The sequence below is a fragment of the Methylobacterium platani genome, from assembly GCF_001653715.1.
In the GTDB taxonomy this organism is placed as follows: domain Bacteria; phylum Pseudomonadota; class Alphaproteobacteria; order Rhizobiales; family Beijerinckiaceae; genus Methylobacterium; species Methylobacterium platani.
Genome location: NZ_LWHQ01000043.1, coordinates 1 through 93,507, shown reverse-complemented (window position 1 = coordinate 93,507; position 93,507 = coordinate 1). Strand labels below are relative to the sequence as shown.

Genomic DNA, 93,507 nt, shown 5'->3' with positions numbered 1-93,507 from the left:
ATCGTCCGCCCCTATGGTCGGGCCGCGGTCGCGGTGTCGTGTACCGTGAGGAGCTTCGCGATCGCGCTGCAATCGCGAAGCTCTCCAAGTCTTTGCCTCGGTCCTTGCCTTGTCGCGTTTTCCGCGACGGGCCGGTTTCCACGTCGTCGGACGATGCTCCAGGCCGGCGTCACGTCCAGTACAGCACTCGCGCCGCCGGCAGGCGCTCGGCGAGGTCCCGCGTCAGCTGCTGCTTCATCTCCCGCATCAGCTCGGCCGGGAAGACGTACTTCACCGAGCCGAACTTGGTGAGCTTGCGGCTGCGCTCCGCCTCCCGCATCGGCAGGTCCGAGCCCGGATACCAGCCCTCCAGCACCGCCTTCGAGCCGGGGGTGAAGCGGTGGGTGATGAGTTCCGCCGTGAGGTCGAGGTCGGGCGCGCCTTCGAGCGCGGCAGCGGCCTCGCAGAACAGCGCCGCGTAGGCCTCGCGCCAGTCGGGCAGGGGCAGGATCGGCGCCACCGTGATCCCGACCGGGTAGCCGGCCCGGGCCACCGCCCCCATCGCGGCGAGGCGCTCGCGCAACGGCGCGGTGCCGCCCTCGTACCGGGCGGCGCCCGGCGGGTTGACCGAGAAGCGCAGGCGGGTGCGCCGCCCGTGGGGCAGCCCGAGCAGCGGCTCCACCGCCGCGAACTTGGTGGTCGCCCGCAGGGTGACCGGGGCGTCCCAGGCACCGAAATGCCGGATCGCCGCCGAGAGCGAGCCGGTCAGGTGCTCGATGCCGAGGGGATCTGTGTAGCAGGAGGCCTCGAAGGTGGTGCCCTCCTGCACGCGCTCCGCGTTCGCCGAGGTGACGCCGCCGCGCCCCGCATAGGCCGCGAGGTTGCCCAGGATCTCGTCCAGGTTGGCGTAGACCCGGGTCACCGGCGGGCCGGTGAGCGAGCCGGCGAGGTAGCAGTACTGGCAATGCGCCGGGCAGCCCTCGGCGAGGTCGACGCGCCAGTCGGCGCTCGGCGGGATCGGCTGCAGCTTCAGCTTGGTCGGCGGCGCCACCACCACCGCGAGGGTGTTCTTGGCCTCGACATAGGCCCGGCGCGGGTCGGGGTGGCGCAGGCCGGCAAGGTTTTCGCCGGTGAGCCGGTTGCCGGAGAGGTCCTCGACCGGAAGGCCGAGGCCGGCCGCCCGCGCGGCGATCGCCCGCCCGTGGGCGTGCTCCCGCGCCGCCGCCGTGATGACGACCCGGCGCGGACGCCAGGGACGGGCCGCGCGGGCGGGGGCGGGATCGTGAAGGGTCATGCCCGGCGAACGCGCGGGCGGCGTTCCGGGTCCCGCGCGCCGGCGCGCGGGACCCGGAACGTCAGTGCCGGGCTTCGGGCCGCACCGTGTAGGTGCCGCCCCGGATGCGCTCGGGGAAGCCCTCGGCGTAGCGGGCGGTCGCCTCCTCGCCGTAGGTCTGGACCAGCTCCTGGAAGGCCGCGAACAGGGCGGCCTGCGCCATGCAGTCGCCGTCGAGCCCGTCCAGGCAGCCTTCCGCGAAGGCCTCGGAGACGTAGCTGAGGGCGGCGCGCTTCGCCTCCTGGTCGGAATCGAGCGCGGGGTCGTGGGTTTCGAAGTCGGTCATCGACAGCCTTGAGATCGGGTCTCTGGTGAGAACGGCGGTCTCGAATCCGCAGCGGCCTCGTGTGATGACCGGATTCATAGGCAATCGGCCGGGCCCCGGCCAGCAAGGAATTGCGAAGAGGTTAACAGCGCCGCGAGAATGCCGTGCTCTCGGCGCCGGGGTCACGGCTGTGGCGCAGCTGCAACAGGCGGCCGGTCATCCGCCGAATCGCCCGGCCAGGGCCACCGACAGGCGCTCGCCCTCCGCGATGTAGCGGGTGGCGGCCTCGACGGCCGCCGGCGTGCAGACCCGGTAGGTCACCGCGTAGCCGCCGTAGCCGCGGTTGTAGGCGCCGGCGAGGCGGTCGCGGCGGCCCGGGCTGGTGCCCTCGGAATCGAGCAGGGCCTTCATCCGGGCCGGCCATTCCGGCGCGTCGGGGTTGCCGCACAGCTCGCGCAGGAAGCTGAGCGAGCCGATGATCTCGGACAGGCGCAGCAGGTCGCGGTCGTAGGGGGCGGGCGCGTCCGCCGGCGCCGGCGCGGGGGCCTCCTTCTCGGGCGGCTTCGACTCGGTGCCGCGAGCGGCCGGCTTCGGCCGGCCCTGGGCCAGGGCCGGCGTCGCCGCGGCGAGGCAGGCCAGCAGGATGACGGCGCGCCTCATGCCTCGGTCTCCGGGGCGGCCGGATCCGAGGATGCTCGCTCCACGGCGGCCAGGGCCTGCGCGATCACCGCGTGCAGCCCCCGGGTGGTCGGCAGGGCGCGCGCCTCGTCGGGCGTCGCCCAGCGCAGGTCGAGCGCCTCCGGCCCGGTCGTCGGCTCGCCGGCGCGCCAGCGGGCGGCGTGGGGATGGATGACGAAGTGGTGCAGCACCGCCCCGTCCGCGTCGCGCTCGATCACCTCGAGCGGCGCCAGGCCGGCGACCACCTCGGCCACCACCCCGACCTCCTCGTGCAGCTCGCGCAGGGCCGCCTCGGCCAGGGTCTCGCCCACCTCCACCTGGCCGCCGGGCAGGGTGTAGATCCCGCGCATCGGCTCCTGGCCGCGGGCGGCGAGCAGCACCCGCCCGTCGCGCACCACCGCCGCGGAAGCGGCGACGAAGGGGCGGACGGGATGGCGCCGGCGCCAGGCCACGCCCATGGCCGCGTCCGCTGCCGGCACCTCGGTTCCGGTGCTCACGGCCGCGCATCCCCGTCGCGCATCACGGCGAGGCGCCCGTCGGCGAGCGCCACGACCACCGGGGCGCCGCGGCCGGAGCCTAACACGGCGAGACCGGCCCCCACGGGGGCCGGCAGCGTCGCCCGCGCCCGTTCGGCGAGGTCCTTGAGCGGAACGTAGGCCAGGGCGGTGCGGTCGCGGGTCGAGAGCACCACCTCGTCCTCGGCGAGCGCCGCGCCGGGCGCGGCGAAGCCCCGTCCATCCGCGCTGCGGCCGCCCTCGGATTGCCGCGCCGGCCTGTCGCCCGCGAGCGTCCAGTGCTCGATCCGGCCCGCCTCGCCGCGCACCAGCACGGCGCCGGGCCGGGCGCCCGGAAGGTCGGCCGCGAGGGCGAGGGGACCGGGCTCGGGCGGGGTCTCGGTCCGCACCCGCCAGTCGCCGTCCCGCCCCGCGCTCTCCCGCCGCCCGATCACCGCGAGGCTCGTGCCCTCCGGGCGCTCGCTGAGCGCGAGCAGGTGGAGGGCGCCGCCGATCTCGATCGGCCGCAGCGTGTCGGCGGAGAACGTCGCGCCGGCACCCGGCGGTACCGTCGCGGTGGCGACCGGCACCGGCTTCGGGTCGGCGCTCATCGTCACCTTCTGGCGCTCGCGCACCGTCACGCCGGCCGCGCCCGGGCGCCCGTCGGGGCCGCGGCTCGGACCCGAGAGGTAGGCGCTGACGGGGCCGGACAGCACCCGGCGCGAGCCCGGCACCGCGCCCTTCGGCGTCTCGCCGACGGTCAGGCCCTCGATCGCGTCGAGGGGGAGGGGGATGACCGCGACCCGGTCGCCCGACAGGGTGACGACCGCAGCCCCGGTCTCGCCCCAGGCGACCGCGAGGGGACCGGGCTTGCGCGGCAGCTGCGGCAGGCCGGCGGTGGCGACGGCGAGCGCCGCCTCGCTGCCGGCGTCGCGCAGCTGGGTCACCCGGAACGGGACGTCGAGGAGCGTGACGCGCGGCTCGGCGGCGGCGGGCGACGCGAAGAGCAGGAGCGCGAGGGCGAGCGCCGCCCGCTCAGACATGCTGGCCGCCGTTGATGTGCAGCTCGGCGCCGTTCACGTAGGACGAGGCCTCGGTGCACAGGAAGTAGATCGCCTTGGCGACCTCGTCCGGGGTGCCGAGGCGCCGTTGCGGGATCTGCGCCACCAGCTTGTCGGTGCCGGGCGAGAGGATCGAGGTGTCGATCTCGCCGGGCGAGATCGCGTTCACCCGCACGCCGAGCGGCCCGAAATCGGAGGCCATCTCGCGGGTCAGGCCGGCGAGCGCCGCCTTCGAGGTGGCGTAGGCCGCCCCCGCGAAGGGGTGGACGCGCGAGCCCGCGATCGACGTCACGTTGACGATCGAGCCGCGCGCCCGGGTCAGCTCCTCGCACAGGCCGCGGGCGAGCAGGATGGGGGCGAAGAAATTGACCTGGAACACCCGCTGCCAGTCGGAGAACGGGGTGTCGATCGCGCCGAGCCGCGCGCCGCCGGGGCCCTTCGGCGAGATGCCGGCATTGTTGACGAGGGCGTGCAGCAGCCCGCCCTCGGCCTCGAGCCGCCCGGCCACCTCGCGCACGGCGCGGACCGTGTCCTCGGGATCGGCGAGATCGACCTGCAGGTGATCCTCCGGACCCATCTCCCACGGGCAGTTCTCCGGGAAGGGGTGGCGCGAGCAGGTGATGACGCGCCAGCCCGCCGCGGAGAAGCGTTTCACGGTGGCGTGACCGATGCCCCGGCTCGCACCGGTGAGCAGCATCACGCGGCGGCGTTCGTTCGACGGTTGGGCCACGGCCGTTCCTCGGGATGTCCGGTGCGGGGCGCCGCCGGCATGCGGGGGGCGCGAAGAGCCTTCAGGTTAGGGCCCGGCGGCCCGGAAATCCAGGGCTCGCCGCGCCGCAGCAAAGCTCGCGCGCTCCGCCCGCCTCACGGATAGAGGCGCTGGCCCTCCCACCGGTCGCCCCGGCGGCTGAAGCGCACCCGGTCGTGCAGGCGGTAGGCGCCGTCGTGCCAGAACTCCATCGAGGTCGGGGCGATGCGGTAGCCGGTCCAGTGGGCCGGGCGCGGCACGGCCTCGCCGGGGAAGCGGGCGCCCACCTCCTCCACCGCGCGGATCAGCGCCGCGCGGCTCTCCAGCGGCTGCGACTGCCGGCTCGCCCAGGCGCCGAGGCGGCTGTCGCGGGCGCGGGTCGCGTAGTAGGCGTCGGCCTCGGCGTCGTCGACCTTCGTCACCGGGCCGCGGGCCCGCACCTGGCGGCGCAGGCTCTTCCAGTGCAGCACGATCGCGGCGCGCGGATTGTCCGCGAGCTCCTGCCCCTTGGTCGACAGGGTGTTGGTGTAGAAGACGAATCCGCGCTCGTCGACGCCCTTCAGGAGCACGATGCGCACGTCCGGCAGCCCGTCGGCGTCGCAGGTCGCGAGCGCCATGGCGTTCGGGTCCTCCGGCTCGGAGGCCTCGGCTTCGGCAAACCATTGCCGGAACAGCGCCCAGGGATCCGGGTTCTGCGTGAAATCATCCTTCGTTAACCCGTCCACGGCATCGTCCTTACCCAAGTGGCTTCATCGGCCCGAGGGGCCTCATCACCCCAAGTGGCCTCGTCAGCCAGTGTGACAACCGGAACCGGGGGCGGGCCGGCGTCGCATCCTCATGCGTCGCGGCAGGCCGTCCGGTCGTGAGAACAGGTGTAATGCGTCGCGGTGCGTGTAAAGTCGGTTCGGTGACGCTCGGCCTCGCCCTCGCGGCGAGCGCGCTCGCGGGCGTCCTGGCGATCGGCGGCTGCAGCCAGCCGCTCATCATGTTCACGCCGCAGGTCGATGCCGCCCCGCCGGAGCCCGAGAGCACCGGCAGCATCGAGCCCGCGGCCCCCAGGACCTTCGGCGCCGACCTCTCCGGCGAGGATTGGCGCCGGGCCAAGGCGGCGCTCGGCGTCGCCCTCGATCCCCAGGGCAACGGCCAGCCGGTGAAGTGGGACAACCCGGATTCCGGCATGCGCGGCATGGTCAACCCGACTGGGCTGCCCTTCGTGAAGAACGACGAGATCTGCCGCGGCTTCCTCGCCTCGGTGATCGGGCCGGCGGGCAACCGCTTCGTGCGCGGCACCGGCTGCCGGCCCTCCGGCGGCGCCTGGGAGCTGAAGAGCCTGAAGGCGTCGTCGAAGCCGGGATAGGGGAGCACTCGAGACGATGCGGCCGGTGCCGGAGAGGGCGCGGGCGGGGAAACGAGAAACCCCGTGCCTGCTCGCCAAGCGTGGCGCGCGCGAACGAAGTGACCTAACCTCGCCTCTTCCCGCTCCGCCTGCGTTGCAATCCGGCAACACGGTCGCCAGATAGGGCTCATCCCGTTTTCAGGAGGCGGCAGCGCCCCGAGAGCCGAACGCTCCTGGGCGCGTCGCCCGAATCGCCATCGGATCGCCATGCGCAACCCCTACGACGTACTCGGCGTGAGCCGTTCGGCCGACGAGGCGGAGATCAAGAAAGCCTTCCGCAAGCTCGCCAAGGCCTACCACCCCGACCGCAACAAGAACGACGCCAAGGCGCAGGACCGCTTCGCCGAGGTCAACCAGGCCTACGAGATCCTGGGCGACGCCAAGAAGCGCGAGCAGTTCGACCGCGGCGCCATCGACGGCGACGGCAAGCCCCGCTTCACCGGCTTCGAGGGCTTCGGCGGCGGCGGGGCCGGCCGCGGCGGTGGCGGCGGCTTCGACTTCGAATCGATGGCCCGCGGCCGGGCCGGCGCGGGCGGCGGCGGGGCCGGCGGCTTCGGCGAGGACATCTTCTCTCACCTGTTCGGCGAGGCGTTCCGCTCCGCCGGCGGGGCCGGGCGCGGGGCGCCGTCGCAGAAGGGCGAGGACGTCGCCGCCGAGCTGACCGTCGGCCTCGACCAGGTCGCCGGCGAGGCGAAGCTGCGCCTCAACCTGCCGAGCGGCCGCGAGGTCGACGTGGTGGTGCCCAAGGGCGTGGTCGACGGGCAGGTGATCCGCCTGCGCGGCCTCGGCTATCCGGGTGCCCACGGCGCCGAGCCGGGCGACGCGCTCCTTACCATCCGCTTCGCCGCCGATTCCCGCTTTCAGGTCGAGGGCGCGGACCTGCGCACCTCCGTCGAGGTCCCGCTCGAGGATGCGGTGCTCGGCGGCCCGATCCGGATCCAGACCCTGACCGGCGCGGTCGAGATGAAGATCCCCCCGATGACGAGCTCGGGCCGGGTCTTCCGCCTGCGCGGCAAGGGCCTGCCGAAGAAGGACGGCACCCGCGGCGACCTGCTGGCCGCCATCGCCGTCACCCTGCCGGCGACCGCCGACGAGGCGCTGACCGAGTTCGCCCGCAAGCGCCGCGCGGCCGCCGCCGCGAGCTGAGCCGGGGTATTACCGGAGCCGGCGCACTTCCGTCGCCCGCGGGCGTCGGTTAAGGAAACCGCTGGGGAGCCATGCACGGCCGGGTCCAACCGGCCGCCGCGCGTTCCCCGTGGCGGCTGTTCTTTGGGTGACTCATGGCTGACTCGAACCGGGCACAGGTACAGGATGACGGGCAGCCCCGCACCGGGCTTCTCGCCGGCAAGCGCGGCCTCGTGCTCGGCGTCGCCAACAACCGCTCGATCGCCTGGGGCATCGCCAAGAGCGCCCGCCAGCACGGTGCCGAGCTCGCCTTCACCTATCAGGGCGAGGCGCTGAAGAAGCGCGTCGAGCCCCTGGCCCGCGAGCTCGACGCAGCGGTCGTCGGCCATTGCGACGTCACCGACCCGGCCTCGATCGACGCCGTGTTCGAGGCCGCCGGCCGGCACTTCCCCGACGGGATCGACTTCGTCGTCCACTGCATCGCCTTCTCGGACAAGGACGAGCTGACCGGCCGCTACCTCGAGACCAGCGAGGCGAACTTCACCAAGTCGCTGCTGATCTCCTGCTACTCGTTCACGGCGATCGCCCAGCGGGCCGAGAAGCTGATGAAGAACGGCGGCTCGCTGCTCACGCTGACCTATTACGGCGCCGAGAAGTGGATGCCGCACTACAACGTCATGGGCGTCGCCAAGGCGGCGCTGGAGGCGTCGGTGCGCTACCTCGCGGCCGATCTCGGCCCCCAGAAGATCCGCGTCAACGCGATCTCGGCCGGCCCGATCAAGACGCTGGCCGCCTCCGGCATCGGCGACTTCCGCTACATCCTGAAGTGGAACGAGTACAACGCCCCCCTGCGGCGGACCGTCACGATCGACGAGGTCGGCGAGACCGCCGCCTACCTGATCTCCGACATGTCCCGCGGCATGACCGGCGAGATACTGCACGTCGATGCCGGCTACCACGTCGTGGGCATGAAGAATCCCGAGGCGCCGGACCTCAGCCTCGACAAGGATTGACGGTCGGGGCTGGACCGGCGGCCCCTTCGACCCACTATGGGCTTCGCATCGACACGCGGAGCCCGCCATGCCCACCCCCAAGATCGCCATGCTCACCGCCGGCGGCCTCGCGCCCTGCCTGTCGGCGGCGGTCGGCGGGCTGATCGCCCGCTACACCGATCTCGCGCCGGACGCCGAGATCATCGGCTACCGCAGCGGCTACAAGGGCCTTCTCCTCGGCGACCACATCCCCGTCACCCCGGAGGTGCGGGCCCGGGCCGAGGTGCTCCTGCGCCACGGCGGCTCGCCGCTCGGCAACAGCCGGATCAAGCTCACCAACGTCAAGGACTGCATCAAGCGCGGCCTGGTGCAGGAGGGGCAGGACCCGCTCAAGGTGGCGGCCGACCGGCTCGCCCGCGACGGGGTGACGGTGCTGCACACGATCGGCGGCGACGACACCAACACCACGGCGGCCGACCTCGCGGCCTATCTCGAGGCTAACGGCTACCACCTGACCGTGGTCGGGCTGCCGAAGACCATCGACAACGACGTCGTGCCGATCCGCCAGACGCTGGGCGCCTGGACCGCCGCCGAGCAGGGCGCGATCTTCGCCGAGAACATCGTCAACGAGCAGAGCGCCAACCCGCGCATGCTGATCGTCCACGAGATCATGGGCCGCAAATGCGGCTGGCTCACCGCCGCGACGGCGAAGGCCTATCGCGAGCGGCTCGACCGCACCGCCTTCCTGCCGGAATTCGGGCTCGACCGGGCGCACAAGGACGTCGATGCGGTCTACCTGCCGGAAATGCCCCTCGACATCGCCCGGGAGGCGGCGCGGCTCAAGGAGCGGCTCGACGCCAAGGACTGCGTCACGGTCTTCCTGAGCGAGGGCGCCGGCCTCGACGAGATCGTGGCGGAGATCGAGGGCCGGGGCGAGGTGCTCGGCCGCGATCCCTTCGGCCACGTCAAGATCGACACGATCAACGTCGGCAAGTGGTTCGCCGACCGCTTCGCGCCGATGATCGGGGCGGAGAAGACCCTGGTGCTGAAATCCGGCCATTTCTGCCGCTCGGCGGCGCCGAACGCCGACGACCTGCGGCTGATCCAGGGCATGGTCGACCTCGCGGTCGAATGCGCGCTGAAGGGCGTCTCCGGCGTGATCGGCCACGACGAGGAGCAGGGCGGACGCCTGCGGGCGATCGAGTTCCCGCGCATCCGCGGCGGCAAGGCGTTCGATCCGGCCGCGCCGTGGTTCACCGCGCTGCTCGACGCCATCGGCCAGACGCGGGGGTAGACGACCCGGGGCCGATGACGGAGCCCGGCGCCAGAAGCGGCACCGGGCTCGGATCGCACTCTAGGTGAGTATCCGGGGCGCGGTCTAGGAGCCCGTGGCGCCGAGCATCTCGGTCTCCCCGGGCCCGGCGGCCGGGGCCCGGCGGGCGAACGGCACGACGTTGCCGCCGAACTCGGCCGGCGTCCCGTCAGCCTTGAAGCGCCGGTTTCCGGTCGCGAACGTCATCCAGCGGACCACCTTGCCGTCCCCGTGACGCGCGAGGTGCCGTTCGACCCGCCTCCGCGCCCAGCGGGGCACGCCATCGCCGAATGTCATGGGGCTTCCCTCCCTGCTCGCCCACTGCGCGAACCATGGTCGGTCCATGTCGCCTCGTGAACGAACCAAAGCCGGTCCCCCCGTGTCATCACCCATTTGGGTGAGATTGATCCAACCTCAGGTTTTCAGTACGATGCAGGCGCCGCCGACCCCGCGGATGCGGCCGCACAGGGCCTCGGCCCCGGTGCGGGTCTCCGCGGGAACCCGGATGCGGTAGAAGGCCCGCGTGCCGCGGTTGCGCAGCCGCGTGCCGATGACCATCGGGCGCACGTCGCCGAGGATCGCGGCGTAGCGGTCCTTGGCCCGGCCGAAGCTCGCGAGCGCGATCGACTTCGAGAAGTTGCCGGCGAGCTGGACGCCCCAGGGGGCGAGCACCGCGGCGGCCTCGGCGAAGAAGGTGTCGGTGCGGCCGCGGATGCGCAGGGCGGCGGTGACCTGCAGGCAGCGGGTGCCCGCGGGCTCGGCGAGATCGCCCTTCGGCTCGGCCTTGGCTGCGGCGGCCCAGTCCTCGGCGCTGCGCCCGGTGATCGCCGAGACGTAGGCCCGGGTTTCGGCCGGCAGGCCGCCGGTGCCGGCGAGCCAGGCGGCGACCCGGCCGGGTCCGCCGTTATAGGCCGCGGCGGCGAGCCCGAGATTGCCGAAGCGCCCGCGCAGGTCGATCAGGAGATGCGCCGCCGCCGGAATCGCCTGCTCGGGATCGAACGGGTCGGACAGGCCGCGCTCCTGTGCCGTGCCGGGCATGAACTGCGCCACGCCCTGGGCGCCGGCGCGGCTGACCACGCCGGGCCGGAAGCTGCTCTCGCGCCAGATCAGCCGGGTGAGGAAGGCGACCGGCAGCCCCTTGGACTTGGCCGCCCCCTCGATCAGCCGGCACAGGGCCTGCTCGACCGTCTCCTCCTTGCCGCCCTCCGCTACGGGAGCGGCGGGCGCGGGCGCCGACGGGGCGGCCAGGGCCGGTCCGGACAGGGCTTGCCCGGCAAGGACCAGGACGAGGGAGAAGGCGAGGAGGGCGCGGGTCACGACGCCACACTTACCCCGATTCGCTGAACGATTCGGCAAGGCGCGATCGTCGCGGGCGGCGTTTCCTCGTGCGGCGGAGCGTGAGGCCCTGGCGCCGGGGGCGCCGCCGCGCCATCTAGCGGGGGATGTCCTCGCCGCACCTGTTCGACACGTCCCTGATCCGCACGCGCCTTGCCCGGGCACGCCGCGCCGGCTTCGCCGACTTCCTGGTCGCCCGGGCGGTCGAGGACCTGTCGGACCGCCTCGGCGCGGTCCTGCGGGAGTTTCCCCGCGCCCTCGATCTCGGGACGCCGGTGCCGGCCGCGGCGGCGTGGCTCACGGCCAGCGGCCGGGTCGCCGCCGTGACCCGCCTCACCCCCGTGCCGGAGGCGGGCAGCCCCGGCCTCGCGGTGGCGGTCGGGGATCCGGAGGCGCTGCCGTTCGGGGAGCGGAGCTTCGACCTCGCCGTGTCGCTGCTCGCGCTCCAGCACGCCAACGACCTGCCGGGCGCCCTGGTGCAGGTGCGCCGGGCGCTCAAGCCCGACGGGCTGTTCGTCGGCTGCCTGCTCGGCGGGCGCACCCTGACGGAGCTCCGCCAGGTCCTCACCCAGGCCGAGAGCGAGGTCGAGGGGGGGGCGAGCCCCCGGGTCGCGCCCTTCGCGGAGGTGCGCGACCTCGGGTCCCTGCTCCAGCGCGCCGGCTTCGCCCTGCCGGTGACCGACGTCGAGACCGTGACGGTGCGCTACGGCGACCCCTTCGGGCTGATGCGCGACCTGCGGGCCATGGGGCTCACCAACGCCCTGCGCGAGCGGCGCGGCACGCTTCGCCGCGAGACCCTGATGCGGGCGGCCGCCCTCTACGCCGAGCGTTTCGCCGATCCGGACGGGCGCCTGCGCGCGACCTTCGAGCTGATCTGGCTCTCGGGCTGGGTGCCGCACGAGAGCCAGCAGAAGCCGCTGCGGCCGGGCAGCGCCCAGACGCGGCTGGCCGACGCCCTCGGCACCGTCGAACGCAAGGAGCCGTCATGACGGATCATCCCATCACGATCGCGCCGAACCCGCACCGCATCCGCGTGATGCTCGGCGGCACGATCGTCGCCGAGACCACCCGGGCCCTCACCCTGCGCGAGGGCGGGATGGCGCCGGTGCAGTACATCCCGCGGGAGGATGCCGAGATGGACCTCTTCGCGCGCACCGAGCACCGCACGCATTGCCCGCACAAGGGCGATGCGAGCTACTACTCGATCACCGCCGGCGGGGTCGAACGGGCGAACGCGGTGTGGAGCTACGAGGCGCCGTTTCCGAAGGTGGCGGCGATCGCCGGCTACCTGGCGTTCTATCCGAGCAAGGTCGACGCGATCGAGGAATTCGCCGACTAGAGCATTTTCCGACCAAGTGGCCGCCGGTCGGGCGAAGACAACGCGGCAGAATCAAAGGGCTGGAGCAGCGCCCGATTGCAACGTGATCGGGCGCTGCTCTAGACCATTTCACGATCGCGTTGCCATCGTGAAGCTCTCCAAATCTTTGTTTTGGCGCATTTTCTGCGACGAACCGGTTTCCGCTTCGTCGGAAAATGCTCCAACCCTCACGGCCCCAGCAGGTCGACGAGCGCCGGCAGCAGCGGCAGGTCGGCGGGCGGCATCGGGTAGCCCGCCATGTCGCGCGGGCGCACCCACTTGAGCGCCTGGCCCTCGCGCGACTGCACGAAGCCGTCCCAGCGCCGGCAGACGTAGAGCGGCATCAGGAGGTGGAAGGTCTCGTAGGCATGGCTCGCGAAGGTGAGGGGGGCGAGGCAATCCGCCTTCACGGTGATGCCGAGCTCCTCCGCGAGCTCGCGGATCAGCGTTTCCTCCGGCCGCTCGCCGGGCTCCATCTTGCCGCCCGGGAATTCCCACAGGCCGGCGAGCTGCTTGCCGGGCGGGCGCTGGGCCAGCAGCACGCGCCCGTCCGGGTCGACGAGGGCGACCGCCACCACGAGGAGGAGCTTGACGGGATCGGCCATGCGGGGGCGGCTCGCGCGGGAGGGGAAGAGAGGGCGCGCCCGTCAGGGCGCGGCCTGGTACGTGGCCTCGACGACGGCCTCGACCGTGAGGGTGCCGGGCTCGATCGGGACGGCGACGCCGCCGGGCGCGGCCTTGGCGGCGAAGCTGCGCGCGTGCATCGGCACCGCGGCCCCCTCCCGCGGCGGCGAGACGAGGCTCTCGATGCGGCCGAGCCGCGTGCCGGCGGCCTCCGCCAGGGTCTCGGCCTGGCGCCGGGCGTCGCGCACCGCGTCGGCCCGGACCGCGTTCTCGGCCTGGCCGGGATCGGCGAGGCCGAAGCTCACGCCGCCGATCCGGTCGGCCCCGCCGTCGATCATGCGCCGCATCAGGGCGCCGAGGCGCGTGAGGTCGCGCACCCGCAGGCTGACCGCGTTGGTCGCCTGGTAGCCGTCGGGCACGTCCCGCATCTCGCCGCCGGGGTCGCGCACGGTCTTGGCGAGGGGACGCAGCGAGACCGCGGCGGTGGCGAGGTCCGGCCCCTTGATGCCGAACTCGCCGGCGAGCTCCGCCACCTTGCGGGCGGCGGCCGAGTTCTGGTCGAGGGCCGCCGCGGGCGTCGCCCCGCGGCTCTCGACCGCCACCTCCACGGTGGCGAAGTCGGGGGCGACCTCCCGGCTCGCCCGGCCGATCACGCTGATCCGCCCGGGCGCCTCGCCGGCCGCCGAGGCCGGCTCCGCCGGGAGGACGGGTCCGGCCAGGAGGAGGGCCAGGAGCCCCGCGGCCAGGAGGCCCGCGGACGCCCTCACGAGCGGTAATCCCCGTTGATCTCGACGTAGGCCTTGGTGAGGTCGCAGGTCCAGACCCGGGCGGTGCCGGCCCCGAGACCGAGATCGACCGCGATCCGCACCGCGTCGCCGCGCATCGCCGCCGAGGCCGCCGCCTCGTCGTAGCCGGGGTCGCGGGCGCCCTCGACGGCGACGCGCACGTCGCCGAACCAGATCGCCAGCCGGTCGCGGTCGGCCGGCTCGCCGGCCTTGCCGACCGCCATCACCACCCGGCCCCAATTGGCGTCCTCGCCCGCCACCGCGGTCTTCACCAGCGGCGAGTTGGCGATCGACATCGCGATGCGGTGGGCCGAGGCGTCGTCGGCCGCGCCGCCGACCTCGACGGTGACGAACTTGCGCGCACCCTCGCCGTCGCGGGCGACCAGCTGGGCGAGCTCGCACAGGAGGTCGTCGAGCGCCTCCGCAAAGCCGGCGAGCGCCGGATCATCGGCCGAGGCCACCGGCGCGTTGCCGGCCTTGCCGGTGGCGAACAGCATCAGGGTGTCGGAGGTCGAGGTGTCGCCGTCGACCGTGCAGCAGTTGAAGCTCTTCGCCACGCCCCGGGCGAGCAGCGCCTGCAGCACCTGCGCCGGCAGGTCGGCATCGGTGAACACGAAGGACAGCATCGTCGCCATGTCGGGGGCGATCATGCCGGCGCCCTTGGCGATGCCGTTGATCGTCACCTCGGCCCCGCCGAGCCGCACCCGGCGGGTGGCGAGCTTCGGGAAGGTGTCGGTGGTCATGATGGCGCTGGCGGCCTCGGTCCAGCGCTCGGCATCGGGGCCGGTGCGGCCGGCGCAGTCGGCGAGCACGCCGTCGAACTTGGTGGCGTCGAGGGGCTCGCCGATCACGCCCGTCGAGGCGATGAAGACCTCGCCGGGGGCGCAAGCCGCCGCCTTGCCGGCGATCTCGGCGGTCAGCCGCACCGATTCGCGGCCCTTGAGACCCGTGAAGGCGTTGGCGTTGCCGGAATTGACCACGAGCGCCCGGGCCTCCCGGCCGCCGGCCAGGGTCTCGCGGCACCAGTCGACCGCCGCCGAGGGGCATTTCGAGCGGGTGAAGACCCCGGCGGCCCGGGTGCCGGGATCGAGCAGGACCAGCAGCACGTCGGTGCGGCCGCGGTAACGGATGCCGGCCTGCGCGGTGGCGAGGCGCACGCCGGCGATCGGCGGCAGGGCGGGCTGGTGCTTGGGCGCGAGCGGCGAGACGGGATGAGACATGCGGGGCTCCGGTCCGCCGACGCCGCGTCGTCCGCGTCGGCGCCGCGGTGTTGCCCCGCGAAGGCGCCCTGCGTCAACCGCGACGGCGCCCGGCCGCGGCAGCGGTTGTGTGAGCGGTTGTGCATGTCCGGGTTGAAAAGTCCGGCTTCGGCGCTCCGGACAGGCGGTGCCCTGGGGGCGGCCCGGCGACAAACTGTTTTCCACCGGACGGCTGACGCAGGGGCGCTCCGGAGTTTCCTTATCTAGAGTTGCACCTTATTATCTAGAGGATCAGAGGCGAACGCGCGATCCGGCGCGTCACCGTCCCTCGTCCGGAGGTTTCCGTTTGGCCCACCCGCAAGTCCTTCGCGACATGGCGCTCTTCGTCGAGGTCGCGAAACGGAAAAGCTTCAGCCAGGCCGCTGCGGCGCTCGACGTCCCGATCTCCTCCCTCTCCCGGCGCATCACCCAGTTCGAAACCTCGATCGGCCTGCGGCTGCTCGACCGCACGACCCGCAAGCTCGTCCTGACCCCGCACGGCGAGGCCTATTACGAGCAGGCGACCCGGCTGGTGGAGGAGGCCCAGCGCACCTTCGACGAGCTGATCGCGCAGGCCAAGGGGCCGAGCGGGCTCCTCAAGATCGCGGCGCCGCCGGATCCGTGGGTGGTGCGCCATCTCTCGGCGGTCGCGGCGGAGTTCTCGCACCGCCACGCGCAGGTACGGGTCCATCTCGATCTCTGGCCCCAGCTCGTCGACCTCGCCCAGGAGGGCTACGACCTCGCGCTCGCCGTCGGCGCGCCGCGGGAGACCTCGATGATCACCCGCAAGGTCGGGCAGCTCGAGAACGGCCTGTTCGCGGCGCCCGCTTACCTCGACCGGGAGGGGCGGCCCGAGGCCCCGGCCGCGCTGGCGAAGCACCGGGCGGTGGTGATCGGGCCGCCGACCGCGTCGAGCGCCTGGGCGCTGGAGCGCGACGAGGAGGCGGTCTCGGTCACGGTCGGCAGCCCGGTCTCGAGCAACAGCCAGGGCATGGCGCGGCGCTTCGCTCTCTCGGGGCAGGGCATCGCCCTTCTGCAGGCGATCGACGTCGAGGAGGACGTCGACGCCGGCCGCCTCGAACGGGTGCTGCCGGAGTGGCAGGGCACGCCGAGCCCGGTCTTCATCGTCACGACCTCGCGGCTGCTGCCGGCCAAGACCCGCAGCTTCATCGCCTTCGCGTCGCGCCGGCTCGCCGAGCAGCTGATGCCCCGCGGCCTCGCCCTGGACGAGGCTGAGCTCGCCGAGCTGTTCGACCTGCAGGAGGCGTGACGCCCGGCGCCCGGCCGTGTTCTAGCTCCAGCAGCGGACGGGGCTGTGGATGAACGAACTCGCGGATCTGGTCTTTGCCGGCGGCGCGCTGGCGGTGGCGGCGCCGGTCGCCGCGGTTCTCCGCCTGCCGGCCGCGCGCCTCCTCCTGCCGCCGGGCGAGGCCGCGCGCATCGCCCGCTTCCGGCAGCCGCAGGACCGGCTGGAACGCGCGGCGGCGCACGGGCTGCTGCGCCACCTACTCGCGCCCCGGCTCGGCCGCGATCCGGCGGGAATCGCGCTCGCGCGCGACGAGGGCGACCGGCCGTTCCTGCCCGGGCAGCCCGGCCTCGACCTCAATCTCAGCCACGGCGGCGGCTGGGTCGCGGTCGGGCTCTCGACGGTGGGCCGGATCGGGGTCGACGTCGAGGCCGCGGGTCGTCCGGTGGATTGGGACGGCATCGCGCCGGTCTTCCTGCATCCGGGCGAGCTCGCCGCGTATCGCACCCTGCCGGCCGGTGCCCGGCCGCGCCGGGCGCTGGAATGGTGGTCGGTCAAGGAAGCGTTCCTGAAGGCGACCGGCGAGGGCCTGATCGCCGAGCCGCACACCGTCCGGCCGAGCCCGGACGGGGCGGCCTGGCGCCTGAAGCGGGCCGGGCTGGCCTTGCGGGCGGAATCCCGGCTGCTCGCCGACGGGGCGCGGTTCGCCTGGGCGGTGGGGGAGGGGGTGGCGGTGACGGTCGTGGTCGCGGGCTGAGTCGCCGCGCGACCGAAGCCGCCGCCCCGACGGCGCGCTCGCCCCGTCGCAGGTTCACTTGTGGCGCGAAACGCAGCGGGCCCCGAAGCAGGGCTCCGGTCGGCCCCGAGGCCGCCGGAGCCCTGCTTCGGGGCCCGCTGCGCTCGCCCTTTCGGGCGGGATGGATGCGTGGACTGGACGGCGGAAGCGCCGGCCGCCCCTCAGACGTAGGCGTTCATGCCAGCATTCGATTGCGGGAAGCGCTCGGCCAGGGCACGGCGGAGCTTCTCGAGGGCGCGGTTCTCGATCTGGCGCACGCGCTCCTTCGAGATGCCGAGGCGGTGGCCCAGCGCCTCGAGGGTGGCTTGGTCCTCGGCGAGGCGCCGCTCGTGCAGGATGCGCAGCTCGCGCTCGGAGAGGACGGTGAGGGCCTGGCGCAGCCAGGTCAGGCGCCGCTCGCCGTCGACGGCGTCCGACACGGTCTCGTCCGGCAGGGGCGAGGTATCGACCAGGAAGTCGACCCGCTCCGCCGAGGCGTCGCCGTCGTCGCCCACCGGGGCGTTCAGGGACATGTCCGGGCCGGACAGGCGCGCATCCATCAGCGCGACGTCCTCGCGGGAGACGCCGATGGCAGTGGCTATGCGGCGGTGGATCTCGTCGCCGACGCGCTCGTCGGTCGATTGCATCAGGCGGGCGCGCAGGCGGCGGAGATTGAAGAACAGCGCCTTCTGGGCCGAGGAGGTGCCGCCGCGCACGATCGACCAGTTGCGCAAGATGTAATCCTGGATCGAGGCCCGGATCCACCACGTCGCGTAGGTCGAGAAGCGCACGTCCCGCTCCGGCTCGAAGCGGGCGGCGGCCTCCATCAGGCCGACATGGCCTTCCTGGACGAGGTCGGCCATCGGCAGGCCGTAATGCCGGAAGCGGCCGGCGAGGGCGATCACGAGCCGCATGTGGGCGGCGATCAGACGGTGCAGGGCCTGCTCGTCGCGCTCGTCCTTCCAGCGCACCGCGAGGCCGCGCTCCTCCTCCCTCTCGAGGAAGGGGGCATCCATCGCAACTCGCACGAACTGCCGACGTATGCCTGCGATTTCCGCCATCCCCGCCTCCGCCGCTATGGTGAGCGTTGTGTGTCGCGATGAGGCCGGGGCACAGCAGGGCGCGCGTCCGTTACACCGCAAGGCCTGCGACAACGGCGCGACCACCCCATCGGTTCCCGCAGCGCGAAAAAATCCTCGGCGGTGCGATTCCCTCGTGGGCGCGGCGATCGCCGATCGAGGGTGGGGTCTTACGGCGAAAGGAGGCTGGACATGCGAAAGCCCGGCGCAGGGCCGGGCTCTCGGTCGTCTGGAAGAGGATAGGGCCGGTGAGGGCAGGGGCGCCTCAGGCGGCCTCGGCCTCGTCCTGGATGTCCTCGCCGTCGGCTTCCGCCTCGGCCTCGGCGCCCTTGGCGCGGCGCGGCGACTTGGCGAGGCTCTGCTCGATGAGCTTGAGCGACTCGGTGTCGGTGATGCGGTTGACCGCCGCGATCTCGCGCACCACGCGATCCAGGGCCGCCTCGTAGAGCTGGCGCTCGGAGTAGGACTGCTCGGGCTGGGCGTCGGACCGGAAGAGGTCGCGCACCACCTCGGTGACGGCGATCAGGTCGCCGGAATTGATCTTCGCCTCGTATTCCTGGGCCCGGCGCGACCACATCGTGCGCTTCACCCGGGCGCGGCCGGTGAGCACGTCGAGCGCCTTCTTGACCAGCTCGGGCTCGGCGAGCTTGCGCATGCCGACCGAGTTCGCCTTGGCGGTCGGGACCCGCAGGACCATCTTGTCCTTCTCGAACGACACCACGAACAGCTCGAGCTTGTAGCCGGCGATCTCCTGCTCCTCGATGGCCGTGATGCGGCCGACGCCGTGAGCCGGATACACGATCGCTTCGCCGGTCTTGAAGCCCTGCCGGGCGGCTGTCGTCTTCTTGGCGGTCGTCATGCGGGGGTGGCCTCCAGGTCACCGTTCGCGGCAATGTCCGCGACCGGATCGTTCATCCGGGTCAGGGCGCCCGGCGAAAAATACGCGCCTGCCGGACGACCCGAGGGGCGCCCGCCAGTCCCTGTCAAACCATAGCTAAGGAACGTCCGAACGCGCTGCGGACCGCATAAGATCCACCTCGGCTGATCGCATGCCGCCTCGTCCCATCGAAAAATTCCCGGTCGGTGGACGGAGGCCGCACGTCGGACGTAAGCGACGGCGATCTGGAACCTAGCACGAAGAGGCTTTAAAATCAAAAAAATTCAGGCACCCGGCATGGCTGCGCGGGCACCTTGCACCATGTTTCACCAGCTTGACGGAGCGATCGCAGAGCCGCCATGCGATCCCGGCAGGGATCGCGAGCGGGCGGATCCGGACCCCGGCAGGGACCGGCCGGCCGCGATCCGGTGGCGGATCGTCGGCCATCCCTTCCCGGAGCCTCAGTCGCCCGAGCCCGGATTGGCGGAGAAATGCGCCTCGAGCTTGCCCGGCTTGCCGTCCCACTCCTTGGCGTCGGACGGCGCGGCCTTCTTCTGGGTGATGTTGGGCCAGCTCTTCGCCATATCGGCGTTCAGCTTCAGCCAGCTCTCGAGGCCCGGCTCGGTGTCGGGCTTGATCGCCTCGGCCGGGCATTCCGGCTCGCAGACGCCGCAATCGATGCACTCGTCCGGCTGGATGACGAGCATGTTCTCGCCTTCGTAGAAGCAGTCGACCGGACACACTTCCACGCAGTCCATGTACTTGCACTTGATGCAGTTGTCGGTGACGACGTAGGTCATGGGCCGGTGCAACCTCGAAGGCGGGACAAGGGCGCTCGCGCGGCGCCCGGGCGTGTGAGGCGGGCCTTAGACCCGGGCGGGCGGCCATGCAAGCCGCCCCGTGGGTGACGGCGTCGCGTAGACGGGAAGCGTCGCCTTCGCGTCACGCTTTGGCCGGCGCCGCGGGACGGTCGATCACCCGGCCTCGTCCGGCGGTACGCCCGCCGGGGATTCGGCCGAGAGATCGGCATAGAGCAGCCGGGCTTCCGGCGCGGGCCCCCGGCGCGCGCCGAGGTCGACCACCCGCACCGCCGCCGTGACGTGCTGGGCCGCGACGGTGATCACGTCGCCCACCGCCACGGCCTTGGACGGGGCGTCGGCGCGCTGGCCGTTCACCCGCACGAAGCCGTCCTCGATCAGCCGCGCCGCCAGCGAGCGCGTCTTGGCGAAGCGCGCGAACCACAGCCACTTGTCGAGGCGTTGCCGGTCCGCGCGCATCGTCGGTCAGCGCTTGTCGCCGTCCCGCGACTCCATCTGCGCCTTGAGGGCGAGGAGCTTGGCGAAGGGCGAATCCGGGTCCGGGGCGCGCTCGCGCCGGGGCGGCCGGGCCTCGTGCATCCCGCCGTTGCGAGGGGCGCCGTCGCGCCGGTCCTGCGGCGGACGACCGCCGTCGCGCCCGCCCGGATGCGGCCCGCGCGGGGGACGCCCGTCGCGGCGTCCCTCGCCACCGCGGTTCTCTCCACCCCGGTTCTCGCCGCCGCGGCCCTCGAAGCGGTGCTCGGGCCGCCCCTCGCCGGCGGGGCGGTTGTCGGCGGGACGCCGGTCGCCCCAGCGCTGGCCGTCGCGCGGCCCGGAGCGGTGCGCGCGCTGCTCGGCCGGTGCGCCCTCGCCGCCCTCCGGGCGCGTGCCGCCGCGCGAGCGGTCGCCGCGCTGCCCGTCCCGCTGGCCCTGACCCTCGGGCCGGCCGCGGCCCTGGTGGCGCGGCGTGTGGCTGCGCTGGTGGCGGTGCATCCGCCACACCTCGATGACGATCGGCTCGGCCGGGGCGGCCGGCTCGCCGGATTGGGCGGCGCCGTCCTCGGCCGTCTCCGCCGGAGCGTCCGTGGCTTCGGGGGCGGCCTCGTCGGACGCCGCGGCGACGGCCTCGCCGCCCTCGGCCGGTGCCGCCTCGACGGTCTCATCGGAATGCGCGGCGCTGTGGGCCTCGGCCGGCGAGGCTTCCACCATCGGAGCGGGCTCGGCCGGGGCTTCGTCCGCCGCGGCTTCGTGAGCCGGCGCTTCCTGAGCCGGCGCTTCCTCGGCCGGGGCCTCGTCCGAAGCGGCGGCCTCGGCGGTCACGCCCTCGGGCTCGGCGGCGCTCGCGGTCTCGGCCTGCCGGTCCTCGCCGTCGGTTGCGACTTCGGTCTCGCCGGCCTCGCCCGATTCCTCGGCGTGCGACTCCTGGGCTTGCGATTCCTGGGCTTGCGACTCCTGGGCCTCGGCGCCCTCGGCCGCCTTCGGCTGCACCGGCACGGTCGGGGCGGACGGGCGCAGCGGGACGGTGATCGCCGGGCCGGGCCGCCGGTCGACGACGTAGCCGAGCGACTTCAGGATCGAGGCGAAATCCTCGCCCGAGCAGCCGACGAGCGAGGTCATGCCGACGGTCGGCACGAAGCCGTCCTTGTCGGCGCTGCCCGGAGGCGGTTCGCCCGGGGTGGTGCCGGGCACGTAGGCGATCGCCGGGCGGATCAGGTCGGCCAGGCGCTCGAGGATGTCGACGCGCACCGCCCGGCCGCCGCAGACCCGGAAGCCGGCGGCGCGGTAGAGGCCCTTGGCGATCTCGGGATCGACCGGCATCGAGGTGCGGCCGGAGCCGGCGAGATGCGCGATCTCGTCGAGGCCGCGCTGGTCGAGGCCGCCGTTATGGAGCGCCCAGAGCTGCGCCGCGAGCGTGCGGGGCGCGGGCTTCAGGAGCGCCGGCATGGTGATGTGGTAGGCGCCGAAGCGCACCCCGTGCTTGCGCAGGGCCGCGCGGCCCTCCTGGTCGAGGCTGCGCATCTCGTTGAGCACCTTGGCGCGCTCCAGCACGCCGAGGGATTCCGCGACCTGGAAGCCGATGCCGCGGGCGAGGCCCGTCAGGTCGGCGGCGGTCTCGAGCTCGAGGGCCGGGCCGAGCAGGCGCACGATGTGGGCCTTGAGCCAGGCGTTCAGCCGGGTCTCGACCTTCTCGCGGGCCGGGCCCGTGAGCTGCTCGTCGGCGAGGAGCCGCAGGCCCGGGGCGTAGAGCTTCTCGCCCGGCACGAGCTTCGCGACCGGGTGGCCCGTCCAGCGGATCGTGCCGTCGTTCGAGAGCACCAGCGCCGCATCGGCCGCGGCGGCGAACCGGTCGGCCCGCGCCTCGATCTCGCTCGCCAGTGCCTTCTCGGCGGCGCTGCGCAGGGTCTTGGCTTCCTGGCCCTCGGCACCGGGATCCGGCACGAACTGGAATCCGTGCAGATGGCCGACGTGCTGGCCCTCGACCGTCACGTCGCCGCCCGCGGTGATCTCAGCTTCCAACATGGTATTCTCTCTCAGGCGCCGCATCAGCACGCTGGTGCGCCGATCGACGAAACGACTCGCCAGCCGCTCGTGCAGGGCGTCGGACAGCCTGTCCTCTACCCGACGTGTCTCGCCCTGCCAATGCTCCGGGTCGGCAAGCCAGTCGGGACGGTTCGCCACGAAGGTCCATGTCCGCACGTGGGCGATGCGCTGGGACAGGGCGTCGATGTCGCCGTCGGTGCGGTCGACCATCGCCACGTGCTGGGCAAACCAGTCGACCGGGATCCGCCCGGCCATGCCGCGCATCAGGAAGCGGAACAGCTGGGCGATGAGGTCGGCATGGGTCTGGATCGCCGACTTTCGGTAGTCCGGCACGCCGCAGACCGCCCAGAGCCGCTCGACGGCACTGCGCGAGGTCGCGTAGTCGCGGATGTCGTCCTCCTTGGCCAGGAGGTCGAGGGCGGCCTCGTCGTCGCCGGTCGGCGCCCGGGTCAGGCCGCGCTCGGTCGGGTGCTCGCCGAGGCTGCGGCGGAGCGCATCGACCGAGGCGAAGTCGAGGTCGGGGTTGCGCCACTGCAGCATCCGCAGCGGCTCGAAGGTGTGCCCCTCCAGCGCCTCGACCATCTCGGCCTCCATCGGCGGGCAGCGGCCGGTGGTGCCGAAGGTGCCGTCGCGCAGGTGGCGCCCGGCCCGTCCGGCGATCTGCGCCATCTCGGACGGGGAGAGGTCGCGAAAGCGCGTGCCGTCGTACTTGCGGTTCGACGCGAAGGCGACGTGGTCGACGTCGAGGTTGAGGCCCATGCCGACCGCGTCGGTCGCCACCAGGTAGTCGACCTCGCCGGACTGGTAGAGCTCGACCTGGGCGTTGCGGGTGCGCGGCGACAGCGCGCCGAGCACCACCGCCGCGCCGCCGCGCTGGCGCCGCAGCAGCTCGGCGATGGCGTAGACCTCCTCGGCCGAGAACGCCACGATGGCGCTGCGATGGGGCAGGCGCGAGAGCTTGCGGCTGCCGGCGAAGCTCAGCTGCGACAGGCGCGGCCGGGTGGTGACGTGGATGCCCGGGATCAGCGACTGGACCAGCGGCTCCATCGTGGCCGAGCCGATCAGCAGCGTCTCCTCGCGGCCGCGCTGGTGCAGCAGGCGGTCGGTGAAGGTGTGGCCGCGGTCGCGGTCGGCGCCGAGCTGGATCTCGTCGATGCCGACGAAGTCCACGGGCGTGTCCCGCGGCATCGCCTCGGCGGTGCAGATCCAATAGCTCGGCCGGTTCGGCTTGATCTTCTCCTCGCCGGTGACGAGGGCGACCCGCTCGGGGCCGACCCGCTCGACGACGCGGTGATAGACCTCGCGGGCGAGCAGGCGCAGCGGCAGGCCGATCATGCCGGTCGGGTGGCCGAGCATCCGCTCGATGGCGAGGTGGGTCTTGCCGGTATTGGTGGGACCGAGCACCGCCGTGGCGCCGCGCAAGCGGGCCTGCGGTGAGAGGGAACGGCGCGTCATCGGGATGGGCTTGCGATCCTCGGGGCGGGCTCCGGGCGCGGCCGCCGCGTCATCCCGATCCCGGCGCCGGGATCGTCGCAGCGACCCCTTCAGCGCTCCGGGTCACGGCCGCCCCGCGGCCGTGGCCCGAGCAGCGGCCTCGTCCCATATGGGGCGGGACCGGCCCGATCGCCATACGGGTCCGGCGGGGCGAGGCCGGGCGCGATGATCTCGATGCGGGTGCCGGAGGCCCGGCCCTGCTCCAGGTCGGCGCAGAGCGTCTCGGGCATTGCGGTGAGCGGGCCGGGCGGCGTCGCGCCGATCGTCGCCGAGGAATAGGCGTTCCCGCCGCAATCGGGTCCGTTCTGGATCTCGCCGGCCGGCGCCGGGAGCGGCGCCAGGGCGAGAAGGCCGGCGAGGAGGGGGGCGCGCATCGACCGTCCCCGCATGGCCCGTCAGCGCCCGTCCCGGGGAGCCTGCGCGGCGGCCTGCGCCCCCGCCTCGGGCGTGGTCTGCACGCCTTGCGCGGCCTGCGCCCCCTGGGAGGCTTGCGCGCCCTGGCCGCTCTGCGACCAGCGGGTCGCCTCGATGATGTTGAGGCCGAGCTGGGTCCGCACCGCGATCCGCAGCGGCAGCAGCACCCGCGCGCCCTCGACGGGGGCGAGCCACACCGACATCTCGGTGTTCTCCTCCATGAACTTCACCCCCGGCCGGTCGGGCCGGTGGCCGGCGATCGGCTGGTAGCGGGCGTTGCAGACCAGGATCGGGCCGGCATAGCCGGGCTTCTGGATGCTGCGGGTCTCGCCGTAGCTCAGCACGACGTTGAACCGGCTCGCGCCGTCGAAGACCGGGATGGTGCGGTTGCAGTTCTGCGGGTCGACGAGCTCGCCGCGTCCTTGCGCCGGCATCATCAGGGCGCTCACCGGATCGATGATGCCGCGCTTGTGGACCTCGCTCACCGTGACCCGCTCGGGGTCGGGCACCAGCGGGGGCGCGATGTCGGAGGCGACCACGTTGCCGCGGGCGAGCGCCATGCGCACGGTGATGGAGGCGCTGGCGCTGTGGGAGGCGAGCGCGAAGGCCGCCGGGACCGGCCGGGCCGCCACCGTGCCGCTCGCCCGGCCCGAGCCGTAGCCGCCGGTGATCGCCCCGACGAGGCCGGTCAGGCGGGCGCTGACGTCCATGGTGTAGCGCGGGCCCTCCACCGAGCCGGTCACCTGGGCGCTGCCGATCGGCACGCCGGCCAGCATGATGCCGTAATCGACCGTGACGGAGGTCTCGCCGGCCTTCGGGGCGCGGCTCCGCGCGGCCTGGGCCGTATTCGCCTCGCCGGCCGGAAGGGCGAGCCCCGCCGCGAGGGCGAGCGAAAGGAGGGCCTTGGAACGCAGGACCATGGAACACATGGGGGAACCGATCTCGATCACCGTCGCCCGCCACCGATGAAGCGGGGGAAATCTGGCCCTATCGTGACGCGGTTAGGGTTAACGGATCGTCTCGGGCCGCGGCGGCCGGGGAGGGCGGACCGGCGGCCGTTCCGGCACCCGCACCTTGACGAGACCCGCCTTCCGCCTCTATAGGCGCGTGCTTTCCAGGGACTTCGCGGGGTCCGGTTCTTGCCGGGGTGCGCAGCACGCCCGGCTCTCGCGTTGCGTGGTCCCTCGCCGAACGAAGACCAGTTGAGGATACAGACCATGTCGCGTCGCTGCGAGCTCACCGGTAAGGGGGTGCTCACCGGCCACCTCGTGAGCCACTCGAACCGCAAGACCAAGCGCCGGTTCCTGCCGAACCTGTGCAACGTCACGCTCCTCTCCGACACGCTCGGCCGCTCGGTGCGCCTGCGCGTCTCGGCGAACGCCCTGCGCTCGGTCGAGCACCGCGGCGGCCTCGATGCGTTCCTGATCAAGGCCGGCGAGACCGACCTGTCGCAGAACGCCCGCCTGCTGAAGCGCGAGATCGAGAAGAAGCTCGCCGAGGCGGCCTGATTTCCGGAAGGGGGGTGCTCCGCACCTCCCTGGCCAAGCACGATCGCGAAAAACCCCCGGGCGCCGCAGGCGCATCCGGGGGTTTTTCGTATCGGCGAAAGGCCCCGGCGCCGCCTCGCGACCCGGGAGGAGGGCGGCGCTACCGCCGCCCGCCCGCCGCCATCCGGCGCATCGGCGCCGGGCCGCCATCCTCGTCGAACAATTCGGCCAGCTTCTCGGTCATCACACCGCCGAGCTCCTCGGCGTCGATGATGGTGACGGCCCGGCGGTAGTAGCGGGTGACGTCGTGGCCGATGCCGATGGCGAGCAGCTCCACCGGCGAGCGGGTCTCGATCTCGTCGATCACGTAGCGCAGGTGGCGCTCGAGGTAGTTGCCCGGATTGACCGACAGGGTCGAGTCGTCGACCGGGGCGCCGTCGGAGATCACCATCAGGATGCGGCGCTGCTCGGGCCGGCCGAGCAGGCGCTTGTGGGCCCAGTCCAGGGCCTCGCCGTCGATGTTCTCCTTGAGCAGGCCCTCGCGCATCATCAGGCCGAGGTTCTTGCGTGCCCGGCGCCACGGCGCGTCGGCCGACTTGTAGACGATGTGGCGCAGGTCGTTGAGGCGCCCCGGGGTCGGCGGCTTGCCCGATTGCAGCCACGCCTCGCGCGACTGGCCGCCCTTCCAGGCCCGCGTGGTGAAGCCGAGGATCTCGACCTTGACGCCGCAGCGCTCGAGCGTGCGGGCGAGGATGTCGGCGCAGGTCGCCGCGACCGTGATCGGCCGGCCGCGCATCGAGCCCGAATTGTCGAGGAGCAGGGTGACGACCGTGTCGCGGAAGTTGGTGTCCTTCTCGTGCTTGAACGAGAGCGGCTGATGGGGGTCGATCACGACGCGCACGAGGCGGGCCGGGTCGAGCTGGCCCTCCTCGAGGTCGAATTCCCAGGCGCGGTTCTGCTGCGCCAGCAGGCGGCGCTGCAGGCGGTTCGCCAGGCGCCCGACCACGCCCTGCAGGTGGGCGAGCTGCTTGTCGAGGTACGAGCGCAGGCGCGCCAGCTCGTCGGCGTCGCAGAGGTCCTCGGCGTGGATGACCTCGTCGTATTTCTGCGAGAACACCTTGTAGTCCGGGCCGCGGGGCTCGTTCGCCCGCGGGCCGGGCGGGCGCCACGACTCGGAGGCCTCCTCCGAATCGGCGTCCTCGGCATCCTCCGGCAGCTCGCCGGACGGCGCGTCGGCGGCCTCGGTGGCGCCCTCCTCGATCTCGTCGGAGGCCTCGTCCGAGACCTCCATCTCGGCCCGGTCGCCCTGGCTCTGCTGCTCGGCCTCGCCCTCGCCGGCCTGCTGCTCGTCGGACTCGGCCTCGTTCTCGTCGTCGTTCTCCTCGTCGTCGGGGTCGAGGGGGGCCTCGTCCGCCATGTCGAGGGAGGAGAGCAGGTCGCGCACCGAGCGGGCGAAGGCGCGCTGGTCCTCGATGGTGCCCGTCAGCCCGTCGAGGTTGCGCCCGGCCCGGTCCTCGATGAACTCGCGCCACAGCCCGACGATGCGCTGCGCCGCCTGGGGCGGTGCCTGCCCGGTCAGGCGCTCGCGCACCATCAGGGCGACGGCGTCCTCGAGCGGGGCGTCGGCCCGGTCGGTGATCTCCTCGTACTTGCCGCCGCGGTGGTAGCGGTCCTCCAGCATCGCCGTGAGGTTGCCGGCGACCCCCGCCATCCGGCGCGAGCCGATCGCCTCGACGCGGGCCTGCTCGACGGCGTCGTAGACCGCGCGGGCGGCGGCGTTCTCGGGTGCGAGGCGGCGGTGGACGGCGTTGTCGTGGCAGGCGAGGCGGAGCGCCATCGAATCGGCGTGGCCGCGCAGGATCGCGACGTCGCCGGGGCTGAGCTTGCGCGGCGGCTCGGGCAGGCGCGCCTTGTCGCCGGTGAGCGCCGGCCGGTCGGTCGCGAAGGTGACCTCGATCTCGGCCTTGCGGGCGATCGCCCGCAGCGTCCCGGCCACCGAGCGCTTCAGCGGCTCTGCGACGGACTCGCGCTTCTCGCCGGGCTTGCGGTTGGAGATGGACATGGCGAGGCTACTTCTTCAGCGAGTCGAAGTCGAAGGGGCGATCCAGGAGGTCGTCCCAGGTGTAGGGGCAGGTGCGCGGAAATTCGTCGGACGGGATATGCGTCTCGTTGCTGGCCCAATCGCGCGCGTCTGGGTAGCAGCGCTGCAACGCCTCATCTCGGCGGGGCCGAAGGCTTGGATTGTCCGCCAGCACGTCACGGTAGCGCCGCCGCTGCTCGTTGATCGAGAAGATCCAGCTCGCCGTGCGATGCTCCGGCTGCTGGTCCCATTTGAGCATGTGCATCACGAGCACACGCAGGCAACTGCGCAGCTTGGCGAACTCGCTTCTACCCAAGCTCTCCAGCTCCTCGGCGACGTGCTCCGCATCGACCGTGTCGAGGCAGCCGGCGCGAAGCAGCCTCGCCTGTTCGAGCGCCCAGGCATAGAGGTCATCCTCATAGCGGGCCCGGTCCCGCGACGGCGGCGCTTCGTCGGAACGCAGCTCGCTCAAGACCGGGTCCGCCATCGGGGATCTCCCTTGAGGTCAGCTCAGCGCCACGTTGACCGCGCTCTCGGGCAGCTCCTTGCCGAAGGAGCGCTGGTAGAACTCGGCCACCAGCGACCGCTCCAGCTCGTCGCACTTGTTGAGGAAGGTCACCCGGAAGGCGAAGCCGATGTCGTTGAAGATGTCGGCGTTCTCGGCCCAGGTGATCACCGTGCGCGGGCTCATCACGGTCGACAGGTCGCCGTTGATGAAGGCGTTGCGGGTGAGGTCGGCGACGCGCACCATCTTGTTGACGATGTCGCGCCCGCCTTCGCCGCGGTAATGCGGCGCCTTGGAGAGCACGATGTCGACCTCGCGGTCGTGCGGCAGGTAGTTCAGCGTGGTGACGATCGACCAGCGGTCCATCTGGCCCTGGTTGATCTGCTGGGTGCCGTGATAGAGGCCCGAGGTGTCGCCGAGGCCGACCGTGTTGGCGGTGGCGAACAGGCGGAAGCCGGGATGCGGGCGGATCACCCGCTTCTGGTCGAGGAGCGTCAGGCGGCCCGAGACCTCCAGCACGCGCTGGATCACGAACATCACGTCGGGCCGGCCGGCATCGTACTCGTCGAAGACCAGCGCGACGTTGTTCTGCAGCGCCCAGGGCAGGATGCCGTCCTGGAAGGCGGTGACCTGCTTGCCGTCCTTCAGCACGATCGCGTCCTTGCCGACGAGGTCGATGCGCGAGACGTGGCTGTCGAGGTTGATGCGGATGCAGGGCCAGTTCAGCCGGGCGGCGACCTGCTCGATGTGGGTGGACTTGCCGGTGCCGTGATAGCCGGTGATCATCACCCGGCGGTTGCGGGCGAAGCCGGCCAGGATCGCCAAGGTGGTCTCGCGGTCGAACAGGTAGTCGGGATCGAGATCCGGCACGTGCTCTTCGGTGGCCGAGAAGGCCGGCACCTCGAGGTTCGAATCGATCCCGAACACCTTGCGCACCGAGACGGTCGTGTCCGGGAGTGCGGGTGGCGTATTCTCAGCAAGCATACGGAGCCTCGTCGGGGCAGGCCGACCCGCCATGGGCGATCCTGCGAATGTCGCGACGGCGCGGGGTGACCGGCGGGCGCCGCTTGTCCTTAAGCTGCGGGGGAAGCCGGCGCAAACGTGCCTGACCCGGATATATGGGCGAGGCGTCGCGTTTCGAGCCCCCCTCGCGGCAGATCAGGGATGCGAGATCCGTGCCCCGGGAGCCGGCCGCCCGCAGCGCCCCCCGGCGCGGTCAGCACAGGCCGGCGGCCCGCAGGGTGTCGTGGGCCTTGATGATGTCGCGCAGGCGGTCCTCGAAGGAGCGGTCGCCCCCGTTGGCGTCGGGGTGGAAGCGTTTCACCAGGGCCTTGTACTGCGCCTTGACGGCGGCCGGGTCGGCGCCCTCGTCGAGGCCGAGCACGTCGAGGGCCTTGCGCACGGGGGCGGAGTAGCGCGGCGGCGGCGGCTCGGCCCGGGCGCGGCGCGACGCCGGGCCCGCACCCTCGCCGCGCAGGATGCCGAGGGGATCGACGTAGTCCCAGTCGCGCTGGGTCGCGTCGGGCTTCGCCCCGGGCTTGGCGCCCGGGTTGACGCCCATCGCCCAGGTCGGGCGATGCCCGATCACCGCGTCCTTCTGGTAGGCCTGGACGGCGGCGTCGTTCATCCCGTCGAAGTAGTTGTATGAAGCGTTGTACTCGCGCACGTGTTGCATGCAGAAGCGCCAGTACTGGCCCTCCTGCTTGCGCCCCTTGGGCGCCTTGTGCAGCCCGGGCTGGGTGCAGCCCGGCCGTTCGCAGGCCGGACCCTCGGCCTTCTTCGGCTCGTCGCAGGAGGGCCGGATGCGGATGCGGTCGAACAGGGGCGAGTTCAGATCCATGACGAGGCGATTATGCGGGGCGGGAGGGCGGGCACAAGGGCTCCGGGCCTGATGCCGCAGGCGGAACCGGACGGCTTGACGGGGCATGCCCGCTCCGGCCAGTCACGCCGAAGCAGGTTAAGGACGGGTGCGCGATGAGCCTGGGCGAGTGGATCAGGGCGACGCTTGACGAGCGGCTGGCGCCGGCGGCGCTCAGCGTCGTCGACGAATCACACCAGCATGCCGGCCATTCCGGCTGGCGGGAGGGCGGGGAAACTCACTTCCGTCTCGACGTGGTATCGGCGGCCTTCGAGGGAAAGAGCCGGGTCGAGCGCCACCGCATGGTGAATGCGCTCCTCGACGACGCCTTCGGGCGCGGCTTGCACGCCCTGGCGCTGCGGGCGCGGACGCCGGGCGAGGCGGGATAGGGCGGGCCGCGACCGGCCCGCCCTCCGTCAGGGCCGGAAGCCCTCGAACACCATCTGGTCGGCATGGGCCCGCGCCAGCCTCACCTGGGCCTCGGTGCGGACGGTCCAGGTCATCACAGGCATGCGGCCGAGCAGGCGGCAGAGATGGGTGGCGGCGTTCGGCAGGTCGTCGACGCGCCAGGACAGGAAGTCCGGGCGGCTGTCGGCGAGATGCAGGAGCTGGCCGAGCCCGTGCCGCTCCGCCTCGGTGAGGGAGGCGTAGGCCGGATCGTCGTGGCGGCTCTCGGCGACGATGCCGCGCGGGATCGCCGGGACGAGGCCGGCCAGCGCCCCGACGATCGCCGGATCGAACGACTTCACCGCCACCGGGCCGTCATAGGCCGCGACGATCTCGGCGGTGCGGCGGGCCAGGGCCAGGTCGCCGTCGTGGCGGGTCTTCACCTCGACGATCAGGGGCGTGCGCCCGGCGATCCGCCTCAGGAAGTCCGGCAGCGTCGGGACGGGCTCGCCGCTGCCGAGCACCGTCAGGGCCTTGAGATCGGCCGCGTCGCGCTCGCGCACCAGGCCGTCCGCCCCGGTGAGCCGGCCGAGGCCGGCATCGTGGAACACCATCGCCTCGCCGTCCCGGCTGAGCTGGACGTCGCACTCGATCGCGTAGCCTCCGGCGATCGCGGCCTCCGCCGCCGCGAGCGTGTTCTCGGGGATGCCGGCATGGCGGTCGTGCAGGCCGCGATGGGCGATCGGACGGGCGGTCAGCCAGTCGGGGGCGGAGCGGTCGGGCATGGGTCGGAGCCTGTCTGATCGAGTCTCGAGGTCGAGCCCACCCGCCGCCTCGGGAAGGGGCCGCGGGTGGGGAAGGCCGGACGGCCGGTGCTCAGGCCTCAGCGGACCTCGAACATGCCCTCGACCTCGACCACCGCGTCGAGGGGGAGCTCGGCGACGCCGATGGTCGAGCGGGCGTGGCGGCCGCGCTCGCCCAGGACCTGCACCATCAGGTCGGAGGCGCCGTTCATCACGCCCGCCACCGCCGAGAAGCCCGGCGCCGCGTTGATGAAGCCGCCGAGCCGCAGACAGGACACCACCGCGTCGTCGAGGTTGCCGGCCGCCGCCCGCAGCTGCGCCAGCACGTTGAGTGCGCAGTGCCGCGCGGCCTCCGCCGCCGCCTCCGGCGAGACCTGGGCGCCGACCTTGCCCTTGTGGGCCGGATCGATCTGGCCGTTCGCCCCGAAGGGCAGCTGGCCGGAGATCACCACCAGGTTGCCGCTGCGCTGGAAGCCGAGATAGTTCGCCACCGGTGCCGCGGCCGGCGGCAGGGTGAGGCCGAGCTCCTTCAGGCGGTCGAGGGTCGCGCTCATCTGTCTGGTCTCCCACCAGGCCCGTCCGGGGCAGGACGCCCGCCGGAGCGAGGGCCGGTCCGTCGTCCCGCGGCGCCCCCGCCGCGGCGCGGCCGGGCCCCGGCCGCACGGGGTCTGTGCCTCGAAGGCAATGCGGCCGCAACCCCGGGGGAGGGCAGTTCACGCGGCTATCTCGCCGTCGTCTTCGTGCGACGGCGTTGACAGCGCGCGCTCGTTCCATAGTATCCGCGCGCGCCGCCCTTCGAGGCGGCGCTTTGTTTTCCGGTCGACCGACTCACTCGACCGCGACGGAGACGAGATCGTGACCTCCTCGCTGCTGCCGACCTACGCCCGGGCCAAGGTGTCCTTCGAGCGCGGTGAGGGCGCCTGGCTCGTTGCCCGAGACGGCTCGCGATACCTCGATTTCGGCGCCGGCATCGCGGTCAACTCGGTCGGCCACGGCCACCCGCACCTCGTCGCCGCGCTGACCGAGCAGGCCCAGAAGGTCTGGCACGTCTCGAACCTGTTCGAGGTGCCGGAGGCCGAGCGGCTGGCCCAGCGGCTGACCGAGGCGAGCTTCGCCGACGTGGTGTTCTTCGCCAATTCCGGTGCCGAGGCCAACGAGGCCTGCATCAAGATGGCGCGCAAGTACCACGCCGCCGGCGGCCATCCGGAGCGGTACCGGATCGTCACCTTCGAGGGTGCCTTCCACGGCCGGACGCTCGCCACGATCGCGGCCGGCGGCCAGCAGAAGTACATCGAGGGCTTCGGCCCGAAGGTCGACGGCTTCGACCAGGTGCCCTTCGGCGACCTGGAGGCCCTGAAGGCGGCGATCACCCCCGAGACCGCCGCCCTGATGATCGAGCCGATCCAGGGCGAGGGCGGCCTGCGGGTGGTGCCGCACGAGTGGCTGCGCACCCTGCGCGGCTTGTGCGACGAGCACGGCCTCATGCTGATCATGGACGAGGTCCAGACCGGCATCGGCCGCACCGGCAGGCTCTTCGCCCACGAATGGTCGGGCGTGACGCCGGACATCCTGTCCTCGGCCAAGGGGATCGGCGGCGGCTTCCCGATGGGCGCCTGCCTGGCGACGAGCGAGGCCGCCCGCGGCATGACGGTGGGCACCCACGGCACCACCTTCGGCGGCAACCCGCTCGCCATGGCGGTCGGCAACGCCGTGCTCGACATCGTCCTGGCGCCCGGCTTCCTCGACCACGTCCGGCAGACCGGCCTGCTCCTGAAGCAGCGCCTCGCCGCGCTCAAGGACCGCCACCCCGACGTGATCGACGAATTGCGCGGGGAGGGCCTGATGACGGGCCTGCGCCTCGTCGTCACCAACACCGATTTCGCCGCCGCCGCCCGGGACGAGCACCTCCTGGTGATCCCGGCCGGCGACAACGTCGTGCGCCTCCTGCCCCCGCTGACCATCGGCGAGGACGAGGTGGCCGCGGCGCTCGACAAGCTGGAGGCGGCCTGCGCCGCCATGGAAACGAGGGGCCGGAGGGCCGCCGAGTGATGAATGCGCCCGTGAAGATCGCGCCGGCCCCCCGGCATTTCCTCGACCTGACCGACTTCTCGAAGACCGAGCTGCGCACGGTCCTCGATGCCTGCGCCGAGCTGAAGCGGCGCCGCCGCAAGGGCGAGCCGCCGGCCGAGCGCCCGCTCGCCGGCAAGTTCCTGGCGATGGTGTTCGACAAGCCCTCGACCCGCACCCGCGTCTCGTTCGACGTGGCGATGCGGGAGCTGGGCGGCGAGACCCTGATGCTCACCGGCCGGGAGATGCAGCTCGGCCGCGGCGAGACCGTCGCCGACACCGCCCGGGTCCTGTCGCGCTACGTCGACGCGATCATGATCCGCATCCTCGACCACGGCATGATGCTGGAACTGGCGGAATACGCCACGGTGCCGGTCATCAACGGCCTGACGAAGGAGTCGCACCCGTGCCAGATCATGGCCGACGTGCTGACCTTCGAGGAGCATCGCGGCCCGATCAAGGGCCGCACCGTCGCCTGGTCGGGGGACGCCAACAACGTGCTGGCCTCCTGGGCCCATGCCGCGGCGCGGTTCGACTTCAAGCTCGCCGTCGCCTGCCCGCCCGAGATGCCGGTGCCGGAGAGCCTGATCGCCCGCGCCAAGGCCGAGGGCGCGGAGCTCGCCATCACCGCCGACCCGTTCGAGGCGGTGGCGGGGGCCGACGCGGTCGTGACCGATTGCTGGGTCTCGATGGGCGACGAGGACGAGGCGCACCGCCACAACCTGCTGATGCCCTACCAGGTCAACGGCCGGCTGATGGCGGCGGCGGCCAAGGATGCGGTGTTCATGCACTGCCTGCCGGCCCATCGTGGCGAGGAGGTCACCGCCGAGGTGATCGACGGGCCGCAATCGGTGGTGTTCGACGAGGCCGAGAACCGGCTCCACGCCCAGAAGGGCATCCTGGCCTGGTGCCTCGGCGCCGTCCTCTGACGATCTCCTCCGGGCGATAACCCCTTCGAAAACATCGCCCGGACCTCCATATAGCGGGATACGCCGGTCTCTCGCCGCGGCGTCTCCCGCTCCCCGCTCCGCCTGCCCGCGTCCCGCGAGGCCTCAGCGTTGCGGCTCGCGCGGAAGGCCCCTCGCCGGGAGACCTTCCTGATCGTGCGCGAGAGCCGGCCTTCAGCCTTGCCGGCGGCGGTGAGAGCATGTCCGACACTTCTTCCCCCCAGAGCCCGGCCGCCGAGGGCCGTGACGACGCGATCCTGCCCTTCGCGGTCGAGCCCCTCGACGTGCGCGGCCGCGTCGTGCGTCTCGGCCCCTCCGTCGACACGATCCTGCGCCGGCACGGCTACCCCGACACGGTGGCGCGGCTCCTCGGCGAGGCCGCGGCGCTGACGGTGCTGCTCGGCTCCTCGCTCAAGTTCGAGGGCCGGTTCCAGCTCCAGACCAAGTCCGACGGACCGGTCGACATGGTGGTGGTCGACTTCGAGGCGCCCGACCGGGTGCGGGCCACCGCCCGCTTCGATGCCGGCCGCGTCGCCGAGGCCGGTCCGCGGGCCGGCACCGCCGGGCTCCTCGGGCACGGCCACCTCGCGATGACGATCGACCAGGGCTCGGCCCAGAGCCGCTACCAGGGCGTCGTCGCGCTCGAGGGCCAGGGCTTCGAGGAGGCGGCGCACCAGTATTTCCGCCAGTCGGAGCAGATCCCGACCCGGGTGCGCCTGGCCGTCGCCGAGAAGGTCGAGGGCGGGGGCGAGGCCGGGAGCCAGTCCTGGCGCGCGGGCGGCCTGCTGATGCAGTTCCTGCCGCACTCGCCCGAGCGCGCCCGTCTCGCCGACCTGCCGCCCGGCGACCTGCCCGAGGGCCACGCCCTCCTCGACGACAGCGCGACGCGGGAGGACGATGCCTGGGTCGAGGCCAAGTCCCTGGTCGCGACGATCGAGGACCACGAACTCGTCGACCCGACCGTGTCGAGCGAGCGTCTGCTCTACCGCCTGTTCCACGAGCGCGGCGTGCGGGTGTACGAGGCGCAAGGCGTCCACGAGGCCTGCCGCTGCTCGCGCGAGCGGGTGATGGGCATGATCCGCAACTTCTCCGCGGAGGAGCGGCGCGAGATCGTCGGCGACGACGGCCGCATCGGCATCACCTGCGAGTTCTGCTCGCGCCACTACGACCTCGATCCGTCCGAAGTGGAGGCCGAGATCGTCGGCGGCGCCGGGGGCTGACCCTCCGGCGGGCCCCCGGCCCGACGCCGGGAAAAGGACGGGCGCGACGGAACTTTTCGCATCGCAACCGACTCATCAAGCGCCCGAGCGTGTCGGGCGCCTGATGCCGGAGCCGTCGATGTCCCGCCCCCTCCTCGCCGCCGCGTTCCTCCTCGTCGCCGGCGTCAGCGCCGCAGCGGCGCAGGATGCGAGCGGCCCCAAGAGCGGTCCCACGCCCGTGCCCGGCACGCCCGCGACGCTCGCCAACGACCTGCGGCCGACCTTCGTGGCGCAGGAGCCGAGCGACCTCATGGCCTCGAAGATGATCGGCCAGAGCATCGTGAACGGCGCCAACGAGACCATCGGCTCGGTGGCCGACATCGTGCTCGGGCCGGATCTCGCCGTGAAGTCCTACGTCGTCGGCGTCGGCGGCTTCCTCGGCCTCGGCACCAAGTACGTCTCGGTCGCCAGGGAGGCGCTGCAGGTCACCCGGGTCGACGACAAGACCTTGAAGGCGGTGATCAACACCGACAAGGACCAGCTCCGCGCCGCGCCGGAATACGTCTATCTCGGCCAGCAGCCCCCGAAGGCCGACGCCGCCAAGACGAGCGACGCTGCCAAGACGAGCGATACCGGTAAGACCGACGTGCCGGCGGCCACCGGCACCACCACGACCCAGCCGGCCCAGAAGTAGGGAGATCCGCTCTGGCGGGACGGCGGCGTGCGTGGCACGCTGCCGTCCGGTTCACCGCCGGACACCCGCCTTGCCCCTCGACCTCTATCTCGGCTTCGTCGCCGCCACGATCGTCCTGATCCTGATCCCGGGGCCGAACGTCGCCCTGATCGTCGCCAACAGCGTGGCCCATGGCGGCCGCTACGGGCTCGTCACGGTGGCGGGGACCAGCGTGGCGCTCACCGTTCAGCTCGCCCTCACGGTCGCCGGCCTGTCGGCGATGCTGAGCATCATGGCGACGTGGTTCGAGGTGCTGCGCTGGCTCGGCGTCGCCTATCTGCTCTGGCTCGGGATCAAGGCCTGGCGCGCGCCCGCGATCGATCTGGCGACGACCGCGCCGGAGCCGCGCGCCGCGCGGGCGATCGCGCTGCGCGGCTTCCTCGTGGCGCTGACCAACCCGAAGACGCTTTTGTTCTTCGGCGCCTTCCTGCCCCAGTTCGTCAGCCGCGACGCCGCGCCCCTCGGGCAGTTCGCGCTCCTGGCCGGGACCTTCCTGGTGCTGGCGATCGTCTTCGATACCGTCTGGGCGCTGGCGGCGGGCCGGGCGCGGGCCGTGCTGGCGCGCGGGCGCTGGCGCAACCGGGTCACGGGAGGGCTGCTGCTCGGGGCCGGCCTGGGACTGGCGCTGGCGCGGCGGCCGTGAGTTTTGTGGAATCTCGGAGTTTTCGGAAGCGGAGTTCGTCCTCCCTCCCGTGTGGGAGGGAGGTCATGGATCGGGGGTAACACGCCTCCGTGTGAATCCTGGAGCCTGTTCGACCCGATCTTCCAACGCCAGCGGCTGCAGATCCCGGGTTCTTGCCTTCGGCGAGCCCCGGGATGACACAGGGTGTTGTTGGTACGTGCGCCAAATCGACTGAACCCGAAAGTCAAACAGGCTCTCAGGCCGGCGCGTCGCCAGCACCGCGATCAGAGCTTTGCCCCGGGGCGATCCGCCTCCGCGCGATCGGGTCTTGATCCGAAGCCCGTCGCGAACCCCGGTCGGTCGCCCTCACACCGGGCTCCATCCCGCCGCGCAATCCCGCACCAGCTGGCGCAGGAACGCTTCCCCCGCCTCCAGCGCCGCGAGCGTGATGTACTCGTCGGGCTGGTGCGCCTGGTCGATCGAGCCCGGGCCGCAGACGACCGTCGGCAGGCCGGCGAGCTGGAAGCGGCCGGCTTCGGTGGCGTAGGGCACCGTGATGGTGTGGTTGCGGCCGGCCAGTCGCAGGGCCAGGCGCTCGGCCGGGGAGCCCGGCTCGGGCGCGAGGCCCGGCACCGCGGCGTCCTCCTCGGTCTCGATATGGCCGTAGGCGCCGAAGCGGTTGAGGCGCTCGCGGGTCACGCGCTCGACGTCCGTCGCGAACAGCGCCGGGATCTCGTCGCGGGGCAGGTCCGGCAGGCCGCGGAACTCCCACTGGAACTCGCAGACCTTCGGCAGGATGTTGCGGGCGGTGCCGCCGCCGATCACCCCGACATGGACGGTGGTGTAGCCCGGATCGAAGCGGCCGCCGGCATCGCCCCGCGTCGCCATCTGGTCGGCGATGCGGTTGAGGCCCGCCACCAGCTCGGCCGCCGCCATCACGGCGTTGGCGCCCAGCGCCGGCTTCGAGGAATGCGCCTCGTGGCCGTGGACGGTGGTGCGGTAGGTGTAGATGCTCTTGTGGGCGTCGGCGACCTCGAGGTCGGTCGGCTCGCCCACGATCACCGCGCCCGGCCGCGGCAGGTCCTGGCCGAAACGGGCGATCACGTCGGCGACGCCGAGGCAGGTCAGCTCCTCGTCGTAGGAGAGCAGGATGTGGATCGGCGTCTTGAGGTCGGCCGCCAGCATCTCCGGCACGAGCGCGAGGCAGAGCGCGTCGAAGCCCTTCATGTCGACGGCGCCGCGGCCATAGGCCCGGCCGTCGGCGATGCGCAGGGTGTAGGGGTCGCTGGTCCAGCTCTGGCCGGCCACCGGTACCACGTCGGTATGGCCCGACAGCACCACGCCGCCGTCCCGCATCGGCCCGATGGTCGCGAACAGCGCCGCCTTGTCGCCGGCCTCGTTGGGGGCGATCACGTAGGGAACGCCCCAGGCGTCGAGATACTCCGCCACCCAGCGGATCAGCGGCAGGTTCGACTTCTGGCTCTCGGTGTCGAAGGAGACCAGCCGGGCGAGGAGTTCGAGCGGGGTCAGGCGGGGGCCGGTCTGGGTCATCGGGGCGGGCTGTCTCGCGCGGGAGGGAGGTCCCGCTCTTAGCCCAAGCCTCCGATTCTCGACAGCCGCACCGGCGCAACCGGCCCCAGATGCCGGAGCACGGGTGTGTTAGTGCATCACCCGGCGGACATGCGGCGAATCGAGCGAGAAGGCGGGGATCGCCGCCTCGAAGCTGCGGCCGTCCGGGGTCGCCATGGTGTAGGTGCCCTCCATCGTGCCGTCCGGCGTCGTGAGGGGGCAGCCGCTGGTGTAGCTGAACGACTCGCCGGGCCCGAGCACCGGCTGCTTGCCGACCACGCCGGCGCCGCGCACCTCCTGCATCTCGCCGCGACCGTCGACGATGCGCCAGTGGCGGGAGCGCAGCTGGACCTGCTCGCTGCCGTTGTTGGTGATCTCCACCGTATAGGCGAAGAAGTAGCGTCCGCTGTCGGGAGAGGATTCCTCCTCGACGAAGCGCGGCTGCACGGACACGCTGATGCCGTGGGTCTCGGCCTTGTACATCAGGGAACCTCCGCTGGCGGCCCGCGCGCAAGCGCGACGGCCGACGGGGGTCGTGGTACGTCCGGCCTCCCGGATCGTCAATCGCCGGCGGTCACGGTCGGTCATCCTGCACGAGGCGCTCCACCCGGTCATGAGGCTTCTCCACTCGTCCACAGGGCTCGCGGCCGCCGCGGCCCTGGCCCTGCATGCCGACCTCCTCGCGCTCGCCCTTCTCGCCGCCTGGGCCGGGTCGCTGCTGCTCGCCGGGCAACGGGGGGAGGGGCCCTGGATCCGCGTGGCGCTCGCCCTCGCGCTCGCCTGGCGCGCGCCCGGCGGACCGGCGGCGGCGCTCATCGCCGCGCTCCTCGTCGAGGTCGCGGTGGCGCGGCTGACCGCCGTGTCGGCGGCCCGGACGGGAACCGCGCTCCCCGGCGCGGACCTGCACTCGCTGATCCTCGCGGGGGGCAGGGGCGCCGACCTCGTCGCGGGCGCCGCCTTCGCCGCCCTGCTCCTGTGGCCGGACCGGCTGCCGGTGATCGCCTCGGCGCTCGCCGGCCTCACCGCCATGGGGGCGATCGCCCGGGCGAGCCTCGCATTCGCGGTGATGCGGGGCGCGCGCGACGAGGCGTGACGCTCTTCACGCCATCGAAACCCTGGCCTACGACAAGAGGGCATCGAGGATGGGTTGGGTCATGGTGCAGCTCGAGGACGGGATTCAATCGGCGGAGAGCATCGCAGGCCTCGCCGCCGCCGGGGTGATCCGGCCCGCGGCGCCGTTCGCAGACGACCAGATCCAGCCGGCGAGCCTCGACCTGCGCCTCGGCGCCCGGGCCTGGCGCGTGCGCGCGAGCTTCCTGCCGGGCCGCACCCGCGACGTCGCCGCCTGCCTCGACAAGCTCAAGCTGCACGAGATCGACCTGCGCCAGGGCGCGGTGCTGGAGACCGGCTGCGTCTACATCGCCGAGCTGCAGGAGGGCCTGGCGCTGCCGCCGGACCTCGCGGCGAGCGCCAACCCTAAAAGCTCGACCGGGCGCATCGACGTGTTCACCCGCGTCATCACCGACCAGGCGCGGGAATTCGACATGGTCGAGGCCGGCTATGCCGGGCCGCTCTTTGCCGAGATCTCGCCGCGCACCTTCCCGGTGCTGGTGCGCACCGGCTCGCGCCTGTCGCAGCTGCGCTTCCGCCGCGGCGCGGTGCGGCTCGACGATGCGGCCCTGGCGCGGCTGCACGCCACGACGCCGCTGGTCGATGCCGCCGATCCCTCGTTCCAGGGCGGCGTCGCGGTCTCGGTCGACCTGTCGGGCTTCGACGGGCTGATCGGCTACCGCGCCAAGCGCCATACCGGCCTCGTCGACGTCGACCGGCCCCGCGCCTACCCGGCGGCCGAGTTCTGGGAGCCCCTGCGCACCGACGGCTCCGGCACGCTGATCCTCGATCCGGGCCAGTTCTACATCCTGGCCTCGAAGGAATCGGTGCAGGTGCCGCCGGACTTCGCCGCCGAGATGGTGCCGTTCGATCCCCTGGTCGGCGAGTTCCGGGTCCATTACGCCGGCTTCTTCGATCCCGGCTTCGGCCATGCCGAGGCCGGCGGCAGCGGCGCCCGCGCGGTGCTGGAGGTGCGCTCGCGCGACGTCCCGTTCATGCTCGAGGACGGCCAGATCGTCGGCCGCCTCGTCTACGAGCGCATGGCCCGGCGGCCCGCCGCCCTCTACGGCAGCGCCGCCGGCTCGAACTACCAGGCGCAGGGCCTGAAGCTCTCGAAGCACTTCGTCTGAAGGGACGAGGCTGCGACGACGGGCGCCGATCACACGGGCTCCGCGACCGCCGCCGGCGCGGCCTCTCCCGCCGGACGGGCCGGCGGCACCAGCAGGGTCAGCAGGGCCCCGAGCAGGCCGAGCCCGGCCAGGATCCCGAAGATCGTCTCGAGCGCGAAGCCGCCGCCCGCCAGGACCCCTCCGAGGATCGGGCCGCCGACGCCGCCCAGCCGACCGAATCCCGCGCACCACGCCACCCCGGCGCTGCGCACGTTGGTCCGGTAGTAGTTGGCCACGAGGCCGTAGAGCAGCGTCTGGGTCCCGCTCGTCCCCATGCCGACCAGGGCGACGATGGCGAGCAGCACGCCGAGGGATAAGCCGAGCGTCAGGAGCAGGATCGCCACGGCGCCGATGGCGAAGCAGGCCGCGACCGCGAGCTTGGCGCCGAACAGGTCGGCCACCTTCGATCCGAGCAGCGCGCCGAGCACCGCGCCGCCGTTGAGCACCACCAGGAAGGACAGCGAGCCGCGGGCGTCGAACCCGGCCCGCAGCATCAGCTCGGGCAGCCAGGTGTTGAGCGAGTAGACCAGCATCAGGCCGGTGGCGCTCATCAGGCCGAGGAGCAGGGTCGGGAGCGGATAGGCACCGAACAGGCCCGCCCAGCCGGCCCGGCCCGCCGCCTTCGCGTCCTCGGTGGGCGCGGTCGGGGCCGGCACCGCGAGCCCGGTCCGCTCGGCGATCGTCCGCGCCTCGTCCAGCCGTCCGCGTGCCGCGAGCCACGCCACCGATTCCGGCATCCGGAGTTGGGCCAGCGGCAGCAGCGTCACCAGCGGCAGGGCGCCGATCCAGAACAGGCCGCGCCAGCCGATCGCCTGCATCAGGACGATCGCCAGGGCGGCGGCCAGCAGGCTGCCGAGCGGCACGCCCGAATACACGATGGCGTTGCACAGGTTCTTGCGGCCCTTCGGGGCGAATTCCGAGACCAGGGCGGCGGTGGTCGCCACCAGCGCGCCGACGCCGAGGCCGGTGAGGAAGCGCATCAGCCCGAAGGCGGCCGTGCTGCCGGTCATCGCCGTGGCGGCCATGCCGACCGAGAACCACCCATAGGCGACCAGCATCACCTTGCGGCGCCCGACGATGTCGCCGACCGAGCCGGCGAGGAGCGCGCCGACCAGCACGCCGAGGAGCGCGTAGCTGCCGAGCTGTCCGGCGAGGGCAGGCGTCACCACGCCGAGCTGCGTCGGGTCGCGCAGGAAGGTCGACACGCAGGTGCCGTAGATGACGAGGTCGTAGCCGTCGAAGATCAGCCCGACGAGGGCGAGACTCATCACCCAGAGGATGGTGCGGAATTGCTTGGCCTCGCGGCCGGGATCGGGTGTGGCCGGCAGGGGTGTCATGGCGCGTTTCCTCTTTCGTGATGCGTTGTTTTGGTCGAACTATCCGTTCGACGTGCTCGACGATTCCGAGAGCCGTCGATTGGCTTGAATGAATTCATACGCTCTGCGTCGTCATGGGGCCGCACGGCGGAACCCGGGATCGACAAATGCTGACATTGCAGAAGAAATCACACCGTAGCCCGCCGCATCCGGTGTTCATCGATTATGAATCCCGAGTTCTGCCGTCGGCGAATCCCGGAATGACGTCGAGGAATTATGATTTTTCGTCGGGTAAACCAGTGTTTCGCGCGGCCTCTCGACACGCCCGCGCCACTCCCGCCTCACCGCCTGTCGAGCAGGATCCGCTCGAAGAATGCCGCCAGCGCCTCGTGCCCGTCGAGCGGCAGGACGGTCGCCACGAACTGGTCCGGCCGCACGACGACGAGCGCGCCGCGCGAACGGTCGATGCCGCGCAGATCGAAGATGTCCGGTCCGGTCGCGAGGTCGGGGGTGTAGGCCTTCTCGTAGTCGATGAGCCCGAACCGGCCCTTGCGCGGCAGCAGCAGCGGCGGCAGGTCCTCGACCCGCAGGTCGCGGTGGCCCTGCTGGAAGACCGCCCGCACGTCGATGACGCTGTCGCTATCGGCCCCCGCCGGGGTGGCGCGGCGCAACGGCGAATCCTCCCCGTCCCACAGGAAGCGCATCAGCCCGTCGAGCCGCGCGCCCTCGGCATCCGCGAAGGCGTAGAGCCGCCAGGCACCGTCGGCCCGGGCCGCATGGCCGAGCTGCATCGGCCGGGCATCGGCGAGGCGGATCACCGGCGCGGAATGGAAGCGCATCCCGATCGCGAAGCCGGTGGCGAGGGCCTGGTGCGCGTCGTCCGCGGTGAGGCAGGTCGTGGGGGCGTAGCGCGTCGCCACCCCGGCGGTGTAGCGGCCGGACTTCGTGAAATAGGCCTGGAGCTCGGCCGGATCGACGCCGCCGCGCTCTGGATGCGCCGCATCCCGCGGCGGCGAGGCCATGATCGTTGACCATTCCTTGTCGAAGTCGATCAGCTCCTGGGCGACCGCGTGGCGCTCGACCGTGTAGGTGCGCAGCAGCTCCGGCCGGGCGCGCCCGTCCAGCACCGCCGCGAGCTTCCAGCCGAGGTTGAACGCATCCTGCAGCGACACGTTCATGCCCTGGCCGGCCTTGGCGCTGTGGGTGTGGCAGGCATCGCCCGCGATGAAGACCCGGGGCGTGCGGGAGGCCTCGTCGCCGCCATCCTGGCCGATATCGTCGAACCGGTCGGTGACGCGCTGGCCGACCTGGTAGACCGCGAACCACGCGACCTCCTTCACCTCGAGGGTGTAGGGGTGCAGCACGCGCTGCGCCGTCGCGATGACGGTCTCCTGCGTGATGCTGCGGAACGCCTCGCGGTTGTCCGGGTCGATCACCCCGAGATCGACGTAGAGCCGCACGAGGTAACCGCCCTCCCGCGGGATCAGCAGGATGTTGCCGGCCTCGGCCGACTGGATCGCGGCCTTCAGCCGGATATCCGGAAAGTCGGTGACGGCGAGCATGTCAACCACGCCCCAGGCATGGTTGGCGAAGTCGCCCTGCGGGACCGCCCCGATCGCCTCGCGCACCCGGCTGCGGGCGCCGTCGCAGCCCACCACGTATCTCGCCCGCACGGTCCGCTCGGCGCCGGCCGCGTCGCGCAGCGTCACGACGACCGGATGCTCGTCCTCGGGCTCGACGGTCAGGGTGACGAAGTCCAGCCCGTAATCCGGCGCGAGCCGCGTCGGCGACTTCGCCATGAACTCCGCCAGGTATTGCAGCAGCCGGGCCTGGTTGACGATCAGGTGCGGGAATTCGGACAGGCCGTCCTCGGTGTCCTGGACCCGGCCGGTGCGGGCGATCCGGCCGCGATCGTCCGGGGCGGGGCGCCAGAACGCGGTCTCGTTGACCCAGTAGCCCTCGCGCACCAGCCGCTCGCTCAGGCCGAAGGCCGCGAACGTCTCGACCGTGCGGCACGCCACCCCGTCGGCCTGGCCGACCTGGAGCGGACCGTCGCGCCGGTCGACGATGCGGGTGCGGATGCCCGGGAACACCGAGAGCTGGGCGGCGAGCAGCATCCCGGCCGGACCGGTGCCGACGATCAGCACGTCGACGGTCTCGGGGAGGGGGCCGGTCTCGCGATCCGGCGCGGGGGCCTGGATGTCGGGATCGCCCGGCGCGTAGCCGTCGAGGTAGAACTGCATGGTTTCCTCCCGGACCGTCCTTCGCCTCGTGGACGAAAGCTCCTGTCGTGCGGTGCGTCGGGTGCGGGACGGCGTGCCGAACGACCCTGATAAAGACAGTACACGGATGTTCCGTGTACTGTCAATATTCGCTGCAGGAACCGGACCGTGCAGCGCGACCGCGCGGGATTGCGGCCAGCTTGGCAGAGTGGAGCCGAGATGCGAGGTTGCGCCGCCCCCCAAGGGCGGGATGGGCGAGCCGACACCGCGATTGCCGCGTGCGGCTTACCGGCGCGCCCGGATCGACGACAGTTTCAGGCCCCGATGAGCGATCTCTACGCGATGCCCGGTCATCTGGTCCGGCGGCTTCACCAGGTCTCGACCGCGCTCTTCGCCGAGGAATGCGGTGCGCACGGGCTGACCTCGGTGCAGTACGCCGCGCTGACGGCGATCCGCGAGAACCCGGACGTCGACGCGACGCGGCTCTCGTCCCTCATCGCCTTCGACCGCTCGACCCTCGGCGACGTGCTGGAGCGCCTCGAGGCGAAGGGCTGGGTGCAGCGCCATCAGAGCCCGCAGGACAGGAGGGTCAAGCTGCTGCGCCTCTCCCCCGGCGGCGCGCAGGTGCTCGGCGAGGTCGAGCCGGCGGTGGCCCGCGTGCAGGAGCGGCTGCTCGCCCCGCTCGATCCGGGCGAGCGGGCCGGAATGATCCGCCTGCTCGCGCGGCTCGTGCACCTGCACGGCCAGTCCGGGCCGGACGCGCCGTAGAACGGTCAACTCTCGTGGAGAACTTCGCCATCCGATCCACAACCTCAGGATGAGGTCGAGAATGGGGAACGGCTTCGGCTCAGGCCAGACAGGCTCTCAGGCCGCCTCGACCCACCCGTGGAAGCTCGCGACCTCGTGGCTCAGCCGCTCGGACTGGCGCGCCAGGTCCTGCGCGACGCCCAGCACCTGGGAGGCGGCGGCGCCGGTCTGGCCCGCGGTCAGGCCGGAGACCGTCCGCTCGAACTCCCGCGCCAGCTCGTCGACAACGCGGGCGCGGCGCATTCGCGCCTCGTCCTCGGCGGCCTGGACCGCCGCCAGCCGTTCGGCCTCGACGGCGCCTGCGCTCGAACACCTCCACCGCCCGGGCCATCGCGCCGATCTCGCCGCGCCGCGCGGCCCCGGCGACCACGACTCTCTCGTCGCCGTCTACCAGTCGCGCCATCGGCGCGGTGATCGCCCGGATCGGCGACACCAGGGTGCGACTCACGGGGGCGAGGGCCGGCTTCAGCCCGCCGCCGCCTCGTCGAGCAGCCACACCGTCTCGCCCCGGGCCTTCGCCCGTCCCGCGGGCAGGTTCTCGCCGGCGGCGAGGCGGGCGAGCGGCGCCCGCTTGCCCTGGCCGGTGACCAGGAACAGGATCAGCGGCGTGGCGCCGAGCGCGGTCAGGGACAGGCTGACGCGCGGCACGAAGGGCGCGAGCCCGGCTTCGGGCACCGCCACCACCCAGGCCTCGTCTTCCTCCACCTCGGGCTTGCCCGGGAACAGCGAGGCGGTGTGGCCGTCCTCGCCGAGACCGAGGAACACGAGGTCGAAGAGCGGCCGGGTGGGATCGAGCCGGTCGGCGCCGTACCAGCCCCGCAGCTCCACCGCGTAGGCCGCGGCGGCGCCCGGCGCCGGACGGTCGGTCGGGATCGGGTGCAGGTGGCCGGGGGGGACGAGGTCCCCGAAGGCATCCTCCGCCAGGCGCCGGTTGCTCCCGGCCTCCGCGCGATCGCCGACGCGCTCGTCGCCGAAGAACCAGTGCAGGCGGTCCCAGGGCAGGGCGTCGCGAAACTCCGGTCCGGCGAGGAGCCGGTACAGGAGCTTCGGGGTCGAGCCGCCCGACAGGCAGACCCCGACATGTCCCGGCTTCGCGGCGGCGACCGCGACCAGCCGCTCGGCCGCCGCCCGGGCGACCGCGTCGGCGTCCGGCAGCACCCGATGGCCGGCAGGCAGCGTGCTCATGTCTCATGCTCCAGCGAGCGCCAGGCGCGCCCGTCGCTGGTCAACATTTCGTCCGCTTGCCCGGGTCCGGCGCTGCCCGCCTCGTAGGGAATCGTCGGGAGGTCGCCCTTCGCCGCGGCGTCGAGGATCGGCTGCACGATGCGCCAGCCGGCCTCGATCATGTCGGCGCGCTGGAACAGGGTCGGGTCGCCGATCATCGCGTCGTAGATCAGGGTCTCGTAGCCGGTGCTGGGCTCGGTCTTGAAGTAGTCCTTGTAGCAGAACCGCATGTCGACGCTGCCGAGCCGCACCGCCGGGCCCGGGATCTTGGCGCCGAACTGCAGCGAGATGCCCTCGTCGGGCTGCAGCTGCAGTACCAGCCAGTTCGGCACGTCCTCGCGGACGTTGGTGCCCTTGAACAGCGACAGCGGCGCCTGCTTGAAGCGGATCGCGATCTCGGTGTCGCGCCGGGTCATCGCCTTGCCGGTGCGCAGGTAGAACGGCACCCCGGCCCAGCGCCAGTTGTCGATGCCGAGCTTCAACGCCACGAAGGTCTCGGTGTCGGAATCGGCCGCGACGTCCGGCTCCTCGCGGTAATCCTTGACCGCCTTGCCCTGCACCTCGCCCGCCGTGTACCGGCCCCGCACCGCATCCCCGACCCGGGCGGAGGGCGTGGCGAGCAGCACCTCCTCCTTCTTGTCGCGCACGGCCTCCGCCTCGAACGAGATCGGCGGCTCCATCGCCACAAGCGTGTAGAGCTGGAACAGGTGGTTCGGCACCATGTCGCGCAGCGCGCCGGTGGCCTCGTAGAACTTGGCCCTGCCCTCGACGCCCACCGTCTCCGCCACGGTGATCTGCACGTGGTCGATGTGGTCGCGGTTCCACAGCGGCTCGAACAGGCCGTTGCCGAACCGGAACGCCATGATGTTCTGCACCGTCTCCTTGCCGAGGAAGTGGTCGATGCGGAAGATCTGGTCCTCGGACAGGACCTTCAGGATGTCGGCGTCGAGCTTTTCCGCCGAAGGCAGGTCGTGGCCGAACGGCTTCTCGATGATGACCCGGCGCCAGCGCTCCTCGCCCTCCTCGGTCAGGCCGGCCTCGCCGAGCTTGGCGATGGTCGGCCCGAACAGGCTGGCGGCGACCGCGAGGTAGAACAGGACGTTGCCGCCGTCCTCCTTGCCGGAGACCTCCGCGATCGTGCGCTTCAGCTCCTCGAAGGAGGCGAGCTCCGACAGGTCGCCGGAGCGGTAATGGACCCGCCCGACGAGGTCGGTCCACACGCCGTCGTCGAACGAGCCGCCGCCGGCCTCACCGCCCTTGGCGGTGATGAAGCCGCGCACGGTCTCGCTCAGCTCGGAGCGGAATTCCTCCGACGACATCTCCGAGCGGCTGACGCCGATGACGGAGAAGTCCTTCGGCAGCAGGCCCCAGCGGCCGAGATTGTAGAGGGCCGGCATCAGCAGCCGATGGGTGAGGTCGCCGGTCGCCCCGAAGATCACCAGGGTGCAGGCGGGCGGGGGGGCTGCCCCCTCGGCCATGGAGCTCGTCATTTCGGCTCCTGGTGGCCGCCGAAGCCCTTGCGCATCGCCGAGAGCAGCTTGTCGGCGTAGGTGGCACCCTGGCGCGAGCGGAAGCGGGCGTAGAGGGCGGCGGACAGCACGTGGGCCGGGACGGCCTCCTCGATCGCGGCGTTCAGCGTCCAGCGGCCCTCGCCCGAATCGGCGACGTGGCCCGAGAAGGCGTCGAGGTTCTCGTCGCCGGCGAGCGCGGTCGCCGTGAGGTCGAGGAGCCAGGACGAGACCACGCTGCCGCGCCGCCAGACCTCGGCGACGTCGCCGATGTTGAGGTCGAAGCGCTGCGCCTCCGGCAGTTCGGTCGAGTTGGCGTGCTTGAGGATGTCGAAGCCCTCGGCATAGGCCTGCATCAGGCCGTACTCAATGCCGTTATGGACCATCTTGACGAAGTGGCCGGCGCCGCTCGGGCCGGCATGGATGTAGCCGTGCTCGGCGCGCGGGTCGCGGCCGTCGCGGCCCGGGGTGCGCGGCACCTCGCCGAGGCCGGGGGCGAGCGTCGAGAAGATCGGGTCGAGCCGGTCGACGGCTTCCTTGTGGCCGCCGATCATCATGCAGTAGCCGCGCTCCAGCCCCCAGACGCCGCCGGAGGTGCCGACATCGACGTAGTGCAGGCCCTTCTCGTTCAGGGCCGCGGCGCGGCGGATGTCGTCCTTGTAGAACGAGTTGCCGCCGTCGATGATGACGTCGTCGGGCTGCATCAGCCCGGCGATCTTCATCACGGTGACCTCGGTCGGGTCGCCGGCCGGCAGCATCACCCAGGCGGTACGGGGCACCTCGAGCTTCGACACGAAGTCCTCGAGGCTGTCGGCGCCGACCGCGCCCTCCTGCACCAGGGCCGCCACGGCCTTGGGATCCTGGTCGAACACCACGGCGGTGTGTCCGTTGCGCAGGAGCCGGCGGACGATGTTGCCGCCCATCCGACCGAGACCGACCATGCCGAGTTGCATCGCGTCACTCCTCGCCGGCGAGGCCGGGGCCGGCGGCCCGTTGGGCGTTCAGGCCCATCGAAACTCGTGAGGTGCGGTCCCCCTCTCCCGTTTGGGAGAGGGGCCAGGGGTGAGGGTGCTGCGGTTCCGCTTCGAGCTCGGACCGGCGTGCTGGCAGCTCGACGTTCGGTGTTCGACCCTGAACCGTCGCCACCCTCACCCCCGACCCCTCTCCCACTGGGGGGGGAGATCGCGTTCGATCGTCTAACTAAGCGCCGACTTCAGCCGGTCGAGGCCCTTGGCGACATCGCCCTTGATGTGGACGCGCAACGCCCGGCGGCCGCGCTCGGAGAGCACGCCGAAATCGCCCCGGGCCTGGGCGGCGATCACCGTGGCAAAGCCGAGGCTGCGGCCGGGGATGGCGAGATCCGGGGCTTCCGAGGTGATCTGCAGGAACACGCCGCTGTCGGGGCCGCCCTTGTAGGCCTGGCCGGTCGAGTGCAGGAAGCGCGGTCCGAACTCGGCGCAGGTCGCGACGTGCCTGGCCTCGCGCAGCGCCACCCGGGCCTCCTGGAGCGGCTTCAGGTGCTCCGGGTTGCGGGTGACGTAGGCGAGGAGCGCGACGTAGTCGCCGGCCTGGATGCGGCCGATCTGCGCCTCGATCCAGCTCTCCGGGTCGGAGCCGGCGCCGGCCTTGCGCAGGGCGTCCGCGTTGGCGGCATCGGTATAGAGCGCCAGGCCGTCATCCTCCGCCACCGGCGTTTCGGCCGGCAGGGCGCCGTCCTTCTCGGCGGCCGAGAACAGCTCGCGGGTCTTGATCTTGCTCGCCTCGACGTCGGGCTGGTCGAACGGGTTGATGCCGAGCACCGCGCCCGCCACCGCGGTGGCGATCTCGAAGCGGAAGAATTCCTGCGGCAGGCTCGCCTTCGCGGCGAGGCTGATCCGCACCACCGGGTGGCCGGCCTGCTCCAGAGCCGCGACGGCCGAGTCCTGGTCCGCATCGGCGCCGTCGTCGAGGCGCAGGTAGACGAAGACCCGGTCCTGGCCGTAGGCGGCCGGCGCGGCGAGGGGCTCGTTCTCGATCGGGATGAGGCCCTTGCCCTCCTTGCCGGTCGATTCGGCGATCAGCTGCTCGGCCCAGGCGCCGAAGGTGCCGATGCCCGGCGAGGCGATCAGCGTGACCTTGTCGCGGCCCTGCTCGGTGGCGGCCTTGCCGAGCACCAGGCCGAGCTGCACGCCGGGGTTCAGGTCCGGCGGCACGTCGGAGCCGCAGGAGCGCACCATGGTGCGGGCGCTCGCCAGGAACGCCCCGACGTCGAGGCCCATCGCGGCGGCCGGTACCAGCCCGAAGGCCGAGAGCACGGAGTAGCGCCCGCCGATCTGCTTCACGCCGTAGAAGATGCGGCGGAAGCCGTCGTCCTTCGCCGCCTTCTCCATCGCCGAGCCCGGATCGGTCACGGCGACGAAGTGCCGGCCGGCCTTGTCGCGCCCGACCACGTCGCGCATCCGGCCGAGGAAGTAGTCGCGGAAGACGTTGGGCTCGAGGGTCGAGCCCGACTTCGAGGCGACGATGAACAGGGTGCGCTCGAGGTTCACCGCGGCCTCGACCGCCCGGACCTCGTCCGGATCGGTCGAATCGAGGATGCGCAGGCGCGGGAAGCCGGCTTGCGGACCGAAGGTCTCGGCCAGCACCTCGGGCCCGAGGCTGGAGCCGCCCATGCCGAGCACCACCGCGTCGGTGAAGCCCTCCCGCTTCACCTCCGCCGAGAAGGCCGCGTACTCGGCGGCCTTCTTCGACTCGTCCTCGACGATGTCGAGCCAGCCGAGCCACTGCGCCTCGTCGGCGCCGCTCCACACGCTCGCGTCGTGCTGCCACAGCCGGCGCACCAGCCCGTCCTTGCGCCAGGTCTCGATCGCCTGCTTCACCGGCTCGTCGAGGCTGCCGAGGGAGAGCGCCTGCCGGTCGAGGCCGGTCCCGATGAAGGTCTGGCGTTTGCCCGCGACCGCACCGAGCAGCTTGTCGGCGGCGTCGATGAAGAGCTGCACGCCCTCCTCGACGAGCTGGCGCGCCACCGCGTCGATGTCGATGCCGGCCTTGGCGAGACGGGCCATCACCCGCTCGGCCTCGTCGACGCCCTCTTCCAGGCTTGCCCGCACCGTGCCGTGATCGCGAAAAGCGTCCATCGTCGCCGGCGGGATGGTGTTGACGGTGTTGGGGCCGATCAGCTCCTCGACGTAGAGCACGTCGGAATAGGCCTTGTTCTTGGTGCCGGTCGAGGCCCAGAGCAGGCGCTGGGGATGGGCGCCCTTGTCGGCGAGTGTCTGCCAGCGATCGCCGGCGAACAGCCGCTTGTAGCGTTGATAGGCGAGCTTGGCGTTGGCGATCGCGACCTTGCCCTTGAGGCCTTCGAGCGCCGCCTTCTCGTCCGGGTCGTTGGCGGCCGCGATCTTCTCGTCGAGCAGCTTGTCGACCGCCGCGTCGATCCGGCTGATGAAGAAGCTCGCCACGCTGGCGACCCGGCCGATATCGCCGCCGCCCGCGGCGAACTTTTGCAGGCCCTCGATATAGGCGTTAGCCACCGCCTCGTAGGTGTCCTGCGCGAAGAGCAGGGTGACGTTGATGTTGATGCCATCCGCCGTGAGGTCGCGGATCGCCGGGATGCCCGCGGGCGTCGCCGGCACCTTCACCATCAGGTTGTTGCGGGCGACCGCCTTGTGCAGGCGGCGCGCCTCGGCCAGCGTCTCTTCGGTGTCGAGGGCGAGGTAGGGCGAGACCTCGAGGCTGACGAAGCCGTCCTGGCCGCCGCTCGCCTCGTAGACCGGGCGCAGCACGTCGGCGGCGGCCTGGATGTCGGCGATGGCCAGCCCCTCGTAGAGGTCGATCACCCGCTCGTCGCCGGCCTGCTTCAGCGATGCGTCGTACTCGTCCGAGTGGCCGATCGCCTTCTCGAAGATCGCCGGGTTCGAGGTCACCCCGCGCAGGCCGTCCTCGTCGACGAGCCGCTTGAGTCCGCCGTCCTGGACGAAGCCCCGGGCCACGAAATCGAGCCAGACGGCCTGGTCCTGTTCGGCGTGCAGCCTCTTGAGCGGGTTCATGCCTCGGTCTCCGCGTGTTTGCCGCAGATGTGGACCGGAAGCAGGTTCTGTCCAGGGGGGAGGGCCAAGAGAAGCTCGGCCGTTCGCGCGAAAAGCGCGCGGACCTTCGCTTACGTCAACGCCGGGCCGGCCAGGCGGCCGCCACGGCGACCAGGATCCAGCCGAGGATCAGGATCATGCCGCCGCTCGGCGCCGCCATCGGGAAGAGCGGGGCCTGCATGAGCGCCCGTGCCGAGAGGTCGCCGGAGAACAGCGCGAGGCCGAGCGCCAGGGCGAGGCCCGCCGCGCGGGCGGGGGCCGGGTGGACGCGCCCGCTGCCGGACAGGAGCGCGAGGGCGAGCAGGGCAGGGGCGTGGAAGAGCAGGAACTGCGCCGCCGTGGCGAGGCTCGTCGCCCCGGCGATGTGGGCCGCCGCCGCCGACAGCCCGACGCCGAGCGCGCCGGCGAGGCCGGCGAGCGCGACCAGGGCGCGGTCGGCGGGGTGCATCATTCGCCGCGCTCGGAGAGCAGCCGGGCGATGCTGGCGCGCAGATCGGTCACGCCGTCGTCGGTGCGGCTCGAGGTCAGGATGATCTCGGGGTAGGCCGCCGGGCGCCGGGCGATCGCCGCCCGCGTCGCGGCGAGCCGGGCCTCGATCTCGTGCTTCTTGAGCGCGTCCGCCTTCGTCAGCACGATCTGGTAGGAGACCGCGGCCTTGTCGAGGCCGTCCAGCACCTCGGCGTCGTTCGGCTTGATGCCGTGGCGCGAGTCGATCAGCACGTAGACCCGGGCGAGGTTGGCCCGGCCGCGCAGGTAGGCGTGGATCAGCTCGGTCCAGGCCGCGACCTTCGCCTTCTCGACCGCGGCGTAGCCGTAGCCCGGCATGTCGACGAGGACGAGCTTGCCGCCGCCCACGTCGAAGAAGTTGAGCTGCTGGGTCCGCCCCGGCGTGTGCGAGGTCCGCGCGAGCGCGTTGCGGCCGGTCAGCGCGTTGATCAGGCTCGACTTGCCGACGTTGGAGCGGCCCGCGAAGGCGATCTCGTGCCCCCGCATCGGCGGCAGGATCTCGAGCTTGTCGGCGGCGTAGAAGAAGTCGGCGGAGCCCGCGAAGAGCAGCCGCCCCGCTTCGCGCAGGGCGGCCTCCTTCTCGGCCTCGGTCTGAGGCTGGTCCTGCATCGGTTCTCGACCTTCAGCCCTTGGCCTTCGCGGTCTTCGGGCGTGAGAATGTCGAGCGCAGGTTGTCCCACAGCTCCACCTTCACCCCGTTGCGCCGCATGATCACGTATTGCTGGATCACCGACAGGGTGTTGTTCCACGCCCAGTAGATCACCAGGCCGGCCGGGAACGAGCCGAGCATGAAGGTGAAGATGATCGGCATGAAGGTGAAGACCTGGGCCTGGACCGGGTCCGGCGGCGCCGGGTTCATCTTCATCTGCACGAACATCGTCACGCCCATGATGAGCGGCCAGATGCCGAGGTGGAGGAAGTCCGGCGGCGTGTAGGGCAGGAGGCCGAACAGGTTGAACACCGAGGTCGGGTCCGGCGCCGCGAGGTCGCGGATCCAGCCGAAGAACGGCGCGTGCCGCATCTCGATGGTGACGAACAGCACCTTGTACAGCGAGAAGAAGACCGGGATCTGGATCAGCACCGGCCAGCAGCCGGCGACCGGGTTGATCTTCTCCTTCTTGTACAGCTCCATCATCGCCTGCTGCTGCTTGACCTTGTCGTCGCCGTAGCGCTCGCGGATGGCGGTCATCTCCGGCTGGACGGCCTTCATCTTGGCCATCGAGACGTAGGAGCGGTTGGCGATCGGCAGGAACAGCAGCTTCAGCAGGAAGGTGACGACCAGGATCGAGACGCCGAAATTGCCGAACAGATGGTAGAAGAAGTCCAGCGCCTTGAACATCGGCTTGGTGATGAAGTAGAACCATCCCCAGTCGATCAGAAGGTCGAAGCGCTTGATGCCGAGCGACTTCTCGTAGCCGTCGATGGTGCCGACCTCCTTGGCGCCGGCGAAGAGGTGCTGCTGCGCCTCGACGGTGGCGCCGGGCGCGAGCTGCTTGGCCTCGCCGAGGCTGCTGGCCTGGTAGACCTTGGTGGCGCCCTCGTCGCGCTCGGTGAACGAGCCGGTATAGGGGGTCTTCTGGTCCGGGATGGCGGTGGCGGCCCAGTACTTGTCGGTGATGCCGAGGAAGCCGCCGGTCACGCCGGGCCAGGACTGGCCGCGGGTGCCGGGCGCGCCGAGCGGGTTGTCCTTGGCGAGCTTGTCGTAGGTGACTTCCTGCAGGCCCTTGTCGCCCAGGACGCCGATCATGCCCTCGTGCAGGACGTAGTAGCCCTGGGTGTGCGGCTTGCCCCAGCGCGAGACGAGGCCGTACGGGTAGAGGGTGACGGCGTTGCCGCCCTTGTTCTCGACCGCGTCGGCGACCGTGAACATGAACTTGTCGTCGACCGAGATGGTGCGGCGGAAGGTGAGGCCGGCGCCGTTGTCCCAGGTCAGCACCAGGGGCTTCTGCGGCGTGAGCGCGTCGCCCTCGGCGGTCCACAGGGTGTCGCCGGTCGGCAGCGCGCCGGCGCCTTGCCCGGAGGCCCCTTGCCCGGCAGCCCCTTGCCCGACCCAGCCGAACTCGGCGTAGTAGGGGTTGGCCGAGCCGGTCGGCGAGAGCAGCACGATGCGCGGCGACGAGTTGTCGACGGTCTCGTGGTAGTTCTTCAGCGACACGTCGTCGATGCGGCCGCCCTTCAGCGCCACCGAGCCGGCGAGCGCCGGGGTGTCGATGCGCACCCGCGGCGAGCGGGCGAGCGCCTCCTCGCGGGTCGCCGCGAGCGCCGGGCTGCCGGCCGGCGCGCCCGGCAGGGTGCCGGACACGGGGGCCGAGGGACCGCCCTCGCGCGGGCTCGCCGCCGGGCCGTCCTTGGCGGCCTGGGCCTGCCTGGCGGCCTGGTCCTTGACCAGCTGCTCCTGGCGCTGGCGCTCGACCTGCGGCGCGCTGACGAAGTAGTTCCAGCCGAGCAGCACCGCCAGCGACAGCGCGACGGCGATGATCATGTTCGTCTTGTCGTTACCCATGGACCCGCGACGCCTGCCGCCTAAAGAGCGGGACCGAGGGCGGGCCTGGCGGCCCGCTTCCCGGCCCTCACGACCAACACGACGAGGCGATTCCGGCTGCCCGGGATCGCCTCACGAATTCCGTTCCGAGGATGCCGGCCCCGATCCCGTGGCCTTGCCGCCCGGCATCTTGCCGCCCGGAGCCTTCCCCCGTCCCCGCTTGCCGCGACCCGGCCCTGTCCCGGAGGAACTGCCGCCCTCCGCCGCGGCCGGCCCGGGGGCGGCCGGCTTGGGGGTGGCAGGCTTGGGAGCCCGCGGCTTCGTCACCACGCCGAGGGCCTGGCGGACATCCTCGACCAGCTGGACGAAGGGCGCCGCCAGGGCATCCCGCCGGCCGATCAGCACCACGTCGGCCGCCTTGTCCCGCTGCGCCGGGCCTGCTTGCGCGGCCGCGAGCTGGGCGGCGACCTTGAGGCGGCGGCGGATGCGGTTGCGCTCGGTGGCGTGGCCTTCCCGCTTCGTCACGGTGAAGCCCACGCGCAGGCCGCCCGGCGGTCCATCGTCCCGCAGGCGGCCCTGTGCCGTCAGGCGCTCGGTATGGAAACGGCGGCCCTTGGCCGCCGCCAGATAATCCGGGCGCCGGGTGATCCGGCCGATCGGCGGCGGACCGCCGGGCCTCGCGGCGCGCTCGGGCACCGCGCGCCGACCTTACGCCGACAGGCGCTTGCGGCCGCGGGCGCGGCGGGCGGCGATGACCTTGCGGCCGCCGACGGTGGCCATGCGGGCACGGAAGCCGTGGCGGCGCTTGCGCACAAGCTTCGACGGTTGATAGGTTCTCTTCACGGCTCGTTCTCCGAAGGCCGGGGCCGGCCGGGCGCATGGCGCCGCCGAGGCCCTCGTGGTCCAGAATGTCTCGACGAAAGCGAACCGCGCCCGAATGGGGCGCGGTCACGTCGCGCGGTGTATGGCGGAATGGCCCCTGCGAGTCAATCGCGTTAAGGATCCCCCGACGGACCGTGCCGGGCGTCCGGCACGGTCGCCCGCACAGGAGAACGCGATGTTCGACGACGCCGAGAACAGGCCGCGGCCGCAGGCCTCGCACCAGATCGGCCAGGACCTCTCGGCCCTGTCGGTCTCCGACCTCGACGAGCGGATCGAGGCCCTGCGCCGCGAGATCGCCCGGCTCGAGGAGGACCGGCGGCGCAAGCAGGCGTCGCAGGAGGCGGCCCGGGCGGCCTTCAAGTTCTGAGACGGGGGGCGGGACGGGCGAGCTCCGGGATGGGACGCTGCGTCCCGTTTCGGGGCGATGCCGCGTTCGGGCCGCCCGGCACGGCTCTCTCCATTTCCCGACGCTGCCCGGGCTCGCCAGGGATTTGCAAGTGGCGGCCGACGTCGAGCAAGCCCGGCTCCGCGCGGCGAAAGGGCTTCGTCGACCCGTCGTCGACGAGGGGAGCGGAGGCGAAATCCGGAGCGACGATCGAGGGGGAGCCTCCGGCCGGGGATCCCCCGGACACATTCCCTCGTCCTCTCGCCCTCGCCCTCTCGCCCTCGCCCTCTCGCCGGCCGCGGGGAGGGGGGTCGGCGGCTCGTCCAGCGGCGATCGGCCCGGTCGTCACCGCCCTCCCGCGTATGCCGCTTCCGCCATCCGGTTGCGCGCCAGGCGCTTTCCGGCCCCGGCGCCTGCGGCGTTAACCATTTTTTAAGCCTTCCGGGCGATAACCAAGTCGGTCCAGCTTTCTGGATGTCGAGTGGTCTCTGTCCACTCTGTTTGATGCCTCCCTGTACGACTCTTTCAGCCGCCCCAAGGGGCGGCTTTCTTTTTTCCCCGGACCATCCCCCCTCCAGGCCATCCCCGATCGCCCCCGCCCGCCGCGCGAATTTTCTGCCTCGCCCGGATCGGCCCTCCGCTTCCCGCGTTGACGTTAAGGTTAACGATTGGTTGACGGCGCGCGGTCCGCGGACTGGCGCTATCGTTGCGCCAGACAGCCCGAGCGCACCGCCAGTGTCCCGTATCGACGCGGGACCGGGGTCGCGGTGGCACAGGAGGGATCATGGGCGTGATGGACGTGATGTTTCGGGCGGAAGAGCCCACCGTGCGCTTCGGCGAGACCTTCGTGGCGTCGGACGGCTTCAAGATGCTGTTTCGCGAGGGCATGACCCTCGTGGAGGAGACCGCGGCCTATCTCGACGGTCCCGGCCGGGACGAATCGCGCCTGCTCGCCCGCCACGCCGCCCTGACCTACGCCAGCGAGAGCATGCGGCTCACCACCCGCCTGATGCAGATCGCCTCGTGGCTGCTGGTGCAGCGTGCGGTGTCCGAGGGCGAGCTGAGCCTGAGCGAGGCCGCCGAGGAGAAGACCCGGGTGCGCCTCTCCTCCGTCGAGCCGAACGAGGCCGCCCCGGTCCTCGTCGCCGAGCTGCCGCTCTCGCTCCAGGCCCTGATCGGCCAGTCGAAGCGGCTGCATGCCCGCATCCTCCATCTCGACAAGCTCATCTCCGACGACCGCCCGACCCCGGAGCCGCGGGTGAGCCCCGTCTTCGCCCAGCACGACATGCTGCGGGTCGCCTTCGGCTGAGACCGATGGGGGAGGGCGCGTCGTCCGCGCCCTTCTTCGCACACGCGGCACGAAAAAAGCCCCGGCCGCGAGGCCGGGGCTTTTTTCGCGCGAACGATGCGGTCGCTTACTTCTTGCCGAACGAGATGCCGGCGAAGCGCGAGTTGAAGCGGGACAGGCGGCCGCCGCGGTCCATCAGCTTCTGCTCGCCGCCGGTCCAGGCCGGATGCGTGCTCGGGTCGATGTCGAGGTTGAGGGTGTCGCCCTCCTTGCCGTAGGTGGAGCGGGTCATGAACGAGCTGCCGTCGGTCAGCACCACCTTGATGAAGTGGTAGTCCGGGTGCTCGGTCGCGGTGCGGGCCACCTTGGGGGTCGCGACCGACTTGCCGGCGACGGGGGCCGCCTGCTTGGCGGCGGGGGCTGCTTGCTTTGCCATGACGAATTCCTAAGAGTGCGACCCGCGCCGAACGCTCCGCTTCGGGCCGCGGCCATTGATCGCGCGTAATCGGATGAGCGGCGGCCTATACCTCACCTCCGTGCGCCAAACAAGCGCCGGCACCCCGGACAGCACGACAGTTCAGATGGCACGTTCCGATACCGCCCGCCCCCGTGCGTCCCTCGGGGCGCTCAAGCCCCTCATCCCCTTCGCCGCGCGCTACAAGGGCCGCATCGCCGCCGCGATCGTGGCGCTGATCGCGGCCTCGGGCGCGACCCTGGTGGTCCCGGTGGCGGTGCGGCGGGTGGTCGATCTCGGCTTCGCCCATGGAGAGGTGGGCATGATCGATGCCTATTTCGGCGGGCTGATCGGGGTGGTGGCGGTGCTCGCGGTCGCCAGCGCCGCCCGCTACTACTGCGTCGTCACCCTCGGCGAGCGGGTCGTGGCGGACCTGCGCGCCGCGGTCTTCGCCCGCCTCACCACCCTCGATCCCGCCTTCTTCGACCGGGCGCGCAGCGGCGAGCTGGTCTCGCGCCTGACCGCGGACGCCGCGCAGGTGAAGTCGGTCTTCGGCGTCTCGCTCTCGATCCTCCTGCGCAACGTCTTCCTGTTCGCCGGCGCGGTCGGCATGATGGTGTGGACGAGCCCGCGTCTCTCGGTCCTGGTGCTCGCCGCGATCCCGCTCATCGTCTTCCCGCTGATCCTCTCGGGCCGCGGCGTGCGCCGCCGCTCGCGCGCCGCCCAGGACCGCCTCGCCGACGCCTCGGCCTTCGCCACCGAGGCGGTGGGATCGGTGCGCACCATGCAGGCCTTCGGCATGGCCTCGGCCACCGCCGCCCGCTTCGCCGAGGCCTCCGAGGGGGCGTTCCTGGCCTCCCGCGGCTCGGCCCGGGCGCGGGCCCTGCTCACCGGCGTCGCGATCTTCCTGATCTCGGGCAGCGTCGTCGGCGTGCTGTGGTACGGCGCGCAAGGGGTCGCCGCCGGCACGATCTCGGCCGGGCAGCTGTCGCAGTTCGTGCTCTACGCGGTGTTCGGCGCCAGCGCGCTCGGCCAGCTCTCGGAGGTCTACGGCGAGCTGACGCTGGCGGCCGGCGCGGCGGAGCGCCTGGGCGAGATCCTCGACACCGTGCCGGTCATCGCCGCGCCGGACCGCCCGCGCGCCCTGCCGGTGCCGCCGCGCGGCGAGATCGCCTTCGAGCGGGTGCGCTTCCACTACCCGACCCGGCCCGAGCACGCGGCGCTCCACGAGCTCAGCTTCGCGGTGGCCCCGGGCGAGCGCGTGGCCCTGGTCGGCCCCTCGGGCGCCGGCAAGAGCACGGTGCTGCAATTGCTGCTGCGCTTCTACGACCCGGAATCCGGCGAGGTCCGGATCGACGGCGTGCCGGTCGACGCGGTCGAGCCCGAGGCCTTGCGCGCCCGGATGTCCCTGGTGCCGCAGGACCCGACGGTGTTCAGCGGCAGCATCCTCGACAACATCCGGTACGGCCGGCCGCAGGCCAGCGAGGCCGAGGTCGAGCGGGCGGCCGTGCAAGCCCATGCCGACGGCTTCATCCGCGCCCTGCCGCAGGGCTACGCGACCCATGTCGGCGAGCGCGGCATCACCCTGTCGGGCGGCCAGCGCCAGCGCATCGCCATCGCCCGGGCGATCCTGAAGGACGCGCCGATCCTGCTCCTCGACGAGGCGACCTCCGCCCTCGACGCCGAGAGCGAGCGGGCGGTCCAGGCCGCCCTCGACGTCCTGATGAAGGATCGCACCACCCTGGTCATCGCCCACCGGCTCGCCACCATCCGGGCCGCCGACCGCATCCTGGTGCTCGACGACGGCCGCATCGCCGAGCAGGGCACGCACGACGCGCTTCTCGCCCGCGGCGGCCTCTACGCCCAGCTGGCGGCGTTGCAGTTCGGCGCCGGGATGGATGCGGCAGGGGAGCGGCAGGTGGCGGAAGTGTGAGGTGGCGGAAGTGTGAGGGGCGAGCGCCCTCAGCGGCAGGGTTTTCTTACTCCGCGACCTCAGGATGAGGTCGCGGACAGGATCGAGCGGTTCCGCCTCACCGCTCCGTCAGCTTCATCTCGATCCGCCGGTTGCGCGCGTAGGCCTCCTCGCTCGTCCCGGAATCGAGCGGCTGGAACTCGCCGAAGGCGCCGGCCAGCAGCCGCTGCGGCGGGATGCCCTTGCCCACCAGGTACTGCACCACCGCGATCGCGCGCGCCGCCGAGAGCGCCCAGTTCGAGGGGAATTGCGGCGAGTTGATCGGCCGCGCGTCGGTATGGCCGTCGACGCGCAGCACCCACGGGATGTCGGCGGGGATCTGGCGGTTGAGCTCCAGGATCGCCCCGGCGATCCGGTCGATCTCCGGGCCGGCCTCGGGCTTCAGCACCGCCTGGCCGGCGGAAAACAGCACTTCCGACTGCAGCACGAACCGGTCGCCGACGATGCGGATGTCGGGGCGGCTGCCGAGGATCTGGCGCAGGCGGCCGAAGAAGTCCGAGCGGTAGCGGGCGAGTTCCTGCACCCGCTGGGCCAGCGCGACGTTGAGGCGACTGCCGAGATCGGCGATGCGGGCCTGGCTCTCGCGGTCGCGGGTCTCGGAGGCCGCGAGCGCGTCCTCGAGCGCGGCGAGCTGCTGGCGCATCGCCGAGATCTGCTGGTTCAGGAGGTCGACCTGGCCGAGCGCCCGGGTGGTGGCGCCCTTCTCCGCGTCGAGCTGGCGGCCGAGCTCGGCCGCCTTGCCCTCCGCGCCCTGGTCGGTGGCGAGCAGGCCCTGGAGGCGCCGCCGCTCGGCCTCGGAATTCGAGAGGTTCGCCCGCAGGCCGGCGGCGCTCTCCTCCAGCGCCCGCTTGCCGGAGCGCTCCAGCGCCAGCAAGTCGGTCAGCTCCGAGATCTGGCGGTTCAGCCGCTCCAGCACCGTGTCGCGGCCGGACAGCTCCTGCGACAGGAAGAACTGGCCGGTGACGAAGATGGTGAGCAGGAAGACGACCGACAGCAGCAGCGTCGTCAGCGCGTCGACGTAGCCCGGCCAGACGTTGAGGGCGCGGTCGCGCCGGACGAGGCGGCCGGCCATCAGGGCGTCACTCCACCTTCTCCCGGGCGAGGCGGTCGAGCACCTGCTTCAGCTCGCGCTCGCGGTTGGCCTGGGCCTCGACCCAGTCGCGGATCATCTGCTGCTCGGCCCGCATGTGCTGCACGAGGCCCTGGATGCCCTCGGCGAGGTTCGCCATCGCCTGGGTGCTGGCCCGGCCATGCGCCGTGCTGTCGCCGACGAGGGTGCCGAGGCGGGACATCGCGTCGGCGATGTCCTTGAGCACCGCGTCGCCCCGCGGCGCCGGCTCGGGCGGGCGCGGCGCGGAGGCCGCGGCGGCGAGGGCGGCGGCGGCCGGCACCGTGACGGGGACCGGCACCGGGGCGGGCGCGGGACCCGCCGCGGTGACGAGCCAATCCTCCAATTCGTTGTAGAACCGGGTATGGGCCTGCCCCGCCTGGAGGTCGAGGAAGCCGATCACCAGCGAGCCGGCGAGGCCGAACAGCGAGGCCGAAAAGGCGAGGCCGATGCCCGACAGCGGCACCGCGAGGCCGCTCTTCAACTCGTCGAACATCACCGCGGCGTCGCCGCCGCCGGCGCGCATCGAGCGGATCACCCCGCCTACCGCCGACAGGGTGTCGATCAGGCCCCAGAAGGTGCCGAGCAGCCCGAGCAGGATCAGCAGCCCGCCGATGTAGCGCAGGATCTCGCGCCCCTCGTCGAGGCGCGAGGCGACGGTGTCGAGGAGCGGCTGGAACTGCGCCTGCGGGTGCGGCCGGTCGGCCTTCGCCGCCTGCAAGGCGGGGGCGAGGGCGCCGAGCACGCGGGGCGTGCCTGGATCGGCGGCGCCGGTCGCGGTGCGGTTGGCGAAGCGCACCTCGCGAAACAGGCGCTGCACCTGCCCGAAGGCCATGAGGATGGCGATCAGCGTCGCGCCGAGGATCAGCCCGTTGAGGCCCGGATTGGCCATGAAGGCCGGCACGATCTGGCGATAGAGCACGAAGGCCAGGAAGCCGGCCAGCGTCAGGAACACCGCCATGCGGATGAGGTAGATCCGCGGCGATGTCAGGGGAGGGGACGCTGCGCTCGCCGCCATCGCGGGCCGTACTCACTGTCGCGGGGTCCCCGTCCGCGACGGGGGTCGGCCGGCACTGTGCCGGGTACGGCTTGGCCGATCAAGCCGGCGCGCTTCCGCCATCCCGGGGGTTTCGGTCCCCCGAGGTTCAGTCCCCGGGGGTTCAGTCCCAGTGACGCGGCCAGGTCTCCTCGAGATGCGGCCCGAGGCGGACCGGGCTCACCCGCCGGGCGAGGCCGGTCGCGTCGTCGGTCTCGACGGCGAGGCCGCACAGGGTGCCCTCGCCGGTCGCGGCCTCGAGGCGGCTGCCCGGGGTCTTCTGCAGGAAGCGGCGCACCGGCTCGTCCTTCTGCATGCCGAGCACCGAATCGTAGTCGCCGCACATGCCGACATCGGACATGTAGGCGGTTCCGCCGGGCAGGATGCGGTGGTCGGCGGTCGGCACGTGGGTGTGGGTGCCGACGACGAGGCTCGCCCGTCCGTCGAGGAACCAGCCGAAGGCCTCCTTCTCGCTCGTCGCCTCGGCGTGGACGTCGACGATCACCGCGTCGGCGGCGTCGCGCAGCGGGCAGGCCGAGAGCTCGCGCTCGGCCGCCGCGAAGGGATCGTCGAGGGGATCGAGGAAGATCCGCCCCATCACGTTGACGACGAGGACCCGGGCGCCGCCCTGGGTCTCGATCACCGTGGCGCCGCGGCCGGGCGTGCCCGGCGGGTAGTTCGCCGGCCGCACCAGCCGCGGCTGGCGGGCGATGAACACCAGGGCCTCGCGCTGGTCGAAGGAGTGGTTGCCGAGGGTCACCGCGTCGGCGCCGGCATTGATCAGCTCGTCGCAGATGCTCTCGGTGATGCCGAAGCCGCCGGCGGCGTTCTCGCCGTTGATCACCACGCAGTCGAGGCGCCAGCGCTCGCGCAGGGACGGCAGACGCTCGCTCACCGCCAGGCGGCCCGGCCGGCCGACGACGTCGCCGAGGAAGAGGAGGCGCATGGCGGGATTCAGTCTCCGGTGGGGTGGATCAGGCCCGCCTCGGTGACGATGCCGTCGAGGGGCCGGTCGTGCGGGCCGTCCGGCACGCGCGGGGTCTCCTGCGCGCAAAACCCGATGCCGATGGCGAGCGCCCGCTCCGCGGCGTCGAGACGCGCGAGCGCCCGGTCGTAATAGCCCTTGCCGTAGCCGATGCGGTGGCCGCGCCGGTCGAAGGCGGCGAGCGGAACCAGGAGGGCGCGGGGATCGACGATCCGCGCATCGGGTCCCGGCTCGCTCAGGCCGAAGCCGCCGGCGGCGAGCGCGTCGCCCTCGGCGGCCAGCCGGAACACCAGCCCGTCGGGCGTCACCTGCGGCAGGGCCACCGCCTGGCCGCGGGCGCGCAAGGCGGCGATCAGCGGCCGCAGGTCGACCTCGCTGCGGATCGGCCAGTAGGCCGAGACCACCGCGGCATTCGCGATCTCAGGCAGGTCGAGGACGATCTCGGCGATGCGGCGGGAGGCCGCCGCGCGGGCCTCGACCGCCAGCCCGTCCCGCCGTGCCAGGGCCGCCTTGCGCAGGGTGGCCTTGTCCGGGGAGGCGGGAGGGTCGTCCGTCGTCATGGAAGTCTCAGCGCGGAGCCACGAGAGCCGTTGGAGAATCGATCCCGGGAAACCTACGAAGTAGGTGGGCGCCGTTATGCCCCGGTCCACGGACCAGGGCAGTGACAGCTCCCGAGGGAGTCGATAAGGCCCCGGGGAATGTGTCTCCTGACGAGAACCGCAGCCCCGCCGACCTCATGTAGCGCCGCCGGGGCGGTTGCGAAAGGGGGCGGAGGAGGGGATTTGAGCCGACGAAGGGGGCGGGGCACCCCGGCAGGCGAACCGGGCGCCGAGGCCTCGACGGCGGCGGTGACGATAGGCCGGGACGCGGCCGCCTCTCCACGGCATCCTGGGGCTCACCGAAGGTGAGAACCCGACCGCAGACGATCTCCCGCCATTCCCGTCAGGACCCCCATGAGCCCGAAAGCCGTCCTCGCCCCCGTCCTCGTCCAGGTCCTGCTGACCTTCTGCCTGCTGCTCTGGACCGGGCGGAAGCGCTTCGCCGCGGCGCGGGACGGGCAGGTCGAGCTGAAGGACATCTCGCTCGGCGAGCGGACCTGGCCGGCGCCGGTGCAGCAGGTCTCGAACGCCTTCGCCAACCAGTTCGAGCTGCCGGTGCTGTTCTACGTGCTGACCGGACTGGCGCTCGCGACGGCGAAGGCCGACGCCCTGTTCGTCGGCCTCGCCTGGCTGTTCGTGGCGACGCGGATCGTCCATGCGGGGATCTACGCCACCACGAACATGGTGATCCGGCGCTTCCAGGCCTTCCTCGCCGGGGCTCTCGTCCTGATGGCGATGTGGCTGATCTTCGGGGCGAAGATCCTCCTCGCGTGAGGCGCCGCCTCGCCATCCCGGCGCCGGGAGGGTAAGGGGAGCCGCTTCAGTAGCGCGGGGCCCGCGGCGGCGGGCTGCCGTATTCGAGTTGCGTCTTGGCGTCGTAGGGCCTGGGCGGCGGCGGGGTGAGGTCGACGGCCGGCGCCGCCGGGGCGGTGGCGCAGGCGCCGGCCGCCAGCGCGATCAGGCCGGCGAGACTCACGGCGAGGGCGGACGGAATGGGACGAGGGATCATGCGGGCGGAACTCCGGCTCTGCGGGGTGGACCGCCAAGGTGTCGAGGCCGTGCGGGCCGAAAGCTTGGCCGTGATGCGCCGGCCCCGCGGCGCATCCGTGGCGGTTTCGCGGTGGGCGGTGTCGCGATGAATCCCGGTGCCCGTCTCTCCGCCGCCATCGAGGTCCTGGCCGACATCGCCGAGCGCCGCCGCCCGGTCGCCGACGCCCTGAAGGACTGGGGCCTCGCCCACCGCTTCGCCGGCTCCGGCGACCGCGCCACCATCGCCACCCTGGTCTACGACGGCTTGCGCCGTCGCGCCTCCGCCGCCTGGATCATGGGCGAGGACAGCCCGCGCGCCGTGCTGATCGGCTCGCTGCGGCTCCAGCGCGGCCTCGCCGCCCAGACCGTCTCGGAGCTGTTCACCGGCGAGCGCTTCGCGCCCGCCCCCCTGACGGAGGCCGAGCGCGCCCGGCTCGAGACCGGCACCCTCGCCGACGCCCCCGTCCACGTCGCCGGCGACGTGCCGGAATGGGTGGTGCCCTCGCTGGAGGCGGCCCTCGGCGGCGACCTCCTGCCGGAATTGCGGGCGCTCGCCCGCCGCGCGCCCCTCGACATCCGGGTCAACACCCTCAAGGCGACCCGCGAGGGGACGCGGGAGGCGCTGGCGCATCTCAACGCCGAGCCGACGCCGCTCGCGCCGGACGGCCTGCGGGTGCCGCTCGGCGAGGACGGGCGCGGGCCGGCGCTCCACGTCGAACCGGAATTCCTCGACGGCTGGTTCGAGATCCAGGACGAGGGCTCGCAGCTCGCCGCCCGCCTCTCCGGCGCGAAGCCCGGCATGACGGTGATCGATCTCTGCGCCGGCGGCGGCGGCAAGACCCTGGCGCTCGCCGCCCTGATGGGCAACGAGGGCCGGTTGATCGCTACCGACGGCGATCCCCGCCGCCTCGCGCCGGTCCACGAGCGCCTGCGCCGGGCCGGCGCCGCGGCCGAGGTGCGCACGCCCCGCGGCGGGAAGGGGCGGCCCGACGTCCTCACGGATCTCGACGGCACCGCCGACCTCGTCCTCGTCGACGCGCCCTGCACCGGCTCGGGCACCTGGCGGCGCAACCCGGACGCCAAGTGGCGCCTGCGCCCCGGCAGCCTCGCGGCGCGGGTGGCCGAGCAGGAGGCGGTGCTCGACCGCGCTGCCCGGCTGGTGCGGCCGGGCGGCCGGATCGTCTACGTCACCTGCTCGCTGCTGCCGGAGGAGAACGACGCGGCGGTCGCGGGCCTGGCGGCGCGCCGCGACGACGTCGCGCCGGGCCTCCTCGACCTGCCGGAGGCGGTCGAGGCCAGGGTGCGGCGCACGGCGCACGGCATCCAGATGAGCCCGGAGCGCACCGGCACCGACGGCTTCTACGTCGCGCTCCTGGAACGCCGCCCGGACCGCTCCTGAGGCGGGCCGGGCGCGTCGCCCCGATCCCGGCCCCGCCGTCACGGTATTTTTCTGCCGTGCATCTGCCGCGGCTTGGCTTATTCATGGCGGTGGGGGATGGCCCCGCGACGGGCGAGCCCGGAGGCACCGGCGGGTCCCGGGGCGGCGCCGAGGTCTTCGAGAGTGTCGGACGGTCGGCATGGCGCTGCATCGCAGGACGTTGCTCACGGGAGCGGCCGCCCTCGGTCTCGCGCCCGGCGCCGTCGCGCAGCCGGCGGTCCCGCCCGGGCAGGAGAGACCCGTGGATCGTCCGTCGGGCCACGACGCGCCGCCTGAGGCCGCCCCCGGCACCGCCCTGGAGGTGATGCGGCTGTGGCCCGCCGGGCCGCCCGGGGGAGGGGGGCCGACCGCGGACGGGCCGCGCTTCGACGAGAGCCGCGAGGGCGTCGTCACCGGCGTCGCCGAGCCTTGCCTTCTGGTCATGCGCCCGGCCCGGCCCACCGGCAGCGCCATGGTGATCGCCGCCGGCGGCGGCTATCGCCGCATCGACATCGGGCACGAGGCGGTGCCGGTCGGGCACTGGCTCAACGGGCTGGGTGTCACCGCCTTCGCGCTGGTCTACCGGCTGCCCGGCGAGGGCTGGGCGGCGGGCGCCGACGCGCCGATCCAGGACGCCCTGCGGGCGGTGCGCCTGGTGCGGGCCCGGGCCAAGCGCTACGGCTACGAGCCGAACCGGATCGGCGTGATGGGCTTCTCCGCCGGCGGCCACCTGATGGGCTCGGCCAGCACCCGCTTCGCCTCGCCGCTCTACCGGGCCGTGGACGAGGACGACGCGCTCTCCGCCCGGCCCGACGTCGCCGCCCTGCTCTATCCCGTCATCACCCTGAAGGCTCCGTTCGACCGCACCTCGAGCCGCCGCGTCCTCGTCGGCGAGAGCCCGACCCGCGTCGCCACCGAGGCCTACTCGGTCGAGACCCACGTTCCTCCCGAGACGCCGCCGACCTTCCTGGCCCAGGCCGCCGACGACCCGATCGCCGTCGTCGACAATTCCCTCCTGATGTACGCCGCGTTGCGGGCCGCCGAGGTGCCGGTGGAGATGCACCTGTTCGAGCGCGGCGGCCACGGCTTCAACCTCGGGGTGCCGGGCTCGCCGGCCGCGGCGTGGCCGGGCCTGTTCGCGACCTGGGCCCGGCGGCGCGGCTTCATCCGGGCGTAAGACACCGGGTTTTCGAACAAGCCGGTGAGCGTCCCGCGCGCTCGCCATACCGCATCTTCCAATTCGGATTGACAGGGCTGGCGGACGCGCCGCATCATCGCGGCCGTGACCGACCTGCCCCCCGATCCGAACCTCTCCGCCCCCCTGGCCCATCTCGCGGGCGAGCCGCCGCCGGCCCCGGCCTGGTTCCGGGACGCGGTCGCGGCCGCGCCGGAGATCGCGCGGGTTGCCGTGAAGGGCGCCGGCATCGAGGCCTTCGCCTGGGGCGAGCGCGGCCGGCCCGGGGTGATGCTGCTGCACGGCAACGGCGCCCATGCCGGCTGGTGGCGCTTCATCGCGCCGTTCCTCGCCGGGACTCATCGGGTCGCCGCCCTGTCCTGGTCGGGCATGGGCGGATCGGACTGGCGCAACGCCTACGACCTCGACACCTTCGCCGACGAGATCGAGGCGGTGGCGGAGGAGACCGGCCTGTTCGAGGCGGGGGCGCCCGTGATGGTCGGGCATTCCTTCGGCTGCTTCCCGATGCTGACCGAGGCGGGACGCGAGGCGAGGCGCTGGCGCGGCGCCGTGATCGTCGACCCGCCGATCTTCTCCCCCGAGCGTCGCACCGGGCGCCGGCGCGAGGACGGGCGCTTCGCGCATCACCGGATCTACCCGACCCTGGAGGCTGCACTGGCGCGGTTCCGCTTCGCGCCGATGCAGCCCTGCGAGCCGCTCTACATTGCCGATCTCATCGCGCGGGAATCGCTGCGGGAGGTCGAGGGCGGCTGGAGCTGGCGCTTCGATCCCTCGCTCTGGGCGCGCCTCGCCCTGCCGGACCGGGCCGCGATGGTGCGGCAGGCCCGCTGCCCGCTGGCGCTCGTCACCGGCGACCGCTCCGACCTGATGCGGCCGGCCGACGCCGCCTACGTGCAGGGCCTGCTGCCGCCGGGCTCACCCCGGATCGACCTGCCGGAGGCCTGGCACCACGTGATGGTCGACCAGCCGCTCGCCTTCGTGGCGGCGCTCAGGGCGCTGCTGGCGGCGTGGCCGAACGCATGAAAAAGGCGGCCCCGTCCGGGGCCGCCCTCTCGATTGCAGCCGGACGCGGCGGCTCAGAAGCAGCGGCGCACCTTGCGCACCACCACCCGGCCGAAGGGCCCGCGGGTGCGGGTCACCTGGACCGTGCAGCGGGGACCGCGGCGGACCACCCGACGGGTGACGTACTGCGCCTGCTCGATCGATGCGACGGGCGCGACGCTGTGGCCGGGGGCGACCGGCAGGGCCGAGGCCGGCGCGAGGCTGAAGGCCGTGGCGAGGGTAGCGGCGATCCCGAGGACGATGGCTCGCATGGCGAGGCTCCTTGTCTGGTGGGTTGGGGGCGCCTCAGTCGCTGTTAGACCCTGAACGCCCGGTTAATGTCGCGAACGCCGCTCATTGTGGTGAATGCACCCGGGACCCGCGATCGCCGCGCGTTGCGCGATCCCCGAGCCTCGTCTAACTCATCGTTCCATGACGACCGAGCACGACAAGATCCTCATCATCGATTTCGGCAGCCAGGTGACCCAGCTCATCGCCCGACGGGTGCGTGAGGAGGGGGTCTACTCCGAGATCGTGCCGTTTCAGGCGGCCGAGGCGGCCTTCGCGGCGATGAAGCCGCGGGCGGTGATCCTGTCGGGCGGGCCGGAATCGGTCACGGTCGAGTCCTCGCCGCGGGCGCCGCAGGCGGTGTTCGATGCCGGCGTGCCGGTGCTCGGCATCTGCTACGGCGAGCAGACCATGGCGGCCCAGCTCGGCGGCGAGGTCGAGGGCGGCCACCACGCCGAGTTCGGCCGGGCCGAGATCGAGATCGTCGCCGACAGCGCGCTGTTCCGCGGCGTCTGGCACGTCGGCGAGAAGTATCCCGTGTGGATGAGCCACGGCGACCGGGTGACGAAGCTCCCCGACGGCTTCACCACCGTGGCGATCTCGCCCAACGCCCCCTTCGCGGCGGTGGCCGACGAGGCGCGCAAGTTCTACGCCGTGCAGTTCCACCCCGAGGTGGCCCACACCCCCCACGGCGCGCTGCTCATCCGCAACTTCGTGCGCGACATCGCCGGCTGCACCGGCGACTGGTCGATGGCGGCGTTCCGCGAGGAGGCGATCGAGCGGATCCGCGCCCAGGTCGGCGGCGCCAAGGTGCTGTGCGGCCTCTCCGGCGGCGTCGATTCGGCGGTCGCCGCGGTGCTGATCCACGAGGCGATCGGCGAGCATGTCACCTGCGTCTTCGTCGATCACGGCCTGCTGCGGCAGGGCGAGGCCGAGGAGGTGGTGCGCCTCTTTCGCGACCACTACAACATCCCGCTCGTCCACGTGGAGGCCTCCGACCTGTTCCTCGGCGAGCTCGCCGGGGTCACGGATCCGGAGGTCAAGCGCAAGACGATCGGACGCCTGTTCATCGACGTGTTCGAGGCCGAGGCGAAGAAGATCGGCGGCGCCGACTTCCTGGCACAAGGAACGCTCTATCCGGACGTGATCGAGAGCGTGTCGTTCACCGGCGGTCCCTCGGTGACGATCAAGAGCCACCACAACGTCGGCGGCCTGCCCGCCCGCATGAACATGAAGCTCGTCGAGCCCCTGCGCGAGCTGTTCAAGGACGAGGTCCGGGTGCTCGGCCGCGAGCTCGGCCTGCCCGACGCCTTCGTCGGCCGCCACCCCTTCCCGGGGCCGGGGCTCGCGATCCGCTGCCCCGGCGAGATCACGGGCGAGAAGCTCGACGCGCTGCGCAAGGCCGACGCGATCTACCTGGAAGAGATCCGCAAGGCCGGGCTCTACGACACGATCTGGCAGGCCTTCGCGGTGATCCTGCCGGTCAAGACCGTCGGCGTGATGGGCGACGGGCGCACCTACGACCACGTCTGCGCGCTGCGCGCCGTCACCTCGGTCGACGGCATGACGGCGGACTTCTACCCCTTCGACATGGCCTTCCTGGGCCGGGTCGCGACCCGGATCATCAACGAGGTCAAGGGTATCAACCGGGTCACCTACGACATCACCTCGAAGCCGCCCGGCACGATCGAGTGGGAGTGAGTCGCGGCCCTCGCGGCGATCCTCGGTGCTGATCCGAGAAAGCGACTCAACCTCCGGCATCAAATCGCCTAGGCTGACGCAACGGTGTTGCGCGGCAGGGCGGTGGGACGATGCAGAGTGGAGCGCCCGCGGCGATCGCGGCCGGCCCGGACGAACCGGTCGCGGCATCGCCCCTCCACGCTGCCTATTCCCGCCTCGTCTGGGACACGACCGACCATGCCCTGTGCCTGCTCGATCCCGAGGGGCGGGTCGCGGCCTGGAACCCTGGGGCGGAGCGGCTGACCGGCTATCCGGCCTCCGAGGTTCTCGGCCGCGCCTTCGCGTATGACGATTCTCCGGCGGGCAGCGACGGCGCCCTCACGGCGGCCCGCGAGGCCGGGCGCTACGAGACGGACGGCTGGTGGCCGCGGCGCGACGGCGGCCGGTTTCGCGCCCGCACCGTCATCCTGGCGATCCGCGACGGCGACGCCCCGGCGGGCTTCGCCCAGGTCATCCGCGAGGCGCCGCCGCCTTCGGAGGAGGGCGGCGAGATCCGGGCGGTGGCGCTGATCCTCGACCTCGCCCTCTCGACCATGTCGCAGGGCCTGTGCCTGTTCGATGCCGACCGCAGGGTGCGGCTCATCAACCAGCGCTTCTTCGCGATGTTCGCGGTCGGCGACGGGGATGCGCTCGTCGGGACGTCGATCGAGGCGCTCTGGGCGCTCGCCCTGTGCGGCCCGGGGGCGGGCCTGCGGGACGGGGCCGCCCTGCTCGCCGGCCACGCGGCTCCGCTCGAGCGCGGCGAGGCGGTGGTCGTGGCCCTCCCGGACGGGCGCGCCGTCGCCCTCTCGCGCCGCGGCGTGCCGGGCGGGGCGTTCGTCGTCACCTTCGAGGACGTGACGCGCCAGCGCGAGGCCGAGCAGGAGATCGCCCGGCTCGCCCACCACGACGCCCTGACGGGGCTCGCCAACCGGGCGATGCTGTGGCGGCGCCTGGGCGAGAGCGCCGCCGACGGGACGGTGCCGGCCGGGAGCGCCCTGCTGTTCCTCGACCTCGACGGCTTCAAGGCGGTCAACGACGATCTCGGGCACCGGGCCGGCGACGCGCTCCTGCGCCAGGTGGCCGAGCGGCTGCGCCGGGCGGTGCCGGAGCCGGGCCTCGCCGCCCGCTTCGGCGGCGACGAATTCGCCGTGCTGCTGCCCGGGCGGGCCGGCGAGCTGGCGGTGTCGCTGGCCGAGGGGCTCCTCATCGCGCTCGCCCGGCCCTACGGCATCGAGGGCCAGCGCCCGCGCACGGTCACGGCCAGCATCGGCATCGCCTTCGCGCCGGGTGGCACCACGCCCGACGCCATGCTGCGCGAGGCCGATTGCGCGCTCTACGCCGCCAAGGGCGCCGGCAAGGCGGCCTGGCGCCCGTTCACGCCGGCGCTGGAGACCGAGCGCAGCGAGGAGCGGCGCCTGGAGCACGACCTGCGCCGGGCGGTCGAGGCCGGCGAGCTGCACGTCGCCTACCAGCCGCTCGTCGACTTGTCCCACGGCGCCGTCAACGCCCGCGAGGCCCTGCTGCGCTGGACCCACCCCGAGCGCGGCGCGGTCGCGCCGCGGCGCTTCATCCCGCTCGCCGAGAAATCGGACCTGATCCGGGCGCTCGGCCTGTGGGTGCTCGAGCGCGCCTGCCGCGACGCCGCCGCCTGGCCCGATGCGGCGCGGGTCTGCGTCAACGTCTCGGTGCGCCAGCTCGGCGACGGCAGCCTGCCGCGGGCGGTCGGCGAGGCCCTCGCCCGCAGCGGCCTGAACCCGTGGCGCCTCGAGCTCGAGATCACCGAGACGGTGCTGAGCCATGGCGGCACCGGCATCGTCGACGACCTGCAGCTCCTGCACGCCATGGGCGTGCGCATCTCGCTCGACGATTTCGGGATCGGATTCTCGTCGCTCGCCCGGGTCCGCGCCTTCCCGTTCGACCGCATCAAGATCGACGGCTCGTTCGTGCGCGACGCCGTCGAGCGGCCGGATTGCCGGGCCATCGTCGGCCTCGTCGCCGAGCTCGGCCGCCGCCTCGGCATCGAGACGGTGGCGGAGGGCGTCGAGACCCCGGCCCAGCTCGCGGTGGTCCGCGAAGAGGGCTTCACCGAGGCGCAGGGCTTCCTGTTCGGCCGCGCCGTCGCGAATCCGGTCCCGGCGGCGCGCGCCGGGACCTGAGGGCGACGGGGAAGGGAAGCCCGCTCAGGCGATCGGGCCGGTATGCTTCTCGAGGAGCGCCCAGGCGTCGTCGCCGAACTTGCCCTTCCACTCCTTGTAGAAGCCGGCCGATTGCAGCTTGGCCTGGAACGCCTTGGTGTCGACGTCCTGGATGGTGAGGCCGCGGGCGCGCAGGTCCTGCTCGGTCGTGCCGCTGCGCTGGGCCATGTCCGCGCGCTGCGCCACGGCCTGCGTGTTGAAGTGCTTGGCGATCACGGTCTTCACGTCCTGCGGCAGGCCGCGCCAGATCTTGCCGTTCGACAGAAGCCAGAAGCCGTCCCACATGTGGTTGGTCTTCGAGAGGTACTTCTGCACCTCGTAGAGCTTGGCGGTGTCGATCAGCGTCAGCGGGTTCTCCTGGCCCTCGGCGATCTTCGTCTGGAGGGCCGAATACACCTCGGCGAAGTTGATCGTCATCGGGGCGGCGTCGAAGGCCTTGAACATCGAGGTCCACATCGGGCTCGGCGGGACCCGGATCTTGAACCCCTTGAAGTCCTCGGGTTTCAGGATCGGCCGGGTCGACGAGGTGGTCTGGCGGAAGCCGTTCTCCCAGATGCGGTCGAAGGCGAAGAGGCCGGACTTGTCGATCTGCGCCCGCACATGGGCGCCGAGATCGCCGTCCATCGCCGGCCACAGCTTATCGTAGGAGGCCCAGGCGAAGCCGACGCCGCTGATCGAGGCCGCCGGCACCAGGGTGGCGAGGATCAGGGGCGAGAGGGTGAAGAATTCCAGCGCGCCCGAGCGCAGCTGGCTCAGCATGTCGGTGTCGCCGCCGAGCTGGTTGTTGGGAAACAGCTTGATGTCGACCTTGCCGCCGGTCTCCTCGCGGACCGCGTCCGCGGCCTTGGTCATGTAGACCGTGAGGGGATGGCTGATCGGCGTGTTGTTGGCGGCCTTCAGGCTGAACTCGGCCGCGTGCGCCCGGGTGATGCGCAGCACCGCCGGGCTCGCGACGGCGCCGGCGACGGCGAGATGCAGCGCGCGGCGGCGCGTGAGCGTGGTCATGGCGTCCTCCTGATCGTCCGCCTCTCGGGCGGACCACTTCCATCGCCCGCGTCTCCCGCGCGGGTCCCTCGAGGCTTAAAGCACGTTTTCTCCGCCCCGGCATCCGCCGTGCGGGTCGCGCGGAGGTTTCCCGGCGAAGGTTTTTCCGGGGCCCGGCAGCCCCCGGGGGCCGGCGGCCCGGCAATCGCCGTTACGCGCGCGGCGAAATGCTCTAAGGAGGGCGCCACCGCATCCCGCGGGCGGCGCCCCGACGGCGCCGCGCCCCCGTCCGTCGCCCGCCCCCGTCCGGGCCCGAAGGTTCGCCGCCGCCCGTCATGCCGCTCGTCCGCTCGATCCTGTTCACCGTCGCGTTCTACCTCGTCACCGCCGCGCTGCTGATCGTCGGCCTGCCGACCCTCGTCAGCCGCCGAAAGGTGGTCTGGCTCGCCCAGACCTGGGGCCGGATCATCCTGAGGCTGCTGCACGCGATCGTGGGCCTGAAGGTCGAGTTCCGCGGGCTCGAGCACCGTCCGGCCGGGGCCGTGCTGGTCGCGGCCAAGCACCAGTCGGCGCTCGAGACCCTGGCCCTCGTCACGGTGCTCGACGACTTCTCCTACATCCTCAAGCGCGAGCTGATGTGGCTGCCGCTGTTCGGCTGGTACCTCGCCCGCAGCGAGATGGTGGCGATCGACCGCTCGAAGGGCTCCCGCGCCCTCGCGCTGATGAACGAGGAGGCCGCCGCCGCGATGGCCGACGGGCGCCGCCTGATCATCTTCCCCGAGGGAACGCGCCGGGCGGTCGGCGCGCCGCCGGCCTACAAGTTCGGCGTCGCCCACATGTACGACCGCCTCGGCGTGCCGTGCCTGCCGGTGGCGCTCAACACCGGGGTGTTCTGGGGCCGGCGCCGCCTGACCTACCGGCCCGGCACCGCGGTGATCGAGTTCCTGCCCGTGATTCCGGCCGGCCTGCCCCGCGACACGTTCCTGGGCGAGCTGCAGCAACGGATCGAGGCGGCCTCGGACGCCCTGGTGCGGGAGGCGGGCGGTGCCGGCGCGGGACCTCGCGCGCGGGAGGCTTGACGGGCGGACGACCCGAGCGTCGACTTCCGGACGCAAGCACAGCCGTAAGGAGACCGGGGAGAGGTCTCCGCGGCCGATCATTAACTCTTCGTAACCTGCGAAACGATTTTGCCCCCTCGTGCATTTCATGGGCCTCACAACAGGAGGCTATGATGCGTTGGAGCATGGTTGCCGGCGCCGCGATCCTGTCCGTCGGTGCCCTCGTCGGCACCGGATCGACGGCGGAAGCGCGTGACGGGTGCGGCCCCGGTTTCCACCGGAACTGGCGCGGTTGGTGCCGCCCGAACCTGGGTCCTCGGGTCTTCTACGCGCCGGTCGTCGGCTATCGCCGCGTCGTCTACGGGCCGCGCTGGGGTTACGGCTGGCGCCGCGTTGGCTGGCATCGCCCCTGGGGCTATCATGGCGGCTGGCGCCTGGCGGGCTGGCACCATGGCGGCTGGGGCTACGGCGGAGGCTGGCGCCGCGTCGGCTGGGGTGGCGGCTGGGGCCATCACGGTGGCTGGGGTCATCACGGCTGGCATCACCGCTGGTGATCGAGCGCGGCGGCCGGGTTTCTCCGGCCGCCGCACCCTCGCGTCTTGAACCTGCGATTCCCCCTCGCCAGATACTCTCGGGTCCCGTCCCGAACCTCGTTGCAGGCTCCCCGTGGACATCGATCGTTCGCGCTTGACGCACCTCCGGAATCGGCACTAGGCTGGAACAAATGGCGAACAAACGAGCCCTGTCCTGGTCGGTGGCGATGCGGGACATCCAGAACGATCGCGCGAGGAGAATGGACGTGCGTGAGGAACGTCTGAGAACGGCCACCGGCCTGCGGGGCACCCCGGCCCTGCCCCTGAGCGCCTGGCGCGGCCGGTCGGGCCGCCGCTACGTCGTGGGGATCCACGCCCTCGACGACGACCCGGCGGAGGTCGGCGAGGCGGTGGTGATCGCGGTGCGCCGCGGCGGCGACGGCACTGCCGAGCTGGTGGCGGTGGCCGCCGCGGGTGAGAGCCCGCGCGAGCGCCTCGCCCGCGGCTGGCTCACCCGCGCCCGCGCCCGCGGCGCGACCGAGATGCACGTCCATCGACTGGCCGAGGACGCGGCGGCCCGCCGCGCGGTGGTGGCGGATCTCGGCGGCGCGGCGGCCTGAAGCGGGGTCCGGCCCTCGGGCCTGGACACCCGCTCGGCTCAGTAGATCGGCCCCGACGACCAGGTCGGGCCGATCGGCAGCGGCGCCGGCAGGGCGCGGGGCTCGGCGGCGAGCGCCGGCCGCGGCGCGGGGGAGGGCGGGGCGTAGGCCTGCACCGGGGCCGGGCGCGGCGCCGGCGCGGACGGCGCGGCATGCGCGACCTTCGAGCCGGTCTCCCGGGCGCTCGTCGGCGACAGGCCGTAGGGATCGTCCTGCTCGACGTCGATCGGTGCCGGATCGGGCGCGGGCTGCCAGGCCGGCGGCTTGCGGCGGATCGGCGAGAGCGGCGTGCCGGGGGGCGGCAGGCGGGACTCGTACTTGATCAGCGGCTTGCAGATCCGGCGCAGGCCGCGGGGATCGTGGCGCGCGAGATCCAGGTGCAGGTGGTCGTAGTGGTAGATGTTCGACCCCGGCGCCAGCACCGTCGTGAAGTGGTTGCAGGCGCCCAGGAACACCTCGCGCAGGAAGCCCTGCTCGGCCTCGGTGCCGCGCCAGCCGCCCTTCACCGTCACCACGTAGCCGTCGGCGAAGCGGAAGGACATCACGTCGACGGCGTTGCCGAACGAGTGCTCAGAGAGCTTGGCGCCGACCTGGTTGTTGCGGCCGCGGCAGGAATACGAGCCGGAATTGATCTCGACCACCGGCTGGCCGAAATAGACCTCCGCCGCCGGCTGCACCGTGCCGGCGAGCCAGGCCTCGACCTCCGGGATGATCGGGCAGGCCAGCGTCATGCGCTGCTTGAGCGCGACGGTGCCGCCGGCGAGCCGGGTGACCCGGAACGGGTGGACCATGCCGCAGACGCCCGGCCCGTCGATCTCCTTGACCGGCTGGATGTCCTCGCTCGGACGAACGAGTTTCTGGGCGAGACAGACCTCCTCGGCCTGATTCCGCCAGGGTTCGCGCTGCTCAAACCGGTTGAGCGCGCATCCGGTGAGCCCCAGGCCGAAGAGCGTGAGGGCTGAGAACGCTACGATGCCACGACGCATGATGCATCACATGCGCCCGATGCCGTAAACGCCGCGTCAACCCTCGCCGTCAGCGTTTGGCCCAGGATGGGGCGGGTCGCATGGTCACGCGAACCGCTTGGCCCCCGCGACGCAGAGCACGACCAGCCCGGTCACCGCGACCATCGACGGGGCGACAGGCTCGCCGAGCAGGAGCCCCGCCAGCGCCAGGCCGAGGAAGGGCTGGAGCAGCTGCAGCTGGCCCACCCCGGCGATGCCGCCCCGCGCCAGCCCGCGATACCAGAACACGAAGCCGACGAGCATGCTGAACACCGACACGTAGGCGAGGCCGAGCCAGGCCGGCGCGCCGATGCCCGCCACGCCCACCGGCCGGGTGACGAGGGCGAGGACCAGCATCGCCGGCAGGGACAGCACCAGTGCCCAGGAGATCACCTGCCAGCCGCCGAGCCGGCGCGACAGGGCGGCGCCCTCCGCGTAGCCGAGCCCGCAGAGCAGGATCGCGGCGAGCATCAGGAGATCGCCGGCGAGCGAGGCCGGCCCGCCCTGGATCAGCGCGAAGCCCGCGACCGCCGCGCTGCCGACGAGCGAGAACGCCCAGAACGCCGCCCGCGGCCGCTCGCCCCCGCGCAGCACGCCGAACAGCGCGGTGGCGAGCGGCAAGAGGCCGATGAACACGATCGAGTGGGCCGAGGTGACGTGCTGTAGCGCCAGCGCGGTCAGGAGCGGGAAGCCCGCCACCACCCCGAGCGCCACGATGGCGAGGGAGGCGAGATCGGACCGCGCCGGCCGCTTCTGGCGCAAGCCCCAGAGCAGGGCCGCCCCGAGGAGCGCGGCGATCACCGCCCGGGCCGAGGTGAGGAAGAGCGGCGAGAATCCCCCCACCGCCACCCGGGTCGCCGGCAGCGAGCCGCTGAAGATCACCACCCCGAGGAGCCCGCTGCCCCATCCGTCCGCCGCTCGCGGCATCGTCCGACCCTCTCCCGCATCGCGACAGGACATCGCTGCATCCGGTGGCGCAATAGCGCCGACCGGCTGGCCCGCGAAGGCACGATCCCGTACGGTTTGCCCGAACTGTATGGGTGCGACGACCCTGACGATCGGCGATGGGACGATGACGGAAGGCGGCCGCACGGCGGCGGTCATGCAGGCGATCCGCGGGCGGATCGCGACACGGGGGCTGGCGCCGGGGGAGCGGCTTCCGTCGATCCGGGGGCTCGCCGCCGCCATGGGCGTCTCGCCCTCGACGGTGGTCGAGGCCTACGAGCGGCTGGCGGCGGAGGGGGCGGTGCGCTCGCGCCCCGGTTCCGGCTTCTACGCCGCCTCCGCCGCCCCGCCGCCGACCCTGGCCGAGATCGGGCCGCGGCTCGACCGGGCGGTCGATCCGCTCTGGGTGTCGCGGCAATCCCTCGACGGCGAGCCCGCGATGCCGAAGCCCGGCTGCGGCTGGCTCCCGGCGGAGTGGATGCCGCTGGCCTCCCTGCGCCGCGCCGCCCGCGCCCTGGCGAAGGCGGAGGACGCGGTGCTCACCGATTACGGCGCGACGCGGGGCCCGCTGCCCCTGCGCCGGCTGCTGGCCCGGCAATTCGCGGAAGAGGGCCTGGGCGTCGGCCCGGACCGGATCCTGCTCACCGGATCGGGCACGCAAGGCGTCGACCTGATCTGCCGCCTGCTGGTCCGGCCGGGCGACACGGTACTGGTCGACGACCCCTGCTACTTCAACTTCCAGGCGCTGCTGCGCGCCCACCGGGCGGAGGTGGTCGGCGTGCCCTATACCCCGGCCGGGCCCGACCCGGAGCGTTTCGCCGAGGCTGCGGCCGCGCACCGCCCGCGGCTCTACGTGACGAACTCGGCGCTCCACAACCCGACCGGGGCCACGCTCGCTCCCGCGGTCGCCCACCGGATCCTCAACGCGGCGGCCGCCCACGACGTCGTCATCGTCGAGGACGACATCTTCGCCCCCTTCGAGCCCGAGCCGTCGCCGCGGCTCGCCGCCCTCGACGGGCTCGAGCGGGTGATCCGGATCGGCAGCTTCTCCAAGACGCTCTCGGCCTCGATCCGCTGCGGCTACGTCGTCGCGAAGGCCGAGTGGATCGAGGCCTTGATCGATCTCCAGGTGGCGACGAGCTTCGGCGGGGTCAGCCCGGTCGCGGCCGAGCTGGTCGCGGGGGCGATCGGCGACGGGCAGTACCGCAAGCACCTCGAGTCCCTGCGCCGGCGCCTCGCCCGGGCGCGGCGCGAGAGCGCGGAGCGGCTCGCCGATCTCGGCATCCGGCCCTGGCTGATGCCGCGGGGCGGGTTCTATCTCTGGTGCACCCTGCCGGACGGGCGCGACGCCGCGGCGGTCGCCCGGGCGGCCCTGCGCGAGGGCGTGGTGCTGGCGCCCGGCGACGTGTTCAGCGTGTCGCGCACGGCATCGCCGTGCATGCGCTTCAACGTGGCGCAGATGGCGGACGAGCGGGTGATGCCGGTGCTGCGCCGCGCCCTGGCGGCGCAGGCCGGGCCGGTGGTGCGGGCGGTCGGACTCGAACCGACATATCCGTGAGGACGGCGGATTTTGAGTCCGCTGCGTCTACCAATTCCGCCACGCCCGCGCGCGGTGAAGCCCCTCTCCTCTGCCGTGCGAAGCGGGAGCGTGTCAATCCCGCGCGGTGCGGCCGGAGCCCTAGCGCTGCGAGCCGCGCTGCTCCTTCGCGGGGGCTTCCCGCGCCGGCGCGGTCTCCGGCGCCGCGTTGATGCCGGGCGCGATGCCGGGGGCGATCTGCTCCGCGCTCGGCCCCGCCTTCGGGTCGGGGACCGGCAGGGTCGAGACCTCGTGCGATCCCTTGACCGTGGTGGTGATTCCGGCGGGCGCCACCGTCGCGTCGTCCGGCCGCTTCGGGCCCAGCCGGTCGAGGAACGGGACGAGCACGTCGCGCAGGCGGTCGCGGGGCTCGGCATAGGCGCCGACCGAGACCGTCGCGGTCATGCCGGCGACGAGGGCGAGGTCGGGCGGGATCTGCTCGATGCGGATCCGCACCGGCACCCGTTGCGCGAGGCGGACCCAGGTGTAGACCGGGTCGACCCCGGGCAGGCCCTGCGTGCTCGCCGCGGCGTTCGCGGTGCTGATGCCCCGGGTGATGCTGTCGACCCGGCCGCGGATCGGCTCGGCATAGCCCATCAGCGCGGCGGTCGCCGGATCGCCGACGCGGATGTGGCCCATCTTGGTCTCCTCGAAATAGCCGTCGATCCAGTAGGAATCGGCGTCGATGACCGAGACGTTGCGGGTGCCGGCGGTGGCGTAGTCGCCGACCCGCAGGAGCAGGTTGGTGACGTAGCCGTTGACCGGGCTCCGCACCTCCGTGCGCTTCAGGTTGATCTCGGCCTGCGCGGCCTGGGCCTGGGCCGAGGCGAAGGCGGCCTCCGCCTGCTTGGCGGTGCCGGCGAATTGCTGCTTCTCCTCGATCGAGGTCGAGACCGTGGTCAGCGCCTCGCGCCGCGCGGCCTGGGCGCGCTTGACCTGGAGGTCGGCGGCGCGATTCTCGACGTCGGCCTTGGCGGTATCGAGCGCGACCTTGAAGTCGAACGGATCGATCACGTAGAGGACGTCGCCCTTGCGGACGAGCTGGTTGTCGACGACGCGCAGCTCGGTGATCTGGCCCGAGACCTGGGGGGCGACGCTCGCCACCTGCACCCGCACCCGCCCGTCCCGGGTCCAGGGCGCGGTGACGTAGTAGTCCCAGACGATCAGGGCCGCGGCCGCGGCCAGCGCCAGCACCACCAGCGTCGCCAGGATGCGCAGGAGCCGGCGTCCCCGGGTCGTCCGCTTGACCGCCACCGTTCCCTCCTCAGACCAGCACGATCAGGAGCGCCAGGATGCACACGTAGATCCCCGCCTCGGCCAGCGGCGGGTTGGCGAAGACGCGCTCGAAGCGCATCAGCCGCAGGACCGGCCGCAGGCACAGCAGGATCGCCAGGGCGGCCATCGCGTAGGCGACGAAGGGAGAGACCAGCACCCCGCCGATCGTCAGCTCATGAAACATCGCCAGCCCGGTTCCCGGGCCCCCACAGGCCGAGGCGCCGCAGCACCCGGCCCTGCCCCTCGACGACATAGGACGCGGTGGTGAGGTCGGCCACAACCCGCGTCGCGGTGGGGCGCGATTCCGTCGGCCCGGCCCGGGCGGCGGCGAGGAGGCCTGCACCCGCCTCGCGCAGAGGACCCGCCTCGGCCCGCCGCAGGGCGGCGCGGGCGGCGTGCACGGCGCCGTCATAGGCCGGCACCCCGGCGAGCCGGTTCAGGCCGGCTTGCGCCCCGGCGGCGGCGGTGTCGAGGGCGGCGAGGGCGAAGGCGTGGCGCAGGGCGGCGCGGCGGACCGCCCCGCCGGCGCAGGCCCAGCCGGCGAACTGCACCACGCGGTCGGCATCGAGGTTGACCCGCTCGTCGGCCTCCTGCGGCTCGCCCGACAGGGCCTCGATCACGTCGGCCCGGGCGGCCCGGAGCGACCAGCGCCGGCGCTGGGCGTTCGAGGTCGGCAGCACGATCCGGATCACCAGGAACAGGATCAGCCCGGAGACGCAGAACAGCGTGCTCGAGGTGAGGTAGGAGTCCGGGTTGTATGGCTGCGGGTTCGCCGGCGACAGCACGACGGGGAAGAACACCAGCAGGATGAAGCCGAGGCTCGCGGTCGCCGGCCGCAGGCTGAGCAGGCACGCGACGACGATGACCGGCGCCATCGCGACGGCGAGCAGCGGGAAGCCCTGGCCGCCGTCGAGGACGATGAACTCGACGATGCCGGCGCAGGCCGCGGCGAGCGGCATGCCCCAGAGCGCGCCCGTCGCGAAGCCGACCGGGTTGGGGTTGATCGAGGCGAGCGCCGCGAAGGCCGAGACCTGGAGCAGCGCCGCCGAGGTGGCGGGCCAGCCGCTGAGGACGAAGAGCCCGGCGCTGATCGCGATCGTGATGACGACCCGGGCGGCGTTGCGCAGCGCATCGGGAAAGTCGCGGTGCACCGGCAGGCGCATGTCCCGCATCGGCGCGCGGCCGGTCTCGAGGGCCGCGATCCCGTCCCCGGCGAGCCGGTCCTGGCGCAGGAGGTCGATGGCGCGCCGGTGCAGCAGCACCGTATCGGGATCGGCGTCGCCGCCCGCCGCCAGCGCGTCGAGGCGGGCCATCAGGTCGGGCAGGGCATCGCGGTCGCCGTCGAGGCCGGCGAGCACGCGGGACCGCAGGTCGTCCGGATCGCCCGAGCGCGACGCGGCCAGCGCGAAGGAGCGGGCGGCCGCGACCGACGCGAACAGGGCGGCGACGGCGCTGCGTCCGCCCGCCGCCCGGTTCTCGCCGTCGTGGAACTCGGTCGCGACGACGCCGATCGCGTCGCGCGGGGCGGCGGCGAGCCGCATCGCGTCGGCGGCGGCCTCCGGCCCCGGATCGCCGTCGCGCACGGCCCGGCGGACGAGGTCGCGCACCGCGTCGCGGGCCTTTTGCATGCCGGCGCGGAGGTCGGGGAAGACGTAGGGAGCGCCGAGCGCGTCGTTGATGAAGGTGATCGAGACGATGCCCAGCGTGATCGCGGCGACGCGGGCGATGCCGGATTCGAACACCGATTGCGGCGCGTCGATGTTGTTGATCGCGATGATCGCCACCGTGTAGCCCGACAGCATGGCGCCGTAGGCCTTGGTGCCCTGGAGGTAGTTCGCGACGAAGACGCAGACGCCCATCCAGAGCGCGAAGGCGACCAGCATCTCGACCCGGTCCTGCCCGAACAGGGCCGTGAACAGGATCGCCACCGCGAAGCCGACGAGCGTGCCGAGGAAGCGGTAGGCCGCCTTGGACAGGGCCTGGCCGCGCCGCGGCTGGGCGAGGATCGCCACCGTCACGGCCGCCGAGGACGCGCTCTCGAGCTGGAGCCAGAACCCGGCATAGAGCGCCAGCATCATGGCGAGCCAGATCCGCACGGCATAGGCCCAGGACGCGAGCGGCGGCGGCTCGATCCGGTCGAGGACCGCGTCGATCCAGCCCCGGCGTTCCGTCCCGTCGGCTGCGTTCACCTGGGGCATCGCATCCCTCCGCGATCGATCGCGCCCGATTGGGATGCACAATTCGAATTCGGTGGTAGGCTGGGCGCAACCGGGCAGCGACCCGGCCCGTGGCCGCGGGCCGCGCCAGAACAGCCAGCCGAGGAAGCGCCGATGAGCAAGCCAGAGATCCGCGTCGCGACGTTCGCGGGCCCCGGGGCGGAACCCGTCATCCAATCGGTGCCCTGGCCGAAGGTTCCGCGCAAGGCGGCGCTGATCAAGGTCGGCGCCTGCGGCGTCTGCGGCACCGACCAGCACATCCTCAAGGGCCACTGGCCGAAGCCCCTGCCGTGGCCCTTCACGCTCGGTCACGAGATCGGCGGCGTCATCGTCGAGAAGGGCGACGAGTTCACTGCCGACTTCATGGAGAAGCCGCTCCAGGTCGGCTCCAAGGTGATGATCCCGCCGCTGATGCCGTGCGGCCACTGCTATTACTGCGTCCATTATCCGGAGCAGGCCAACAAGTGCCTGACCCCGGTCTATTACGGGCGCTATCTCGGCTTCGACAAGGCGCCGCACCTGTGGGGCGGCTGGGCCGAATACGTCTATGTCGATCTCGAGATGCTGCCGGGCACCAAGGTCTACAAGCTTCCCGACGACATGTCCTTGCGCCTCGGCGCGCTCTCCGAACCGCTGACCTCGTGCATCCGCGCCTTCAACCGGGCGACCAAGGCCGGCGGCTTCAAGTGGGGCGACACGGTCGTGATCCAGGGCTCGGGGCCGATCGGCATCCTGGCGGTGGCGGCCGCCCAGGAGATGGGCGCCGGCCGGGTGATCTGCGTCGGCGCGCCGGAGGAGCCGCGGCTCGCGCTCGCCCGCAAGTTCGGCGCCGAGGCGACCGTCGACATCACCGAGGTCACGACGCCGGAGGCCCGTATCGCCGCGGTGCGCGAGATCGTCGGCGGCTTCGGCGCCGACCTCGTCATGGATTGCTCGGGCCATCCGAGCGCCGGGCCGGAGGGCATCGAGTTCCTGCGCGACGGCGGCACCTACGTCGAGATGGGCCAGTTCACCGATGCGGGGAAGATCGAGACCTCCTGGCACCGGATCTGCTCCAAGGACCTGAACGTGCTCGGCTCCTGGGCCTTCACCGGCAACGACCTGCCGCTCGGCGTCGACATGCTCTACCGCGCCCGGGACAAGTACCCGTGGCTCGAGATGCAGACGGTCTACCCCTTCACCCAGGAGGGCGTGTCGCAGGCGGTGAAGGATGCGATGGCGATGAGGACGGTGAAATCCACCATCGTGCCGTTCCCCGAGCTCGTCGCCTGAACCGATGGCGGGGCGGGCGCGAAGGCGCTAGAGCATTTTCCGACGAAGTGGATACCGGTTCGTCTCAAAAAATGCGGCAAAATCAAAGACCTAGAGCACTTCGCGATTGCAACGCGATCGCGAAGTGCTCTAGGTCGGGGGCTTCGCGATTCGCCCATCCGGAGCCCACGCCGTTGCGCCCTCTTCGTCTCGCCGCCTTGTTCCTCGCCTGGGCGCCGGCCCTCGCCCACGCGCAGGCGGGTCTCCAGCCCACCGGGACCTGGCTCACCCCCGGGGGTGACTCGCAGATCCGCATCAGCCGCTGCGGCGCCGGCTATTGCGGCATCATCGCCAAGGTGATGAACGGCGAGACCAAGGACGTGAACAACCCCGACCCCGGCTTGCGCGGCCGCAGCCTCGTCGGCGTGGCACTCTCCCGCGACATGCGCCCCTCCGGCGAGGGCTGGGAGGGCTCGCTCTACAATTTTCGCGACGGCAAGACCTATTCCGGCAAGCTCGCCATGAAGGGGCCGAACGTGCTGGAATTGTCGGGCTGCGTGCTCGGCGGACTGATCTGCAAGAAGCAGATGTGGACGCGGGTGGACTGACGAAGCGCTGCGCCCTTGAGCCCTCCCCCTCTTCGCGGCAGGGCCGTCCGGGGAAAGTTGTGGCGCGCCTCCCCTCTCCCGTGTGGGAGAGGGGCCGGGGGTGAGGGTGACACGCATCCGTGTAAAGCTCTGACCGTCGTGCTGGCAGCGGGACGTTCGGAGTTCGACTCGGGACCGTAGCACCCTCGCGCGATCTTCGATCGCCCCTACCCCTCTCCCACACGGGAGAGGGGATCCCGCGCATAATTTTAGAAGGGATTTTTCCCCGAACAGCCCCGCGCAGGTGGGAGGGTTGAGGCGCGGCCTCCACCGCGCCTTACAGCACCGCCGCCCCCGCCCGGTTCGCCACCCGGATCTGCCACAGGCAGAGCAGCGGCGTGACCACCAGCTCCATGCCGAGCGCCGCCAGCATGACGAGCGACGGCACCCCGGTCAGCCACAGGCCGAGGAGCCGGGCGAGACCGCCCAGCACGACGATCATCGTCAGGAAGCGGAACAGCGACGTCTTGGTCTCGATCCCGGGAATCGTCGACCAGAACAGAAGGCCGATCCCGAGCAGCAGGCCCGACAGGTAGCGGAAATGGCTGTCGGTCGAGACGTCGAAGGCGCCGCCGCCGATCCCGGCCTGGCCGAACAGCACGCCGTAGAGCCCGCCCGCCACCGGCACGATCCCCGCCACGGCCACCACCCGCTGCAGCGCCCGCCGCTCCGCCTCGTCAGTCATCCTCACGGCCTCGCTGCCTCGTCCCCCGACAATCCCCCAGGGGCTGCCGGGTTCACCAATGATGCAGCACCACCGCGTCGGCGAGGCAGGCCGGCTTCTCGGCGCCCTCGATCTCCACCGTCACCCCGTAGGTGGTGCGCAGGCCCCGCGGCGGCACGTCGAGGGCGGCGGCCACCCGGACCCGGCCGCGCAGGCGGGAATTCACCACCACGGGGGCGGGGAAGCGCACCCGGTCGAGGCCGTAATTCAGGCTGAGCCGCAGGCCGTCCAGGCGCCGCACCCCGGCGATGAAGCGCGGCACCAGCGACAGGGTGAGGTAGCCGTGCGCCACCGTCGCGCCGTAGGGCGAGTCGCGCGCGGCCCGCTCCGGGTCGACGTGGATCCACTGGTGGTCGTCCGTCGCCTCGGCGAAGCGGTCGATCATCGCCTGGTCGACGGTGATCCACTCGCCGACCCCGATCTCCTGCCCGATTGCCGCCTTCAGGGCCTCCGGCCCGTCGAAGATCTCCATGCGGTCTCCTCCCATGCCCCTGCACCATAGGGCCGGACAATGCCCGCGGCCACGCGCGATCGGCGATGGCCGCCCTGCCCGTAGATACTCCACCCAAGTGTTCTACCTAGATTCGGTGAGTCTCGGTCTGAGGGAGTACCGGCGGTGGGCCAGAAGAGCGTGCGGGTCGCGATCGCGGGCGTCGGCAACTGCGCCTCCTCCTTCGTGCAGGGCCTGACCTTCTACCGCGAGGCCGGCCCCGGCGGGACGGTGCCGGGCCTGATGAGCCCCGATCTCGGCGGCTACCGGGTGGCGGACGTGGCGGTGGTGGCGGCCTTCGACGTCGCGCGGGACAAGGTCGGACGCGACCTCGCGGAGGCGATCCTGGCAGTCCCGAACAACACCGCGCGCTTCGCCGAGGTGGCGCCGGCCGGGGTCACGGTGGAGCGCGGCCCGACCCTCGACGGGCTCGGCCGCTACCTCGAGGCGATCGTGCCGGAATCACCGGCCCGGCCGGTGGACGTCGCGGCATCCTTGCGCCGCGCGGGCGCCGAGATCCTGGTCTCCTACCTGCCCGTCGGCTCGCAAGCGGCCACCGAGTTCTACGCGGAGGCCGCGCTGGCGGCGGGCTGCGCCTTCGTCAACTGCATCCCGGTCTTCATCGCCTCGCATCCCGAGTGGTGCCGGCGCTTCGCGCAGGCCGGGCTGCCGCTGATCGGGGACGACATCAAGAGCCAGGTCGGCGCCACCATCGTGCACCGGGCGCTGGCGCACCTGTTCCGCGAGCGCGGCGTCAAGCTGGAACGGACCTACCAGCTCAATTTCGGCGGCAACGCCGATTTCCGCAACATGCTGGAGCGCGAGCGGCTCGAATCGAAGAAGATCTCGAAGACGCAATCGGTGCAGAGCCAGCTCGAGACCGCCCTGCCGGCGGACGACATCCATGTCGGCCCGAGCGACTACGTGCCGTGGCTGAGCGACCGGAAATGGGCGCATATCCGCCTGGAGGGTACCGCCTTCGGCGGAGTGCCGCTGAACCTCGAACTCAAGCTCGAGGTGTGGGATTCGCCGAACTCCGCCGGCATCGTCATCGACGCGGTGCGCTGCGCGGCGCTCGCCCGCGAGCGCGGGATCGGCGGGGCGCTGGTCGGCCCGTCGAGCTGGCTGATGAAATCGCCGCCGGAGCAGTTCACCGACGAGGAGGCGCATCGCAGGACGCTGGCCTTCGTGGCGGGGGAGGGGCGGTAGAAGCGCCGTTCGCGTTTCCTCGGCGTCATCAACTCAATCTCGCCGACGAGGTCGGGAGGGACAGCGGGTGGAGGGGTACCGGCCCTCACCACCCGCCGCGCCGCGCCCGGACGTGGTCCCGCGTGATCGCGTCGAGGCTCGGCGTCCCGAGCAGCGTCATCGCGTTGTCGAGCTCACCCCGGAAGATCTCGATCGCCCGGGAGACCCCCTCGGACCCGCCGGCCGAGAGGCCCCACAGGAACGGGCGGCCGAGGCTGCAGGCGGTGGCGCCGAGGGCGAGCGCCTTGATGACGTCGGTGCCGCGGCGCACGCCGCCGTCGAGGATCACCTCGGCCCGGCCGGCCACCGCCCCGGCCACGTCGGGCAGGGCCTCGATCGCCGCCGGCACGTCGTCGAGCTGGCGGCCGCCGTGGTTCGAGACCATCACCGCCTCGATCCCGAGCGCGACCGCCCGCTCGGCATCCGCCGGATGCAGCAGGCCCTTCAACGCCATCGGGCCGCGCCAGGTGTCGCGGATGCGGGCGATGTCGTCCCAGTTCGCCGACGGGTCGAACAGCGAGGCGACGTGCTGGGCGACGCTGGTGAAGCCGCGCCTTGCGACCTGGAAGTTGCCGAAGCCGAGCCGCGAGCGGGCGGCCCCGGCGAGCCAGGCCGGGCGGCGGGCGAGGTCGAGGGCGGTGGAGAGGCGGGGCTTGAGCGGCATGGTGAAGGCGTTGCGCAGGTCGCGCTCGCGCCGGCCCTGCACCGCGAGGTCGACGGTGAGGCACAAGACCCGGTAGCGCGCGGCGGCGGCGCGGCTGAGGAGCGCCTGCATCCAGTCGCGGTCGCGCAGGAAGTAGAGCTGGAACCAGCGCTCGCCGTCCGGCGCCCCGTCCGCCACCTGCTCGATCGAGCCGACGGAGTTGGTCGACAGGCAGTAGGGGATGCCGGCCCGGGCCGCCGCCCGCGCGCCCGCGACCTCGCCGTCGGGCCAGAAGAACCCGGCGAGCCCGGTCGGCGCCATCATCAGGGGCAGGGACGAGCGGTATCCGAGGATCGACCGGGTGAGGTCGCGGGTGCCGACATCGACGCCGACCCGCGGCATCAGCATCCAGGCGTCGAAGGCGGCGACGTTGTCGCGCAGGGTGCGCTCGTCCTCGGCGCCGCCGTCGATGAAGTCGAACACCGCCTTCGGCAGCCGCCGGGCGGCCTGGGCGCGCAGGTCGGCGACGGCGTGGGCCCGCTGCAGGCGGGCGGCGAGCCGGGTCGGGGCGGGGGCCGGCACCGGCGCGGGCGGCGGTGCCGCCGCCAGCGCGGAGGACGGTCGGCGGGCGATCGCCCGCCCGGTCCGGCGCTCGTCTGCGTCCATTTCGGCCTCCCTCCCGGTTCTCGCGTCCGGTCGCATGACGGGTACCACGAGGCCCACGCCCGATGGAACGGCGGCAGATGGCGCGCGTCGAACCCGCTCCAGGCCCCTCGCGGGCGGCGCGGCGGCGGCACTCATGGCGAACCGGGACGAGGCCGAGCGCGGCGAGATCGAGGACCGCTCGGCGCCGCGCGCCGCGATCGTCCACGAGGCGGTGCGCCGGCAGGGCGAGGAGGAGCTGTCCCGCCCCGCCGGCTCGCTGTTCTGGTCGAGCGTGGCGGCGGGCATCGCCATCATGGCCTCGGTGATCGCCGTGGGCGCGCTGCACCGCAAGCTGCCGGAGGGGATGGCGGCCCGGACCCTGGTCTCGCAGCTCGGCTACCCCCTCGGCTTCCTGATCGTGATCCTCGGGCGGCTGCAGCTCTTCACCGAGCAGACCATCGTGACCGTGCTGCCGCTGGCCACCCGGCCGAGCGGGCGGGCCCTGGCGCGCACCGCCCGGCTCTGGGGCATCGTGCTCCTCGGCAACCTGATCGGCACCGCCGCCGCGGCGGGGCTCACCGTCCACGGCCACCTCGTCGCCCCGGGGCTCCTCGACGCGATGCTGGCGGTGTCGCGCGAGAGCCTGATGCACAAGGAGCCGTCGGAATTCCTGCTCCAGGGCATCCCGGCCGGCTTCCTCATCGCCACCGTGGCGTGGCTGCGGGCGGCATCGAGCGGGGGCGAGTTCTGGATCGTCTTCACCCTCACCTTCGCGATCGTCCTCGGCGACTTCACCCACGTGGTGGCGGGCGCGGCCGAGGCCTTCCTGCTGCTCTGGGCCGGCGAGGCCGGGCCCGGACAGGTGCTGGGCGGCATGATCCTGCCGGCGCTCGCCGGCAACGTGATCGGCGGCACCGGCCTGTTCGCGCTCCTGGCGCACGCACAGGTCCGGCAGGAACTGTGACGCGGCCACCACGCGCGGCTGCGCGGGAAACCGCGGCCGGCGCCGGTGCTGCATTGCGGCAGCCTGCCGATTTGCTCCCTCCCTCGCTCTTGATAAGCAGGCCCGATCGATTCGTGCCCGAGGGAGACCCATGAGCATCGTCCAGGCGGCCTTCGGCCGGTTCAAGCAGACGGTGACCGCCTATGCGGGCGACGCCGCGCTGATGCGGGCGGCGGTGTCGGCCTGCGCCAACGTGATCGTGGCCGACGGCGAGGTCGCCGGGGCGGAGTTCGAGGCGGCGCTCAAAGGCATGCTCGCCGACCCCATCCTCGAGAAGGGCTACGACAGCCTGATGCTGGAGGAGGAACTCTACGACGGGATCGGCCGCGCCCGCACCCGGGCCGGACGGATGCAGAACATCCACTTCATGGAGGCCGTCGCCGACCGCCCGGCCGAGCAGCGCCAGAGCGTCTTCCTGATCGCCGCCGACGTCGCCGATTTCGAGGGCATCAGCCCCTCCGAGCACCGGGCCCTGACCGAGGTGGCGACGGCGCTCGGGCTCGACCGGGACGCGCTGCTCGCCTGATCCGTCATATGGTTTCCGGCCGATCGCTTCGCGATGCGCGAAACCGGCTTCGCTCGGGCGTGTGGAGCCTCCGGCTCCACCGCGCGGGCTTGCGATACCGTTCCCGGAAGGAATCGTCCGAAAACGGTATCATCCGGCCCGGACCGCGCTCGGCGGTCCGTCGTGGAGTCGGCCCCAGGCCCGGCGCAGCTGGCGCGGCGAGGCGAAGCCCGCCCGCTCGGCCACGCTCTCCATGTCGAGGCGGGTCCGGGCCAGGAGATCGCGGGCGAGCGCCACCCGCAAGGCGTTGACGTAGGCCGGCAGGCTCATCCCGGCATGGCGGTTGAACAGCCGCGAGAGGTGGCGCGGGCTCGTCGCGGCGATGTCCGCCAGGATCTCCAGGCTCCAGGCCCGGGCGGGATCGGCGCTCACCGCGTCCTGCACCCGGTGGATCGCCGGGTGCAGGTGGTTGCGCCCCTCGAGCCAGGGCGAGAGTTGCGGGTCGTGGCCCGCCCGGCGCAGGTAGACGACGAGGTAGCGCGCCACCGCCGCGGCGCAGGCCGGATCGACGAGGCGGGCCACGAGGTGGAGCATCAGGTCGATGCCGGCGGTGATGCCCGCGCTCGTCAGGCGCTCGCCGTCCTCGACGAACAGCCGGTCCTCCAGCACCCGTGCCGCGGGCGCCAAGGCCGCCAGCTCGGCGCAGGCCGCATGGTGGGTGGTGCAGGCATGCCCGTCGAGGAGCCCGGCCCGCGCGGCAAGCAGCGCGCCGGAGCAGATCGAGACCAGGCGGTGGCCCGGCCCGACCTGCGCCCGCAGCCAGGCGACGATCGCCGCCTCGGCCGCCCGCTCCGCCTCGCCCGGGGGCGCGGGATCGCCGAGCACCAGCTCCGCCGCGCCGGCGAGCAGGATCGTCGCGCCGTCCGGCAGCGGCTCGGGCAGCGGCACGAGCCCGGCGAGCCCGAGCCCGGTCGAGCTCGCGACCTCCGGGCACGGGCCGGCATGGACGACGTGGAACCGCACCCGGTCCTGGAGCAGGTTAGCCTTGCGCAGGACCTCGACGGGCCCGGCCACGTCGAGGAGCAGGGTGCGCGGCGGGCATACCACGACGACCGGCAAGACCACCGGCAAGACCACCGGCGAGACCACCGGCGGGGCGCCCCCGATGTCGGTCGTCGTCCTCACGCGGCGCGACGGGCCCCGGGCCCCGCCAGCGCCTCCTCGACGGTGGCGATGCGGGCGAAGCGGCCGGCCAGCACCAGCTCGGTGCGGGCCCGGATCTCGTCGGCGCTCCAGCGGCGGCCGGCGGCGTCGGTCATCGCGAAGGTCATGGTCGCCTCCGCCACGTAGTCGACGGTGTAGCCGAGGTCGGAGGCATGGCGGGTCGTGGTCTCGCAGCACTGCTCGGTGCGGATGCCGCTGACGATGAGCCGGCGGATGCCGGTCCGGGTCAGCCAGACGTCGAGCCCGCTGCCGACGAGCGCGCTGTGGCGGCGCTTCTGGAACACCGCGTCGGGCACGATGCGCAGGGGCTCCAGGGTGCGGACACGGCCGGCGGCGAGGGAGAACGCCCCCTCGTCCTCGACGTGGAAGACCTGCACGACGGGGACGTTTCGCGCCATGGCGCCGTCGATCAGCGCCTGCTGGCGGCCGAGGTAGCGGGCGAGGTCCGCCTCGTCCCAGTAGGGACGGTGGCGGAAGGATTCTTGCGCGTCGATGACCAGGAGGGCGGTGTCGGACATGGCGGTCATCCTTAAGGGTGGAGACGGCGCCAGGATAGGCGCCGCCGCGGGACCCGAAAGGCCGCGCCCGGACCGGAAGCGGACGGAAAAAGACAGCCCGTCACCCCGGGCGGAAGACCCGCAGCCGGTGTCCGTCGGGATCGAGGGCGACGAAGGTGCGGCCGAAATCCATCGCGGTCGGTGCCTGCAGGATCGGCAGGCCGCGCGCCGCCCAGGCGGCATGCGTGGCCTCGAGCGTGGCGTCGTCCGGAACCGTGAAGGCGATCTCGGTGCCGCCGCCGGTCATGGCGGCGGCCGGCACGGCGGCGTGGCGGGACCACAGGCCGAGCCTCGTACCGCCCTCGAAGGCGAACAGCACGAAGGTCGGGCCCGCCTCGACCGGGGCGCGGCCGAGCAGGGCGGCGTAGAACCGGCCGCTCGCCTCGGGGTCGTCGACGTAGAGCAGGGTGTAGGTCGGCTGGAGCATGGTCGGGATTCCCGTCTGGTGCGACGCCCCGGGCTTAAGGCGGCCCACTGACAGATTCCGGCAGCAGCGATCGGGACCCGGACGGGACGCCGTCGCGACGCGATTCCCTGCGCCGCCCGCCAGTCCCGCAGGAGGGCGTGGCGGGGGCGGGGATAAGGCTGCCCGGTGAGGGTCAGGGCCTCCATGCGGTCGGTGCGGAAATGGCGGAAGTCGTCCCGCGCCTCGCACCAGGCGACGACGACCCGCACCCGCTCGAAGACGCCGAGGGCGACCGGCCAGATCACCCGCTCCGACCCGGCTCCGGCGGCGTCGCGGTAGCGGATCGCCACCTTGTGCTGGGCCCGGATGGCGCCGCGCAGCGCCGCGATGTCGACCCCGTCCGGCAGCGACTCGGCGGGGCCGACCAGCAGGGTCGAGGCGTCGAGCCGGTCGCGCAGGTCCGCCGGCAGCACCGCGGCGATCTTCGCCAGGGCGTCGCCGGCCGCTGCCGCCAGCGGGCCGTCGGTCCGCCCCGCCACCCAGCGCATGCCGAGGACGAGGGCCTCGATCTCCTCCTCGCGGAACATCAGCGGCGGCAGGGTGAAGCCCGGGCGCAGGACGTAGCCGAGGCCCGGCTCGCCCTCGATCGCCGCTCCCTGCGCCTGGAGGCTGGCGATGTCCCGGTAGAGGGTACGCAGGCTGACGCCGGTCTCCTGCGCGAGATGCCGGCCGCTGACGGGCTTGCGATGGCGCCGCAGGACCTGGAGCAGATCGAGCAGGCGTTCGGCACGGGACATGATCGGGCGGGCTCGGGACGGATCGGACGCCGTTCCGTCGCAGACGGGCGGCCGGAACCGAAGGCCCCCCGGCCGCTCAGCGCATAGCGACCACGGCGACGCCCGACCCGACCATCACCCCGCCGGCGACGCGGTTTGCCCGGCGCACGGCCGTCCGGGTGCGCAGGGCGCGGCGCAACCGGCCGGCGAGGAGCACGTGGCCGCCGATCACCACGGCCTCGACCGCGAGGATCACCGCCGCCAGGATCCCGACCTGCGCCGGGGCGAGGGCGGCGCCGACGACGTTCGGCAGCAGGGCGAGGGTGAACAGCGGCATCTTCGGGTTGCCGAGGTTGAGGGCGAGGCCGGTGAGCACGCTCGCCGCCAGACCCGGCCGCGCTTCGCCGGTCCGCTCCGCCGGCGGTACCGGCTCCGCGGTCCAGAGCCTGATCCCGGCCCAGACCAGGTAGGCGGCGCCCGCGTAGCGCAGGACCGTCATCACCGCGCCCATCTCCTGCGCCACGACCGCGAGGCCGGCGGCGGCGAGGACCAGGAAGGTCAGGATGCCGAGCACCATTCCGATCCCGTAGGCGATGCCGGCCGCGGGCCCGTGCGACAGGGTGCGGGCGACGATGGTCATGTTGTCGGGCCCGGGACTCGCGGCGAAGACCACGAAGGCGGCCGCGAACGAGATCAGCGTGACGGGATCCATTGGTCTTCCCCTGCGTCGGGATCGGCGGAGGGTAGCTGATTCGTGGGGATGATGAAGGTCGTGGCTGATCGCCTGCTCGATCTGTCCTGACGAAAACGACGTCCTTCGCATCATCCCGGGCTCCGCTGCGCGGCCCCGGGATGACCAGGAGGGTGTCGGTTCCGTCGCTCAGGTCGAACTGCCTTGAATGTGCGTCTAGAGCGTTTTCAGTTTTGG

Annotated in this window: 95 protein-coding genes, 1 tRNA gene, 1 other RNA gene and 1 pseudogene; 36 read left to right on the top strand and 62 right to left on the bottom strand. The window is 72.5% G+C overall.

Going from position 1 to position 93,507, the window contains the following annotated elements; translation table 11 throughout:
* Positions 1–169: 169 nt before the first annotated feature.
* From A5481_RS21525 to pdxH, 7 genes are all read right to left on the bottom strand, one after another.
* On the bottom strand, positions 170–1,273 hold the full coding sequence (locus A5481_RS21525; RefSeq protein ID WP_048435711.1) for an SPL family radical SAM protein: 1,104 nt from the start codon (positions 1,271–1,273) through the stop codon (positions 170–172).
* Positions 1,274–1,334: 61 nt separating this feature from the next.
* Positions 1,335–1,598: a hypothetical protein gene (locus tag A5481_RS21520; protein ID WP_048435712.1), complete on the bottom strand. Its 264-nt coding sequence runs from the start codon at positions 1,596–1,598 to the stop codon at positions 1,335–1,337.
* A 195-nt stretch (positions 1,599–1,793) separates the two neighbouring features.
* Positions 1,794–2,237 (bottom strand): TIGR02301 family protein, encoded by a 444-nt coding sequence (locus tag A5481_RS21515; protein WP_048435713.1) that lies wholly within the window; start codon positions 2,235–2,237, stop codon positions 1,794–1,796.
* Positions 2,234–2,713, bottom strand: coding sequence for an NUDIX hydrolase (locus tag A5481_RS21510; protein ID WP_048435728.1), 480 nt, complete (start codon positions 2,711–2,713; stop codon positions 2,234–2,236). The genes A5481_RS21515 and A5481_RS21510 overlap by 4 nt, the downstream gene beginning before the upstream one ends.
* Before the next feature lie 35 nt (positions 2,714–2,748).
* Positions 2,749–3,792, bottom strand: coding sequence for a hypothetical protein (locus A5481_RS21505; RefSeq protein ID WP_048435714.1), 1,044 nt, complete (start codon positions 3,790–3,792; stop codon positions 2,749–2,751).
* Positions 3,785–4,507: an SDR family NAD(P)-dependent oxidoreductase gene (locus tag A5481_RS21500; protein WP_048435729.1), complete on the bottom strand. Its 723-nt coding sequence runs from the start codon at positions 4,505–4,507 to the stop codon at positions 3,785–3,787. The genes A5481_RS21505 and A5481_RS21500 overlap by 8 nt, the downstream gene beginning before the upstream one ends.
* A 167-nt stretch (positions 4,508–4,674) precedes the next feature.
* The gene (pdxH, locus tag A5481_RS21495; RefSeq protein ID WP_048435715.1) at positions 4,675–5,283 is read right to left on the bottom strand and encodes a pyridoxamine 5'-phosphate oxidase; all 609 of its coding nucleotides are present in this window, start codon (positions 5,281–5,283) and stop codon (positions 4,675–4,677) included.
* 182 nt (positions 5,284–5,465) lie between these two features.
* On the opposite strand from pdxH, the gene A5481_RS21490 reads away from it, so the two are divergent.
* From A5481_RS21490 to A5481_RS21475, 4 genes are all read left to right on the top strand, one after another.
* Complete coding sequence (locus A5481_RS21490) at positions 5,466–5,915, top strand: RT0821/Lpp0805 family surface protein (RefSeq protein ID WP_342447357.1); 450 nt, start codon at positions 5,466–5,468, stop codon at positions 5,913–5,915.
* Positions 5,916–6,161: 246 nt separating this feature from the next.
* Complete coding sequence (locus tag A5481_RS21485; RefSeq protein WP_048435717.1) at positions 6,162–7,100, top strand: DnaJ C-terminal domain-containing protein; 939 nt, start codon at positions 6,162–6,164, stop codon at positions 7,098–7,100.
* Positions 7,101–7,234: 134 nt separating this feature from the next.
* Entirely contained in the window at positions 7,235–8,092 is an 858-nt protein-coding gene (fabI, locus tag A5481_RS21480; protein WP_048435718.1) for an enoyl-ACP reductase FabI, read from the top strand.
* Positions 8,093–8,159: 67 nt separating this feature from the next.
* Positions 8,160–9,365, top strand: coding sequence for a pyrophosphate--fructose-6-phosphate 1-phosphotransferase (locus A5481_RS21475; RefSeq protein ID WP_048435719.1), 1,206 nt, complete (start codon positions 8,160–8,162; stop codon positions 9,363–9,365).
* 84 nt (positions 9,366–9,449) lie between these two features.
* Here the strand turns inward: A5481_RS21475 and A5481_RS33775 are convergent, their stop codons facing one another.
* Positions 9,450–9,590: a hypothetical protein gene (locus tag A5481_RS33775; protein ID WP_156311981.1), complete on the bottom strand. Its 141-nt coding sequence runs from the start codon at positions 9,588–9,590 to the stop codon at positions 9,450–9,452.
* A gap of 207 nt (positions 9,591–9,797) precedes the next feature.
* On the bottom strand, positions 9,798–10,700 hold the full coding sequence (locus A5481_RS21465) for a lytic transglycosylase domain-containing protein (RefSeq protein WP_048435721.1): 903 nt from the start codon (positions 10,698–10,700) through the stop codon (positions 9,798–9,800).
* 125 nt (positions 10,701–10,825) lie between these two features.
* Here A5481_RS21465 and A5481_RS21460 point away from each other — a divergent pair, with 125 nt between their 5' ends.
* Positions 10,826–11,707, top strand: coding sequence for a methyltransferase domain-containing protein (locus A5481_RS21460; RefSeq protein WP_048435722.1), 882 nt, complete (start codon positions 10,826–10,828; stop codon positions 11,705–11,707).
* Positions 11,704–12,057, top strand: coding sequence for a DUF427 domain-containing protein (locus A5481_RS21455; protein ID WP_048435723.1), 354 nt, complete (start codon positions 11,704–11,706; stop codon positions 12,055–12,057). Before A5481_RS21460 ends, A5481_RS21455 begins: the two co-directional genes overlap by 4 nt.
* A gap of 206 nt (positions 12,058–12,263) precedes the next feature.
* Here the strand turns inward: A5481_RS21455 and A5481_RS21450 are convergent, their stop codons facing one another.
* Genes A5481_RS21450 through argJ form a run of 3 tightly spaced genes read right to left on the bottom strand, consistent with a single transcriptional unit; the run spans position 12,264 to position 14,704 of the window.
* Positions 12,264–12,680, bottom strand: coding sequence for a (deoxy)nucleoside triphosphate pyrophosphohydrolase (locus A5481_RS21450; RefSeq protein WP_048435724.1), 417 nt, complete (start codon positions 12,678–12,680; stop codon positions 12,264–12,266).
* Positions 12,681–12,722: 42 nt separating this feature from the next.
* Positions 12,723–13,466 (bottom strand): SIMPL domain-containing protein, encoded by a 744-nt coding sequence (locus A5481_RS21445; RefSeq protein WP_082173310.1) that lies wholly within the window; start codon positions 13,464–13,466, stop codon positions 12,723–12,725.
* Positions 13,463–14,704, bottom strand: a complete 1,242-nt coding sequence (gene argJ / locus A5481_RS21440) for a bifunctional glutamate N-acetyltransferase/amino-acid acetyltransferase ArgJ (protein ID WP_048435725.1) — start codon at positions 14,702–14,704, stop codon at positions 13,463–13,465. Before argJ ends, A5481_RS21445 begins: the two co-directional genes overlap by 4 nt.
* 325 nt (positions 14,705–15,029) lie before the next feature.
* Between argJ and A5481_RS21435 the strand changes: the two genes are divergently transcribed.
* Together A5481_RS21435 and A5481_RS21430 are read left to right on the top strand one after the other, a co-directional pair.
* Positions 15,030–15,992 carry a LysR family transcriptional regulator gene (locus A5481_RS21435; protein WP_048435726.1) on the top strand — a complete coding sequence of 321 codons (963 nt, stop codon included), beginning with the start codon at positions 15,030–15,032 and terminating at the stop codon, positions 15,990–15,992.
* 49 nt (positions 15,993–16,041) lie between these two features.
* Entirely contained in the window at positions 16,042–16,725 is a 684-nt protein-coding gene (locus A5481_RS21430; RefSeq protein ID WP_064504287.1) for a 4'-phosphopantetheinyl transferase family protein, read from the top strand.
* 200 nt (positions 16,726–16,925) lie between these two features.
* Here the strand turns inward: A5481_RS21430 and A5481_RS21425 are convergent, their stop codons facing one another.
* The 7 genes from A5481_RS21425 to A5481_RS21395 form a co-directional block, all read right to left on the bottom strand.
* Positions 16,926–17,804 (bottom strand): RNA polymerase factor sigma-32, encoded by an 879-nt coding sequence (locus A5481_RS21425; protein ID WP_048434781.1) that lies wholly within the window; start codon positions 17,802–17,804, stop codon positions 16,926–16,928.
* Between the two features lie 283 nt (positions 17,805–18,087).
* The gene (locus A5481_RS21420) at positions 18,088–18,681 is read right to left on the bottom strand and encodes a CarD family transcriptional regulator (RefSeq protein WP_048434780.1); all 594 of its coding nucleotides are present in this window, start codon (positions 18,679–18,681) and stop codon (positions 18,088–18,090) included.
* Between the two features lie 479 nt (positions 18,682–19,160).
* Entirely contained in the window at positions 19,161–19,499 is a 339-nt protein-coding gene (fdxA, locus tag A5481_RS21415; RefSeq protein WP_048434779.1) for a ferredoxin FdxA, read from the bottom strand.
* Between the two features lie 174 nt (positions 19,500–19,673).
* Positions 19,674–19,976, bottom strand: coding sequence for an RNA-binding S4 domain-containing protein (locus tag A5481_RS21410; RefSeq protein WP_048434778.1), 303 nt, complete (start codon positions 19,974–19,976; stop codon positions 19,674–19,676).
* A gap of 6 nt (positions 19,977–19,982) precedes the next feature.
* A complete protein-coding gene (locus A5481_RS21405; RefSeq protein WP_048434777.1) occupies positions 19,983–23,492 on the bottom strand; it encodes a helicase-related protein in 3,510 nt (1,169 codons plus the stop codon).
* Positions 23,493–23,581: 89 nt separating this feature from the next.
* On the bottom strand, positions 23,582–23,905 hold the full coding sequence (locus A5481_RS21400; protein WP_048434776.1) for a hypothetical protein: 324 nt from the start codon (positions 23,903–23,905) through the stop codon (positions 23,582–23,584).
* Positions 23,906–23,926: 21 nt separating this feature from the next.
* Positions 23,927–24,874, bottom strand: coding sequence for a DUF3108 domain-containing protein (locus tag A5481_RS21395; RefSeq protein WP_048434775.1), 948 nt, complete (start codon positions 24,872–24,874; stop codon positions 23,927–23,929).
* 288 nt (positions 24,875–25,162) lie between these two features.
* On the opposite strand from A5481_RS21395, the gene rpmB reads away from it, so the two are divergent.
* Positions 25,163–25,453, top strand: a complete 291-nt coding sequence (gene rpmB, locus A5481_RS21390; protein ID WP_048434774.1) for a 50S ribosomal protein L28 — start codon at positions 25,163–25,165, stop codon at positions 25,451–25,453.
* A gap of 139 nt (positions 25,454–25,592) precedes the next feature.
* On the opposite strand, the gene cobT is transcribed toward rpmB, so the two are convergent.
* The 4 genes from cobT to A5481_RS21370 form a co-directional block, all read right to left on the bottom strand.
* The gene (gene cobT / locus A5481_RS21385) at positions 25,593–27,494 is read right to left on the bottom strand and encodes a cobaltochelatase subunit CobT (RefSeq protein ID WP_048434773.1); all 1,902 of its coding nucleotides are present in this window, start codon (positions 27,492–27,494) and stop codon (positions 25,593–25,595) included.
* 7 nt (positions 27,495–27,501) lie between these two features.
* Positions 27,502–27,999 (bottom strand): DUF29 domain-containing protein, encoded by a 498-nt coding sequence (locus A5481_RS21380; RefSeq protein ID WP_048434772.1) that lies wholly within the window; start codon positions 27,997–27,999, stop codon positions 27,502–27,504.
* An 18-nt stretch (positions 28,000–28,017) separates the two neighbouring features.
* Complete coding sequence (cobS, locus tag A5481_RS21375) at positions 28,018–29,001, bottom strand: cobaltochelatase subunit CobS (protein WP_048434771.1); 984 nt, start codon at positions 28,999–29,001, stop codon at positions 28,018–28,020.
* A 232-nt stretch (positions 29,002–29,233) separates the two neighbouring features.
* Positions 29,234–29,857, bottom strand: a complete 624-nt coding sequence (locus A5481_RS21370) for a J domain-containing protein (RefSeq protein WP_064504285.1) — start codon at positions 29,855–29,857, stop codon at positions 29,234–29,236.
* A gap of 134 nt (positions 29,858–29,991) precedes the next feature.
* On the opposite strand from A5481_RS21370, the gene A5481_RS21365 reads away from it, so the two are divergent.
* Positions 29,992–30,264 (top strand): BolA family protein, encoded by a 273-nt coding sequence (locus A5481_RS21365; protein WP_064504284.1) that lies wholly within the window; start codon positions 29,992–29,994, stop codon positions 30,262–30,264.
* Between the two features lie 27 nt (positions 30,265–30,291).
* On the opposite strand, the gene A5481_RS21360 is transcribed toward A5481_RS21365, so the two are convergent.
* Both A5481_RS21360 and A5481_RS21355 read right to left on the bottom strand, forming a co-directional pair.
* Positions 30,292–31,047 carry a glycerophosphodiester phosphodiesterase family protein gene (locus tag A5481_RS21360; RefSeq protein ID WP_064504283.1) on the bottom strand — a complete coding sequence of 252 codons (756 nt, stop codon included), beginning with the start codon at positions 31,045–31,047 and terminating at the stop codon, positions 30,292–30,294.
* Between the two features lie 98 nt (positions 31,048–31,145).
* Positions 31,146–31,619, bottom strand: coding sequence for a RidA family protein (locus A5481_RS21355; RefSeq protein WP_048434838.1), 474 nt, complete (start codon positions 31,617–31,619; stop codon positions 31,146–31,148).
* A gap of 301 nt (positions 31,620–31,920) precedes the next feature.
* Between A5481_RS21355 and A5481_RS21350 the strand changes: the two genes are divergently transcribed.
* From A5481_RS21350 to A5481_RS21330, 5 genes are all read left to right on the top strand, one after another.
* Positions 31,921–33,114 (top strand): aspartate aminotransferase family protein, encoded by a 1,194-nt coding sequence (locus A5481_RS21350; RefSeq protein ID WP_048434839.1) that lies wholly within the window; start codon positions 31,921–31,923, stop codon positions 33,112–33,114.
* Positions 33,114–34,061, top strand: a complete 948-nt coding sequence (gene argF, locus A5481_RS21345) for an ornithine carbamoyltransferase (RefSeq protein ID WP_048434840.1) — start codon at positions 33,114–33,116, stop codon at positions 34,059–34,061. The genes A5481_RS21350 and argF overlap by 1 nt, the downstream gene beginning before the upstream one ends.
* Before the next feature lie 218 nt (positions 34,062–34,279).
* A complete protein-coding gene (locus A5481_RS21340; protein ID WP_048434841.1) occupies positions 34,280–35,299 on the top strand; it encodes an Hsp33 family molecular chaperone in 1,020 nt (339 codons plus the stop codon).
* Positions 35,300–35,417: 118 nt separating this feature from the next.
* Positions 35,418–35,972, top strand: coding sequence for a PRC-barrel domain-containing protein (locus tag A5481_RS21335; RefSeq protein ID WP_048434857.1), 555 nt, complete (start codon positions 35,418–35,420; stop codon positions 35,970–35,972).
* A 70-nt stretch (positions 35,973–36,042) separates the two neighbouring features.
* The gene (locus tag A5481_RS21330; protein WP_048434842.1) at positions 36,043–36,654 is read left to right on the top strand and encodes a LysE family translocator; all 612 of its coding nucleotides are present in this window, start codon (positions 36,043–36,045) and stop codon (positions 36,652–36,654) included.
* Positions 36,655–36,999: 345 nt separating this feature from the next.
* Here A5481_RS21330 and argE read toward each other — a convergent pair whose 3' ends face one another.
* Positions 37,000–38,184: an acetylornithine deacetylase gene (gene argE, locus A5481_RS21325; RefSeq protein ID WP_048434843.1), complete on the bottom strand. Its 1,185-nt coding sequence runs from the start codon at positions 38,182–38,184 to the stop codon at positions 37,000–37,002.
* Between the two features lie 108 nt (positions 38,185–38,292).
* The gene (apaG, locus tag A5481_RS21320; protein ID WP_048434844.1) at positions 38,293–38,685 is read right to left on the bottom strand and encodes a Co2+/Mg2+ efflux protein ApaG; all 393 of its coding nucleotides are present in this window, start codon (positions 38,683–38,685) and stop codon (positions 38,293–38,295) included.
* A 130-nt stretch (positions 38,686–38,815) separates the two neighbouring features.
* Between apaG and A5481_RS21315 the strand changes: the two genes are divergently transcribed.
* Together A5481_RS21315 and A5481_RS21310 are read left to right on the top strand one after the other, a co-directional pair.
* A complete protein-coding gene (locus A5481_RS21315) occupies positions 38,816–39,295 on the top strand; it encodes a hypothetical protein (RefSeq protein ID WP_053082413.1) in 480 nt (159 codons plus the stop codon).
* 61 nt (positions 39,296–39,356) lie between these two features.
* The gene (locus A5481_RS21310; RefSeq protein ID WP_048434845.1) at positions 39,357–40,442 is read left to right on the top strand and encodes a 2'-deoxycytidine 5'-triphosphate deaminase; all 1,086 of its coding nucleotides are present in this window, start codon (positions 39,357–39,359) and stop codon (positions 40,440–40,442) included.
* Positions 40,443–40,471: 29 nt separating this feature from the next.
* Here A5481_RS21310 and A5481_RS21305 read toward each other — a convergent pair whose 3' ends face one another.
* Positions 40,472–41,818, bottom strand: a complete 1,347-nt coding sequence (locus A5481_RS21305) for an MFS transporter (RefSeq protein ID WP_048434846.1) — start codon at positions 41,816–41,818, stop codon at positions 40,472–40,474.
* A 320-nt stretch (positions 41,819–42,138) separates the two neighbouring features.
* Positions 42,139–44,040: an FAD-binding monooxygenase gene (locus tag A5481_RS21300; RefSeq protein ID WP_048434847.1), complete on the bottom strand. Its 1,902-nt coding sequence runs from the start codon at positions 44,038–44,040 to the stop codon at positions 42,139–42,141.
* A gap of 303 nt (positions 44,041–44,343) precedes the next feature.
* Between A5481_RS21300 and A5481_RS21295 the strand changes: the two genes are divergently transcribed.
* Positions 44,344–44,787, top strand: coding sequence for a MarR family winged helix-turn-helix transcriptional regulator (locus A5481_RS21295; protein WP_048434848.1), 444 nt, complete (start codon positions 44,344–44,346; stop codon positions 44,785–44,787).
* 96 nt (positions 44,788–44,883) lie between these two features.
* Here the strand turns inward: A5481_RS21295 and A5481_RS35365 are convergent, their stop codons facing one another.
* The 10 genes from A5481_RS35365 to rpmH form a co-directional block, all read right to left on the bottom strand.
* The gene (locus tag A5481_RS35365; RefSeq protein ID WP_048434849.1) at positions 44,884–45,069 is read right to left on the bottom strand and encodes a hypothetical protein; all 186 of its coding nucleotides are present in this window, start codon (positions 45,067–45,069) and stop codon (positions 44,884–44,886) included.
* 222 nt (positions 45,070–45,291) lie between these two features.
* The gene (gene pgl / locus A5481_RS21285) at positions 45,292–46,011 is read right to left on the bottom strand and encodes a 6-phosphogluconolactonase (RefSeq protein ID WP_048434850.1); all 720 of its coding nucleotides are present in this window, start codon (positions 46,009–46,011) and stop codon (positions 45,292–45,294) included.
* Complete coding sequence (gene zwf, locus A5481_RS21280) at positions 46,008–47,540, bottom strand: glucose-6-phosphate dehydrogenase (protein WP_048434851.1); 1,533 nt, start codon at positions 47,538–47,540, stop codon at positions 46,008–46,010. Before zwf ends, pgl begins: the two co-directional genes overlap by 4 nt.
* The gene (gene gnd, locus A5481_RS21275) at positions 47,537–48,511 is read right to left on the bottom strand and encodes a phosphogluconate dehydrogenase (NAD(+)-dependent, decarboxylating) (protein WP_048434852.1); all 975 of its coding nucleotides are present in this window, start codon (positions 48,509–48,511) and stop codon (positions 47,537–47,539) included. The genes zwf and gnd overlap by 4 nt, the downstream gene beginning before the upstream one ends.
* 243 nt (positions 48,512–48,754) lie before the next feature.
* The gene (locus A5481_RS21270; protein ID WP_048434853.1) at positions 48,755–51,586 is read right to left on the bottom strand and encodes a bifunctional transaldolase/phosoglucose isomerase; all 2,832 of its coding nucleotides are present in this window, start codon (positions 51,584–51,586) and stop codon (positions 48,755–48,757) included.
* Between the two features lie 115 nt (positions 51,587–51,701).
* Complete coding sequence (locus A5481_RS21265; protein ID WP_048434859.1) at positions 51,702–52,073, bottom strand: DUF423 domain-containing protein; 372 nt, start codon at positions 52,071–52,073, stop codon at positions 51,702–51,704.
* Positions 52,073–52,741 (bottom strand): ribosome biogenesis GTP-binding protein YihA/YsxC, encoded by a 669-nt coding sequence (gene yihA / locus A5481_RS21260; protein WP_048434854.1) that lies wholly within the window; start codon positions 52,739–52,741, stop codon positions 52,073–52,075. The genes A5481_RS21265 and yihA overlap by 1 nt, the downstream gene beginning before the upstream one ends.
* 13 nt (positions 52,742–52,754) lie before the next feature.
* Positions 52,755–54,635 (bottom strand): membrane protein insertase YidC, encoded by a 1,881-nt coding sequence (gene yidC / locus A5481_RS21255; RefSeq protein ID WP_048434855.1) that lies wholly within the window; start codon positions 54,633–54,635, stop codon positions 52,755–52,757.
* Positions 54,636–54,746: 111 nt separating this feature from the next.
* Positions 54,747–55,310, bottom strand: coding sequence for a ribonuclease P protein component (locus A5481_RS21250; protein ID WP_064504282.1), 564 nt, complete (start codon positions 55,308–55,310; stop codon positions 54,747–54,749).
* A gap of 12 nt (positions 55,311–55,322) precedes the next feature.
* The gene (rpmH, locus tag A5481_RS21245; protein ID WP_010300405.1) at positions 55,323–55,457 is read right to left on the bottom strand and encodes a 50S ribosomal protein L34; all 135 of its coding nucleotides are present in this window, start codon (positions 55,455–55,457) and stop codon (positions 55,323–55,325) included.
* Positions 55,458–55,671: 214 nt separating this feature from the next.
* Between rpmH and A5481_RS21240 the strand changes: the two genes are divergently transcribed.
* Together A5481_RS21240 and rcdA are read left to right on the top strand one after the other, a co-directional pair.
* Positions 55,672–55,863 carry a DUF1192 domain-containing protein gene (locus tag A5481_RS21240; protein ID WP_064504281.1) on the top strand — a complete coding sequence of 64 codons (192 nt, stop codon included), beginning with the start codon at positions 55,672–55,674 and terminating at the stop codon, positions 55,861–55,863.
* 802 nt (positions 55,864–56,665) lie between these two features.
* The gene (gene rcdA / locus A5481_RS21235; RefSeq protein ID WP_064504280.1) at positions 56,666–57,190 is read left to right on the top strand and encodes a protease adaptor protein RcdA; all 525 of its coding nucleotides are present in this window, start codon (positions 56,666–56,668) and stop codon (positions 57,188–57,190) included.
* 106 nt (positions 57,191–57,296) lie between these two features.
* Here rcdA and rpmE read toward each other — a convergent pair whose 3' ends face one another.
* Positions 57,297–57,533 (bottom strand): 50S ribosomal protein L31, encoded by a 237-nt coding sequence (gene rpmE / locus A5481_RS21230; RefSeq protein WP_048464135.1) that lies wholly within the window; start codon positions 57,531–57,533, stop codon positions 57,297–57,299.
* Between the two features lie 217 nt (positions 57,534–57,750).
* On the opposite strand from rpmE, the gene A5481_RS21225 reads away from it, so the two are divergent.
* Positions 57,751–59,556: an ABC transporter transmembrane domain-containing protein gene (locus A5481_RS21225; protein WP_064504279.1), complete on the top strand. Its 1,806-nt coding sequence runs from the start codon at positions 57,751–57,753 to the stop codon at positions 59,554–59,556.
* Positions 59,557–59,653: 97 nt separating this feature from the next.
* On the opposite strand, the gene A5481_RS21220 is transcribed toward A5481_RS21225, so the two are convergent.
* From A5481_RS21220 to ssrS, 5 genes are all read right to left on the bottom strand, one after another.
* Complete coding sequence (locus A5481_RS21220) at positions 59,654–60,667, bottom strand: peptidoglycan -binding protein (RefSeq protein ID WP_048435490.1); 1,014 nt, start codon at positions 60,665–60,667, stop codon at positions 59,654–59,656.
* A gap of 7 nt (positions 60,668–60,674) precedes the next feature.
* A complete protein-coding gene (locus A5481_RS21215) occupies positions 60,675–61,721 on the bottom strand; it encodes a MotA/TolQ/ExbB proton channel family protein (RefSeq protein WP_048435489.1) in 1,047 nt (348 codons plus the stop codon).
* A gap of 142 nt (positions 61,722–61,863) precedes the next feature.
* Positions 61,864–62,685, bottom strand: coding sequence for a TIGR00282 family metallophosphoesterase (locus A5481_RS21210; protein ID WP_048435488.1), 822 nt, complete (start codon positions 62,683–62,685; stop codon positions 61,864–61,866).
* An 8-nt stretch (positions 62,686–62,693) separates the two neighbouring features.
* Positions 62,694–63,284 carry a 5-formyltetrahydrofolate cyclo-ligase gene (locus A5481_RS21205; protein ID WP_048435487.1) on the bottom strand — a complete coding sequence of 197 codons (591 nt, stop codon included), beginning with the start codon at positions 63,282–63,284 and terminating at the stop codon, positions 62,694–62,696.
* 11 nt (positions 63,285–63,295) lie between these two features.
* A non-coding RNA gene (gene ssrS / locus A5481_RS21200) (6S RNA) lies at positions 63,296–63,453 on the bottom strand.
* Positions 63,454–63,677: 224 nt separating this feature from the next.
* On the opposite strand from ssrS, the gene A5481_RS21195 reads away from it, so the two are divergent.
* The gene (locus tag A5481_RS21195; protein ID WP_048435486.1) at positions 63,678–64,097 is read left to right on the top strand and encodes an MAPEG family protein; all 420 of its coding nucleotides are present in this window, start codon (positions 63,678–63,680) and stop codon (positions 64,095–64,097) included.
* A 46-nt stretch (positions 64,098–64,143) separates the two neighbouring features.
* Here the strand turns inward: A5481_RS21195 and A5481_RS21190 are convergent, their stop codons facing one another.
* Positions 64,144–64,332 carry a hypothetical protein gene (locus A5481_RS21190; RefSeq protein ID WP_048435485.1) on the bottom strand — a complete coding sequence of 63 codons (189 nt, stop codon included), beginning with the start codon at positions 64,330–64,332 and terminating at the stop codon, positions 64,144–64,146.
* A gap of 126 nt (positions 64,333–64,458) precedes the next feature.
* Between A5481_RS21190 and A5481_RS21185 the strand changes: the two genes are divergently transcribed.
* The 3 genes from A5481_RS21185 (at position 64,459) to A5481_RS21175 (ending at position 67,987) form a co-directional block, all read left to right on the top strand.
* Positions 64,459–65,751 (top strand): RsmB/NOP family class I SAM-dependent RNA methyltransferase, encoded by a 1,293-nt coding sequence (locus tag A5481_RS21185; RefSeq protein WP_048435484.1) that lies wholly within the window; start codon positions 64,459–64,461, stop codon positions 65,749–65,751.
* A gap of 178 nt (positions 65,752–65,929) precedes the next feature.
* Positions 65,930–66,946: an alpha/beta hydrolase gene (locus A5481_RS21180; protein WP_048435483.1), complete on the top strand. Its 1,017-nt coding sequence runs from the start codon at positions 65,930–65,932 to the stop codon at positions 66,944–66,946.
* 105 nt (positions 66,947–67,051) lie between these two features.
* The gene (locus A5481_RS21175) at positions 67,052–67,987 is read left to right on the top strand and encodes an alpha/beta fold hydrolase (protein ID WP_197514219.1); all 936 of its coding nucleotides are present in this window, start codon (positions 67,052–67,054) and stop codon (positions 67,985–67,987) included.
* Positions 67,988–68,040: 53 nt separating this feature from the next.
* Here A5481_RS21175 and A5481_RS21170 read toward each other — a convergent pair whose 3' ends face one another.
* The gene (locus tag A5481_RS21170) at positions 68,041–68,277 is read right to left on the bottom strand and encodes a hypothetical protein (protein WP_048435482.1); all 237 of its coding nucleotides are present in this window, start codon (positions 68,275–68,277) and stop codon (positions 68,041–68,043) included.
* Positions 68,278–68,437: 160 nt separating this feature from the next.
* On the opposite strand from A5481_RS21170, the gene guaA reads away from it, so the two are divergent.
* Positions 68,438–69,994, top strand: a complete 1,557-nt coding sequence (gene guaA / locus A5481_RS21165) for a glutamine-hydrolyzing GMP synthase (protein ID WP_048435481.1) — start codon at positions 68,438–68,440, stop codon at positions 69,992–69,994.
* A gap of 110 nt (positions 69,995–70,104) precedes the next feature.
* Entirely contained in the window at positions 70,105–72,171 is a 2,067-nt protein-coding gene (locus A5481_RS21160) for a putative bifunctional diguanylate cyclase/phosphodiesterase (RefSeq protein WP_053082476.1), read from the top strand.
* A 24-nt stretch (positions 72,172–72,195) separates the two neighbouring features.
* On the opposite strand, the gene A5481_RS21155 is transcribed toward A5481_RS21160, so the two are convergent.
* Complete coding sequence (locus A5481_RS21155; protein ID WP_064504278.1) at positions 72,196–73,215, bottom strand: TRAP transporter substrate-binding protein; 1,020 nt, start codon at positions 73,213–73,215, stop codon at positions 72,196–72,198.
* A gap of 314 nt (positions 73,216–73,529) precedes the next feature.
* Between A5481_RS21155 and A5481_RS21150 the strand changes: the two genes are divergently transcribed.
* From A5481_RS21150 to A5481_RS21145, 3 genes are all read left to right on the top strand, one after another.
* Complete coding sequence (locus tag A5481_RS21150; protein ID WP_064504277.1) at positions 73,530–74,273, top strand: lysophospholipid acyltransferase family protein; 744 nt, start codon at positions 73,530–73,532, stop codon at positions 74,271–74,273.
* A 152-nt stretch (positions 74,274–74,425) separates the two neighbouring features.
* On the top strand, positions 74,426–74,806 hold the full coding sequence (locus A5481_RS32685) for a GCG_CRPN prefix-to-repeats domain-containing protein (RefSeq protein WP_082173650.1): 381 nt from the start codon (positions 74,426–74,428) through the stop codon (positions 74,804–74,806).
* Between the two features lie 245 nt (positions 74,807–75,051).
* Complete coding sequence (locus A5481_RS21145) at positions 75,052–75,405, top strand: hypothetical protein (protein ID WP_245239289.1); 354 nt, start codon at positions 75,052–75,054, stop codon at positions 75,403–75,405.
* A gap of 38 nt (positions 75,406–75,443) precedes the next feature.
* Here A5481_RS21145 and A5481_RS21140 read toward each other — a convergent pair whose 3' ends face one another.
* Positions 75,444–76,430, bottom strand: a complete 987-nt coding sequence (locus A5481_RS21140; protein WP_064504276.1) for an extensin-like domain-containing protein — start codon at positions 76,428–76,430, stop codon at positions 75,444–75,446.
* 84 nt (positions 76,431–76,514) lie between these two features.
* Positions 76,515–77,375: a DMT family transporter gene (locus A5481_RS21135; RefSeq protein ID WP_048437651.1), complete on the bottom strand. Its 861-nt coding sequence runs from the start codon at positions 77,373–77,375 to the stop codon at positions 76,515–76,517.
* A 175-nt stretch (positions 77,376–77,550) separates the two neighbouring features.
* Between A5481_RS21135 and A5481_RS21130 the strand changes: the two genes are divergently transcribed.
* A complete protein-coding gene (locus A5481_RS21130) occupies positions 77,551–78,951 on the top strand; it encodes an aminotransferase-like domain-containing protein (RefSeq protein ID WP_425350199.1) in 1,401 nt (466 codons plus the stop codon).
* Here the strand turns inward: A5481_RS21130 and A5481_RS21125 are convergent.
* The 4 genes from A5481_RS21125 to A5481_RS21110 form a co-directional block, all read right to left on the bottom strand.
* Positions 78,914–79,000: transfer RNA gene (locus tag A5481_RS21125), tRNA-Leu, on the bottom strand. The two genes, A5481_RS21130 and A5481_RS21125, sit on opposite strands and share 38 nt — an antisense overlap.
* Positions 79,001–79,071: 71 nt before the next feature.
* The gene (locus A5481_RS21120; protein ID WP_048433692.1) at positions 79,072–80,223 is read right to left on the bottom strand and encodes an efflux RND transporter periplasmic adaptor subunit; all 1,152 of its coding nucleotides are present in this window, start codon (positions 80,221–80,223) and stop codon (positions 79,072–79,074) included.
* 10 nt (positions 80,224–80,233) lie between these two features.
* Positions 80,234–80,428 carry a DUF1656 domain-containing protein gene (locus tag A5481_RS21115; protein WP_048433693.1) on the bottom strand — a complete coding sequence of 65 codons (195 nt, stop codon included), beginning with the start codon at positions 80,426–80,428 and terminating at the stop codon, positions 80,234–80,236.
* A complete protein-coding gene (locus A5481_RS21110; RefSeq protein WP_048433694.1) occupies positions 80,418–82,442 on the bottom strand; it encodes an FUSC family protein in 2,025 nt (674 codons plus the stop codon). Before A5481_RS21110 ends, A5481_RS21115 begins: the two co-directional genes overlap by 11 nt.
* Positions 82,443–82,574: 132 nt before the next feature.
* On the opposite strand from A5481_RS21110, the gene A5481_RS21105 reads away from it, so the two are divergent.
* Together A5481_RS21105 and A5481_RS21100 are read left to right on the top strand one after the other, a co-directional pair.
* Entirely contained in the window at positions 82,575–83,732 is a 1,158-nt protein-coding gene (locus A5481_RS21105) for a zinc-binding dehydrogenase (protein ID WP_048433695.1), read from the top strand.
* Between the two features lie 173 nt (positions 83,733–83,905).
* A complete protein-coding gene (locus A5481_RS21100) occupies positions 83,906–84,319 on the top strand; it encodes a DUF2147 domain-containing protein (RefSeq protein ID WP_048433696.1) in 414 nt (137 codons plus the stop codon).
* A 316-nt stretch (positions 84,320–84,635) separates the two neighbouring features.
* Here the strand turns inward: A5481_RS21100 and A5481_RS21095 are convergent, their stop codons facing one another.
* Both A5481_RS21095 and A5481_RS21090 read right to left on the bottom strand, forming a co-directional pair.
* Positions 84,636–85,043 carry a DUF4345 domain-containing protein gene (locus A5481_RS21095; RefSeq protein ID WP_048433697.1) on the bottom strand — a complete coding sequence of 136 codons (408 nt, stop codon included), beginning with the start codon at positions 85,041–85,043 and terminating at the stop codon, positions 84,636–84,638.
* A gap of 52 nt (positions 85,044–85,095) precedes the next feature.
* On the bottom strand, positions 85,096–85,554 hold the full coding sequence (locus tag A5481_RS21090; RefSeq protein WP_048433698.1) for a MaoC family dehydratase: 459 nt from the start codon (positions 85,552–85,554) through the stop codon (positions 85,096–85,098).
* A gap of 144 nt (positions 85,555–85,698) precedes the next feature.
* Between A5481_RS21090 and A5481_RS21085 the strand changes: the two genes are divergently transcribed.
* Complete coding sequence (locus A5481_RS21085; protein WP_048433699.1) at positions 85,699–86,781, top strand: inositol-3-phosphate synthase; 1,083 nt, start codon at positions 85,699–85,701, stop codon at positions 86,779–86,781.
* 85 nt (positions 86,782–86,866) lie between these two features.
* Here the strand turns inward: A5481_RS21085 and A5481_RS21080 are convergent, their stop codons facing one another.
* Positions 86,867–88,129, bottom strand: a complete 1,263-nt coding sequence (locus tag A5481_RS21080) for an alpha-hydroxy acid oxidase (RefSeq protein ID WP_053082345.1) — start codon at positions 88,127–88,129, stop codon at positions 86,867–86,869.
* A 133-nt stretch (positions 88,130–88,262) separates the two neighbouring features.
* On the opposite strand from A5481_RS21080, the gene A5481_RS21075 reads away from it, so the two are divergent.
* Together A5481_RS21075 and A5481_RS21070 are read left to right on the top strand one after the other, a co-directional pair.
* On the top strand, positions 88,263–89,072 hold the full coding sequence (locus tag A5481_RS21075) for a formate/nitrite transporter family protein (RefSeq protein ID WP_048433700.1): 810 nt from the start codon (positions 88,263–88,265) through the stop codon (positions 89,070–89,072).
* A 130-nt stretch (positions 89,073–89,202) separates the two neighbouring features.
* Positions 89,203–89,637 carry a tellurite resistance TerB family protein gene (locus A5481_RS21070; protein ID WP_048433701.1) on the top strand — a complete coding sequence of 145 codons (435 nt, stop codon included), beginning with the start codon at positions 89,203–89,205 and terminating at the stop codon, positions 89,635–89,637.
* Positions 89,638–89,766: 129 nt separating this feature from the next.
* Here the strand turns inward: A5481_RS21070 and A5481_RS21065 are convergent, their stop codons facing one another.
* The 5 genes and pseudogenes from A5481_RS21065 to A5481_RS21045 all read right to left on the bottom strand — a co-directional run bounded on the left by A5481_RS21065 (position 89,767) and on the right by A5481_RS21045 (position 93,291).
* A complete protein-coding gene (locus tag A5481_RS21065) occupies positions 89,767–90,801 on the bottom strand; it encodes a GlxA family transcriptional regulator (RefSeq protein ID WP_425339733.1) in 1,035 nt (344 codons plus the stop codon).
* Entirely contained in the window at positions 90,798–91,358 is a 561-nt protein-coding gene (locus A5481_RS21060; protein ID WP_048433702.1) for an isochorismatase family protein, read from the bottom strand. The genes A5481_RS21065 and A5481_RS21060 overlap by 4 nt, the downstream gene beginning before the upstream one ends.
* Before the next feature lie 100 nt (positions 91,359–91,458).
* Entirely contained in the window at positions 91,459–91,824 is a 366-nt protein-coding gene (locus A5481_RS21055; protein ID WP_048433703.1) for a VOC family protein, read from the bottom strand.
* Positions 91,825–91,925: 101 nt separating this feature from the next.
* Positions 91,926–92,600, bottom strand: a pseudogene (locus tag A5481_RS32680) (helix-turn-helix transcriptional regulator); the annotation flags it as partial.
* A gap of 76 nt (positions 92,601–92,676) precedes the next feature.
* On the bottom strand, positions 92,677–93,291 hold the full coding sequence (locus A5481_RS21045) for a LysE family translocator (RefSeq protein ID WP_048433705.1): 615 nt from the start codon (positions 93,289–93,291) through the stop codon (positions 92,677–92,679).
* Between the last annotated feature and the right edge of the window lie 216 nt (positions 93,292–93,507).

Bases quoted from the DNA above. Each gene is read 5' to 3' on its own strand.
- yidC (WP_048434855.1), bottom strand. From the start codon at position 54,635: ATGGGTAACGACAAGACGAACATGATCATCGCCGTCGCGCTGTCGCTG.
- A5481_RS21420 (WP_048434780.1), bottom strand. From the start codon at position 18,681: ATGACGACCGCCAAGAAGACGACAGCCGCCCGGCAGGGCTTCAAGACC.
- A5481_RS21055 (WP_048433703.1), bottom strand. From the start codon at position 91,824: ATGCTCCAGCCGACCTACACCCTGCTCTACGTCGACGACCCCGAGGCG.
- A5481_RS21520 (WP_048435712.1), bottom strand. From the start codon at position 1,598: ATGACCGACTTCGAAACCCACGACCCCGCGCTCGATTCCGACCAGGAG.
- A5481_RS21265 (WP_048434859.1), bottom strand. From the start codon at position 52,073: ATGCACCCCGCCGACCGCGCCCTGGTCGCGCTCGCCGGCCTCGCCGGC.
- cobS (WP_048434771.1), bottom strand. From the start codon at position 29,001: ATGCTTGCTGAGAATACGCCACCCGCACTCCCGGACACGACCGTCTCG.
- A5481_RS21295 (WP_048434848.1), top strand. From the start codon at position 44,344: ATGAGCGATCTCTACGCGATGCCCGGTCATCTGGTCCGGCGGCTTCAC.
- A5481_RS21080 (WP_053082345.1), bottom strand. From the start codon at position 88,129: ATGGACGCAGACGAGCGCCGGACCGGGCGGGCGATCGCCCGCCGACCG.
- A5481_RS21400 (WP_048434776.1), bottom strand. From the start codon at position 23,905: ATGCGCGCCCCCCTCCTCGCCGGCCTTCTCGCCCTGGCGCCGCTCCCG.
- guaA (WP_048435481.1), top strand. From the start codon at position 68,438: ATGACGACCGAGCACGACAAGATCCTCATCATCGATTTCGGCAGCCAG.
- A5481_RS21505 (WP_048435714.1), bottom strand. From the start codon at position 3,792: ATGTCTGAGCGGGCGGCGCTCGCCCTCGCGCTCCTGCTCTTCGCGTCG.
- A5481_RS21060 (WP_048433702.1), bottom strand. From the start codon at position 91,358: ATGTCCGACACCGCCCTCCTGGTCATCGACGCGCAAGAATCCTTCCGC.
- A5481_RS21195 (WP_048435486.1), top strand. From the start codon at position 63,678: ATGAGCCCGAAAGCCGTCCTCGCCCCCGTCCTCGTCCAGGTCCTGCTG.
- A5481_RS21340 (WP_048434841.1), top strand. From the start codon at position 34,280: ATGTCCGACACTTCTTCCCCCCAGAGCCCGGCCGCCGAGGGCCGTGAC.
- A5481_RS21395 (WP_048434775.1), bottom strand. From the start codon at position 24,874: ATGTGTTCCATGGTCCTGCGTTCCAAGGCCCTCCTTTCGCTCGCCCTC.
- A5481_RS21405 (WP_048434777.1), bottom strand. From the start codon at position 23,492: ATGACGCGCCGTTCCCTCTCACCGCAGGCCCGCTTGCGCGGCGCCACG.
- A5481_RS21300 (WP_048434847.1), bottom strand. From the start codon at position 44,040: ATGCAGTTCTACCTCGACGGCTACGCGCCGGGCGATCCCGACATCCAG.
- A5481_RS21450 (WP_048435724.1), bottom strand. From the start codon at position 12,680: ATGGCCGATCCCGTCAAGCTCCTCCTCGTGGTGGCGGTCGCCCTCGTC.
- A5481_RS21380 (WP_048434772.1), bottom strand. From the start codon at position 27,999: ATGGCGGACCCGGTCTTGAGCGAGCTGCGTTCCGACGAAGCGCCGCCG.
- fdxA (WP_048434779.1), bottom strand. From the start codon at position 19,499: ATGACCTACGTCGTCACCGACAACTGCATCAAGTGCAAGTACATGGAC.
- A5481_RS21190 (WP_048435485.1), bottom strand. From the start codon at position 64,332: ATGATCCCTCGTCCCATTCCGTCCGCCCTCGCCGTGAGTCTCGCCGGC.
- A5481_RS21500 (WP_048435729.1), bottom strand. From the start codon at position 4,507: ATGCTGCTCACCGGTGCGAGCCGGGGCATCGGTCACGCCACCGTGAAA.
- A5481_RS21140 (WP_064504276.1), bottom strand. From the start codon at position 76,430: ATGCGTCGTGGCATCGTAGCGTTCTCAGCCCTCACGCTCTTCGGCCTG.
- A5481_RS21305 (WP_048434846.1), bottom strand. From the start codon at position 41,818: ATGACACCCCTGCCGGCCACACCCGATCCCGGCCGCGAGGCCAAGCAA.
- A5481_RS21315 (WP_053082413.1), top strand. From the start codon at position 38,816: ATGAGGCTTCTCCACTCGTCCACAGGGCTCGCGGCCGCCGCGGCCCTG.
- A5481_RS21095 (WP_048433697.1), bottom strand. From the start codon at position 85,043: ATGACTGACGAGGCGGAGCGGCGGGCGCTGCAGCGGGTGGTGGCCGTG.
- A5481_RS21170 (WP_048435482.1), bottom strand. From the start codon at position 68,277: ATGCGAGCCATCGTCCTCGGGATCGCCGCTACCCTCGCCACGGCCTTC.
- A5481_RS21270 (WP_048434853.1), bottom strand. From the start codon at position 51,586: ATGAACCCGCTCAAGAGGCTGCACGCCGAACAGGACCAGGCCGTCTGG.
- A5481_RS21070 (WP_048433701.1), top strand. From the start codon at position 89,203: ATGAGCATCGTCCAGGCGGCCTTCGGCCGGTTCAAGCAGACGGTGACC.
- A5481_RS21135 (WP_048437651.1), bottom strand. From the start codon at position 77,375: ATGCCGCGAGCGGCGGACGGATGGGGCAGCGGGCTCCTCGGGGTGGTG.
- A5481_RS21370 (WP_064504285.1), bottom strand. From the start codon at position 29,857: ATGGATCTGAACTCGCCCCTGTTCGACCGCATCCGCATCCGGCCCTCC.
- A5481_RS21455 (WP_048435723.1), top strand. From the start codon at position 11,704: ATGACGGATCATCCCATCACGATCGCGCCGAACCCGCACCGCATCCGC.
- A5481_RS21515 (WP_048435713.1), bottom strand. From the start codon at position 2,237: ATGAGGCGCGCCGTCATCCTGCTGGCCTGCCTCGCCGCGGCGACGCCG.
- rpmB (WP_048434774.1), top strand. From the start codon at position 25,163: ATGTCGCGTCGCTGCGAGCTCACCGGTAAGGGGGTGCTCACCGGCCAC.
- A5481_RS21130 (WP_425350199.1), top strand. From the start codon at position 77,551: ATGCAGGCGATCCGCGGGCGGATCGCGACACGGGGGCTGGCGCCGGGG.
- A5481_RS21485 (WP_048435717.1), top strand. From the start codon at position 6,162: ATGCGCAACCCCTACGACGTACTCGGCGTGAGCCGTTCGGCCGACGAG.
- A5481_RS21150 (WP_064504277.1), top strand. From the start codon at position 73,530: ATGCCGCTCGTCCGCTCGATCCTGTTCACCGTCGCGTTCTACCTCGTC.
- A5481_RS21090 (WP_048433698.1), bottom strand. From the start codon at position 85,554: ATGGAGATCTTCGACGGGCCGGAGGCCCTGAAGGCGGCAATCGGGCAG.
- A5481_RS21220 (WP_048435490.1), bottom strand. From the start codon at position 60,667: ATGGCCGGCCGCCTCGTCCGGCGCGACCGCGCCCTCAACGTCTGGCCG.
- A5481_RS21155 (WP_064504278.1), bottom strand. From the start codon at position 73,215: ATGACCACGCTCACGCGCCGCCGCGCGCTGCATCTCGCCGTCGCCGGC.
- A5481_RS21185 (WP_048435484.1), top strand. From the start codon at position 64,459: ATGAATCCCGGTGCCCGTCTCTCCGCCGCCATCGAGGTCCTGGCCGAC.
- argF (WP_048434840.1), top strand. From the start codon at position 33,114: ATGAATGCGCCCGTGAAGATCGCGCCGGCCCCCCGGCATTTCCTCGAC.
- A5481_RS21525 (WP_048435711.1), bottom strand. From the start codon at position 1,273: ATGACCCTTCACGATCCCGCCCCCGCCCGCGCGGCCCGTCCCTGGCGT.
- A5481_RS21410 (WP_048434778.1), bottom strand. From the start codon at position 19,976: ATGCGCGCGGACCGGCAACGCCTCGACAAGTGGCTGTGGTTCGCGCGC.
- A5481_RS21225 (WP_064504279.1), top strand. From the start codon at position 57,751: ATGGCACGTTCCGATACCGCCCGCCCCCGTGCGTCCCTCGGGGCGCTC.
- A5481_RS21205 (WP_048435487.1), bottom strand. From the start codon at position 63,284: ATGACGACGGACGACCCTCCCGCCTCCCCGGACAAGGCCACCCTGCGC.
- A5481_RS21110 (WP_048433694.1), bottom strand. From the start codon at position 82,442: ATGCCCCAGGTGAACGCAGCCGACGGGACGGAACGCCGGGGCTGGATC.
- apaG (WP_048434844.1), bottom strand. From the start codon at position 38,685: ATGTACAAGGCCGAGACCCACGGCATCAGCGTGTCCGTGCAGCCGCGC.
- A5481_RS21240 (WP_064504281.1), top strand. From the start codon at position 55,672: ATGTTCGACGACGCCGAGAACAGGCCGCGGCCGCAGGCCTCGCACCAG.
- zwf (WP_048434851.1), bottom strand. From the start codon at position 47,540: ATGACGAGCTCCATGGCCGAGGGGGCAGCCCCCCCGCCCGCCTGCACC.
- A5481_RS21210 (WP_048435488.1), bottom strand. From the start codon at position 62,685: ATGCGCCTCCTCTTCCTCGGCGACGTCGTCGGCCGGCCGGGCCGCCTG.
- A5481_RS21075 (WP_048433700.1), top strand. From the start codon at position 88,263: ATGGCGAACCGGGACGAGGCCGAGCGCGGCGAGATCGAGGACCGCTCG.
- yihA (WP_048434854.1), bottom strand. From the start codon at position 52,741: ATGCAGGACCAGCCTCAGACCGAGGCCGAGAAGGAGGCCGCCCTGCGC.
- A5481_RS21045 (WP_048433705.1), bottom strand. From the start codon at position 93,291: ATGGATCCCGTCACGCTGATCTCGTTCGCGGCCGCCTTCGTGGTCTTC.
- A5481_RS21215 (WP_048435489.1), bottom strand. From the start codon at position 61,721: ATGGCGGCGAGCGCAGCGTCCCCTCCCCTGACATCGCCGCGGATCTAC.
- argJ (WP_048435725.1), bottom strand. From the start codon at position 14,704: ATGTCTCATCCCGTCTCGCCGCTCGCGCCCAAGCACCAGCCCGCCCTG.
- A5481_RS21475 (WP_048435719.1), top strand. From the start codon at position 8,160: ATGCCCACCCCCAAGATCGCCATGCTCACCGCCGGCGGCCTCGCGCCC.
- A5481_RS32685 (WP_082173650.1), top strand. From the start codon at position 74,426: ATGCGTTGGAGCATGGTTGCCGGCGCCGCGATCCTGTCCGTCGGTGCC.
- pgl (WP_048434850.1), bottom strand. From the start codon at position 46,011: ATGAGCACGCTGCCTGCCGGCCATCGGGTGCTGCCGGACGCCGACGCG.
- A5481_RS21425 (WP_048434781.1), bottom strand. From the start codon at position 17,804: ATGGCGGAAATCGCAGGCATACGTCGGCAGTTCGTGCGAGTTGCGATG.
- A5481_RS21355 (WP_048434838.1), bottom strand. From the start codon at position 31,619: ATGAGCGCGACCCTCGACCGCCTGAAGGAGCTCGGCCTCACCCTGCCG.
- cobT (WP_048434773.1), bottom strand. From the start codon at position 27,494: ATGTCCATCTCCAACCGCAAGCCCGGCGAGAAGCGCGAGTCCGTCGCA.
- A5481_RS21360 (WP_064504283.1), bottom strand. From the start codon at position 31,047: ATGCCCGACCGCTCCGCCCCCGACTGGCTGACCGCCCGTCCGATCGCC.
- A5481_RS21115 (WP_048433693.1), bottom strand. From the start codon at position 80,428: ATGTTTCATGAGCTGACGATCGGCGGGGTGCTGGTCTCTCCCTTCGTC.
- A5481_RS21430 (WP_064504287.1), top strand. From the start codon at position 16,042: ATGAACGAACTCGCGGATCTGGTCTTTGCCGGCGGCGCGCTGGCGGTG.
- A5481_RS21335 (WP_048434857.1), top strand. From the start codon at position 35,418: ATGTCCCGCCCCCTCCTCGCCGCCGCGTTCCTCCTCGTCGCCGGCGTC.
- A5481_RS21365 (WP_064504284.1), top strand. From the start codon at position 29,992: ATGAGCCTGGGCGAGTGGATCAGGGCGACGCTTGACGAGCGGCTGGCG.
- gnd (WP_048434852.1), bottom strand. From the start codon at position 48,511: ATGCAACTCGGCATGGTCGGTCTCGGTCGGATGGGCGGCAACATCGTC.
- A5481_RS21105 (WP_048433695.1), top strand. From the start codon at position 82,575: ATGAGCAAGCCAGAGATCCGCGTCGCGACGTTCGCGGGCCCCGGGGCG.
- A5481_RS21180 (WP_048435483.1), top strand. From the start codon at position 65,930: ATGGCGCTGCATCGCAGGACGTTGCTCACGGGAGCGGCCGCCCTCGGT.
- A5481_RS33775 (WP_156311981.1), bottom strand. From the start codon at position 9,590: ATGACGTTCGCGACCGGAAACCGGCGCTTCAAGGCTGACGGGACGCCG.
- A5481_RS21510 (WP_048435728.1), bottom strand. From the start codon at position 2,713: ATGGGCGTGGCCTGGCGCCGGCGCCATCCCGTCCGCCCCTTCGTCGCC.
- A5481_RS35365 (WP_048434849.1), bottom strand. From the start codon at position 45,069: ATGCGCCGCGCCCGCGTTGTCGACGAGCTGGCGCGGGAGTTCGAGCGG.
- fabI (WP_048435718.1), top strand. From the start codon at position 7,235: ATGGCTGACTCGAACCGGGCACAGGTACAGGATGACGGGCAGCCCCGC.
- rcdA (WP_064504280.1), top strand. From the start codon at position 56,666: ATGGGCGTGATGGACGTGATGTTTCGGGCGGAAGAGCCCACCGTGCGC.
- A5481_RS21160 (WP_053082476.1), top strand. From the start codon at position 70,105: ATGCAGAGTGGAGCGCCCGCGGCGATCGCGGCCGGCCCGGACGAACCG.
- argE (WP_048434843.1), bottom strand. From the start codon at position 38,184: ATGACCCAGACCGGCCCCCGCCTGACCCCGCTCGAACTCCTCGCCCGG.
- A5481_RS21310 (WP_048434845.1), top strand. From the start codon at position 39,357: ATGGTGCAGCTCGAGGACGGGATTCAATCGGCGGAGAGCATCGCAGGC.
- A5481_RS21460 (WP_048435722.1), top strand. From the start codon at position 10,826: ATGTCCTCGCCGCACCTGTTCGACACGTCCCTGATCCGCACGCGCCTT.